Origin of the sequence: Microbacterium sp. DWRC1-3, from assembly GCF_049896645.1 — a bacterium.
In the GTDB taxonomy this organism is placed as follows: Bacteria; Actinomycetota; Actinomycetes; order Actinomycetales; family Microbacteriaceae; genus Microbacterium; species Microbacterium maritypicum.
Map to the genome: position 1 here is coordinate 1,587,824 of NZ_JAFCUS010000001.1, position 110,879 is coordinate 1,698,702.

The window sequence follows — 110,879 nt, forward strand, 5'->3', positions numbered from 1 at the left end:
CCGATCACGACCGCGCCGATGAGGCCGACCGTTCCGGCGCTCAGGCCCTTGGTGGAGATCCCGGTCGTGACACCGGATTCGGGCTCCGTCGCCCGGTTGGTGCTGCTCATCAGCGTTCTCCTGCTTCGTTGCGGGTGCGCGGGACGACGATCATGGGGACGGGCAGCTCGTGCAGCATCTTCGCCGCCGTGGAGCCCAGGAACAGACGACGAGGCTGTGCCAGCCGGCTGGAGCCGACCAGGACGACCTCACCGGGAAGCCACGAGAGGTTCGCGACCGCGTCTTCGACGCTGTCTCCCGGAGCCTTCTCGACGGCGGCGGTGCGTCCGTCCGGAAGCTTCTCGGTCGCCATCGCGAGGACTTCCTGCCCGTGGGTGTCACCGACCGTGCGGATCGCGCCGGTGTCGAGCCCGGGCGGCACATCGAACGGCACGAGCGAGACGAGTCGGAGATCGACTCCGCTGTCACCGGCGAGGGCGACCGCCTCGTCGAGCAGCGCGTCGGCTCCCGGCCGGGAGCCGACGGCGACCGTGACGCGCGGGAGGACGTGATCGTCCTGCAGAGCGGTGCCGGCGGGAGCCAGCGCCACCGGGATGGTGGACGAGTGCAGCAGCTCCGACGCGACGCTTCCGAGTCGGTGCCGCCCGAAGATGCCGCCGCCCGCGGCGCCGATCACGATCACGCGGGCTCCGAACTCCTCACCGGCGGCGATGAGCCCCTCGGCGAACGATTCGGAGAAGCGGACGTGACCGCTGCGGGTCAGCTCCTGCGGCAGCCGGACGACGGCGTCGGCGAGCCACTTCTTCGCCTGCGACCTGATGTGCTCCTCGTAGGCGCGCTCCGGCGGGACCGCGGCGTTGCGCGTACCCTCGTTCGGCAGCACGATCACCAGGTGCACGGTGGCCCCGAGGCTTCGGGCGATACGCGCGCCCAGCGCTGCGGCATCCGCTCCCGCATCCGTCGCCGTGTAGCCCACGACGACCGAGCCGGTCATCAGCTGCCGCTCTCGACAGCGCCGGCGTCGCGACTGGCGTCGACGATGTTGGAGGCGACGAGGTGTCCCATGCGGATCGCGCCGTCGACGTGCTGGTATCCGGCACCGGCCATGTCGCTGCAGGCGAAGTGGATCGGACCGACGGCCGTGCGAAGGTCGGCACCGTAGCGGTGCAGGCCACCCATGTCGAAGCTCGCGGCGTAGGCGCCGCGCGTCCACTCCTCGCTGCCCCAGTCGCTCTCGTAGTAGACGACGGGGTTCTTGGCCTCGGGGCCGTAGTAGTGCGACAGCGACTCGAGGATGCGCTCCTTGCGCTCCTCGGCCGACAGCTCGAACACGCCGTCGGCGTTGGCGTCGGAGACGAAGCCCACCAGGGTGCCGCGCTCGTCGCCGTGGTTGGTGTTGTCGTAGGCCTCGTGCGAGAGCTCGTACGGGCTGAACGCCGTGCCGCTGAGGCCCTGCTCGCGCCAGAACGGACGGTCGTAGACCGCGTGCACCTTGATGACGAAGCCCATCGAGAGGTGCTGGTGCAGCTGATGCTGGCGACGCGGCAGCGGCGGGTCGAACGAGATACGGCTGTACAGCACGGGAGCGTGCGCGAGGATCGCGTGGCGAGCGCGCACGGTGAGCTCATCGGTGGTGGCCACGACGCCGGCGTCCGACCACTCGAGGCTGCGCACGGGCTGGTTCAGCAGCACGTCCTGGCCCAGGCGCTCGGCCAGGCGCAGCGGAACCTGCTGCAGACCCCCGACCACGCGCTTGTCGAGGATGAAGTCGGCGTCGACGAGGTTCGAGTAGGAACCGGCGGATGCGGCCATCAGCAGCGACTGCAGCAGCGAGAACGAGTGCGTGGGCTTGGTGAGCATCGCGGAGCCCGTGGCGAAGGCCAGGTTTCGCACGGCCTCGTCGTCGTCGGTCTGCGAGCGCAGCCATGCGTCCCAGGTGATGGAGTCCCACTCCGCGGCGTTCGGGTGCTCCCACGGCCGGTCGGGGTCGATCTCGGCGACCAGCGCGTCGAGGATCCCGGTGATCCGTGCGATCACGGCCTCGGTCTCGGCGGAGACGGGGAACATCTCGCCGGTGAAGCGGTGCGTCTTCCCGTCGGGGCCGACGTAGACGCTGTCGCCCTCGCGGTAGCGGCTGTAGGTCTCGAGCCCGAGCTCTTCGATCGTCTCCTTGAGAGCATCCTGATCGGGCGAGACCCACTGGCCGCCGATCTCGAGCATGGCGCCGTCGATGACGTCGGTCCACAGGCGCCCGCCGACGCGGTCGCGGGCCTCCAGCACGGCGACCGACAGGCCGGCCTTGCGCAGGTCGTTCGCCGCCGTGAGCCCTGCGGCTCCGGCACCGATGATGAGTACGTCGCGGGTGATCTCAGACATCTGCAACTCCTTCGTTGGGTGAAGTAGTGCCGGTCGCGACCCGAAATCCCCCGATTGGGGTCGCGACCGGACAGGGGGTCAGGCCGCGCGGGAGCGCGGCCTGCATGCTATTCGGCGGCGGCCAGGGCGGCGGCCACGATGTCGAGTCCCTCGTTCAGCAGGTCGTCGCCGATCGAGAGCGGAGGAAGGAAGCGGATGACGTTGCCGTACGTTCCGCAGGTGAGGACGATGACGCCCTGTGCGATGCACGCCTTCGCGACGGCAGCGGTGAGAGCGGCATTCGGCGCCTTGGTCTCGGGGTCGACGAACTCGGCCGCGATCATCGCACCGTGCCCGCGGACATCCCCGACGCGGGGGTCGTTCTTCTGCATCGCGGTGAGACGGTCGGTGAGGATCGTACCGATCTCGCGTGCCCGCTCGATCACACCGTCGTTCTCGAACACGTCGATCGCGGCGAGAGCTGCCGCGCAGGCGATCGGGTTGCCGCCGTACGTGCCGCCGAGGCCGCCGGAGTGCGAGGCGTCCATGATCTCGGCGCGGCCGGTCACCGCGGCCAGCGGAAGACCGCCGGCGATGCCCTTGGCGGTGGTGATCAGGTCGGGCTCGATGCCGAAGATCTCGCTCGCGAACATGTGTCCGGTGCGGGCGAAGCCAGTCTGCACCTCGTCGGCGATGAAGACGACGCCGTTCGCGCGGCACCAGTCGACGATCGCGGGCAGGAAGCCGTCGGCCGGGACGATGAAGCCGCCCTCGCCCTGGATGGGCTCGATGATGACCGCGGCCAGGTTCTCGGCGCCGATCTGCTTCTCGAGCTGCAGGATGACACGGGCGGCTGCCTCGCGTCCGTCGAGGCCGTCGCGGAACGGGTACGACATCGGGGCGCGGTACACCTCGGGAGCGAACGGACCGAAGCCGCTCTTGTAGGGCATCGACTTGGCGGTCAGCGCCATGGTCAGGTTCGTGCGGCCGTGGTAGCCGTGGTCGAAGGCGACGACCGCCTGGCGACCGGTGTGCTTGCGCGCGATCTTGATCGCGTTCTCGACCGCTTCGGCGCCCGAGTTGAACAGTGCGCTCTTCTTGGCGAAGTCACCGGGGGTGACCCGGTTGAGCGCCTCGGCCACCTCGATGTACGACTCGTACGGCGAGATCATGAAGCAGGTGTGCGTGAACTGCGCGGCCTGTGCGGCGACGGCGGCGGCGACCTTCGGGTGCGCGTTGCCCACCGTGGTCACGGCGATGCCCGATCCGAGGTCGATGAGCGAGTTCCCGTCCGCGTCGACGACGACTCCGCCACCGGCGGCGACGGTCGCGACGGGCACGGTGTGGCCGACACCGGCGGCGACGGCATCCGCCTTGCGTGCCAGGATCTCGGCCGAGCGGGGCCCGGGGAGTTCGGTGACCAGACGACGCTCCTGAGGGAGCTCGGGTCCGCCGAGGGGAACTGCAACAGCTGCGGTGTCGAGGAGTGCCATGCTCGCGAGCGTACGGCTGCGAGAGAGGCGGCTGCACTCACCGCTCTGTACAATCTGGAATAGGTATTCGCCGAGGTGTACAAGAGACGAGGGTGCCGTGCCCGTCATCGCCCAACCGACGCTGCGCGCGCTGCTGCAGCGCCGCGATCTCGGCCTCTCCCTGATCCCCCGTGAAGCCGACGTCCCCGAAGGCGCGCTCGACCGCCCCCTGCGCTGGGTGCACAGCTCGGACCTCGCCGATCCGACCCCGTTCCTCTCCGAGGATCTGGCGCTGCTGACCACCGGAACCCAGTTCGACGACGCCGTGAGCATCGACACCTATGTCGGACGGCTCGCCGACCGCGGGGTGATCGGCCTCGGATTCGGCACCGAGGTGCATCGCTCCGGCATCCCCGAAGAGCTGGTCGACGCGTGCGCCACCCACGGCATGCCGCTGTTCGCGGTCCCGTACCGCACGCCGTTCATCGCCGTCGCCCGCGCGCACTCCGAAGCCATCGCGGCCCAGGCCTACGCCCGACGATCCTGGGCTCTGGACACCCAGCGCGCCCTCGCGCTCGCGGCCCTTCGTCCGCACGGCCTCGATGCGACCATCGCCGAGCTCGGACGCCGGCTGGGCGTGTGGGCCGGGATGTTCGACGCCGCAGGCGCCCCGACCTTCTCGCACCCACGCGAGGGCATCGATGCCGGCGTGCTCGACGAGGTCGGAGACCGCGTGGTGGAGATCCTGACCCGCGGACTCGAGGCGGGGCAGTCGCTCAGCATCGAGGAGCACTCGTTCATGCTGTTCACGGTCGGTCGCGGCGGGCACCTGCGCGGCGTGATCGCCCTGGCCACCGACAGCCTCGACTCCGAAGCACGGTCGGTCGTGACCTCGGTGATCGCCATGGCAGGGCTCGCGCTGGAGCAGAGCGAGCAGCTCGCCCGCAGCCGCCGACGCCTGCACGCCCAGCTGCTCGGATCGCTCCTCACCGACGATCCCGCCCTCGCCAGGAGGGTTCTGGGCAGTCTCCCTCCGGCTCCCGTGCTGGTGGCCGTCGCCGCCGACGCACCGGCGGGCCCGCTCGCGGACTGGTGGGAGCGCCACCGCGCCGAGCACGGCACCTCAATCTTCCTCGCCGAGTCCGAAGACGGCGTCACGATGTGCGTGTCGGCCGGCGATGAGGGTCTGCTCGACGAGGTCGCCGCACGCTTCGGCATCCGCATCGGCGTCTCCGATTCCGAGGCCTACGACTCCTTCGCCCGCGCCCACGCGCAGGCGCTCACGGCCCTTCGTCAGCAGGGCACGCACGGGGTCGCCCGCTACGCCGACACCGTGGGATCGAGCATCCTCACCGCACTCGCGACCGACGAGGCCCGGCTGGTCGCCGAGTCCCGCCTCGCTCCGGTGCGCGAGCACGATGCCCGCACGGGAGCCGATCTCGAGCGGTCATTGCGCACCTGGCTGGAGCACGATGCGAAGGCGGAGTCCGCCGCGGTCGCGCTCGGGGTGCACCGGCACACGCTGCGCTCGCGCATCGCCCACGCCGGCGCGCTGCTCGACATCGACCTGTCGACCTTTCCCGCCCGTGCCGAGCTCTGGACGATCCTGCAGACGGCCCGCGACTGAGGCGGGTCAGTCGGCAGCGCCCTCGCCGAGGTTGACCGAGACCACCTCGAGGGCGTGGGCGCGCGCCTGGACCGCATCCACGCCGCGCTCGCCCGCGACCGCCGCGGCGAACACCTCGGCGAAAACGAGGTAGGCCACACGGGACGTGTGCTCCAGCTCGTCGCGGAAGCTCACCCCGGTCGGAGCGATCACGAGCGACAGCGACGCCGCCTCGGTCAAGGCCGACGAGGCGAACGACGTCAGGGCGATCACGGTCGCACCGCCCCGCGCGGCCGCCGTCGCGACGCGCAGACTCGCCTCGTTCGCACCGGAACCGCTCACCACGAGGCAGACGTCTTCGGGCGTGAGGTGGCGGGCCGCGATCTGCTGGGCGATGGCGTCGGCGATGAACTCCGCCGAACGCCCGGCGGCGGTCAGCCGCATGGCGAGGTCGTTGGCGATCGGCGACGACAGCCCGTTGGCGAGCACGAGCAGACGACGGGCGGATGCTGAGAGGCGCACGGCCTCGGCGACCGCATCCGGGTCGAGCAGGCTGGCGAGCGCCGGCAGAGAGCCCGCCAGACGATCGATCTCCCCCCGCATGCGTCCGAGCACGCCGGGACCGTGGTCGACGGCCGCCTCCCCGGGCGTGCTGCCGAGTTCGGCTGCGAGGGCGACCCGCAGCTGCGGATACCCGCGATAGCCGATGCCCTGGCAGGTGCGGACCACGGTGGCGCGGCCGACGCCGGCCCGCTCGGCGAGCTCCTGCGCCGTCCATTCCACGACCTCGTCGGCCGATTCGACGATCAGCTCGGCGACGCGGCGCTCTGCCGGCTGCAGGGTGTTGAGCACGGCCGCGATGCGTGCGGTGGGCGGCGCGCTAGGCGAGAACACGGGCTCGGGCTCCCTCCATGATGCGGCGACGGATCGCACCGGATGCCGCATCGATCAGCATCGTTACCACGACGACCACGATGAGCAGGACACCCACCGTCGACCACTCACGGTACTGGGTGTACGAGGTGAGCATGTCGCCGATTCCGCCGACGCCGATGAGTCCGAGCACCGCAGAGGAGCGCACGTTGATCTCGAAGCGGTACAGCCAGAACGACCAGAACGCCGGTTCGACCTGCGGCCAGACACCCCAACGCAGCACCTGGAGGGTGCCGCCGCCGGCCGCGCGCGCCGCTTCGATCGGACCGCGGGGCACGGCCTCGACCGCCTCATACCCCCATTTGCCGAGAGTGCCGACGCCGTTGATGGCGAGGGCGAGCGCACCGGTGAACGGAGTGAGGCCGGTGACCGAGAGGATCACGATCGCGATGATGATCTCGGGGACCGCCCTGATCAGCGAGAAGAGTCCGCGCAGGAGCGCCCTCAGCCACGCGGGGCCGAAGCCGCGCGCGGCGACCAGGCTCAGCGGTGTCGCGAGCACGATGCCGAGGATCGTGCCGACCCAGGCCATCTCGATGCTCCGCCACGTCTGCCACAGCGCCTCCGGCAGCTTCTCCCAGTTCGGATCGGCGAACATCAGGAACGTGTACCGGATGATCTCGGACGGCAGATCGGTGAGACGAGACCAGTCGACGTCGATCGACCAGAACGCTAGGACCACGACGCCGGTGACGAGGGCCCATCCGGCGATCAGCCAGGGCCGGCGAGGCTTGGCGGGGATGACGGTGAGCGCCGCACTCATACGAGCCTCCGTCGGATGGCATCCGAGACGAGGTCGATCACGATGACGACGATGAGGATCTCCAGGATGATGAGCGAGAGCTGGTCGTAGCGGTAGAACGTGCGTACCGCGTCGATCAGCAGGCCCATACCACCGGCGCCGACGAGGCCGAGCACGGTCGAGGCACGCACGTTCAGCTCGAACACGTACAGGGTCTGGTTGGTGAAGGCGGGCCAGGCGTCGGGCAGCGCGAGCGTGCGGTTGATCTTGGTCTGCGTCGCACCCACCGCGCGTCCGGCCTCGAGGGCGCCGCGGTCGTTGGTGTCGATGGCCTCCGAGACGAGTTTGACGATGATGCCGACGTTGAACAGCAGTAGCGCCAGGATTCCGGGGAGCGCACCGACCCCGACCATCGCGACCAGGATCGCCGCGTACAGCAGGTCGGGCACGCTGCGGATGACGTTGAGGATGCCGCGCACGATGACGCGCGCCGTGGTGTTCGGGTTGGTAGCGCGCGCGGCCCAGAAACTGAGCGGCAGCGACACGGCGGCTCCGATGGCGGTCGCGATCACCGCCATCTGCAGGGTCTCGATGAGGGGCGCGACAGTACGGGGGAAGAAGCTCCAATCGGGCAGGAGCAGCTTCACGATCTTGTCGGCGCCGTTCTGCCAGTTGCGCGCGATGGCCGAGAGGTCGACGCCGATGCCGATCACCGGCAGACACATCACGACCGTGACGGCCACGACGGCGGCCAGGATCACGGGCCCCTTCCACGCGCCTCGCGGGCGGGCGGGGATGTCGAGGACGGACGGGTTCGGCGTGCCGCTCATGCGTCCAACCTGTCGTCGGGCGTGAGCGAACGACCGTAGATGCTCTCGAAATCGGCGTCCGTCGCGCTGGTGGCGGGCCCGTCGTAGACGATCTCGCCGGCACGCATGCCGATCATCCGCGCCCCGTACTCACGGGCGAGGTCGAGCAGATGCAGATTGACGAGCACCGTGATGCCGAGGTCCCGGTTGATGCGGCGCAGGTCGTTCAGCACCCCGTGCGCGGTGGGCGGATCGAGGCTCGCGACCGGCTCGTCGGCGAGGACGATGCGCGGTTCCTGTGCGAGGGCACGGGCGATCGCGACCCGCTGCTGCTGGCCGCCCGAGAGCTCGGAAGCGCGGGAGTGGAGCTTTGGCAGGATGCCCACGCGATCGAGAGCGTGGTACGCGCGCTGCTTGTCCACTTCGGGATAGACGCCCAGGAGCGTGCGCCAGAGCGGCGTGTGGGCGAGACGCCCGACGAGCACGTTCTGCATCACGCTCGCGCGGCCTGCGAGGTTGAAGCTCTGGAAGACCATGCCGATGTCACCGCGGAGGCGGCGGAGAGTCCGCGACGAGGCGCCGCTCACCCGGTGCTCCCCCACGTCGAGGGCGCCGCTTGTCACCGGCACGAGGCCGTTGATCGTGCGGATGAGCGTGGACTTGCCCGAGCCGGAGAGCCCGACGACAGCGACCATCTCGCCGGCCTCGATGTCGAGCGACACCCGGTTCAGACCGATGGTGCCGTTGGGGTAGCGCACCGTGACCTCATCGAGGCGGATGGACCACGGCGTGAACGCCGCAGCCGGAGCTGCGGCGTCCACGTGCTGGATCTGATCGGACAATTTACTGGAGCCCCAGAGCCTGTGCGGCACGGGCCACGACGTCGAGCGAGTCGGGGTCGGCCGGCGCGAGCTTGGTGATCGAGTAGATGCTGGTGAGGATCTCGGAGCCCTCCGGGGTGTTCGAGAAGTCCTCGAGCGCCTTCGTGATCCGTTCCTGCAGCTGAGGCGACAGCTCAGACGAGAGTGCGACGCCGTCGTTCGGGATCTCCTCGGTCATGGCGAACACAACGACCTTCTGGCCGACGTCGGGGGTGTCCTTCGCGACGATCGTGCGAGCGTCCCAGAAGCTGAAGCCCACCTCCGCGTCGCCGTTGTAGACCGCGAGAACGGAGGCGTCGTTCGCGGTGACGGGGATCTGCTGGATGTCGGTGTCCGTGTCGAGCCCGGCCTCCTGCAACGCGACGATCGGGTAGATGTAGCCGGCGGGTGACCCGGGGCCGAGCACGGCGACCTTCGCGCCCTTCACCTTGTCGATGCTGTCGAGACCCGCAGGGCCCTTCATCGCGTCGGCGCCGTTGCAGAACAGCATCCCGTCGCGCTCGACCGGCTCGTCGTCGCAGTACTTGTCGGGGTTGTTCGTCATGAACTGCGCGGGGTAGGTGATGTTGCCGTTGCGCTCGGTCTGCAGCACGACCTTCGCGTCGTACATGTCGTTCGCTTGCCACAGCTGCAGCGACGGCAGGAAGCCGATCTGCGCTTGGCCTGCACCCATCGCCTCGACGGCGGCCTGGTAGTCCTTCGACACCACGCCGGTGACCTCGATGCCGAGCTCCTCCGTGAGGTAGTCGGTGAGGGGCGCTGCGGTGTCGACGAGTCCGTCCTGGTCCTGCGAGGGCACGAGGGCGAGCACGATCGAGTCGGGGTCAGCAGCGGGGGCTGCGGATTCCTCGGGCGCGGCGGTGCTGCTGGAGCAGCCGGCGAGCACCACGGTCAGCAGGGCGCCGACCGCGACGACGCTCGCTGCAGAGGAGCGGAGAGAGGTACGCATGTTCATCCTTCGATGGGGGTGAGTGTGTGAGAGAGGGGTAGGAGCGGGGAGGGAGAAGTCTCAGCCGCGCAGCCAGACCTCGAGCTGGGGAACCAGCGTCGAGAACTCGGCGGCGCGGAAGGTAGGGGTAGCGTCTGGGTCGGAGAATCCGCCGATCAGCGCGGTCGCTTGGCCGCGGGCGTGCGCGGGGGCCAGGTCGTTGTGCCAGATGTCACCGATGCTCAGCACTCGGGCGTCGACGGGGAGGTCGTCGAGCACGGCCTCGAGCCCCTGGGGCTTGCCGGCATCGGTGACGATCCGGTCGAACAGTCCGCGAAGACCGAGTGTCTCCAGGGCGTCGACGATGCGGATGGCCGGCGCGTTCGTGACGAGGATCCGCTCGGCGTCGACCCCGGCCAGGAAACTGGCGAGCCCGTCCGGTGCGGTGATCGGAGCGTCTGCTGTGCCGAGCTGCGCGCGACTGGCGAGATAGGCGGCGCTGAGGAGACGGGCATCCGCTCCCCGAGTCTCGGCGACCCGACGCACCGCGTCATAGCCGTCGAGCGCATCCCCGTCGGCTGCAGCGAGGATCGCGCGGACATCGTCGAGGAAGGTGCCGTCGTCACCGAGGCCGGCAGCGACCTGCTGTGCGTAGGCGAGGACCGGACCGTCGCCGAGTGCGATCGTGCCGTCGAAATCGAAGAGGAGGATGGAGTTCACGGAGTTCTTTCTGTGGGGACGCTCCGTCCATGATGAGGAAGGATTGTGGACAGAAGGTCCTGAACGCGTGAACACCGCGTGAACAATCCGTCCACTGGACTCGCGTATGGTGAGCGCCGTGTCCGAACTCGAACAGCTCACGCAGGCGGCGCACCTCGCCACCGACGGAACCGCGGCTGGTGCGCGCGCCGCAATCGACACCCTCTCCTGGCTGGCGAGCGCGATCCACGATGACCGCACGGCCGGTCGATTCATCGCGTGGGGGCGATCCTCGGTGATCGATGAGAACACGGGCGCGGGGATCATCCCCCGCGCGCTGTTCGAGGAATTGCACGTGCAGGCGGATATCGCCGCCGACTGGCCGATCGGCAATGCGGGAGTACTGCACTGCTACGGCTACCTGCTGTCGCTGGAGCCCACCCCGTACGGGCTCAAACGCGAACGCTGGACCGAGGGCGTGCTGGCTCATGCATGCCACCTGCCTCCAGATGCGTTCCACCCCTGGCGCGAGGGTCCGACACTGCTCGCGCGAGCCACCGCCGTCGCATCCGCGCTCCTCAGCTCTCCCGCTGCCGGCGCGACCCAGGTGATCGACGCGCGCGAGACCAGGCTGGCGCTCGGTGCCGTGCGAGGCTCGACCGCCCTCGCCTACGCCGTCGCGCCGAGCGCGGGCGCCACCCCCCTGTTGGTGACGATGTTCCCGGTCGCCGATGCGATCGTCCCTCTCACGGAGTTCCGAACCGATCCGCGCCTGCGCTGGAACGCGGCCTAGCACCCGGCCCCGCTACCTCCGGTCGCACTTCGTGTCGCCCGCGCGGCTTCTGAGCGGCAGGATCCGCGACCGGAGCAGCAAGTCAGTGGCGGATCCGAGCGTGATCGCTCAAGAGAGACCGGCAACGGGCGACGTCGTCCGCGGTCTGCGCGATCAACGCATCGACGCCGTCGAACTGCAGCGTCGGGCGGAGTCGCGCGACGAGGGTCACGAACAGGCGGCGGCCGTACAGGTCGAGATCCGCATCATGCAGGTGCACCTCGACCCGTCGCTCGCGGTCGCCGGCGAACGTCGGGTTCGTCCCGACGCTGACACTCGCCGCCCACGGCTGCGGATCATCGTCGATCCGCGTCCAGGCCGCGTAGATGCCGTCGGCCGGCGCCTCTGCGCCGTCGAGCGCCAGATTCGCCGTGGGGAAACCGAGGCCTCGGCCGCGACCGTCGCCCGGGACGACCACTCCGGCGATCGTCCCGAGCGGCGCAGTGCTCACGCGCTCTCGGGGGCGGCGATGGCGCGATAGCGGCTCTGATGGAAGACCAGCGGCTCGACGTCGTCGAACAGGGTGATGTCGGCGATCTCGTACAGCGCGATCTCGTGATCGCCGCCGTCGAAGGTGCTGTGCAGGCGGCAGGTGAGCCAGAGTGCCGCGTCGGAGATCAGCACCGCACCACCGTCGGTGCGCTTCCACTCGTGACCACCGAAACGGTCGCCCTCTCGCGCTGAGAGCGAGCGGCTGAGCGGCTCATGGTGCGCGGCGAGCACGCTCATGCCGAGTTCCGGAACCGTGCGCAGCACCGGCCAGGTCTTCGACGTGCGCGCCGCGCTGATCGCGACGAGCGCGGGTTCGAGCGAGATCGAGGTGAAGGAGTTGACCGCCATCCCGACGGCGCGGTCATCGACGTGCGCGGCGAGAGCCACGACGCCGGTCGGGTACACCGAGAAGGCCCGGCGGAGGGCGAGGTCGCGCGGCAGGGCGTCGGTCACGGCAGTCGTCATTTCGGCTTCCTTTCGTTAGTCAACTTTGACTAGTTTTGATAATAGGCAATTTTGATCATGCAAACAACAGGAATCTGTGATGCCAGCCGTTAGCATGAGGGGCATGTCGACCACCCGCCTCGTCGTCCTCGGCGCCGTGAAGCAGTTCCAGCCCGTGCACGGGTACTTCCTCCGCCGAGAGCTCATGACCTGGCACGTCGACGAATGGGCGCACATCCAGCCCGGATCGATCTACAACGCGCTGCGCGCCCTCGAGGTCGACGGCTACATCGCCGAGAGCGGCACCGAGGCCGAGGGGAAGCGCCCCGCTCGCACGACCTACCGCATCACGCCAGCCGGCGAGGTGGAACTGCAGAGGATGCTGCGCGAGAACCTCTGGAACGTGGCGGCCTTCGACACCCAGGCCATCATGACGGTGGCCTCGTTCATGTTCGTCCTGAGCCGGCAGGAGGTGATCGCCGGCCTCGAGCATCGTCTCATCAAGAGCGACGCGATCATCACGCAGAACGGCTTCGATGTGCAGGACACCCTGCGCTCCGAGACGACGCCGAAGTACGTGCGGGAGATCTTCGACCTCTCCACAGCGCGCCTCACGGCCGAGAAGCAGTGGCTGCTCGATCTGCTGGAGCGCCTGCGCGGCGGTGAGTACACCTTCGCCGGTGAGACGGTCGAGGGCGCGAAGCCGGCCGACGCCGCACCCTCGAACTGACCTCAGCGCGACAGGACGAGCGCTGCGATCGACGCGGGCGAAAGCTCCGACGTCGTCGCTCCGCGATGCTGAGCCACGACGGCTCCGGCGGCGCAGGCTCGGACCAGAGCCTGCTCGATCCTCTCCTCCTGGGAGAGCGCTGCGGCCAGCGCACCGCAGAAGGCATCGCCGGCACCTGTCGTGTCCACCGGATCGATCCGGAACGCATCGATGTGCAAGGGCTGTTCGCCCGTGCGGTGCAAGGTCACTCCCCCGGCACCCTGCGTGAGCACGATGACCCGCGCTCCGGCTGCATGCAACCGGTCGATGCCGCCGAGCTCGGCGCACTCCGTCTCGTTCACGACCAGCACATCGACGTCGCCGAGCATGTCGATCGTCGCGACGTGGGCGGGAGCCGCGTTGAGGATCGTCAGCGCGCCCGCCGCTCGCCCCGCGCGCAGTGCGGCGGCCACGCTTGCGACGGGTACCTCCAGTTGAGCGAGCACGACCGCGGCTCCCTCGATGCCGGCGACGGCGTCGTCTGCGTCGAGCTCGGCGTTCGCGCCGGCCGCGACGATGATGCTGTTGTCGCCATCCTCGAACGCCAGCACGTGGGCGACGCCGGTCGGAGCGACGGCGCTGCGGCGCACGGCCGCCACCACTCCGGCATCCGCTAACGTCTGCTGCAGCACATCGGCCGCCTCATCCGCTCCGACGACGGCGCAGAACCGGGTCGGTGCCCCACTGCGTGCGCAGGCGACGGCCTGATTCAGGCCCTTGCCTCCGGAGAAGCGACCACCGGCCCGGCCCAACAGGGTCTCGCCGACGAGCGGGGGGCGCGAGACCTCGACCACGAGATCGAGGTTCGCGCTCCCCACCACGGCGACACCGGTGAGGGTGTCAGACACGCGACATCGTCCGCCGGTACTGCGAGCCCGTGTGCGAGTCGGCGAGCACCGGCGTCGGCGTGCCGATCAGGCGCTCGCGCAGCGACTGCGGCTCCGATGAGGGCTCCACGATCGCCCCGCGCTCCTTGAGGATCGGCAGCACGTGCTCGATGAAGTCGACGGTCGATGCCGGCGGGATGACGGGGGCGAACAGGAATCCGTCGAGGTCGGCGCCGTCGGCGAGCTCGATCATCCGGTCCGCCACCTGCTCCGGGGTCCCCACGATCGGACGGGCGCCGACGCCGTGCGCGTGCCAGTCGCCGAGCACGTCGCCGACGGTCTTGTCGGCGAAGCGGGCGACCTGCGTCTGCGAGAGCTCGGTGCTGAGCTCCGACATCGGGGTGTGGGGCGCGTAGGCCGAGAGGTCGAGCCCGGTGAACCAGGCGTAGGAGGCCACCGTGACGTCGGGGTTCTGCGCGTCGGCCACCTCGGCGTACTTGCGTCGCGCCTCCTCCTCCGTGCTGCCGACGATCGCGGCGAAGGCCGACATGATCTTCACCTCGTCGGCCGCGCGGCCGTTCTTGACGGCCTCCTCGCGGATCGCGGAGGAGTGCGCGCGCAGCTGCTCGACCGAGCCGCTGCCGACGAAGATCGCCTCGCCGTGCTTGCCGCCGAACTCGCGGCCTGCGGGCGACGCGCCGGCCTGGAACAGCACCGGCGTGCCCTGCGGCGAGCGCGAGGTGTTCCCGTAGCCGTGCGAGCGGAAGTACGGGCCGTCGTGTGCGATGCGGTGCACTTTGGAGGGGTCGGCGAAGCGGCCGGACTTGTCCCGCTCCAGGGCGCCTTCCTCCCACGCCTGCTCCCAGAGCTTGTAGACGACCTGCATGAAGTCGTCGGCCATGAGGTAGCGCTCGTCGTGTCCGACCATGGGCACGCCGAAGCCCTGCACGGCGGTGTCGGCGGTTCCGGTGGTGACCACGTTCCAGCCGATGCGACCACCGGAGAGGATGTCCAGCGTCGCCATCCGACGGGCGAAGGAGTAGGGCGGCTCGAGCAGCGTCGATCCGGTGGCGACGAGTCCCAGCCGCGTGGTCTCGGGGATGAGGGCTGCGAGGATGATCGCGGGGTCGAGCCGCGGCAGGTCGAGACCCTCGACCGAGCAGATGTCGGGACGTTCGCCCGCGACGTCGGCCCAGCCCCAGGCATCCGCGAGGAACAGGAAGTCGAACCCGGCGTCCTCGACCATGCGCGCGGTGTCGCGCCAGTACTCGAGCTTGTCGAACAGGTAGCGCCCGTTGTCGGGGTGCCGCCAGGTCGCGGTGCCGGAGTCGTTCGCCTGCGCGTTCTCGAAGAGGCCGAGACGCAGCGGCTTGACGGAGTTCTGATCGGTCATGTGCGGGTGCCTTCCTTGTGGGTGGTTCTGGGTGTTCTGGGGTGGTTCCGGGCACGCCGGAGGAATCCCGGGACGGGTGGGGGCGCCCGTCCCGGGATGAAGGTGCCGCGTCAGCCCTTGGCCGTGACCTCGCCGTCGCTCCACCAGAGCACGCGCTTGCGCACCAGGGCGAGGACGATGATCAGGAGCACGCCGAGCAGGCACAGCAGGGCGATGCTGGCCCAGGTGACGGCGAGGTTCGCCTGCGCCGCAGAGGTGGTGACGAGCGAGCCGAGACCGGCCTGCTGTCCCGCCGCGACGAACTCGGCGACCGCCGCGCCGACCACCGCGAGCGGCAGGGCGATGCGGAGCCCTGCGAACACGTAGGGCATGCTGCCGGGGAAGCGCAGCTCGCGGAAGATCTCCCACCGCGAGGCGTGCAGCGTCTTGAAGACGTCGAGCGCCTTCTGGTCGACATCGCGCAGACCCGCCAGCGAGTTCACGAGCATCGGGAAGAAGACCACGAGCCCGGTCACGATGAACTTCGGCACCATGCCGAAGCCGAAGGCGACCACCAGCGCCGGGGCGATCGCCACGATCGGGGTCACCATCACGATGATCACGAGCGGCATCACGGCCCGCTCGATGATCTGGAACTCTGCCATGACCACGGCCAGCAGGAAGCCGGCCAGGATGCCGGCGGAAGCGCCGACCACGACCTCGAGCAGGGTGACGAGGAAGTTCGACCAGTACATGCCGGCATCGTCGACGAGGCTCGTGCCGATCGCCTCCAGCGTCGGGAGCACATACGGGTTGGTCCAGGCCACGACCTGCCACAGCAGCGCGGCGATCACGAAGGTGATGAGGGTGGGTCCCCAGGATCCCCAGCGCAGCCACGGCGGGATGCCACGGCGCGGCTGGGCCTTCAGGCGGGCGGTCGCGAGGGTCGCGGTGGTGTCTCTCATCGTCAGCTCAGACATGGGCCTTCTCCGTCTGCGCGCGCAGCGCATCGCGCACGACTGCTTCCATCTCGCGGAACTCCTCCGTGGCATACGACTGCTCGTCGCGCGGCCGCGGCAGGTTCACGTCGATCACCTGAGCGATGCGCCCCGGGTGGGCTGCCATCACCACGATGCGGTCGGAGAGCATGATCGCCTCCGGCACCGAGTGCGTGACGAACATGACGGCCTTGCGGTTGGACTGCCAGAACTCCAGCAGGGCGATGCGCTGCAGGTCGCGGTTCATCTCGTCGAGGGCCGAGAACGGCTCGTCCATCAGCATGATGGCCGGGTCGAACACGAACGCCCTGGCGATCGCGGCACGCTGCTGCATGCCGCCGGAGAGCTGGCCGGGGTACTTCTTCATCGCCTGTCCGAGTCCGAAGGTCGCCAAGAGCTCGGCGGGATCGCGCAGTGCGCGTCCGGAGTTCGCCTTGGCGTTGATGCGCACCGGCAGCTCGACGTTCTCGCGCACGGTCTTCCACGGCAGCAGCGCGGGCGACTGCGGCACGAGGCCGATCTTCTTGTCGCGCGAGGCCGCGGTGACGCTCTCGCCGTCGATCGTGACGGTGCCGGAGTCGGCATCGAGGAGACCGGCGACGACCTTGAGCAGCGTGGACTTGCCGCAGCCGCTGGGGCCGATCACCGACACGAACTCGCCCATGCCGATCGTGAGGCTCACATCGTCGAGCACCGTGACCTTGGCGCCGTCCGCCCCGAAGGACTTCGAGACGTTCCTGACCTCGACGCCTGCTCCCTGTGCGACCGACATCACTTCGCCGGCCATGTGAGGGTGTCACCGTCGTAGAGGTCGGCGACCAGGTCGGCGTCCATCATGTCGGCGATCGCCGGCAGGTTCTTGACGTCGCCGTACTTCTTCACGAGGGCGTACTCCGGCTCCCACATGGATTCGTTCTGCACGCCGGGGTTGCCGCCGGCGCTCTCACGCACCCACGCGGACTCGACCTCCCACGTGCGGGCCAGCTGGTCGCGCGGGAAAGCGGCGCCCTGGTTGTTGTCCTCGGCCAGCTTCGCGAGCTTGTCGATGCAGGCATCCGACTCGTCCAGGCAGTACTGCAGCGCCTTGAGGCTCGCGCGCATGAAGTCGGCGGCGACCTCACGGTGCTCGTCGAGGAACCGGGAGTTGACCTCCATCACGTTGTAGGTGCCCTCGACGCCGAGGTCGGAGGGGAGGAACTCGCTGAACGGCAGTCCCTGCGCCTTGAGCGACTGCGGCTGGTTGGAGGCGTAGCCGACGATCGCGTCGACCTGCTCACGCACCACGACGGTCGGGTCGTAGTTGGTCATCTTGACCATCTCGACCTTCGAGACGTCGACACCGGCCTCATCGAGCATGGCCGAGGCGATCGGGGTCAGGTTGATGAAGTAACCGAGCGATCCGCCCTCGAGGTCCTTGAGGCTCTCGAGCCTCTCGTTGCCGAAGATCGAGAACGGCGGGGTGGTGCCGTAGGTGGCGACCGCCGTGAGGTTCTTGCTGTTCGCCGCGGCCAGCATCACGTCGGATGCGGAGCCGAGGGCGGTGAACTGCGCCTGACCGGAGGCGACGAGCTGCTGCCCGTTCGCCCCGGAGGCGTTGATCTCCACATCCAGGCAGAGATCGTCGAAGTAGCCCAGCTCCTCGGCGAGGAACACGTCGAGCTGACCGGCGCTGGCGGAGTAGCCGTAGCCGGAGATGTAGGTGATGGTGCCGGCATCCTGATTGCGCTTGCAGGCGTCGGTGTCGCTCGCACTCGTGGGGGCGGTATCGCCGCCTGGCGTCTGCGCGGAGCATGCTCCGAGCGTCAGCGTGGCGGCGAGAACGCACGTCAGGGTGGCAGTGATGCGGAATCGGGTTTCCGCAGAGGAAGTAGCCATGAGGGTCCCTTCTCGGCCGTTCGTCATTGATGGCTCGATGAAAGTAACATAGTCAAGATTGACTAAGCAAGATCAAACTAACTTTTGACGAACAGTAGAGCGGGGTCGCGCACTCATCGAGGGGCGTGCGCCTCCAGGAACTCGTACACGTCGGTCGTGTCGACGCCGGGGAAGGCCCCGGTCGGCAGTGTCGCCAGCAGCGTGCGCGGAGTCTTCACGTTGGGCCAGGAGTTCTCGCGCCAGCGGTCCTCCAGGTCGGCGGGGGCACGCCGGCAGCAGACCTCGACCGAGTGCTTCGAGACGCCGCGGTGCGAGGTGTCGCGCCCTACGAACCACTTCGTGTCGTCGAAGCGCACCCCGACGCTCACCGAGTGCAGCCCCTCGCTCGAGGACTCGACCCGCGCCGTGCACCAGTACGTGCCGTTGCCGGTGTCGGTGTACTGGTAGTACGGGTTGAAGCGGTCATCCTCATCGAACACCACGCGCGAGGTCCACCGGCGACAGCACATCTGGCCTTCGATGGCCCCGAGGCGGTCGGTCGGGAAGTTCACGTCGTCGTTCTCGTACGCCTTGGTGATCGTGCCCGACTCGTGCACCTTGAGGAAGTGCACGGGGATGTCGAGGTGTCGTGTGGCGAGGTTGGTGAAGCGGTGCGCCGCCGTCTCGTACGACACCGAGTACGCATCGCGCAGGTCCTCGATCGAGATCGCCTTGCGCTGCTTGGCGTCCATCAGGGCGGGGACGACATGCGCCTCCGGGATGAGGAGGGCACCGGTGAGGTAGTTGGTCTCCACGCGCTGCCGCAGGAACTCGGCGTAGCTGCGCGGTTCGGAGTGTCCGAGGATGCGGCTCGAGAGCGCCTGCAGCACCGCGGTGCGGGCATCGCCCTTCGCTGGCACGCTGCTCGACAGGTAGAGCCGGCCGTTCGCGAGGTCCGCGACACTGCGCGTGGTCTGCGGCAGGTCGGGGGCGTAGTGCAGGGTGAAGCCCAGATGCGCCGCGATCTCGGACGCCGTGCGCTGCGTCAGAGGACCGCCCGGATGGCCGACCGCGGCCAGGATCTCAGCGGCCTTCGCCTCGAGATCGGCGAAGTGGTTGTCCTGTCGCCGCATGAGGTGCCGCAGCTCGACGTTGGCCCGCCTCGCCTCCTCCGGCGTCGCGGCCCGCTCATCCTTGAGCCGATCGATCTCGCCGTGCAGGGCGAGCAGGGCCTTCAGAGCATCCGTCGGCAGGCTCTTCGCGATACGGAACGGCTCGATGCCCAGCGCCTGGAACGTCTGGCCCTTCATCGCCCGCTCGAGGGCGATCTCGACCGCGCTGCGCTCATCGAGCGGCTTACCTTCCAGCAGCGCATCGATCGTGACCCCGAGCACGCGGGCGATCGCCTGCAGCTGCGTGAGCTTGGGCTCGCGCTTGCCGGTCTCGATCATCGACATCTGACTGGGCGCCCGATCGACGGCGGAGGCCAGGTCGTCGAGGGTCATCCCCTTCGCCGTACGGAGCTGGCGGATGCGCCGGCCGATCGTGAGGGCGTCGGTCTCTTCTGCAGCGTCGATGGTGCTCATGCGGCCGATTCTGTCACAGAAACAGAATTTCGCCCGATCTTCTCTCCCAGATCGGTCGCTGGGGCTTCCGAACTTCACGCACAGTGGAACCACGCCACACCGGCACAGCCGCCGGATCCACCGAGGAGACACCATGACGAACACCGCCCACACCCCGACGCCCCGCCCCGCCGGTCTGCGAGCCGGCGACCAGGTTCAGACGGCCGCCGAGCTCCAGGAGATCTGGGACACCGACCCGCGCTGGGACGGCGTCGAGCGCACCTACTCGGCAGAAGACGTCATCCGCATCCGCGGCTCGGTCCGCGAAGAGGCCACGCTCGCCCACCGCGGCGCCGACAACCTCTGGAACCTCCTGCACACCGAGGACTATGTCCGGGCGCTCGGCGCGTACACCGGGGGCCAGGCCGTGCAGCAGGTGCGGGCGGGACTGAAGGCCATCTATCTCTCCGGATGGCAGGTCGCCGCCGACGGCAACCTCGCCGGTCAGACGTACCCTGACCAGTCGCTGTACCCCGCCAACTCCGTGCCGGCCGTCGTGCGTCGCATCAACAACGCCCTCATCCGCCAGGACCAGCTGGAGCACGCCGAAGGCGAGACCACACAGGACTGGCTCGCCCCGATCGTCGCCGACGCGGAGGCCGGTTTCGGCGGACCGCTGAACGCCTACGAGCTCGCGCAGTCGCTCATCCAGTCCGGTGCCGCGGGCATCCACTGGGAAGACCAGCTGGCCAGCGAGAAGAAGTGCGGCCACCTCGGCGGCAAGGTGCTCGTGCCCACGCAGCAGCACATCCGCACCCTGAACGCCGCTCGCCTCGCGGCCGACGTGGCGGGAGTGCCGACCGTCATCATCGCCCGCACGGATGCCCTCGCCGCCGACCTGCTCACCAGCGACGTCGACGAGCGGGACCAGCAGTTCACCACCGGCGAGCGCACCACGGAAGGGTTCTACCGGATCCGCCCGGGCATCGAGTCGGTCATCAGCCGCGGACTCGCCTTCGCCCCCTACGCGGACCTGCTGTGGGTCGAGACGGGAGAGCCGGACATCGAGCTCGCCCGCAACTTCGCCGCGGCGATCCACGCCGAGTTCCCCGGCAAGCTCCTGGCCTACAACTGCTCGCCGAGCTTCAACTGGAAGAAGCACCTGTCGGACGCCGAGATCGCGACGTTCCAGCAGGAGCTGGCCGACCTGGGCTACAAGTTCCAGTTCATCACCCTGGCCGGCTTCCACGCCCTGAACTACTCGATGTTCGACCTCGCCCGCGGCTACGCCGATCGCGCCATGAGCGCCTATGTCGAGCTGCAGGAAGCCGAGTTCGCCGCGGAAGCAGACGGGTACACCGCCACCAAGCACCAGCGCGAGGCGGGCACCGGCTACTTCGACGTCATCTCCACCGCGCTCAACCCCGACAGCGCGACGCTCGCCCTCGCCGGCTCCACCGAAGCCGCGCAGTTCCACTGATCCCCACTTTCTCGTCCCCGTCTCGCCGACACCCATCGGCGCCGTCGAGACCCACCGCCGCGATCGCCTGCAGCGATGGGTCTCGACGACCACCGTGGGTCTCGACGGAGCCGAAGGGGACCACCACGCAAAGGACTCACGATCATGACCACTCCCACCACCACGGCTCCGATCCAGACGACCCAGCAGGGTCCCGCGATCGAGGTCACCGGCCCCCTCCGCGACCGCTACGAGGAGATCCTGACCCCGTCGGCGCTCGCCTTCCTCACCGAGCTGCACCACCGATTCGCCGCGCGTCGCCACGACCGTCTGGCCGACCGGATGCGTCGCCGCTTCGAGATCGGCAACGGGCACGACCCCCAGTTCCGCGACGACACGGCACACATCCGTGAGGATCGGGACTGGCGGGTGGCCGGCGCCGGCCCCGGACTCGAGGACCGTCGCGTCGAGATCACCGGGCCGACCGACCCGAAGATGACGATCAACGCGCTGAACTCCGGCGCGCGGGTGTGGCTCGCCGACCAGGAGGATGCCACGAGCCCCACCTGGAAGAACGTGATCGAGGGGCAGCTGTCTCTGCGCGATGCGATCCGCGGCGAGCTGTCGTTCACCTCGCCGGAAGGGAAGGAATACCGCGTCACGGCGGAGCGCACGCCCACGATCGTGATGCGCCCTCGCGGTTGGCACCTGCCCGAGAAGCACATCGCCTTCATCGACCGCGCCGGTCGTCGCACGTCGGCATCGGGATCGCTGGTCGACTTCGGCCTCTACTTCCTGCACAACGCACAGGCGCTGATCGACGGCGGGCGCGGGCCGTACTTCTACATCGCCAAGATCGAGTCGAGCGAGGAGGCGAAGCTGTGGGACGACGTCTTCTCGTTCAGCGAGGAGTACATCGGCATCCCGCACGGCACGATCCGCGCGACCGTGCTGATCGAGACCCTGCCGGCCGCCTTCGAGATGGACGAGATCCTCTACGAGCTGCGCGACCACTGCGCGGGACTGAACGCCGGCCGCTGGGACTACATCTTCTCGATCATCAAGAACTACCGCGGCCGCGGGGCGCGCTTCGTGCTCCCCGACCGCAGCGAGGTCACGATGACGGTGCCGTTCATGCGGGCGTACACCGACCTGCTCGTGCAGACCTGCCACAAGCGGGGCGCCTTCGCGATCGGCGGCATGAGCGCGTTCATCCCGAACCGCCGCGACCCCGAGGTGACGGCGCGCGCGATCGAGAAGGTCACCGCCGACAAGAAGCGCGAGGCCGGCGACGGCTTCGACGGCACCTGGGTGGCGCATCCCGACCTGATCCCCACCGCCCAGGCGGAGTTCGACGCCGTGCTGGGCGACCGCCCCAACCAGGTCGACCGGCAGCGCGACGATGTTCACGTCGAGGCCCGCGACCTGCTCGACCTGCACATCGGTCGGCCGATCACCGCGCAGGGTGTGCGGGACAACGTGTCCGTCGCCATCCGCTACCTGGAGGCCTGGCTGCGCGGACTCGGCGCCGTGGCGATCGACAACCTGATGGAGGATGCCGCGACCGCCGAGATCAGCCGCTCGCAGGTGTGGCAGTGGATCCACCAGGACCGCACCACGCAGGACGGCACCCCCATCACGGCTGAGTACGTCGAGGATCTGATCACCCAGGTGCTCGCACAGGCGACGCGCAGCCACGGCGACAGGTACGACGACGCGGCGGAGATCTTCCGTGAGGTCGCCCTGCGGGAGGAGTTCCCCACGTTCCTCACGCTGGGCGCCTACAGCCGGTTCCTGGTCGACGAGGACTGAGCGCGCGAAGGAGCCCTCGGGCCGCGGCCGATACCGTGACCGAGGGCTCTTTCGTGTGCGGAGCCCGTGCCACCGCACGGGCGTAGCCTGGGGGCATGACCGACGTCTGGGCGGATATCTCCTCCGAGTTCCTGCACTTCTACCGGCGCGGCCGGCGCCTGCTCGCGGTGGCCGGGGCGAATGCCGAGCGCTCGCGGCAGGCGGCAGATGACCTCCTGTCCGCGCTGACGGCATCGGGGCAGCAGGTCATCCGCGAGCACTCGCCGGACGGTGACGAGGTCGAACTCCGTGCCGCGGTCACCGCGTTCCGCGAGGGTCCGAAGAGCGACGACATCCTGCTCGTCTCGGGGCCGTCCGCTCTGCTCGGCGAGCGCACCAGAGGCATGTGGAACTACGCGGTGTGGCAGTTGGCGGGCGATGAGCCGCCGCACACCGTCGCGGGTTCGATCGTCGATGTGACCGACCCCGCGCATCCGGCCCGTCGGTTCGCCGACTATTGCGCACTGCCCTCCTCCTACGGCGCCTGACCCGCGGCGACTCCCCGCCTCAGCGGAACGAAGCGGCCACCGAGTTGCGGTGGTAGTCGAACACGATGCTCGTGCGGGTGGAGGCGACGCTGCTCTGCGCCGAGAGGTGCTCGAGCACGAACTCGCGCATCTCGGATGAGTCGGCGACCGCGATGTGCAGCAGGAAGTCGTCGTCGCCGCCGAGGAAGAAGAGCTGGATCACCGGAGGCAGCACGCGCACGCGATCCGCGAACTCGACGATGCTCTCCCGCCGTCCGCTCGGACGCAGCGTGACGCCGATGATCGCCTGGAGCCCTGCGCCCAGCATCCGCTCGTCCACGCTCGCGTGAAAACCCGTGATCACGCCGCGGTCCACGAGGGCGCGCAGCCGGGTGTGCGCCGTCGAGGGCGCGACTCCGAGACGTGCGGCGAGCTCGGCATTCGTCATACGCCCGTCGGCCGTGAGCAGCTGCACGATCCTGGCATCGATCGCATCCAGGGCCGGTGCCCGAACGGTGTTCGGCTCCGGGGCCTGTGAGGTCGTCTCCATACGAAGCATTATTCAGGATTTCCGCGTCATGCGAATGATCTTCACCGATTCTGTTGTTCTGTCGATGTTTCTGCGATCCTGGGTGCCGCACCGCATCACACCTGGAGGATCAATGAAGATCGGCGTCCCCACCGAGGTCAAGAACAACGAGAACCGCGTCTCCCTCACCCCCGCCGGCGCCGACCGCCTGGTGCGCGAGGGCCACCGGGTGCTCGTGCAGTCCGGCGCCGGGCTCGGCTCGCGCATCACAGACGACGACTACCGCGCGGCCGGCGCCGAGATCGTGGCGACCGCCGCCGAAGCGTGGGGTGAGGCCGACCTGGTCATCAAGGTCAAGGAGCCGATCGCCCAGGAGTACGGCTTCCTGCGCGACGACCTCACCCTCTTCACCTACCTGCACCTCGCCGCCGACCGCGCGCTCACCACCGCGCTCGTCGAGGCGGGAACCACCGCCGTCGCCTACGAGACGGTGCAGCTGCCCGACCGCAGTCTGCCGCTGCTCGTGCCGATGAGCGAGATCGCCGGGCGCCTCTCGGTCACCATGGGCTCGTACTCGCTGCTGCGCTCGCAGGGCGGTCGCGGCATGCTGCTCGGCGGTATCGCCGGCACGCCGCGCGCCAAGACCGTCGTGATCGGCGGCGGTGTCGCAGGAGAGCACGCCGCGGCGAACGCGCTCGGGCTCGGCTCGAAGGTGACGGTGATCGACGTCGCCCTGCCGCGCCTGCGGGAGCTCGAGCACCGCTACGGCGGTGCCCTCGAGACGCGCGCGTCGAGCCGCTACGACATCGCCGAGGAGCTCAAGACCGCCGACCTCGTGATCGGCTCCGTGCTGATCCCGGGAGCTGCGGCCCCCAAGCTCGTGACCGACGACATGGTCGCCGCGATGAAGCCGGGCTCCGTGCTCGTCGACATCGCCATCGACCAGGGCGGATGCTTCGAGGGCTCGCGCCCCACGACCCACGACGACCCCACGTTCGCGGTGCACGACTCCATCTACTACTGCGTCGCGAACATGCCGGGCGCGGTTCCCGAGACGGCGACCCGTGCCCTGACCAACGCGACCCTCCCCTATGTCTCGGCGATCGCCGGGAAGGGCTGGGAGCGCGCGGCGTCCGAAGACGCGGCACTGGCTGCGGGTCTGAACGTGCAGGGCGGGCGCATCACGCTCGCGGCCGTCGCGCAGGCTCACGGTCTCGACGCCGGCTGACCTTCCGCACCCGAAAGAACCTCGGATCTTGGCGGCATCCCACACCTCACCTGCCGCATCGACCCGAGTACGCTCGTAATCGTGACCGAACGCGCTCCTCTCTCCCGCAAGCTGTCCGCCATCGCCGAGTCCGCGACCCTCAAAGTCGACGCCAAGGCCAAGGCCCTCAAGGCCGAAGGCAAGGACGTCATCTCGTACGCCGCCGGCGAGCCCGACTTCGCGACGCCGCAGTTCATCGTGGATGCGGCGGCCGAGGCTCTTGTCGATCCCGCCAGCTACCGGTACACGCCGGCCCCGGGTCTTCCGGCGCTGCGCGAGGCGATCGCCGCGAAGACGCTGCGCGACTCCGGCCTCGAGGTCTCCCCCAGCCAGGTCATCGTCACCAACGGCGGCAAGCAGTCCGTCTACCAGGCCTTCCAGGCGGTGGTGAACCCCGGCGACGAGGTGCTGCTGCCCGCGCCGTACTGGACCACCTACCCCGAGGCCATCCGCCTCGCCGACGGCACCCCGGTCGAGGTCTTCGCGGGCGCCGACCAGGAGTACAAGGTCACGGTCGAGCAGCTCGAGGCCGCCCGCACCGCCCGCACCACCGCCCTCGTGTTCGTCTCGCCGTCGAACCCCACCGGCTCCGTCTACACCGCCGAGGAGACCAAGGCCATCGGCGAGTGGGCGCTGGAGCACGGCATCTGGATCATCAGCGACGAGATCTACCAGAACCTCACGTACGAGGGCGTCAAGGCCACCTCGATCGTCGAGGCCGTCCCCGAGGTCGCCGGTCAGACCATCCTGGTCAACGGCGTCGCGAAGACCTACGCCATGACCGGCTGGCGCGTGGGCTGGATGGTCGGCCCCGCCGACGCCATCAAGATCGCCGGCAACCTGCAGTCGCACCTCACCAGCAATGTGAACAACGTCGCCCAGAAGGCGGCGATCGCCGCCCTCACCGGTCCGCAGGACGAGGCCGAGAAGATGCGCCAGGCGTTCGACCGCCGCCGCCAGCTCATCGTCTCGGAGCTGTCGAAGATCGACGGCCTCGTGGTCCCGAACCCGCTCGGCGCGTTCTACGTGTACCCCGACGTGCAGGGCCTGCTCGGCCGCACCTGGGGCGGCGTGACGCCGACCACCTCGCTCGAGCTCGCCGACCTCATCCTCGACCAGGCCGAGGTCGCTGTCGTCCCCGGTGAGGCCTTCGGCCCGTCCGGATACATCCGCATGTCGTACGCGCTCGGCGACGAGCAGCTGCTCGAGGGCGTCCAGCGCCTGCAGCGCCTGTTCGCCTGACCGGCTGCACCTCTGCCGAGACCCATCGTGCGCACCGAGACCCACGCCCCCAGTCGCCTGCGGGAGTGGGTCTCGACGTCGACGATGGGTCTCGACGCGCCTGGGGGAAGCAGGAGGAAGAGCGGATGCCGGTGACTCTGCGGGTGGCCTTCACCATCCTGAGCACGGTGACCGTGCTGGTCTTCTTCCTCTCCCTCGTCGTCGCTCCCTTCATGTGGTACTGGGGAGGAGGGTGGCTGAGCGTGCTCCCCTTCGTACCGGTGGTCGTCTACGCGACCATCACGGTGCTCGTGATGAGACGGAAATCCTGGGCCCGATACACGACCCTGCTGTTTCCGCTCCCGCTCGCGCTCTACGTTCCGGCGGCAGCGGCCCCGATCTGGGAGTTCTGGGCCGGCCTCGCGACCCTCGCACTCACCAGCGCGGCGGTCGTGTTGATCTTCCTGCCCTCGTCTCGTGCCTACTTCGACGGGAAGCAGGTTCAGTCCTCGGGCTGGAAGCCGATCAACCAGCGGATGCCGTAGCGGTCGATGAGCGTGCCGTCGTAGTCACCCCAAGGACGCTTCTGCAGCGCATCGATCACGCGTCCGTCGGCCGCGAGCGTGTCGTACCAGCCGGTCAGAGTCAGCGCGTCGGCCGTGCCGAGGAGCGAGAGGAACATACCGCCCATCTGCACGGCGTCGTCGTCGGCCCCGGCATCCGCACCGGCGAGCTCGACCAGTCCGCTCAGCTGCCCGTGCGCGATCGCATCGCCCGGCCCGTCGTGCCGGCCCACGGTGGCGTAGTCGAGCAGCTGCAGGTCGCCGCCGAACACCGACTGGTAGTGACGCAGCGCTTCTGCGGCGTTGCCGGGGAACAGCAGGTACGGGATCAGTCCGCTCATGCCGCGAGTGTAGCCCCGCCGTCCGCCGCGGCTGCCGAGCAACGCTCTACAGGTCGACGCCGACGAGCACCGGTTCCGGCTGCAGCACGAGACCGAATTCGGCGTGCACCCTGCTCTGGATGAACCGTGCCAGCTCGGCGACCTCGCCGGCGGTCGCGCCGCCGCGGTTGGTCAGCGCGAGCGCGTGCTTGGTCGACACCGATGCTCGTGAGCGCGGAAGCTTGAACCCCTTGCGGATACCCGCCTGCTCGATGAGCCAGGCCGCGCTCACCTTGACGTCGGAGACGGTCGCGGGCTTCGACGTCGGAACCATTCCGTCGTACGAGGCGAGCGGGATCACGGTCACCGCATCGAGGTCGGGGGCGACCGGCCAGCGCGGGCACTCCGTGGGCAGCGCCCTGGCCACCGCCGCCGTCACGATCGCGTTCTGGAAGAAGGAGCCGACGCCATGCGTGTCGGGGTCGTCCGCGTCGAGCAGCATCCCCTTCGACGCCCGGGTCGCGAGGATGCGCTCGCGCACCCACCCCAGCGGAACGGGCATCTCATCGGTCAGGCCCAGCGCCCGACGCAGCTGCTCGCCGCGCACCACGCGCTCACCCGCGATGAGCAGGTCGACGGTCACGGAGAGGATCACGGCACGGCGCAGCGGCACACTCCCGTGGTGGTGCTTGAGCACCGAGGTGCGAAAGCCGAGTCCGAGCTCGGCGGCGGAAACCGTCGAGATCTCTCCGGTCGACTCGTCGATCAGCTCGACCTCGACCAGCGTCTCCTGGATCTCCTGCCCGTAGGCGCCGATGTTCTGCACGGGGGCGGCGCCGACCGTGCCGGGGATCCCGCTCATCGCCTCGAGGCCCGCGTAGCCGTGGGCGACGGCATAGGCGACCAGGTCGTCCCAGCCGTGTCCGGCCTGCGCGCGCAGACGGATGCGTCCCTGATGCGGTGACGGCAGCTCTTCGATGCCCTCGGTGCGGACGCGGATGACGGTGCCCTCGAAGGGCTCGTCGCCCACGAAGAGGTTGGAGCCGCCGCCGAGCACGAACCACTCGTCACCGCGCGCCCACGTCTCGCGCAGGGCTTCGACCAGGCCGGCGGTCGTCGTCGCCTCGAACATCTGCTCCGGCGCCGCACCCGTGCGCAGCGTGGTCAGCTCCGCAAGTCGGACCGGCTCGATCTCCCGCATCACAGCGTCCTCATCAGACGGCGACGCGCAGCTGCGCCTTGACGAGCACGGTGGTCTCGCCGAACGTGACCTTGAGGTCGATGCGCGCGACCTCGTCGTCGACAGCACCGACGGTGGCGACGACGGTGATGTCAGCGCCCTCGACGGGGTCGACGACGACGGGCTTGGTGAAGCGCACGCCGTAGTCGAGGATGCGGGTGGCCGGGTCGAGCGCCGCGACCACGACCGAGGAGGCGATGCCCATCGTGAGCATGCCGTGCGCGAGCACGCCGGGAAGCCCGACGGACGCCGCGACGTCATCGCGGTAGTGGATCGGGTTGAAGTCTCCGGATGCCCCCGCGTAACGCACGAGCGATTCGCGGGTGAGGTGAACCGTGCGCTCAGCGAGCACGTCTCCGACGGTGTAGCCCATCAGGCGCCCTCTCCTTCATCCGCACTCGGCTCGGCACCGACCAGCAGCACGCTGGTGGCGGTCACGACATGGGCGCCTGCGGGATCGGTGATCTCGGCCTCGCTGGTGATCATCGCGTTGCCGCCCATCATGCGGATGCCGGTGACGCGCAGCTGCGCGGTGAGCTCGTCTCCCGCGACGATGGGGCGCGTGTAGGCGAAGCGCTGCTCGGCGTGGATGGTGCGCGCCAGCACGATGCCGGAGTCCTCCTGCCCCAGCAGCTGCTGGAGCGTGAGGTCCTGGATGACCATCGCGAAGGTCGGGGGCGCCACGACGTCGGAGAAGCCGGCCGCGCGGGCCGCCTTCAGGTCGGTGTGCTGCGGAGCGTCGGCGAAGACGGCGCGAGCGAACTCGCGCACCTTCTCGCGGCCGACGAGGTACGGGGCCGTCGGCGGGAACTCCCGGCCGACCAGTTCTTGGTTCACTGCCACCCCTCGATCCTACCGAGGCAGGCGGAGCTCAGCGGCTCTTGCGGCCTCTGATCGCCTTGATCGCCATCTGCACCGCGATCACGACCAGATATGCCGCGAAGAGCATGTTGCCCAGCGTCGGGTCGACGATCGTGGCCAGCCACGCCCCGAGCGCGGTCGTCGTGCAGGCCGAGATGCCGATGATCAGCGCCGCGAGCAGGTCGACGTTGCGGTTGCGGAGGTTGCCCACGGTGCCGGAGATGGCGGTGGGGATCATCATGAGCAGCGAGGTGCCCTTGGCGACCAGGTCGCTCGTGCCGAAGGCCAGCATCAGCACAGGTACGACGATCACTCCACCGCCGACGCCGATCAGCCCCGCGAGGATTCCGGTGCCGATTCCCACGCCGACGAGGGCGATGCCGGTCAGCCAGGAGAGTTCGAACGCGGCGTCGCGTGAGGGGATCACCAGGAAGAGGCTGACGATCACGACGACCAGGAAGCCGACGAAACCCCACCGCAACGCCGTCTGCGAGATGCGCGGCAGCAGCCGTGTGCCGATCTGCGCGCCCACCACGGCACCCGCCGCGAGGATGATCGCGGGCACCCAGGCCACCGAACCGGTCGTGGCGTAGGAGATGACGCCGACGCTCGCCGTGGGCACGATCGCCGCGAGCGAGGTCCCGGCCGCGAGGCGCTGATCGAAGTGCAGCAGGAGCACCAGCAGCGGGACGATGACCGTGCCACCGCCCACGCCGAAGAGTCCGGAGAGGAGGCCGGCGAGAAGGCCGATACCGATGAACGCCGCGTAGGCACGAGGCCCACGTGCGGGGGCCTGTACGTCATTCACCGGATCAGCCTACTCGCGGCCGCCTCCCCTCCCGTACCCGCCGTCTCGAACTCAGACCTCGGAGTCCGCCTTCATCGGCAGCGCGATCGACGCGGTCAGCGCCTGCTCGTACCGACTCTGGCGACGCCGCAGCCACAGTCCGCCGACGATCAGCAGCGCGAGCACGCCGTAGGCGATCGCGGCGAACGGCTGCATGACCAGCGTGCTCAGATCCCCCTGGCTCAGCTGGAGCGCCTTGCGCAGCTGCTCCTCGGCCATCGGCCCCAGGATCATGCCGACCACCAGCGGTGCCACCGGGTATCCGTACCTGCGCATGAAGTACCCGAGGACACCGACGATCAGCAGGATCACGATGTCCGTCGGCGAGCTGTGCAACGCATACGCCCCGAACACCGCGAACAGCAGGATGCCTGCGTACAGGTACGGCCGCGGGATCTGCAGCAGCTTCACCCACATGCCCACGAGCGGCAGGTTCAGCACGATCAGGATGACGTTGCCGATGTAGAGGCTCGCGATCAGCGCCCACACCAGGTTCGACTGGCTCTCGAACAGCAGCGGCCCCGGCTGGATGCCGTACGACTGGAACGCCGTGAGGATGATCGCCGCGGTCGCCGTCGTCGGCAGGCCGAGCGTGAGCAGAGGCACCAGCACGCCGGCGGCGGCGGCGTTGTTGGCCGACTCCGGACCGGCGACCCCTTCGATCGCGCCACGTCCGAACTCGTCGCGGTGCTTCGACAGCTTGCGCTCGGTCGCATAGGACAGGAATGTGGCCACGTCGGCGCCGCCCGCCGGGATCGTGCCGATCGGGAAGCCGATCGCCGTGCCCCGCAGCCAGGGCTTCCATGACCTCCGCCAATCGGCCTTGGTCATCCAGGAGCGCCACCCGCGTGTCACGGGGATCACGTCGACGCCGCCGTGCCGCAACCGGGCGGCGATGTAGAACGTCTCCCCGACCGCGAACAGCCCGACGGCCACCAGGACGATGTCGACGCCGTCGGACAACGCGGGAAGCCCCAGCGTGTAGCGCTGCTGTCCGGAGAGCCAGTCGGTGCCGACGAGACCGAGGAACAACCCGACGCCGAGCGAGAGCATCCCGCGCGAGATCGAGCTGCCGATCAGCGCGCCGACCGTGATGAACGCGATCACGATGAGGGCGACGTAGTCCGCCGGTCCCAGGTTCACCGCGAACTGCGCGAGCAGCGGAGCCAGCAGCGTCAGCCCCAGCGTCGCCAGGGTGCCGGCGATGAAGGACCCGATGGCCGCGGTCGCGAGCGCGGCGGCACCGCGCCCCATCCTGGCCATCTTGTTGCCCTCGATCGCCGTGACTATCGAGGCCGACTCCCCCGGCGTGTTCAGGAGGATGCTCGTCGTCGAGCCGCCGTACATGCCCCCGTAGTAGATGCCCGCGAAGGTGATCAGCGCGGCGGCGGGATCGAGCGTGTAGGTGAGGGGAAGCAGCAGCGCCACCGTCATGGCGGGGCCGATGCCCGGGAGCACTCCCACCGCGGTGCCGACGAAGACGCCGAGGAAGGCGAACGCGAGGTACTGCGGCTGCAGCGCGGTCGCGAAACCCTCCAGAAGCAGGGTCCAACTGTCCATCAGAACATCCTTCCGAGCCAGCCGAGAGCGGGACCCCAGGGCAGCGACAGGCCGAGCAGACCGCCGAACACGACCTGGATCACGAGCGCGACCGCGATCCCGATGAGGAAGGCCATCCACCAGCGCTTGGCGGCGAGCGACCACGCGACCCCGCCGAACAGCAGGGCGGCCGCGGGCGCCCACCCCAGCGGCTCGATCAGGAGCAGGTGGGCGACGACGAGACCCGCCAGCTTGGCGAGGGTGACCCAGTCGGTCGGCAGGCTCTCATCGATGTCCTCCGCCTCCTCCGCACCGCCGCGTTCGCCGCGCAGCACCCCGATCAGGACCGCGACCGCGGAGGCGAGCAGGATGACGGAGACGAAGATCGGGAAGACCGTCGGGCCGGCTTTCATGCCGACGGGGACGTGGATCAGGAAGATGCCGACGACGGCGAAGGCGCCGAGCGCAACCATGATTCCGGCGAACACGAGTTCGCCGATGGGGACGGAGGAAGTGCGGCGTGCGGGCCGACCGCCGTGGTCGACCCGCACCCCCTGCTCCCCGGTCCCCGACGATGCGGGGACCGTCATGTCACTGCACCAGGCCGATGTTCTTCAGCGTCGCGGTGACCTCTTCGATGTTCCCGGTGAGGAACTCGTCGAAGTCCGCACCGACCAGGAACGCGTCGGTCCATCCCTTGGTCTCCAGCTGCTCGGTCCATGCCTCCGACTCGTGGAGCTCGGTGATCACACGGACCAGCTCGTCCTTCTCTCCGTCCGAGATCCCACCGGGGGCGATCACCCCGCGCCAGTTCGTCAGGACGACGTCGTAGCCTTCCTCCGTGATGGTCGGGACGTCGGGGAGCTGCGACACCGGCTCCTCGCTCGACACCGCCAGCGCCTTCAGCGCGCCGCTCTCGATGTGCTGGGCGAACTCGCCCACACCCGAGATGCCCGCGGAGACCTTCCCGCCGATGAGCAGCGGAACCGCCTCACCGCCGCCGGAGTTCGGGGTGTAGTTCAGCTTCTCGGCGATCTCCGCACCGTCCAGCCCTGCCTCCTCGAGCATGAGCCCGGCGAGGATGTGGTCGGCGCCTCCCGCGGACCCGCCCGTGACGGTGACCGACTGACCGTTGTCGACGATGTCCTCCACGAGGTCTTCGAGGGTGTCGTACTTCGAGTCCGCCGGTACGACGACGACGAGCGGCTCGTCCGTCAGGCGGGCGATCGGGGTGGTGTCCTCGATCCGCACCGCCGAGGCGTTGGTCTCGACTGCTCCGACCATGACCAGACCCATCACCATGAGGGTGTTCGGGTCCTTCTCGTTGGCGAGCTGAGCGAGGCCGACCGTGCCACCGGCGCCGCCCACGTTGGTCACCGGGGCGGAGGCGACGAGGTCGTCCTGGGTGAGCACCTGCGACAGCGCTCGTCCGGTCTGGTCCCATCCCCCGCCGGGGTCGGCCGGGACGACGATCGAGACGTCGGTGATCGTGGCCGCTTCGGATTCCCCTCCGCCGTCGTCGGTCGCGGCACTGCCGCCGGCGCACGAGGTGAGGGCGAGGGCTGCGACCGCGGCCATTGCGGCCCACGTTCCGATGCGGGCGGGGGGTGCGATGCGTGCGTTCTTCATGTGCGCTCCTCCTTGAGCGTTGTGATGCTGTCGCTCCACCCTGGAGCGTGGGACACCCGCGGTGCGGCTTCGGAAACCATTGGTCGGAGTTTCGGAACTATTGGTCGCGAGCAGCGCTCTCCCGCGCTCGCACCGCACGCGGCGAGGGGCGACAATGAGCAGGTGGCCTCGAAGATGACGCTCCGCGTGCAGCTGCTCGTGCTGCAGGCGCTGATCGTGTTCCTGGTGACCCTTGCGACCGGCATCGTGGCCGGCGCGTTCCAGGAGCACGCCCTCCGTGACGCCTACAAGGACCGGATGCAGGCTGTGGCCCAGTCGATCGCAGCGCTTCCCACCGTGCATGCGGCCTTCGACGACGCCGAGCCTTCCGTCGCGATCCAGCCCATCGCCGAGGTCATCCGCGAGGCGTCCGACCTCGCCTATGTGGTCGTGGCCAACGACGACGGCATCCGGTACTCGCACCCGAATCCGGCGCGCATCGGCGAGAGGGTCTCCACCGACCCGTCGATCCCGCTCTCGGGCGAGGTCTACGTCGGCACGCAGACCGGCACGCTCGGCACCTCCTGGCGGGTCAAGGTGCCCATCCGCGACGACGAGGGCGCCGTGATCGGCACCGCATCCGTCGGCATCCTGGAGTCCGAGCTCAACGAGGAGTTCTCGGCGAACCTGGTGTGGCTGATCTCGGCGATGCTGGCCGCGGCCGTGCTCGGGGTGTTCGGATCCGCATGGGTGACCTCGATCATCCGACGGCGCATCTACCGCCTCGAGCCGCATCAGATCGCCGCCCTGGTGAAGAACCAGGAGACCACGCTGCACGGCCTCAGCGAAGGTGTGATCACGGTGGACGACGCCGGACGGATCACGCTCGTGAACGATGCCGCCGCCCGTTTCCTGGACAGGGACGCCGCCGACCTCGACGGCGAGCTCGCCGCCGAAGTGCTGGGCACGGAGCTCTCGACGGTGCTGCGGGAGGGCGAGTCCGCCGGTCGGCCGGTGATCGTGGGATCGCACGTGCTCGTGGCCCGCAGCACCGGGAGCGAGGCCGACCGCGGAGGAATCGGGGCCACCCTCCTGCTGCGCGATCACACCGAGCTGCATGATGTGGTGCGACGAGTCGAGGCAGCTGACGCGATCATCGCCTTCCGGCAGCGCCTCGGACTGCCCAAGGGGCTCAGCTCCGAGACGCTCGACCGTGTCTCTGCGGCGCTCGTCGCACGCCCCGACGCCTCGGCCACCGAGATCGGTGAGGACCTGGACATCTCCCGGGTCAGTGCCAGGCGCTACCTCGAGCACCTCGCCGCATCGGGAAGGGCGACGCGCGCGCTCGACTACGCGACCAAGGGTCGCCCGAGCACCCGATACCGCGCCAGCGACGCCGTCTGACCTGCACACAGCCCTGGGACGCAGTGCCATTCTGTGCGACACTGGATCGCATTCGACATCGACGTCAGCCTGCCCGGATCGAAGGAGATCGCATGGTTCGCAGTACTTATCCCGATGTGGAGATCCCCGAGGTCTCCATCCACGACTTCCTGTTCGGCGACCTCTCCGAAGCCGAGCTCGACACCGTAGCCCTCGTCGACGGGATGAGCGGGGCGACCACCACTTACCGGCAGCTCGTCGGGCAGATCGATCTGTTCGCCGGTGCCCTCGCGGCGCGCGGTGTCGGAGTGGGCACCACGGTCGGTGTGCTCTGCCCGAACGTCCCCGCGTTCGCCACCGTGTTCCACGGCATCCTTCGCGCGGGCGCCACGGCCACCACCATCAACTCGCTCTACACGGCAGACGAGATCGCGAACCAGCTCACCGATGCGGGCGCGACCTGGCTCGTGACCGTGTCGCCTTTGCTTCCCGGTGCACAGGCCGCCGCCGAGAGGCTCGGATTCGACGCCGACCACGTCATCGTGCTCGACGGCGCCGAAGGCCACCCCTCCCTCCCGGCGCTTCTCGGTGAGGGGCGCCAGGCACCGGACGTGTCGTTCGACCCGTCGACGCATCTGGCCGTCCTCCCCTATTCCTCGGGAACGACCGGACGCCCCAAGGGCGTGATGCTCACCCACCGGAACCTGGTCGCCAACGTGTCCCAGTGCCAGCCGGTGCTCGGCGTCGATGCGAGCGATCGCGTGCTGGCCGTGCTGCCCTTCTTCCACATCTACGGCATGACGGTGCTGCTGAACTTCGCGCTGCGCCAGCGGGCCGGGCTCGTGACGATGCCGAGGTTCGACCTCCCCGAGTTCCTGCGCATCATCGCCGAGCACCGCACGAGCTGGGTCTTCGTCGCTCCCCCGATCGCCGTCGCCCTCGCGAAGCACCCGATCGTCGACCAGTACGACCTCTCGGCGGTGAAGGTCATCTTCTCCGGCGCCGCCCCTCTCGACGGCACGCTGGCATCCGCCGTCGCGAACCGCCTGGGCTGCATCGTCACCCAGGGCTACGGCATGACCGAGACCAGCCCCGCCGTGAATCTGATCTCCGAAGCGCGCACCGAAATCGACCGCTCGACCATCGGCCCGCTCGTACCGAACACCGAGGCACGACTCGTCGACCCCGACTCGGGTGAAGACGTGGCGGTGCCCGCAGAGGGTGCGAGCGAGCCCGGCGAGCTGTGGGTGCGCGGACCGCAGGTGATGGTCGGCTACCTCAACCGCCCGGACGCCACGGCCGAGATGCTCGACGCCGACGGCTGGCTGCACACCGGCGATGTCGCCACGGTCACCCACGACGGCATCTACCGGATCGTCGACCGGCTCAAGGAACTCATCAAGTACAAGGGCTATCAGGTCGCGCCGGCCGTGCTGGAGGCGGTGCTGCTCGAGCACCCCGCCATCGCGGACGCCGCGGTGATCGGCGCGTTCGATGACGATGGGCAGGAGGTGCCCAAGGCCTTCGTCGTGCGACAGCCGGATGCCGACCTCGACGCCGACGCGGTCATGGCGCACGTCACCTCGCACGTCGCGCCGCACGAGAAGGTGCGGCAGGTGGAGTTCATCGACGTGATCCCGAAGTCGAGCTCGGGGAAGATCCTGCGCAAAGACCTTCGCGCCCGCTGAGAACACCGCCGGATACACGAAGAAGCCCGCCATCCCTTACGGGGTGGCGGGCTTCTTCGTGAGTGAAGTGCTTACTCGGACTTCTTCTCGACAGCGTCCTCGGCGGCAGCCTCGGCTGCTTCGCCCTCGGCCTGCGACTCGGCGCCGGCGTCGACGGTCTCCTCGGCGGGAGCCTCCTCGACCGGAGCCTCCTCGACGACCTCGGCCGGCTTCTCAGCCTTCTCGGCCTTGGGAGCGGCAGCAGCCTTCTTGGCCGACTTCGCCTTCGGGGTGACGGGCTCGAGAACGAGCTCGATCACGGCCATCGGAGCATTGTCGCCCTTGCGGTTGCCGACCTTCGTGATGCGGGTGTAGCCACCCTCACGGTCAGCGACGAGCGGCGCGATCTCGGAGAACAGGACGTGCACGACTTCCTTGTCACCGATGACCGACAGCACGCGACGACGCGCGTGCAGGTCGCCACGCTTGGCGAAGGTGATCAGACGCTCGGCGAGCGGGCGAAGGCGCTTGGCCTTGGTCTCGGTCGTCTTGATCGACTTGTGGGTGTAGAGCGCCGCCGCGAGGTTGGCAAGCATCAGGCGCTCGTGTGCGGGGCCGCCTCCGAGGCGGGGACCCTTAGTGGGCTTGGGCATAATCGTCTAGCTCCTGGTCAGAAAGGTCGGGTATCAGAAGGACTCGTCTTCGCTGCCGCCGTAGAAGTGGGCGCCGTCGAAACCGGGCACCGAATCCTTGAGCGACAGACCGAGCGAGATGAGCTTGTCGCGCACCTCGTCGACCGACTTCTGGCCGAAATTGCGGATGTTCATGAGCTGCGTCTCCGACAGGGCGACGAGCTCAGAAACGGTGTTGATGCCCTCACGCTTCAGGCAGTTGTACGAGCGGACCGACAGGTCGAGGTCCTCGATCGGCATCGACAGCTCGCTGGAGTTCACTGCCTCCACCGGCGCCGGGCCGATCTCGATGCCCTCGGCCTCGACGTTCAGCTCGCGGGCGAGACCGAACAGCTCGGTGAGCGTCTTGGCAGCCGAAGCGACGGCGTCGCGGGGGCTGATCGCCGACTTGGTCTCGACGTCGAGGACGAGCTTGTCGAAGTCGGTGCGCTCCCCGGCACGGGTCGCGTCGACGCGGTAGCTGACCTTGAGGACCGGCGAGTAGATCGAGTCGATCGGAATCTGACCGGCCTCGGCGTACTCGTTGCGGTTCTGCGTCGCCGAGACGTAGCCACGGCCACGCTCGATCGTGAGCTCGAGCTCGAACTTCGCGGTCTCGTTGAGGGTCGCGATGACGAGCTCGGGGTTCTGGATCTCGACACCGGCCGGAGCCGAGATGTCAGCGGCGGTGACTTCGCCCGAACCGGTCTTGCGCAGGTACGCGGTGATGGGCTCATCGCGCTCCGACGAGACGACGAGCTGCTTGATGTTGAGGATGATCTCGGTGACATCCTCCTTCACGCCGGGGATGGTGCTGAACTCGTGCAGCACGCCGTCGATGCGAACGCTGGTGACAGCAGCACCGGGGATCGACGACAGCAGGCTGCGGCGCAGCGCGTTGCCGATCGTGTAACCGAAGCCAGGCTCCAGAGGCTCGATGATGAACCGGCTACGGTTCTCGACGATCTTTTCCTCGGTCAGTGTGGGACGCTGTGCAATAAGCACTCTGTGTTCCTTTCGATCACATGCCCGCTATATGACATGTGGTGGGGTGAGGTCTTGAGTTGTGGAAGTCGATGCCCGCACGCGGGCGTCGAGCCGCTCGGACCACGGAGGGACCGAGCGGCTCGACACGCGAATCAGACGCGGCGACGCTTCGGCGGACGGCAGCCGTTGTGCGCCTGCGGGGTGACGTCCTGGATCGAACCCACCTCGAGGCCGGCGGCCTGCAGCGAGCGGATCGCGGTCTCGCGGCCGGAGCCCGGACCCTTCACGAGGACATCGACCTTCTTGACGCCGTGCTCCGCAGCCTGGCGGGCTGCCGACTCGGCAGCCATGCCGGCGGCGTACGGGGTCGACTTGCGGGAGCCCTTGAAGCCCACGCCACCCGACGAAGCCCAGGCGATGACGGCGCCGGACGGGTCGGTGATCGAGACGATGGTGTTGTTGAACGTCGACTTGATGTGGGCCTGGCCCAGCGCGATGTTCTTCTTTTCCTTGCGGCGCGGCTTGCGCGCGGCGGCCTTGGGTGCAGCCATGAAAGTGTTCTCCTAGTCCCTGAGGCCGCGCTTAGCGGGCCTTCTTCTTGCCTGCGACGGTGCGCTTCGGGCCCTTGCGGGTACGGGCGTTGGTCTTGGTGCGCTGACCACGGACCGGGAGACCACGACGGTGGCGGATGCCCTCGTAGGAGCCGATCTCGACCTTGCGGCGGATGTCTGCTGCAACCTCGCGGCGCAGGTCACCCTCCACCTTGTAGTTGCCTTCGATGTGGTCGCGGAGGGCGATCAGCTGGTCGTCGCTGAGGTCCTTCACGCGGATGCTCTCGTCGATCTCCGTCGCCTTGAGGATCTCGACCGAGCGGGTACGGCCGACGCCGTAGATGTAGGTAAGGGCGATCACCACGCGCTTGTCGCGCGGGATGTCAACGCCGGCAAGACGTGCCATGCGGTTCTCCTGGGTGTTGTGGAGGTATGGAACAGGATCGGTGCCCGGGCCTCCGCCCGAGGTGTCCCCCGCTTGCGCGGGTTCTGATCCTGCCGTTGTGTGTTTTCAGTTGTGAGATGTGCGTGAGCGATGCCGCGCAGCTCAGGCCCGTCGAACGGATCGGCGGGCCCGCCGGGGACTCAGCCCTGGCGCTGCTTGTGACGCGGGTTGCTCTTGCAGATCACCATGACGCGGCCGTGACGGCGGATCACCTTGCAGTGATCGCAGATGGGCTTGACGCTGGGGTTGACCTTCATGATGTTTCCTGTTCGCTGTCTTCGTACCGCCCCGGACAGGGGCAGGCCGTTACTTCTCGACCGATCAGCGGTAGCGGTAGACGATACGGCCGCGGGTCAGGTCGTAGGGGCTGAGCTCCACGACCACACGGTCCTCGGGGATGATACGGATGTAGTTCTGCCGCATCTTGCCGGAGATCGTTGCAAGGACCTTGTGCCCGTTGCTGAGCTCAACGCGGAACATCGCGTTGGGCAGAGCCTCGGAGATCACGCCCTCGATCTCGATGACACCGTCTTTCTTAGCCATAGCCTCGCTGACGCTTCTGCAGATCGGTCGATCTGCGGTGGGTGGTTGGTTTGTGGTGCTGCACCGCCGGACACGCCGAATCAAGGCACAAAGCACCAAAGATCTATGTTAGACGCTCCGGAGCCATCCGGCAACTTGACCGCCAGAGGCGGGAAGCCGCCGGCTCAGCTGATCAGGTCGGTGAACTTCTTCAGGTCGGCCTGGTCCTGCAGGTTGAGGCGCGTGCCGTTGATGTCCACCGTCGGCGTACCGGCGATCTCGTGGGACTTCGCCTGCGCGGCACCGAACTTGCGGTACGTCTCGTCGGTGATGCAGGAGACCGCGTCATCCGCACCCACCTGGGTCGCGAAGCCGGCGAGCTGGTCGTTGGTCAGACCGGAAGAGTTCTCCGCGGGCTGGTTCTCGAACAGCGTCTTGGCGAAGTCGAGGTACAGCTCGGGGTTCGACTCGGCGACGCAGAACGCGGCACCGGCCGAGCGCGAGGAGAATTCCGTTCCCTGCGAGAAGCGGTCGAGGATCGCGATGGGGTGGTACTCGAGGGTGATGCGGCCGTCGGCGGCCGCGGCCTCGAGCTGGGGGCCGAACTGGTCCTCGAAGGTCTTGCACACGGGGCACTGGAAGTCGACGAACACGGCGATGGTGTCTTCCCCGTCGCCGAACGAGATCGCGCCGGTCTCCGGGTCGAAGGTGTCGTTCGCGGTGGGCGCCACGCCAGGCGACGTGGCCTGGTTGTTGAGGAACACCACGAGTCCACCGATCGCCACCAGCACCACGACGACGGCGATCGAGACGCCGATCGCGAACCAGTTGGTGTTGCTCTTCGCCGCTGCCATTACTTTCCGATCTCTCGAGGCTCGACCCCGAACGGGGCGAGTCCGGCTCTTCCACCATCGGGCGCAGTCAGCACCCAGATACCCCCATCATGCAGGGCGACGCTATGTTCCCAATGGGAGCCGTCCGTGCCGTCCACCGTCGTGACGGTCCAGTCGTCCTCTTCGATGAAGGTCGCATCTCCGCCGGCGGTGACCATCGGCTCGATGGCGAGCACGAGTCCGGGCTTCACGTCTTCGCCGCGGTCGGGGGTGCGGTAGTTGAAGACGCTGGGGGCCTCATGCATCTTGCGACCGATGCCGTGACCGACGTACTCGCGCAGGATCCCGTAGGGCTCGCCGGAGACCGCGGACGGCCCCTGTGCCTCGATGTAGTCCTGGATGGCCGCACCGATCTCGTCGATCGACGATACGGACGCCATGGCCGCGATTCCCGCCCACAGAGAGCCTTCGGTGACGCGGGAGAGCTCTTCACGGCGTGCGACCAGCTCAGGCCGCTCCGGGTCGGGCACGACCACGGTGATCGCGCTGTCGCCGTTCCATCCGCGGAACTGCGCGCCGCAGTCGACCGACACGATGTCGCCGGGCTGCAGCACCCGCTCCCCCGGGATGCCGTGGACGACCTGCTCGTTCACCGAGATGCAGGTGGTGTGGTGGTAGCCGCGCACCAGCTGGAAGTTCGACTCAGCGCCACGGGCGAGGATCGTGCGGTTCGCCACCGTGTCGAGCTCGAGCGTGGTGACGCCGGCCTTGATCAGCGGGCGGACGGCATCCAGTGCCGCGGCCGTGATGAGCCCGGGCTCGACCATGGCTCGCAGCTGAGCCGGGGTCTTGTAGATCGACCGGCGGAACATCTCAGGAGGCGGAGGCCGCGAGACGCAGGCCGCGCGCCGTCAGCGCCTCGCCGATGCGCTCGGTGATCTCGTCGAGCGAACCCACACCGTCGATGCGGTCGACGATGCCCTTGGCGCCGTAGACCTCGAGGATCGGGGCGGTCTCGCGCTCGTAGATGTCGAGACGGTGGCCGATGGCCTCCGGGGTGTCGTCGGAGCGGCCCTGCTCGGTCGCACGGAGCGTCAGACGCTGCAGGCTCTCCTCACGCGGCACGTCGAGGAGGATGACGGCGTCGAGCGCCTGCCCCCGCTCGGCGAGGAACGACTCGAGGTGGGCGACCTGCGCGGTGTTGCGCGGGTAGCCGTCGAGGAGGAACCCGTGAGCGGCGTCTTCCTGCGACAGGCGGTCGCGCACGATCTCGCTGGTCAGCTCATCCGGGACGAGGTCACCCTTGTCGAGGATCGCCGTGACCTGCTGGCCGAGGGGCGTCCCCTCCTTGATGTTCGCGCGGAAGATGTCGCCGGTCGAGACGACCGGGATGCCGTAGGACTCGGCGATGCGCACGCCCTGCGTGCCCTTGCCGGAGCCCTGCGGGCCGACGATGAGAAGACGTGCGGATGCTGTCATCGGAGGAGCCCTTCGTAGTGTCGCTGCTGCAGCTGCGCGTCGATCTGCTTGACCGTCTCGAGACCCACACCGACGATGATGAGGATCGACGCACCACCGAACGGGAAGTTCTGGTTGGCGCCGACGGTGGCCAGAGCGATGAGCGGGATGAGCGCGATCAGACCGAGGTACAGGGAGCCCGGAAGCGTGATGCGGGTGAGCACGTAGTCGAGGTACTCGGCCGTCGGGCGGCCCGCACGGATGCCGGGGATGAACCCGCCGTACTTCTTCATGTTGTCCGCGACCTCGACCGGGTTGAACGTGATCGCCACGTAGAAGTACGTGAACCCGATGATCAGCAGGAAGTACGCGGCCATGTAGACCGGGCTGTTGCCCGTGGTGAAGTTCGTCGTGATCCAGGTCACCCAGGCAGCCGGAGTCGATCCGTCCTGCGGGGTGTTGAACTGCGCGATGAGTGCCGGGATGTACAGCAACGACGAGGCGAAGATCACGGGGATCACACCCGCCATGTTCACCTTGATCGGGATGTAGGTGTTCGTGCCCCCGTAGGTGCGCCGACCGACCATGCGCTTGGCGTACTGCACCGGGATGCGTCGCTGGGACTGCTCGACGAACACGACGAGCCCCATCACGATGATTCCGACCAGCAGAACGAGCAGGAAGACCTCGAAGCCCTTGCTCTCCCAGATCGTCCACATCGCGCCGGGGAACGTCGCGGCGATCGAGGTGAAGATGAGCAGCGACATGCCGTTGCCGATGCCGCGCTCGGTGACGAGCTCGGCGAACCACATGATCAGACCGGTACCGGCCGTCATCGCCATGATGATGAGCAGCTGTGCCCACCACACGTCGTTCGTCAGGAGCTGCTGGCAGGCCGCGAGATCGGTCGTGCCGAAGAGCTGACCGCTGCGCGCGACCGTGACGAGAGTCGTCGACTGGAGCAGCGCGAGGGCGATGGTGAGGTAACGCGTGTACTGGGTCAGACGGGCCTGGCCGGCCTGTCCTTCCTTGTGCAGCGCCTCGAAGTGCGGGATGACCACGCGCAGGAGCTGCGTGATGATCGTCGCGGTGATGTACGGCATGACGCCGAGCGCGAAGATCGACAGCTGCAGCAGCGCGCCGCCGGAGAAGAGGTTGACCAGTCCGAGCAGGCCATCTGTGCCCGCGTTGGCGGCGAGACACTCTTCGACGTTCGGGAAGTTCACGAACGGCGCCGGCACGTTGGAACCGAGCCGGTAGATCGCAACGATGGCGAGAGTGAAACCGATCTTCCGACGCAGGTCGGGGGTGCGGAAGATCCGCGCGATGGCGCTAAACAAGGACGTTCCTCCTGAAAAGGTTGCCGATTCCCGAAGGACGGCTGAAAGACCAGGGTAACGCAAACCGGGCTTCCCGGAATTCGCCACCGATACCAGGCCCGCCGGATGCGGCCCCAGAGCGAGGTCTCGGAGTGTGAAACCACAAGAGGGGCCGGAGATTCTCCGGCCCCTCTTGCTGTGCGGTTACTTGACGGATCCGCCAGCCGCGACGATCTTCTGCTCGGCAGAACCCGAGACCTTGTCGACCGAAACGGTGAGCTTCACGGCGATGTCGCCGTTTCCGAGAACCTTGACCTTCTCGTTCTTGCGAACGGCACCCTTGGCGACCAGGTCGCCGATGGTGACATCGCCACCCTTCGGGTACAGCTCCGCGAGCTTCTCCAGGTTCACGACCTGGTACTCCACGCGGAACGGGTTCTTGAACCCGCGCAGCTTCGGGGTGCGCATGTGCAGAGGCATCTGCCCACCCTCGAAGCCGACGCGAACGGTGTTGCGCGCCTTGGTGCCCTTGGTTCCACGACCAGCGGTCTTACCCTTGGAGCCCTCACCACGGCCGACGCGAGTCTTGGCGGTGTTGGATCCGGGGACGGGACGCAGGTGGTGCACCTTCAGCACGCCGGGGCGGGATGCCGGAGCATCCTTCGCAGGCGTTGCCTTCTTGGCAGCCGGCTTCTTGGCAGCGCCATCATCCTTGGCGGCAGCGGCAGCGGTCTTGGCCGGAGCCTTCTTCGCAGCCGGCTTCTTCTCGGCAGCAGCCTTGGGAGCTGCAGCCTTCTTCGTGGCCTTCTCAGCCTCGACGGCCTCGTTCTTCTCAGCCATTAGTCGATCTCCTCAACCTTGACGAGGTGTGCGACGGTCTTGACGTAACCGCGCGTCTGCGCGTCGTCGGGGCGAACGGTGGTGTCACCGATCCGCTTCAGACCGAGGCTGCGCAGCGTGTCACGCTGGTTCTGCTTCTCGCTCACCTTGGACTTGATCTGCGTGACCTTCAGTCGCGCGGCCATCAGGCACCTACCTTCTGTGCGGCGATGGCCTCGGCCTCGGCGCGCACGAGACGCGCAGGGGCGACCTGGTCGAACTCGAGGCCACGACGTGCGGCGACCGCACGAGGCTCCTCGAGCTGCTTCAGGGCGGTGACCGTCGCGTGCACGATGTTGATCGTGTTCGACGAGCCGAGCGACTTCGACAGCACGTCGTGGATTCCGGCGCACTCGAGCACGGCGCGGACGGGACCACCGGCGATAACACCGGTACCGGCAGCGGCCGGACGGAGCAGGACCACACCAGCGGCGGCCTCACCCTGCACGGGGTGCGGGATGGTGCTGCCGACGCGCGGCACGCGGAAGAAGTTGCGCTTGGCCTCTTCGACACCCTTCGAGATCGCCAGAGGGACCTCGCGAGCCTTGCCGTAACCGACACCGACCAGACCGTTGCCGTCACCGACGACCACGAGGGCGGTGAAGCTGAAGCGACGACCACCCTTCACGACCTTCGAGACGCGGTTGATGGTGACGACGCGCTCCAGGAACTGGTTGTCGCCACGGTCACGCGAGTTGCGGTCACGACCGCCACCCTGGTTGCGGTCACGACCGCCGCGGCGGCCATCACGCGAATCGCGAGCCGGCTCAGCCTGCGTGGTGCCGGCAGCCGTCTCGGAAGTGGCAGCAGCCGCTTCGGTCACTTCGTTCTCCTTGTTGTCACTCACAGTGCCAGACCCCCCTCGCGGGCGCCGTCGGCGATGGCGGCGACACGACCGGCGTAGCGGTTGCCGCCACGGTCGAACACTGCCTCGGAAACGCCGGCAGCCTTCGCACGCTCGGCGAGGAGCTCGCCGACCTTGCGGGCCTTGGCGGTCTTGTCACCCTCGAGCGAACGCAGGTCGGTCTCGAGCGTCGATGCCGACGCCACGGTGTGACCCTTGCTGTCGTCGACCAGCTGCACGAAGACGTGGCGGGCCGAGCGGTTGACGACGAGACGCGGACGCGCCTCGGTGCCGACGACCTTCTTGCGAAGGCGGGCGTGACGACGCGCGCGGGCGTCAGACTTTGACTTGAGAGCCATGGTTACTTACCACTCTTTCCGGCCTTGCGACGCACGTTCTCGCCGGCGTAGCGCACACCCTTGCCCTTGTACGGCTCGGGCTTGCGGATCTTGCGGATGTTCGCAGCTGCCTCACCGACAGCCTGCTTGTCGATCCCGCTGACGGTGAGCTTGGTGGTGCCCTCGACCGTGAGCGTGATGCCGGCGGGCGGGTCGATCAGGACCGGGTGCGAGAAGCCGAGAGCGAACTCGACCGAGTTGCCCTTCTGCTGCACGCGGTAACCGGTGCCGACGACCTCGAGACCCTTGGTGTAGCCCTGGGTCACGCCGATGATGTTGTTGTTGATGAGCGTGCGGGTCAGGCCGTGAAGCGACCGCGACTCGCGCTCGTCGTCGGGACGGGAGACCAGAACCTGGTTCTCCTCGACCGCGACCTCGATGGGGCTGGCCACCGTGAGGGTGAGTTCACCCTTGGGGCCCTTCACCGCGACCTCACGGCCGTCGACCGAAACGGTCACGCCCGCAGGAACGTCGATGGGAAGTCGTCCGATACGCGACATTTCGAATTACCACACGTAGGCGAGAACTTCTCCGCCCACGCCCTTCTGCTCAGCCTGACGGTCGGTGAGAAGACCGGAGGAAGTGGACAGGATTGCCACGCCAAGGCCGCCGAGGACCGTGGGAAGCTCGGTGGACTTCGCGTAGACGCGGAGGCCGGGCTTCGAGACGCGCTTGATACCAGCGATCGAGCGTTCGCGGTTCGGGCCGTACTTCAGCGTCAGCGTGAGGTTCTTCCCGACGCGAGCGTCAGAGGTCTCCCAACCGGCGATGTAGCCCTCCTGCTGGAGGATCTGAGCGATGTGCGTCTTGAGCTTGCTCGACGGCAGGGTCACAGAATCGTGGTGCGCCGAGTTCGCGTTGCGCAGACGGGTCAGCAGATCTGCGACCGGGTCTGTCATTGTCATTGTTGATTTCCTTTGTTCATGAGGTTCCGGCTGCCGTTACACGACAGACGGCCTGCGATGACACGCAATTTTCAATTGTACGTGCACATCGACGGGCTCAGTGACACGAGACCACTGAGCCCGTCAAGGTTGTTACGCCTGTGCGTCTTCCGAGCGGAACGGGAAGCCGAGGTGGCGGAGCAGTGCCCGACCCTCGTCATCCGTCTTCGCGGTGGTGACGACGGTGATGTCGAAACCGCGAACCCGGTCAATCTTGTCCTGATCGATCTCGTGGAACACGCTCTGCTCCTGGAGACCGAAGGTGTAGTTGCCGTTGCCGTCGAACTGCTTGGCCGAGAGACCGCGGAAGTCGCGGATACGGGGCAGTGCGAGCGAGACGAGGCGATCCACGAACTCCCACGCGCGGTCACCACGGAGGGTGACGTGCGCGCCGATGGCCTGACCCTCACGCAGCTTGAACTGCGCGATGGACTTGCGAGCCTTCGTGACGATCGGCTTCTGGCCAGTGATCTTGGTGAGATCCTCGACCGCGCCATCGATCACCTTGCTGTCGCGAGCTGCCTCGCCGACACCGGTGTTCACGACGACCTTGACCAGTCCGGGGATCTGCATGACGTTCGCGTAACCGAACTCTTCCTGCATCGCCTTCTTGATCTCGGCGTTGTACTTCGCCTTCAGGCGGGGCTGGATCTTGCCAGCCACCGCGGCGTCGGTGCTTGCCATCAGAGGTCCTTACCGCTCTTCTTCGCGTAGCGCACGCGGACGGTGCGCTTCACGCCGTCCTTCGTCTGCTCCTCGACCCGGTGGCCGACCTTGGTCGGCTTCTTGGTCGAGGGGTCGACGAGTGCGACGTTCGAGATGTGGATGGAGGCTTCGACGGTCTCGATGCCTCCGGTCTTGGTGCCACGCTGCGTCTGTCCGACGCGGGTGTGCTTGGTGACGTAGTTCACGCCTTCGACGATGACGCGGTTCTTCTCGGCAAGGACGTCGAGGACCTTGCCCTGCTTGCCGCGGTCGCCGCCACGCTCCTGCGTGGCACCGGTGATGACCTGAACCAGGTCACCCTTCTTGATCTTCGCCATGATTAGATGACCTCCGGCGCCAGCGAGACGATCTTCATGAACTTCTTGTCACGAAGCTCACGACCGACCGGCCCGAAGATACGGGTGCCGCGGGGCTCCCCGTCGTTCTTCAGGATCACTGCGGCGTTCTCGTCGAACTTGATGTAGGAGCCGTCCGGACGACGGACCTCCTTCTTGGTGCGGACGATGACCGCCTTGACGACGTCGCCCTTCTTCACGTTGCCACCGGGGATCGCGTCCTTGACGGTCGCGACGATGGTGTCGCCGAGGCCCGCGTAACGACGCTTCGAGCCACCGAGAACGCGGATGGTGAGCAGCTCCTTGGCGCCGGTGTTGTCGGCGACCTTGAGTCGGGATTCCTGCTGAATCACTTGGCCTTCTCCAGAATCTCCACCAGGCGCCAGCGCTTCGTGGCGCTCAGCGGGCGGGTCTCGTTGATCAGGACCAGGTCGCCGATGCCGGCGGAGTTCGCCTCATCGTGCGCCTTGACCTTCGAGGTGCGGCGGATGACCTTGCCGTAAAGCGGGTGCTTCACGCGGTCCTCGACCTCGACCACGATGGTCTTGTCCATCTTGTCGCTGACGACGTAGCCGCGACGTGCCTTGCGGTAACCGCGGGCAGCGGCGTCGCGGACGTCGTGCTCGGACGACTCGTGTCCTGCGGCCTGCGTCTCCACAGTCGCTTCCTTCTTGGTGGCCATCACTCAGCCTCTTCCTTCACGGCGTCGTCGGCGGAGTCCGCCTTCTTCGCCTTCGACTTGGTCGCCTTCTTGGCCGGAGCCTCGACCGGAGCAGGCGTCGCACGGATGCCCAGCTCGCGTTCGCGGATCACGGTGTAGAGGCGCGCGATGTCGCGCTTGACGGCGCGGATGCGGCCGTGGCTCTCCAGCTGGCCGGTGGCCGACTGGAAACGGAGGTTGAACAGCTCCTCCTTGGCCTTGCGCAGCTCCTCAACGAGGCGCTGGTCTTCGAATGTATCGAGCTCTGCCGGGGCGAGCTCCTTGGTGCCGATCGCCATTACGCGTCGCCCTCCTCGCGCTTGATGATGCGTGCCTTGAGCGGCAGCTTGTGAATTGCACGGGTCAGAGCTTCGCGTGCGAGCTCCTCGTCGACACCCGCGACCTCGAAGAGGACACGGCCCGGCTTGACGTTGGCGACCCACCACTCGGGGGAACCCTTACCGGAACCCATGCGGGTTTCGGCAGGCTTCTTCGTGAGCGGACGGTCGGGGTAGATGTTGATCCACACCTTTCCACCACGCTTGATGTGACGGGTCATCGCGATACGAGCGGACTCGATCTGACGGTTCGTCACGTAAGCGGGCGTGAGGGCCTGGATACCGTACTCGCCGAAGGAGACCTTCGTGCCGCCGGTGGCCTGACCCGAGCGACCCGGGTGGTGCTGCTTGCGGAACTTGACCTTACGGGGGATGAGCATTATGCCGACGCTCCTTCTGCGACAGGTGCCTCGTTGCGCGGGGCACGGCGGCGGTCGCCACCACGGTCGTCACGACGAGCCTTGGGTGCGTTGGCCTGCTCGCGAGCGAGCTCCTTCGCGGTCAGGTCGCCCTTGTAGATCCAGACCTTCACGCCGATGCGGCCGAAGGTGGTCTTCGCCTCGTAGAAGCCGTAGTCGATGTTCGCACGAAGCGTGTGCAGCGGCACACGGCCTTCGCGGTAGAACTCCGAACGGCTCATCTCGGCGCCGCCGAGACGGCCGGAGACCTGGATGCGGATGCCCTTGGCGCCGGCGCGCTGAGCGCCCTGCAGACCCTTGCGCATCGCACGACGGAACGCCACACGAGCAGAGAGCTGCTCGGCGATGCCCTGTGCGACGAGCTGAGCGTCGGCCTCGGGGTTCTTGACCTCGAGGATGTTCAGCTGGATCTGCTTGCCCGAGAGCTTCTCGAGGTCGCCGCGAATGCGCTCGGCCTCGGCTCCACGACGACCGATCACGATGCCCGGACGGGCGGTGTGGATGTCGACGCGGACGCGGTCACGGGTGCGCTCGATCTCGATGTTCGAGACACCGGCGCGGTCGAGCTGCGTCTTGAGCAGGTTACGGATCTTGATGTCTTCGGCGACGTAGTCGGCGTAGCGCTGACCCGGCTTCGTCGAGTCAGAGAACCAACGCGAGACGTGGTCCGTCGTGATGCCGAGACGGAAGCCGTACGGGTTTACCTTCTGTCCCATTACTTGCTCGCCTTCTTGTTGCTGTCGCCCGCGGCGGCCGGAGCTGCCTCAGGCGTCGAGAGCACGACCGTGATGTGGCTCGTGCGCTTCTTGATCTGGAAAGCGCGACCCTGTGCACGGGGCTGGAAACGCTTGAGCGTGGTGCCCTCGTCGACGTACGCGTTGGCCACGTACAGGTCCTTCTCGTCGAGGAACTCGCCGTCGCGATCCGCCTTCACCTGCGCGTTGGCCATAGCCGACGCGACAAGCTTGTAGATCGGCTCGCTGGCGCTCTGCTGCGCGAACTTCAGGATCGCGAGAGCTTCCTGTGCCTGCTTGCCCTTGATGAGCGCGACGACACGACGAGCCTTCTGAGGGGTCACGCGGATGTGTCGCACGCGTGCGATCGATTCGACCATTAGCGGCGCCGCCCCTTCTTGTCGTCCTTCTCGTGGCCGCGGAAGGTGCGGGTGGGCGCGAACTCGCCCAGCTTGTGACCGACCATGGTCTCGGACACGAACACAGGGATGTGCTTGCGTCCGTCGTGGACCGCGATCGTGTGACCCAGCATGGCCGGGATGATCATGGACCGACGGGACCAGGTCTTGATGACGTTCTTGGTGCCGGCTTCGTTCTGCACGACCACCTTGCGAAGCAGGTGATCGTCGACGAAGGGGCCCTTCTTAAGACTGCGAGGCATCTTCTCTTACTCCTACTTACGCTTCTTGCCGGCGTTACGACGACGCACGATGTACTTGTCGCTTTCCTTGTTGGCGTGACGGGTACGACCCTCAGCCTGGCCCCACGGGGAGACGGGGTGACGACCACCGGAGGTCTTACCCTCACCACCACCGTGCGGGTGGTCGACCGGGTTCATCGCGACACCACGCACGGTCGGGCGGACGCCCTTCCAGCGCATGCGGCCGGCCTTACCCCAGTTGATGTTCGACTGCTCGGCGTTGCCGACCTCGCCGATGGTCGCGCGGCAGCGCGCATCGACGTTGCGGATCTCGCCCGAGGGCAGACGCAGCTGGGCGTAGGGGCCGTCCTTGGCGACGAGACGGACGGATGCACCGGCCGAACGTGCCATCTTCGCGCCGCCGCCGGGGCGGAGCTCGATCGCGTGGATGACCGTACCCGTGGGGATGTTCTTCAGCGGGAGGTTGTTGCCCGGCTTGATGTCAGCCCCGGCACCCGACTCGACGATGTCGCCCTGCTTCAGCTTCGCCGGAGCGAGGATGTAGCGCTTCTCACCGTCGAAGTAGTGCAGCAGCGCGATGCGCGCGGTGCGGTTGGGGTCGTACTCGATGTGAGCGACCTTGGCGTTGACGCCGTCCTTGTCGTTACGACGGAAGTCGATGACACGGTACTGGCGCTTGTGGCCACCACCGATGTGACGGGTCGTGATGCGGCCCTGGTTGTTGCGACCACCGGTCTTCGAGAGCGGGCGCAGCAGCGACTTCTCCGGCGTCGATCGAGTGATCTCGGCGAAGTCAGCCACCGACGAGCCGCGACGGCCCGGGGTCGTGGGCTTGTACTTGCGAATAGCCATTATTGTCCTTATCCCCCGGATCAGCCGATTGCCGTGAAGATGTCGATGGTGCCCGACTTCAGGGTCACGATGGCGCGCTTGGTGTCCTTGCGCTTGCCGGTGCCGAAGCGGGTGCGGCGAGCCTTGCCGACGCGGTTGAGGGTGTTGACCCCTGCGACCTTGACGCCGAAGATCTTCTCGATGGCGAGCTTGATCTCGGTCTTCGAAGCGCGCGGGTCGACGAGGAAGGTGTACTTTCCTTCATCGATGAGCCCGTAGCTCTTCTCGGACACGACCGGCTTCAGGATGATGTCGCGCGGGTCCTTGTTCAGGGCCGTCTGGAGAACAGATGCCTGCTCGCTCATGCGGAGACCTCCTGGTTGGCGCCGGACTTGGAGGCGATGAAGCCCTCGAGCGCGGCCTGGGTGAAGACGATGTCGTCGGAGACGAGCACGTCGTATGCGTTGAGCTGGTCGAACGTCAGCACGTGCAGGTTCGACAGGTTACGGATGCTCTTCAGCGTCACGTCATCGTTGCGCTCGATCACGACGAGCACGTTTTTCGACGAGACGACGTTGGTGAGGAAGTTCACCGCGGTCTTGGTCGAAGGCGTGCCGTCGATCCCGAAGGACTCGATGGCGTGGATGCGGTCGCCGCGGAAGCGGTCGCTGAGCGCGCCCAGCAGGGCTGCAGCGATCATCTTCTTGGGGGTGCGCTGCGAGTAGTCGCGCGGCTTGGGGCCGTGCACGATGCCACCACCGGTCATGTGCGGCGCGCGGATGGAACCCTGACGGGCGTTACCCGTGCCCTTCTGCTTGAAGGGCTTGCGGCCGGCACCGGAGACCTCGCCACGACGCTTGGTCGAGTGCGTGCCCTGGCGAGCCGCCGCGAGCTGCGCGACGACGACCTGGTGGATGAGCGGGATGTTCGTCTTGGCGTCGAACAGCGCGGCGGGAAGCTCGATCGAGCCTGCCTTCTTGCCGTCTGCCTTGAGGACGTCGAGCGCGAGAGTGGAGTCAGCCATGATCAGGCACCCTTCACTGCGTTGCGGACATAGACGATGCGACCACGAGCACCGGGGACGGCGCCCTTGACGAGCATGAGTCCCTTCTCGATGTCGATGGCGTGCACCGTGAGGTTGAGGACGGTCACGCGCTCGCCACCCATACGGCCGGCCATGCGCATGCCCTTGAAGACGCGGCTCGGGGTCGACGATGCGCCGATGGAACCGGGCTTGCGGTGGTTGCGGTGCGAACCGTGCGAAGCCGAGACGCCCTTGAAGTTGTGACGCTTCATGACACCGGCGAAGCCCTTGCCCTTGCTCGTGCCGACGACGTCGACGAGCTGGCCTGCTTCGAAGGTGCCGTCGACCGTGAGCTCCTGGCCCAGGGTGTAGTCGCCGGCGTCCGCGGTGCGGATCTCGGTGACGTGACGACGCGGCGTGACGCCGGCTGCCTCGAAGTGGGCGGTGAGCGGCTTGTTCACCTTGCGGGGGTCGATCTGGCCGTACGCGATCTGCACGGCGTTGTAGCCGTCCTTCTCGGGCGTGCGGACCTGGGTGACCACGTTGGGTGCCAGCTCGATGACGGTGACGGGAACGAGCTTGCCGCTCTCGTTCCACACCTGGGTCATACCGAGCTTCGTGCCCAGCATGCCCTTGGAAACCTTGGAGTTGATGTCAGCCATGTCGAACCTCAGAGCTTGATCTCGATGTTGACATCGGCAGGCAGGTCGAGGCGCATCAGCGAGTCGACAGCCTTGGGCGTCGGGTCGACGATGTCGATCAGACGCTTGTGGGTGCGCATCTCGAAGTGCTCGCGGCTGTCCTTGTACTTGTGCGGCGACCGGATGACGCACACGACGTTCTTCTCGGTCGGAAGGGGCACGGGTCCGACGACGGTCGCGCCCGCACGGGTCACGGTGTCGACGATCTTGCGTGCGGACGTGTCGATGACCTCGTGGTCATACGACTTCAGGCGAATGCGGATCTTCTGTCCCGCCATTGTCTGCTCTCTCTCTTTAGGCGTCTTACCGTCCGGGACCGGGTGGCCCTGGGGCATTGGACGCACGTCGGCGCTGTTCGCGCCTCGGCACGAGAACGGCTCTCACGAGTCGATCTGCTGCACCACTGTTCTTCTGTCAGCCGGACGCTGCGAAGCGACCGGATGCCGACCTTCCGCCGCGCACGGCAGAACCCTTCATGAAGAGGGGTGTCGGGGTGTGTTCTGCTACCCGCGGCCTAGAACCCTGCACCATCCCGGAAGAGGCGCCGTCTATGCACTGCCCTGGCAGTGATCCATCGCACGCACAGCGGCGACGGAATATCGAACCTGTCTATTCTGCCACGGCTGATTTCACTTCTGCAAACCCGGGCGTGTCGCGCCCTCTCGGCCGACCTCGGAACGGGTCGGGAACCGCGTCAGTTCGCCGGGGAGAGCGGGGCGAGGCATCCCCATGCCTCGCCCCGCTTGGGGAGGGCGTTCAGTGCGAGGGGGCACACCGAACGCGAGTAGTCCGGCGTGAAGGGACGCCGAACTCCTCGACCGAGGGCGCGGCGGAAGACCCGCCGCGCAGGCAGGGAGACGCTCAGGCGCAGTGGCTGCGCGCGTCGCACGATGATCCCCAAGATCGCTTATCCCCAGTTTGTACGCGGAAGTCCGCGTGCTTCGGGAAACCGAACCCCTTCGGCTTCCCCGACCGCAAGATCCCCAGGCGGTCGAGTCGATCCTACTGGATGCAACCGTGAATACGCCACATCCGAGGGCATTCCGAGCCTGGTGCCCGGTGCCCGCACACGCAAGAGCGGCGATCCACCGGTGGTGGATCGCCGCTCAGGAGACGCGGGGTTCTACTCGTTGCCGACGGCCTTGTCGGCGCCGTCGCGGATCTCGTCGATCTTGTCTGCCGCGCCGGGAGCGATCTTCTTCGCGAAGTCTGCGACGCCGTCGAGCACCTTGTCGCTGATGTCCTCGGCCTGCTCGCTCTTCACGGCCTCGGCGATCTTGTCCTTGTTCTGCTCGTACAGGTCCTTGCCCTTGTTCACGGCGTCTTCGATACCCATGTGATTCCCCTTCTGAAGGTGTGCCGCCGACCGATCGGGCCGACCACACTCATTGTGCATGTCCGCAATCGTAAACGGAACCCTCGAGACGCCGTGTTAACGACAGAGGGGCCGGACCCGAAGGTCCGACCCCTCTGCGAGGAAGCAGATGCTTACTTGATGATCTTCGTGACCGTACCGGCGCCGACGGTGCGTCCACCCTCACGGATGGCGAAGCCGAGGCCCTCCTCCATGGCGATCGGCTGGATCAGCTCGACCGTCATGTCGGTGGTGTCGCCGGGCATGACCATCTCGGTGCCCTCGGGCAGCGAGATGACGCCGGTGACGTCGGTGGTGCGGAAGTAGAACTGCGGGCGGTAGTTCGTGTAGAACGGGTTGTGACGGCCACCCTCGTCCTTGGACAGGATGTACGCGGTGCCCTCGAAGTCGGTGTGCGGCGTGACCGAACCCGGCTTGACGATGACCTGGCCGCGCTCGACGTCCTCACGCTTGGTGCCGCGGAGCAGCAGACCACAGTTCTCGCCGGCCCAGGCCTCGTCGAGCTGCTTGTGGAACATCTCGATACCCGTGACCGTGGTCTTGACGGTCGGACGGAGTCCGACGATCTCGACCTCGGAGTTGATGGCCAGCGTGCCACGCTCGGCGCGACCCGTGACGACGGTTCCACGACCGGTGATCGTGAAGACGTCCTCGACGGGCATCAGGAACGGCTTGTCACGGTCACGCTCCGGGTCCGGAACGCTGTCGTCGACAGCCTGCATCAGGTCCAGGATCGCCTGGGTCCACTTCTCGTCGCCCTCGAGGGCCTTGAGAGCGGAGACGCGGACGACAGGAGCGTCCTCGTCGAAGCCCTGGCCGGCGAGCAGCTCGCGGACCTCGAGCTCGACGAGCTCCAGGATCTCCTCGTCGTCGACCATGTCGGACTTGTTCAGCGCGACCAGCAGGTACGGCACGCCGACCTGCTTGGCGAGCAGCACGTGCTCGCGCGTCTGAGCCATCGGGCCGTCGGTGGCGGCGACCACGAGGATCGCGCCGTCCATCTGAGCCGCACCGGTGATCATGTTCTTGACGTAGTCGGCGTGGCCGGGAGCGTCAACGTGCGCGTAGTGGCGCTTCGGGGTCTCGTACTCGATGTGCGAGATGTTGATGGTGATACCACGCTGGCGCTCTTCCGGCGCCGAGTCGATGGAAGCGAAGTCGCGCTGCACGTTGGTGTCGGACGGGTACTTGTCAGCAAGCACCTTCGAGATCGCTGCGGAGAGCGTGGTCTTGCCGTGGTCGACGTGACCGATCGTTCCGATGTTGACGTGCGGCTTGGTCCGCTCGAACTTGGCCTTAGCCACTGGGTCCTCCTCAGGACGTCGTTGTAGAGGTGACCGGGCACTGGTTTGCGACCGGTTCTCTACGGGTTAGGTTCTCAGTTTAGTAGAGAGGGAATGTGAAGTTGTAGGTGACCTGGGAACCCCGCGGCGCTTCGCGGTGCTCGGCGCCGCGGGGAACCCAGAAGGGTGATTACTCGCCCTTGGTCTTCTGGACGATCTCGTCGGCCACAGCGCGGGGAACCTCAGCGTAGCTGTGGAACTCCATGGAGTAGACGGCACGACCCGAGGTCTTCGAGCGCAGGTCGCCGATGTAGCCGAACATCTCGGACAGCGGAACCTGTGCACGGACGACCTTGACGCCTGCGGCGTCTTCCATCGACTGGATCTGGCCACGACGCGAGTTCAGGTCACCGATGACGTCGCCCATGTACTCCTCAGGAGTACGGACCTCGACGGCCATCAGCGGCTCGAGCAGCACGGGGTTGGCACGGCGCGCGGCCTCCTTGAAGCCCATGGAGCCCGCGATCTTGAACGCCATCTCCGAGGAGTCGACGTCGTGAGCCGCACCATCGACGATGGTCGCCTTGACGCCGACCATCGGGTAGCCCGCGAGCACACCGACGTTCATCGCGTCCTGGAAACCGGCATCGATCGAACCGATGTACTCACGAGGGATGCGACCACCGGTGACGGCGTTCACGAACTCGTAGGTCTTCTCGGAGTCGAGGTCGAGCGGCTCGATGGTGAACTGGATCTTTGCGAACTGTCCAGAACCACCGGTCTGCTTCTTGTGCGTGTAGTCGTGCTTCTCGACGGTCTTGCGGATCGTCTCGCGGTACGCCACCTGCGGCTTGCCGACGTTGGCCTCGACGTTGAACTCGCGCTTCATGCGGTCCACGAGGATGTCGAGGTGCAGCTCGCCCATGCCCTTGATGGTCGTCTGACCGGTCTCGGGGTTCAGCTCCGTGCGGAAGGTCGGGTCCTCTTCAGCGAGCTTCTGGATGGCGACACCCAGCTTCTCCTGGTCGGCCTTGGTCTTCGGCTCGATCGCGACCTCGATGACGGGCTCGGGGAACGTCATCGACTCGAGGACGACCGGAGCTGCCGGGTCGGTCAGGGTGTCACCGGTGGTGGTGTCCTTCAGACCGATGACCGCGTAGATGTTTCCCGCGGTGACCGAGGGGACCGGGATCTCCTTGTTGGCGTGCATCTGGAAGATCTTCCCGATGCGCTCCTTCTTGTTCTTGGTCGAGTTGATGACCGCAGAACCGGAGTCCAGGTGACCCGAGTAGACGCGCACGTAGGTGAGGCGACCGAAGAACGGGTGCACTGCGACCTTGAACGCGAGGGCGGCGAACGGGTCATTGGCGTCGGGGTGACGCTCGATGATCGTGTCGTAGTCCTTCGGGTCGTGTGCCTCGATCGAGCCCACGTCGAGCGGGTTCGGGAGGTAGTCGACGACCGCGTCGAGCATCGGCTGGACGCCGCGGTTCTTGAACGCGGAACCGCAGAGCACCGGGTAGATCTCCGAGGCGACGGTCAGCTTGCGGATCGCACCCTTGATCTCGGCGACCGTGAGCTCCTCGCCACCGAAGAACTTCTCGAGCAGAGCGTCATCGGTCTCGGCGACGGTCTCGAGGAGCTGCTGACGGTACTCCGCAGCCTTCTCCTTGAGGTCTTCCGGGATCTCCTGGATCTCGTAGGAGGCACCCATGGTGACGTCACCCTTGGAGTCTCCGGCCCAGACCAGTGCGCGCATCTCGACCAGGTCGACGACGCCGATGAAGTCGCTCTCCGCGCCGATCGGCAGCTGGATCACGAGGGGCTTGGCGCCCAGGCGGTTGATGATCGTGTCGACGGTGAAGTAGAAGTCGGCGCCGAGCTTGTCCATCTTGTTGACGAAGCAGATGCGCGGGACGTTGTACTTGTCGGCCTGACGCCAGACGGTCTCGGACTGGGGCTCGACGCCCTCCTTGCCGTCGAACACCGCGACAGCACCATCGAGGACGCGGAGCGAGCGCTCCACCTCGACCGTGAAGTCCACGTGGCCGGGGGTGTCGATGATGTTGATCTGGTTCTTGTTCCAGTAGCAGGTCACGGCGGCAGACGTGATCGTGATGCCGCGCTCCTTCTCCTGCTCCATCCAGTCGGTGGTCGAGGCGCCGTCGTGCGTCTCGCCGAGCTTGTGGTTGACGCCCGTGTAGAACAGGATGCGCTCGGTCGTCGTGGTCTTGCCGGCATCGATGTGCGCCATGATGCCGATGTTGCGGACCTTGCTCAGGTCCGTGAGCACGTCTTGTGCCACAGGAGTGTCCTTATCTTTTGGAGCAGTCGTACTGCGAAGAGGGGGTGCCCGCCCCTCGGCGAGTGGCCGAGGGGCGGGCGAAGCTGTTTACCAGCGGTAGTGAGCGAACGCGCGGTTCGACTCGGCCATCTTGTGCGTGTCCTCGCGGCGCTTGACCGCGGCACCCAGGCCGTTGGAGGCGTCGAGGATCTCGTTCTGCAGACGCTCGGTCATCGTCTTCTCACGACGGCCCTTCGCGTAGCTCACGAGCCAGCGCAGAGCGAGCGTGTTGGCGCGGTGAGGCTTGACCTCGACCGGCACCTGGTAGGTCGAGCCACCGACGCGGCGGCTGCGGACCTCGAGCGTCGGGCGCACGTTGTCGAGCGCCTTCTTCAGCGTGGCGACGGCGTCCTGACCGTTCTTCGCCTCGACGCCGCGGAGGGCGCCGTAGACGATCGACTCGGCCAGCGACTTCTTGCCGTCGACGAGGATCTTGTTCACCAGCGAGGTGACGATCGGTGCGCCGTATACCGGGTCGTTGACGACGGGGCGCTTCGGGGCGGGTCCCTTACGAGGCATCTAACTCAACCCTTCTTCGCGCCGTAGCGGGAACGAGCCTGCTTACGGTTCTTGACTGCCTGGGTGTCCAGGGCGCCACGGACGATCTTGTAACGCACACCGGGGAGGTCCTTGACACGACCGCCACGCACGAGCACGAGCGAGTGCTCCTGCAGGTTGTGACCCTCACCGGGGATGTACGCGGTGACCTCGGTGCCGTTGCGGAGCTTCACACGAGCGACCTTGCGCATCGCCGAGTTCGGCTTCTTCGGGGTGGTGGTGTAGACGCGGGTGCAGACCCCGGCCTGCTGCGGGTTCGACTTGAGCGCCGGTGCCTTGGTCTTGGTGACCTTGGGCGAGCGACCCTTGCGAACCAACTGCTGAATGGTTGGCACGTTCTCTCCTCATAGTGCTGCACGGTGACAGCGTGATGGGTTTCACATCATGACCCACCGGCACGTCGGAACCGACGAGCTTTTGGTGTGATGGGTATGCCGTGGGGGCGGACCGGCAGGTGCCGGCGCCCAGCGCACACGCAGAGGCGTGCACACACCTGATCAAGTGTAATGCCGCGTAACCTGACGGTCAAATGAATGCCCCTCCGACCGTGTGCGTCGGCCGCACACGTCAGGGCAGGTCGGGGTCGAACGGCGAGTCCAGCGACTCTGTGAGCTCGGCCAGCAGTGCCTCGATCTGCGGTTCCACATGCTGCGAGATCGCGGCCTGGATCGAGAGGCGGTGCCGCAGCAGGATGCCGCAGATCTCGCGTCCGACCATGTTGGCGTACTCGTCGGCGAGGGCGACCTCCTGCCGGAGGGCGACCTTGGCTTCCTCCGTCAGCGGAGGAAGAGCGGGCAACTCGGCGGCGGAGTCGTCGGCCAGCCCGGCGATGGTGAACAGGAACGGAGCCCCTGGTACAGGGTCGGGGTCGAGGGGCAGACCCTCGAACTCGGGATCGAGATCCTCGGCCGGACGGTAGCTGCGAGCGCGGTTGCGCGCGGCCTGCTGATCGAGCTCGCGCTGCAGCATCGGCAGATTCCGTGCGGTGTACTCCGCAACGGCGTGATCGACGATGGTCTTGATCCGCGTGGACAACCCGTGCTGCACACCGTGCGGCACGTTCGCCCCGATGCCGGCTGCCGAGAGGATGGGCGATCCGAGACATCGGCGACACGGCGCGACGCGACCACGGTGGGTGGCCGGCTCCCAGCGCGGCACCCAGCGCAACCATGCCTCGACGGCCTGGTCCACCTGCGTCTCCAACGAACGCTCCACCCCACCAGCGTACGGCGCGTCGCCCGTCGCCGTCGCGATTTCCCGCTCCCGGCGGGGCGGGAGGGGAACGATCACTCGCGGGTCACTCGTCGTCGTCGCGCTCCCACGGCCACCGCGGATGCTCGGCACGGGTGCGACGCAGCGCGATCCCGCCCCACGCGGCGATCAGCGCCGCCAGCACGAGCACCGCACTCGCTCCCCCGCGCACGAGATGACCTGCGACCGCGGTTGCGAGCACGAAGCTCCCCGCGGCGATGAGCACACCGACCCATACGGCTGTCAGATGGACGAGACCTGCGACCAGGGCGATCGCGATCGTCGCGACATACGACGGCTGTGGTCGACGCAGCGTCGACCACAGCATGAGCGCGAACGAGACCACGGCGGCCAGCATCCCGATCACCCCAGGCGTCTGCCCGAGGTCCGGTACCGCGATGATGTCCGTGTCGGTGGCGATGCTCAGTGCTCCGAGCCCGAAGACCGCCAGCGCGAAGAAGCTGATGGTGGCGAGCACGACCACCAGGACAGCCGAAACCCCCGCGGACTCGGGTCCGCGGGGGTTCGGCATGGTGGAGTTCGTGATTACCTCGACAGCGTCGGGCCGGCTTCGAGGGTGCGCTCGTACTCGCGCTGCGCCTCGGCGTTCAGCTCGGTCTTGCGGGCACCGCTGCGGGCGACCCAGGCCCCGAACCAGATGGTCAGCTCACGGGCGAACACGAAGGCCGCGATCGCGAGCGGGGCGAGCAGCTGCTCTCCGACGAGGTCGAGCCCCTGACTCGCGCTGAGCTTCCAGAACGGCGCCTCGAACAGCTGGCCGAGGATGTGTCCTCCATAGGCGATGACGCCGACGATGATGCCGAAGACGACCCAGAGTCCCCAGCGACCGCGGTTGATGATCGCTCCGAGCAGCCAGAAACCGAGGAAGAAGACCACGACGGGCGTCCAGAATCCCCAGGTCGTCAGCGGAGCGATCGCGGTCTGCCCGATGTTCTCCCCGGTCACATCACCGGAGATCGCGCCGAGCCCCAGCGCCGCACCGAGGTACAGCACCGCGAAGACGAGCGTCGCGAGGAGTCCGATGGCTCCCGCGGTGCCACGGTTTCCGCGGTCGCGGGGCGGCTCGGGAGCCTGCACGAAGATGGGCTGCGGCTGTGCCGCGGCTGCAGCGACCAGCGGTTCGGACGGCACGACGCGCGTGTCGGCCTCATCGCCGTACTGGGCGTAGGCGGCACCCGCCATGCCCGACTGCTCATGACCGAACGCGACGGGCTCGCCGATCACCGGCTCAGGGAAGAAGGAGGAGGACTCGGCGTCGGCGCGCGTCCTGACCTCGTCGGCGTAGTCGTTCGACGCGACGGACGCAGCGGGGGTCACTGCCGGGGGCGGCGACGCGAAAGTCCCGGGGTGATCGCGCTCGGCCTCTTCGAACGCAGCGAGGTCGGGATCGACCGGCGCAGCGGCGGGCTTCTCCTCCACGCCGTCGTTCGAACCGGGAACATCCGCACCTGCGGCAGCGGCGGCATCCAGACCCGCGTTCGCACTGCCGACGACGTCGTCAACGTCAGCCGGCTTCTCGGGCTGGGGAACGTCGGGGTCACTCATGGGGTGCGCCTCTCATCGGATACGTGCATTGTGAGGGTACCTCCGCGCGAACGGCCGCTCGCGGAGGCGTGCCGACGTGTCGTCATACGCGAGGACACCGCACTGTCTCTTGGGTTTCAGGGGAGCGCGTTGCGCAGCGCATCACCGGCGAACTGCGCGAGCACGGGAACAATCGGCAGCGACAGCCACACCAGGGCTCCGATGATGGCGACGCACACGATGCCGGCGAACCAGCTCATCCCGAGGTTGCGACCACCCACGCGTGCCATGCCTCCACGCTACGACCGAACGGTGCGAGAGCCCGGGCGCAACGCCGACAGCGGCGGTTGCTCCGCGGCAGTCAGCGCGCGACGCGACCGCGCAGGCGCCAGAGCAGCCAGAGACCCGAGAGCGGGATGAGGAGGATGCCGATTCCCGCGAGACCGCCCCAGATCATGTCGTACCACGCAGGAAGCAACGGATTGTTGGCGGGCGGCGGGGTTCCTGTTCCCGAGGAGCTGCCGCTCGATTCCCACGCGGAGATGGTGACCATCGTCGAGATGACGAGGATCGACAGACCGCCCGCGACGAACGGCACGACGATCGCCACGACCTTCTCCCCCGTCTTCCAGAGCGAGCTCAGACTCACGAGCACGGCACCGACGAACCACCCGACGATCGGCACGACGATCCCGCCGAAGCTCAGCGTCAGAGCCGCGGCGATCGCGAACCCGCGCGTGGACGTCGTCGACGGACCCGGTGCCGACGGCGTGGACGCGGTCGTCGGCACCGCGAGAGGCGAACCCGCCGGCAGCTCGGCCTGTGCCTCGCGGACGATCGCGCCGGGATCGCCGAGCTGAGCGATGCGCACGGCCGTGGCTTCGGCGTCGAGCCCCTGGAGCTCTTCGACGATGCCCCCGCGGATGTCCGTCGCGATGCCGTGCGGCAATCCGCGCATCGCCTCATCGAGTCGTGTGAGGAAGTCCTCTCGCAGGGCGACAGCGGTGGTTTCGGTCATGATCGTCCCTCTCCAACGATGCCCGTGACGACACGGGCGAACGGTGCCCACTGGGCGCGGAATCGCTCGAGCTGATCGACGCCGACCTCGGTGAGCCGGTAGTACCTGCGCACCGGGCCCGACTCGGACGGCTGATCGAACGTACTCACCCAGCCGTTGTCACGCAGCCGCCCCAGCAGCGGATAGAGCGTGCCGATGCTGGCGATCAGGCCGGCGCCGGTGAGAGCCTCAGCCAGCTGCCATCCGTACATAGGCTCCCGCGCGAGCAGGCCGAGCACGCAGTACTCGACCACTCCCTTGCGCATCTGGGCGCCGACATCGGCTGTCATGCATGACAAGGTAGCATGCGAGACAAGAGAGCGGGAGAACCGCCCGCGCGGCTGCGGGCGTCGCCGAGGCGACACCCGCAGGAAGCGCTCAGCCCTTGGTCGCTCCGGCGGTCAGCCCACCGACGATGTACTTCTGCAGGAAGAGGAAGAGGATCATCACCGGGATCGCCGCCATCACCGCACCGGCGGAGAAGGCCGACCAGTCCGCGTAGCGCGGGTTCGCCACGAGCTTGGTGAGTCCGACGACGAGGGTCTGCTGATCCACGTCGACGAGCATGACGCTCGCGATCACGTACTCGTTCACCGTGCCGATGAACGACAGGAGCCCGACCACCGCGAGGATCGGAGCGACCAGACGCAGGATGATCGTGAAGAAGATGCGCGCGTGACCGGCGCCGTCGATGCGCGCCGCCTCGTCGATCTCCTTCGGGATCGTGTTGAAGAAGCCGTACATCAGGTACGTGTTCACCCCGAGCGCTCCCCCGAGGTACACCAGGATCAGACCGGTGTGGGTGTTCAGACCGATCGCGGGGAACCAGTCCCCCAGTGTCGACATGAGCAGGAAGATGGCGACGACGGCGAGCAGCTGCGGGAACATCTGCACGACCACGATCGTCACGAGCCCCACACGGCGACCGGCGAACCGCATGCGCGAGAAGGCATATGCCGCGCAGGCACCGATGAAGACGGTGACCGCTCCGGTGACCACCGCGATCAGCAGCGTGTTGAGGAACCACGTGCCGTAGGGGTTCTGCGGGTCGCTCAGGATGCGCACGTAGCTGTCGATCCCGATCGCGGAGAACAGCTGGTTCGATCCCGTCAGCGTCCCCTTCGGGTTCAGCGAGGCGGAGATCACGTACAGCAGGGGGAACAGGGCGAAAGCACTCACGACGATCGCCACGAGGTGGCGCCATCCGGTGTCGGCGAACCAGGCGCCGAAGCTGCGACGGCGGGGGGCGAGGCTCTGCACGCCGTCGGTGGAGCGAGTGTCGGCGGATCGCTCGGTGGTGGGGCTGGTGGTGCTCATGTCAGTTCAGCTCCTCGAGGGCCTTGGTCTTGCGGAAGCTGATGATCGAGATCGTGGCGACCACGATGAAGATCAGGATCGTGAAGGCCGACGCCAGACCGTAGTCACGCGTCTGTCCCGTGAAGGCCACCTTGTAGACCATCGAGATGAGGATGTCGGTGTGCCCGACGGGGATGGACACGTCGCTGAAGCGCGGACCGCCCTTCGTGAGCATGTAGATCAGGTTGAAGTTGTTGAAGTTGAACGCGAAGGACGAGATCAGCAGCGGTGCGACGGTGACCAGCAGCAGCGGCAGCTTGATCCGGCGGAAGACCTGCCACGGGTTCGCGCCGTCCATCACCGCGGCTTCGTTCACATCCTCGGGGATGCCCTGCAGGGCGCCCATGCAGACGAGGAACATGTACGGGAAGCCGAGCCACAGGTTCACCAGCAGCACCGACACCTTCGCGAGGGCGGGGTCGGTGAGCCACGGGATCTCGGCCCCGCCGAAGATCACCTGGTTGATGAAGCCGAAGCTCTCGTTCATCATTCCGGCCCAGACGAGCGCCGACAGGAACGCGGGGAACGCATACGGGAGGATCAGGATGATGCGGTACCCGTTGCGGAACCGCATGCGGGTGTTGTTGAACACCAGGGCCAGGAGAAGGCCGAGGAAGAACGTCGTCGCGACCGAGATCAGAGCGAACGCGAACGTCCAGAGCGTGACCGAGATGAGCGGTCCGCGGATGGAGGAGTCGGTGACGGCGCGGATGAAGTTGTCGAAGCCGACGGTCGTCTGCCAACCGGGGAGCAACTGCTCGCCGCCCTCGGCGGTGAAGGCCCCGTCACCCGTATCGGAGTAGACGGTCCCGTTCGTGGTGTCGGTGATGGTGTCTGCGGCCTCGTCGTACTCCAGCGTCGAGACGTACAGGTAGCCCTTCTGCCCGTCCGGGGCGCGCAGGCTGCCGTCGTTCGGGTCATCGCTGAACGGCACCGACAGCTTCTCCAGCTCTTCGGAGAGCGTGAAGACGGTCGCGAGCGGGAGTGTGGTCCACCCGTCGACGGCGACGGCCGTGCCGTCTTCGAACCGGGCGTCGACCTCTTCCAGCGGCTGTTGCGCTGTACCGAGGAGCGCGTCGCCGGATTCCGGGTCCGTCACGAGCAGACCGTAGGTGCCGAACTGCTCGACGACCGTCACGGGGTAGGTCGGCGAGTCCTCGACCCGCTCCTGCGCCGAGGCGAGGAGGGAGGAGATCGCCTGGTCCTTGGTGCCGTTGTGGCCGGTGCCGTAGTTCGTGAACCCGATGTACCCGGTGTAGAGCAGCGTGAACACCTGGAAGATGACCAGGAAGATGATGCCGGGAGTGAGGTACTTCGCGGCGATGCGCTTTCGGGAGAAGTAGATGTAGTTGACGAGGACGGCGACCGCCACGACGATGCCGAGGATCAACCATTCCCGCTGAGCGAAGAGCACGAAAGCGGCGTAGAGCGCGATCGCGTCGACGACGGCCAGCAGGAGGATCTTCAGCAGCATCCAGCCGATCGGTCCGGATGCGGCCTCCGCGATCTTCGCGGCCTGGCGCTGACGTCTGGTCGGAGGAGCTGTGCGCTCGTCGGTGTCTGTCATGTCATCCTCGTCATGATCCTGCCGGGGCGGGCGAAGGCCCACCCCGGCAGAGTCCGTGTTCTGGCTGTTACTTGATCGCGGCGGTCACGTCGTCGACGAGCTTCTGCCACGTCGTCGCCGGGTCTTCGCCGTTGATGACCGCGGCCTCGGCCACGCCCCAGAACTCCCAGACCGCGCCCATGGCCGGGATCGCGGGCATCGGGACCGCGTCGGCGCCGACGGCCTGGAAGCCGGCGATGATCGGGTCGGCGGCCGCGGTGTCGGCGGCTGCGGTCAGGGCGGGGAGGATGTTGCCGGCCTTGAACAGGTCGAGCTGCACATCTTCGGTGCCGATGTAGTTGACGAGGAAGTCGTTCGCGGCGACCTTGTTCTTCGACTCCGAGCTCACGAAGAAGCCCTTCACGCCGGCGAACGGCGAAGCGGTCTCACCGGTCGGGCTCGGGATCGGGTCGATCGCGACGTTGATGCCCGCGTCGGTTGCCGCGCCCACGTTCCACGGACCGGTGAGCCAGAAGGCCGCGGTGCCGTCGAGGAACTGCTGCTTGGCGATCTCGCCGTCGACGTCGGTGTTCAGAACACCCGCAGCACCCTGTGCGCCCAGCCAGTCCGCGAACGCGAAGCCGCCCTCGCTGCCGAGCTGGAGGTCGGTGGAGTCGTAGCTGCCCGTGTCGTCGGTGCCGAACACCGGGGCGCCGAACGCCGTCTGGAACGGGTAGAGGTGGTACGGGTTGCCCTCGGTACCCTGCTCGACGACGAAGGTGCCCTTCGAGAGCATGTCGTCGAAGCTGGTCGCGGCGGCCGGAACCAGGTCGGCGTTGCGCAGCACCGCGATGTTCTCGACGGCGTACGGGAGCATGTAGACGGTGCCGTCGTACGTGGCGGCCTGCAGCGCGACCGGGAGGTAGTCCTCGGAGCTGTCGCCGAGCTCGATGGGTGCGACGACGCCGTTCGTGGAGAGCTCGCCCAGCCAGTCGTGCGCGCCCATGACGATGTCGGGGCCCTTGCCGGTCGGAACCTGCTGGATGAAGTCGTCCTTCATGTCGTCGACCGACTTGCCCGTGAGCTCGACCTTGACGCCGGTCTTCTCCTGGTAGGCGTCTGCAGCGCCCTGCAGTGCGTCGACGCGCTCGGCGTCGACCCACACGACCAGCTTCCCGCTGTCGTCGGAGCCGGAGGTGTCGTCGCTGCTGGTCCCCGTGGAGCAGCCGGCAAGCGTCAGAGTCGAAACGATGGCGATCGCGCCCGCGGCGACGATGCCCCTCTTGTTCACCTTCATTGGTGTGTGCCTCTCTCAGTGCTGATCACCTGCAAGGACTGCAAGCGCTTACAGTATGCATCGAAATCAGCGGCGTTTGCAATGAGAGAAGGCGTTGATATCAACCCGTGATAGAGAAAGGAGCGCTGCTGGAATGTGAAAACGCTTCCATGAGGCGGGGAAACGAGACCCGTAGACTGCTGGAATGACTCACGGTTCGCACCGCATCGCCCGGATGACGGCAGGTCTCGTGCTGGCGCTGTCGGCGGCCGCACTGAGCGGGTGCACCGCGTTCACCACGGGCTACGCGGTGCTGGAGCGCGATGTCGAACCCGCGGACGCGTTGCCGGACGCGTTCATCGAGCAGGACTCCGGCGACGTCGCCGAGCTCTCGTCTGCGCGGTTCGTCGGCGAGCATTCCGGCAGCTCGCTGTGGGTGCTGCGCGGGGTCGACCAGGGAACGGTCTGCGTGCTCGCCTACCGGGACGAGACCGCGGGAATCATGGCGTGTGGCGGCGAACGCGGCCCCGTGGAGATGAGCGGCCCGGCCGGTCACTTCGTGCTGGTCCCCGACGACTACCCCACGCCGGACGGAGCCACCCGGATCTCCGACAACGTGTACGCCCTGAGCCCCTGAGTAGGATGAAACCATGGCTGACAGCTCATTTGACATCGTCTCGAAGGTCGACCACCAGGAGGCGGAGAATGCCCTGAACCAGGCCCGCAAGGAGATCGAGCAGCGCTACGACTTCAAGGGCACGGGTGCGTCGATCGCCTGGAGCGGCGAGAGCATCCTGATCATCGCGAACACCGAGGAGCGGGCCAAGGCCGTGCTCGACGTGTTCCAGTCCAAGCTCATCAAGCGCGGCATCTCGCTGAAGAGCCTCGAGTCGGGCGACCCGTTCGCCAGCGGCAAGGAGTTCCGCATCGTCTCGACGCTCAAGGACGGCATCTCCTCGGAGAACGCGAAGAAGATCAACAAGATCATCCGCGACGAGGGCCCCAAGGGCGTGAAGAGCCAGATCCAGGGCGACGAGCTGCGTGTGCAGTCCAAGAGCCGCGACGACCTGCAGACGGTCATCGCGCTGCTCAAGGGCGCCGACCTCGACCTGGACCTGCAGTTCATCAACTACCGGTAACCCACCGGGACACATCGAGAGAGGGGGTCGAGTGCAGCGCACTCGGCCCCCTCTCTCGTCATTGTTGGATTGCATACTGATATATGGGTTTAGGTACCCAAGACTGGAAGCGGTCGACTCGATGCGACCGATGACGCGAACGCCGCGTGACGCACTGCCGTCGTAGGGCTACGCGATTTCGGGATTGCGAGCTTGCCCTCGTGGGGACGAGGCCGCGGCAGTTCCATGCGCTCGCGTCTTCGGTGGCCGGCGGATGCCCAGCATCCGCCGGCCACGGAACCCACGAGTACGAAGAACACGGGCACGACGAGCCCACCTGAGCCACGATGCGCGCCCCCACGCGGACTGCCGACTCAGGTGGGGGATATTGGCATCCGACGCGACTTCATGATGTAGTTGCCCTCCCGGGCGAATCATGGGGCGCTCGGGATCAGAAGGGCAACTGGGGGCGGATCCATGGGGAATATCGGATCGACGAACGTCGGCGAGAGCAAGCAGCTCTTGGCCGAGGAGGTCTTCCACCACATCGGCAGGCAGATCATCGACGGCACGCTGGCCGCGGGTGAGCGCATCCGCGATGTCGATGTCGCGGAAGAACTGCACGTGTCACGGACACCGGTGCGCGAGGCGCTCCAGCGGTTGGAACGGCTGGGAATGGTCACGATGTACCCGAGCCGGTACACGGAGGTCACGGCGGTGACGCCGGAGACCATCGCCCAATCGCTCGTGTTCGCCGGCTACCAGGCGGGAATCGCCGCGCGACTGGCGGTGCCGCAGATCACGGCCGCGCAGCGCGAGCATGTGCTCGCGCTGGTCAACGCCATGCGCGCAGCTCTGGAAGACGGTGCCGGCACCTCGGACGCCCGATGGGCGGTGTTCTCCTACCTCGGCGAGCACAGCGGCAACGCGCAGCATCGCACGCTGATCGACGACGCGAGCATGGTCCTGTTCCGCAACCTCCGCGACTGGGTGGTCCCGCCGTCCGATCGCGCACGGATGGCGCAGATCTACGTCGACTTCGGCGACGCCGTGCGCAGCGGCGACGGCGACGGCGCCGAGCGCCTCGTCAGGGAGATGTACTACCTGTGAGAGCTCACTGCGCTGCGCGCCATCCGGTCACCCATCGGTCCAACCGCCGGTAGGCGTCTTCGCGCGCCTCGTGCCGGGAGAGGAAGACGTCGTGCAGCGCGCCGTCGATGCGCTCCACGGTGACGCTGGGACCGAGCCGGAGCGCTGCACGGGCGATGTCGTCGACCACGAGCACCGAGTCGGCAGACGTGAGGTCGTCCGACCACCGGGTCGGCGGCACGAATCGTGCTGACAGCAGCACGCATACGGGCGCCGTGATCGACAGCCCCGACGCCACCGCCTTGTGGCCGGAGAGGATGGCGTGCAGCCAGCCCGCGTACACCGCCATGGTCTGCGCGGGCCGCCATACCGGGTTCACATCCATCGGATCGTCCGGGTCGGCGACCTCCTGCTGCGCGCGGGTGTAGAAGCCGAGGTCGACCTGCGGCGCGGCCTCCATCGGTCGCAGCCTCGCCTGCAACTCGACCATCGGCGCGATCGCCGCGCGGGCCGGCGCGAACTGGAACTCCAGCCACGGGCTGTTGAGGATCACCGCGTCGGCGGAGCCCGGATGGCGGGAGGCCCACAGACTCAGCGTCAGGCCCCCGGTGGAGTGCCCGAGCAGGAGGAGTCGACGGGCGGACTCGGCGCCCCCCTCCCCGCGGCCCATCGCCTCCAGCGCAGCTCCGATGTCCTCGTCGTAGATGGCGAGGTCGGCGACGTAGCCGGGAGTCTGGCCGTCGCGCAGGCTGCGACCGTACTTGCGCAGGTCGAGAGCGAAGAAGCGGGCGCCACGCGAAGTCCAGAACCGGGCCAGCCGCTTCTGGAAGAAGTAGTCGGACCAGCCGTGCACGTACAGCACATCGACCCCGTCGAGAAGCGGTCGGCGGCCGCTCGCCCGCGCCCACAGGCTCGGCCTCCTCGGCAGCGCGCGCACGAGGGTCGCAACGACAGGCCCCTGGTCATCCGTGCCGAGATCGAGCGTCAGCTGCTCGAACTCGTCACCGAGAACATCCGGGATCCACTCGGTCATGCGTTCCTCCCCCGTCGTCGCCAGGCTAGCCGAGCGCGCGACCGGGTGCGGGAGGCCCGACCGTGACGGCTCTACTCGCCGCGTGAGACCCGGACCATCTCGTCACGCGGGACGACCTTGACCCTGGCGCGCTCCGCCGGAGCACCGAGGGCGATCTCGTGCTCGTCGAGCCGGTGCCACCCGTCCAGGTCGGTCCAGCGCACGCCGCGCTCCTGAAGGAGCTCGACGATGGACTCCTCCGAGGGGTCCTCCGGGTGCCACCACGCGCTCTGGTCGTTGATGATGTGACGCACGGTCTCCATCGCGTCGGACTTGGTGTGCCCGATCAGCCCCACGGGGCCGCGCTTGATCCATCCGGTCGCGTAGATGCCGGGCACGCGTTCGTTCGAGTCCTTGGCGAGCACCTGACCCTCACGGTTCGGGATGACACCGTGCTTCTTGTCGAAGGGAACCCCGGGAAGCGGCGAGCCGAAGTAGCCGATGGCACGGTACAGCGCCTGGAGGGGCACCTCGCGCAGCTCTCCCGTGCCGACCGCGCCACCCTGGCCGTCGGGCCGGGTGCGCTCGTACACGAGGGCCGCGACGCGACCGTTGTCGTCCTTGCGGACCTCGACCGGCTTCGCCCAGAAGTGCAGGTGCAGGCGTCGCGACGCCGTGCCTCCGGCGTTGTTGACCGAATCGCGCTTGCGCCAGGACTGCAGGATGCGGTCGATGACCATCACCTGCTTGTTGCTGGCGACGGCGTCCTTCGCGGCGTCGTCGTAGTCGAAGTCCTCGTCGTAGACGACCATGTCGACATCGCGCAGTTCGCCGAGCTCGCGCAGCTCGAGCGGCGTGAACTTGACCTGCGCCGGTCCGCGACGCCCGAAGACGTGCACGTCGGTGACCTGGCTGGCCTTGAGGCCTTCGTAGACGTTGGCCGGCACCTCGGTGACGAGCAGGTCCTCCGCGTGCTTGGCCAGCATGCGGGCGACATCGAGGGCGACGTTGCCGTTGCCGAGCACGCCGACCGAGGCGGCATCCAGCGGCCACTCACGCGGAACATCGGGGTGGCCGTCGAACCAGCTGACGTAGTCCGCAGCGCCGTACGAGGCGACCGCATCGATGCCGGGGATGTCCAGCGAGGTGTCGCGGATGGCCCCGGTCGCGAAGATCACCGCGTTGTAGTGCTTCTTGAGGTCGTCGAGAGTGATGTCCTCGCCGAAGCGGACGTTGCCGAACAGGCGGATGTCACCACGGTCGAGCACGTCTCGGAGGGCGTTGACGATGCCCTTGATGCGCGGGTGGTCGGGCGCGACGCCGTAGCGCACCAGCCCGTACGGTGCGGGGAGCTGCTCGAAGAGGTCGATCGAGACGTCGAACTTGCGCTCCGCCTTCAGCAGGATGTCCGCCGCATAGATGCCGGCGGGGCCCGCACCGACGATGGCCAGTCTGAGCTTGGTCATGGGAGGTCCTTTCGTATGCCGTCGCAGAGCCGGCGCGCAACCCTGACGGGCCGCACGCACAGAGTCAGCTGGAGCGTTCGGCGAGGGTCTCAGCGAATCGGGTCAGCGCCTCGCGCACAGTGCCGCGAGGGAGCAGCTGGAGAGCGTCGACGGCATCCCGGGTCCACGCGTGCGCGAGCTCGAGGGTCTTCTGCGTCACCGGGTGGTCGCGCAGCGCGTCCAGCGGCCCGTCGAGGATGGCGGGGTCGGCACCGTCGGCGATGAGGGCCACGCCCTCGTCGATGCGGGCTGCGAGGTCGATGGCGTCCGCGTCTCCCTCGGCCTTGAGCAGCAGGTAGGGCATGGTCGGAACGCCCGCACGCAGGTCGGTCCCCGGCACCTTGCCCGTCTCCTCCGGCTTCGCCGAGAGGTCGATCACGTCGTCGAGAAGCTGGAACGCGACGCCGATCTTCTCGCCGTACACACGTACCGGCTCTTCGTACTCCGAGGGGGCGTTGGAGAAGATCACGCCGCCCTGCGTGGCCGCGGCGATCAGGGAACCCGTCTTGTCCGCGAGCACCTGGATGTAGAACTCGATGGGGTCGTCGCCCTCTTGCGGGCCCAGGGTCTCATGCATCTGACCGAGCACGAGTCGCTCGAAGGTGTCGGCCTGGAGCCGGATGGCGCGTTCGCCCAGCCGGGACATCAGCTGGCTGGCGCGGGAGAACAGGATGTCGCCCGTGAGGATCGCGATGTTGTTGCCCCACACGGCGTGGGCGGCGGGTACTCCGCGGCGGCGGTCGGCTCCGTCCATGACGTCGTCGTGGTACAGCGAGCCGAGGTGCGTGATCTCGAGCGCCTTGGCCACGTCGATGACCTCGGGGGTGTTCCCGTCGCCGAGCTGTGCGGCGAGGAGCGTGAGCACGGGACGGATGCGCTTGCCGCCGGCCTCGTACAGGTAGCGGCTGGCGGCGTCGGCCAGTGGATCGGCGACGCGGACGTCGTCTGCCAGTCCGGTCTCGACGAGCTCCAGCCCGTCTTCGATGGCGCGCGCGACACGTCGGGCGGCAGGACCGATGAAGACGCGATCGCTGAAGCCGAGACGGCTCGCCAGTCGCGAACCCGGGGCGATGGGGCTCGAAGTCACGTTCCCAGCCTACCTTCGTCGGATGTCACGGTTTCGCCCGGAAGGTTCACTCCGGCTTGCGCGCTCTGTGCAGGGCCACGATGCCGAAGGTGAGGTTGCGATAGGCGACCTCGGCCCAGCCCGCCTCGCGGATCCAGGCGGAGAGTCGCTTCTGGTCAGGCCATTGAATGATCGACTCGTTCAGATAGTCGTAGGCGTCGCCGTTGGTGCCGGCGACGCGAGCCACCCGCGGCAGCACCTGGGCGTTGTAGAAGCGGTACGCCCCGCGGAAGAGCTTGCCCGGCGGGGTCGAGAACTCGTTGATGACGAGCCTGCCCCCCGGCTTGGTCACGCGGTAGAGCTCGCTCAGGGCCTTCTTCGGGTCGTTGACGTTGCGCAGCGCGTACGACATGGTGACCGCGTCGAACGTCGCGTCGGGGAACGGCAGATCGGTGGCATCGGCCTGCACGAACGACAGGTTGCGCATCGCGCCGTGTCGACGCTCGCCCTCCGCGAGCATGCCCGGGGAGAAGTCGGCCGCGACCACCTCGGCCCCGCTGCGTGCGAGGGAGGCCGACGATGACGCCGTGCCCGCGCCGAGGTCGAGGATCCGCTCCCCCGGCTTCGGAGCGACCGCCCGGGTGGTCGCCGCGCGCCACAGGACGTCGTTGCCGAACGTCATCGCCGTGTTGGTGCGGTCATACCCTGCGGCGACCTGGTCGAACATGCCGCTGACGCGGGCGGGGTCCTTGCCGAGATCGGCGCGGTTCTTCTCGTTCGAGGTCACGAGTTCAGTCTAGGCGCGAGGCCCAGGGCTTCGAGGCGGTCGAGCCAGGGATCGGCGGTGGCGTCGTCGAACGGAGCCATCTGCGCGCGCACCCGCTCCTCGAGGTCGAGCGCGAGGCCCTCGAGGTGCGCCATGACGTCGGCCGGGTAGCCGTAGCGCGCACTGTGCTCGGCCCACTCGTCGCGATCGTCGACCCAGGTCCCTCGTGCACCCTCGACGCGCACCACATCGAGGTCCATGTCGATCCCGGTCGCCAGCAGCGGATCATCGGACCAATGGATGTCCCACCCCAGGTCGATGTAGATGCGCATCCCCCGGCGATGGCGGCGGTTGACGGTCAGCGCGTGGTCACCGCTCGGGGGAACCAGGGTGACGTTCGGACCCCCGGCATGGAACTCGGCGCCGGGGCGCACGCTGTGCCATCCGACGGGCTGCCCTATCCAGTCGCCCCACTCGTCGGCGCCGAGGTAGACGCACTCGTGCCGCCAGTGCGGTGATCCGTCCCACTTGCGCCATTGGAAGACCATCTCCGTGCCGGGTGCGGGGCGTGCATCGCTCATCCGCTCACCCTACGACCACGAGAATCCACGCTCCCTGAGCGGCATAGGCTGGACGCGTGCACACCACCCACCTGGTCGTGGAGACCACAGAGATCGAGCCGGTCGAAGACCTCCTGGCCTACGCGGACCCTTCCCGCCCGCTCGCGTGGCTGCGCCGCGGAGACGGGATCGTCGCCGTCGGCGAGACCCTGGCGGAGCTGCGGCCTCCCGCGGGCGGCGATCAGTCGCGCACCGAGAAGCTCGCGACCCTGTGGCGGGACATGGCAGCGCAGGCCGAGATCTCCGACCCGGTGGGACTCCCCGGCACCGGGCTCGTGGCCTTCGGCGCCTTCACGTTCGACGAGGACTCGGCAGCGGACAGCGTGCTCCTGCTGCCGACGCAGGTTCTGGGACGACACGGGGACCGGTTCTGGCGCACGACGATCCGCGTCGCCGATGCCCCGGGGAACGCTGATGAACTCGCGACGCAGCCCTACGGCCCGCACTGGGCCGGCACCGTCGGCCCCGGAGCGCAGAGCCCGCAGGGCTACCAGGACTCGGTGCGCCGCGCCCTGGCCCTCATCGCCGACGGAGAGCTCAGCAAGGTCGTGCTCGCCCGCGACCTGACCGGCAGCATCCCGGCGGGGTCCGACCTGCGCCGACTGGTGCGTGCCCTCTCCAGCGGCTACCCCGACACCTGGGCGTTCGCGGTGGACGGGCTGATCGGCGCGAGTCCGGAGACCCTCGTCACCGTGCACGAGGGAACCGTGACCGCGCGGGTGCTGGCCGGCACGATCGGCCGCGGCGCCGACGCGGATGCCGACACCGCCGCTTCGGCACACCTCGCCTCCAGCACCAAGGACCTCGACGAGCATCAGTACGCCGTGCAGAGCGTGCTCGCCTCGCTGCGGGCCCACACACGGGCGCTGGCCGCGAGCGAACAGCCCTTCCTGTTGAAGCTGCCGAATCTGTTCCACCTGGCGACCGACGTCGAGGGCGAACTGGGCGACGGCGAGTCGGCGCTCGACCTGGTGCGGGTGCTCCACCCCACCGCCGCCGTCGCCGGCACACCGACCCCCTCGGCCATCGCCGCGATCCGCGAGCTCGAGCCGTTCGACCGGGGTCGCTACGCGGGACCTGTGGGCTGGGTGGATGCCGCGGGCAACGGCGAGTGGGCGATCGCCCTGCGCTGCGCCCAGTTCACCGTGCGCCAGGACGAGATCGGGGTCACGGCCTACGCGGGCGCCGGGATCGTCGCCGGATCCGATCCGGAGAGCGAACTGCTCGAGACGCGCGTGAAGTTCCGCCCCCTGGTCGACGCCCTGGCCTGACCACAGAGACCGACGCTCAGCTGGCGGCCAAGCGTTTCTTCTCGCACTCGACGTCGAAGTCGGCGCGCGGCCACTCGGGGTCGATGTCCTCCAGCGCCGCGAGCAGCAGCTCCTGCACGGCCAGTCGCGCGTACCACTTGGCGTTCGCCGGAATCACGTGCCACGGAGCCACCGCGGTCGAGGTGCGATCGAACACGGTCTGGTAAGCCTGCATGTACTGCGGCCACACCAACCGCTCATCCACATCGCCCGGGTTGTACTTCCAGTGCTTGTCCGGACGGTCGAGGCGTTCCATCAACCGCGTCTTCTGCTCTTCGGGCGAGATGTGCAGCATGACCTTGACGATGCGCGTACCGGATGCCGCGACGCGGGCCTCGAACTCGTTGATCGCGTCGTAGCGGCGCTCGATCTCCGCGGGCGGGGCGAGCTCGCGAACCCGTCCGATCAGCACGTCCTCGTAGTGGGAGCGGTCGAAGACGCCGATGAAGCCGGGATCGGGCAGACGCTTCTCGATGCGCCAGAGGAAGTCGTGCTCGCGCTCCTCGGCCGTCGGCGCCTTGAACGCGGCGAGCGCGACACCCTGCGGGTCGACACCCCCGACCACGTGCCGCACGATCCCGCCCTTGCCGGCGGAGTCCATGGCCTGAAGCACCAGGAGCACCGCATCCTTGGCCACTCCGGCACGGCTCTCGGCGAACAGCCGCTCCTGCAGCACGTTCAGGTCTGCCAGGCGGGCGGCGAGGTCGGCGACCCCGCGAGCCTTGCCCTGGTCGTATCCGGGCTTGGCGTCCGGGTCGAGATCGGCGAGGCGGAATCCCTCGTCGACTCGCAGCGTCTGCGTCCAGGTGTGCGCGTCCATACGCACATCCTGCCAGTCAACGCTCCAGCGGCACCTCGATGATCTGACGTCCGCCGCGGGGCGAGGTCAGCGCCTGATCGAGTGCCGTGCGGGTGGTGACCCGCTGATACTCCCAGCCGTAGGCGAGGGCGAGGTGCTCGAAGCGGACGGTGTGCGGCGTGTAGAAGGCGCGGTCGAGGTCGCCGGGGCGGGCGGAAGACGCCACCTCGAGGGAGTCGAAGATCGTCCCCCCGCCGTCGTTGCCGACGATGACCTGCAGTCGGGGCTCTGTCTCGTCGGGCGGCAGCAGCAGGGCGCCGACGTCGTGCAGGAACGCGAGGTCGCCCAGCAGCACCCTGGTGACCCCGGGCGCACCGGCGGCCTGACTGGCGATGGCGATGCCGGTCGCGGTGGCGATCGTGCCGTCGATGCCGGCGAGGCCGCGGTTGGCGTGGACGGGGACCTTCTTGCCGCCCAGCACCTGATCGGCGACCCGGACGAGCCGGGAGGAGCCGAACACCAGACGGTCGTGCGGCCAGGTGGCGCGCCACACCGCGTCGGCGAGCAGTTCACGGTCGAGCGGACGGCGGACCGCGTCGAGCTCGGCCTTCACCGCCTCCCTGCGCGCCGCGAAGTCGGTGGAGGCCAGCGCCTCGGGATCGGGGGCGTGCTCGCTCAGATCGACGATCTCCGCAGCGGACGCCCGCATCCACTCGCCGAGCCAGGCGCGGTCGAGGGTGCCGGGGGCGACGATGACGGCGTCGACCCCGCGCGTGCGGTGGTTGAGGTTGAGCTCCTCGCCGCCGCGGTGCACCGCCACCACATCCACGTCGTGACGGGAGAGGAGCGACGCGACCTCGCGGCTGAGCGTCGGGTGCCCGAGCACCACGACCCGTTCGATGCGTCCACCGAGATCCTCCCGGGCCAGCAGGCGACGGTAGCCGTGCACGACCTGCCGCCCGAACCGCGCACCGCTCACGATCTCGGCGATCAGCGGCCAGCCCCCGGAGTGCGCGATCTCTTCGGCATCGGGACCGGCGTCGGCGCCCGCGATCACGACGGTGCGCGGCCCGCGGTCGAGCACGAAGGGTTCGTCGCGCAGCGCCTCGGGCGCCTCGCCCCTGAGGACGACGATGGAGGGCAGATCGCCCGAGAGGGGCTCTCTGGACGGAAGATTCAGATGCACTGGTCCTGCGATGCCACGGAGGCCGCTCTCGACCTCGCGAGCGCCCATCGCGGCGGCCACGGCCTGTTCGGCGAGCCCGGTCCACTCGCCGTCGCCCGGCACCGGAGCATCGAGCTCGTCGCGCACCCACGGGTGGAACAGAGCGTTCTGGATCGTCGCCTGGTTGGCGCCGACCCCGCGCAGCTCTGGCGGACGGTCGGCGGTGAGCAGCAGCATCGGCACCCCGGAGTGGAACGCCTCCATCACCGCGGGGAGGAGGTTGGCGACGGCCGTCCCCGAGGTGCACACCACCGCGGCGGGCACGCGGGTCTCGCGAGCGATGCCGAGTGCCGTGAAACCGGCGACACGCTCGTCGATGCGCACGTGCACGCGCACGTGTCCGTCGTCGGCGGCACGCACCGCGGCGAGCGCGAGGGCCTGCGAACGCGAGCCCGGAGACACCACGATGTCGCGCACGCCCTGGGCGACGAGGTCGGCGATCAGGGACGCCGCAGCATCCATCGCCGGCGATGAGGTCACGGGCGCTGGTCCGTGGCGGGAGGCTCGTCGGTCTCCTCGTCCAGACGGGCGAGCTCCTCTTCGAGACGGCGGATGCGCGCATCCTGCTCGGTCTTGCTGATGCTGCGGAGGAACGCGGGGTCGTCATCCGGTGCGATCACCGGACGGACACCGGGATCGTTCGCGCGCCGGCGGCCGATCACGAACCAGAGGATGCCGCCGATCACGGGGAGGATCACCACGATCGCGAGCCAGACGGGCTTGGACACACCACGGTGCCGCGTCGCCGGCTGCACTGCGCAGTCGACGATGCTGAACACCCAGAACACGGCGGCGAGGAAGCCGCCGACGATCAGTAGTCTCGCCACCCTTCCAGTGTAGGCGTGTCGAGGGTGCCACGGCCCCGGAGACGGCAGAGGCTCCGTTGCTAGACTGCGCGGGAAATGCTGCCCCCCTCGCCGGATCTGATGCCGCGAGCGCGGGCCGAGCGGATGCTGGTCGCCCGGGTGATCATCGCCGTCGGCCTCGCGCTCCTGCTCGTCGTGGGCGCGTGGTCGACCTCTCGTGGCTCCGCCGATGTGCACGCGACGCTGTGCCTCGCCTCCGGTGTCTCGGAATCGCAGGGGGCCGCGCCCGTCGCAGACGGCCAGGAGGCGACGACGACGATCGATGTGCTCTCGTCGAGCGTGGGGATCTGCGTGCTCGCTGTCCTCGGCGGGGTCGCGCTGGTCCTGGTGTTCCGGCGGCTCATCGCCCACAGAACCCGACCGCTCGGCACCCGGGGCCTCGGCACGTCGTCGCCCCGCCGCGCCGGTCCGCTCGTCATCGTCCCGGCTCTCACCCTCACCCAGCTCTCGATCTCCCGTACCTGACACCGACGCGCACATCGAGCCGCCCACGGCGGCATCCTTCCCTCGTCGTACCCCTGTGTCTGGAGACCCCATGAAGAACTCTGTCAAAGCGACCCTGATCGCCATCGCCGTCGCCATCGTCCTGCTGATCGCCGGTGTCGTGTTCGCGATCAGCCAGCAACAACCCACCGCACCGGCCGAAGGCGGGGAGCCGAAGCCGACCGTCCGCACCGATTCCCATGTGCTCGACGACGGGGGCGAGGGCGCCGTCACCGTCGTCGAGTTCCTCGACTTCGAGTGCGAGGCGTGCGCGGCGTTCTACCCCGTCGTCGAAGATCTCCGAGAGAAGTACGACGGCGAGATCACCTACGTCGTGCGCTACTTCCCCCTGCCCGGTCACATCAACTCCACCCAGGCGGCCCTGGCCGCGGAGGCCGCCGGTCAGCAGGATCGCTTCGAGGACATGTACCACCGCCTGTTCGAGACCCAGGCGCAGTGGGGCGAGCAGTCCGAGGAGACGCCCGAGGTGTTCCGCGGGTTCGCCGAGGAGCTCGGCCTCGACATGGCCGCGTACGACGCGGCTATCGCGGATGCGGCCACCGCGGAGCGCGTGCAGTCCGACAAGGCCGATGGCGAGAAGCTCGGGGTGGACAGCACGCCGAGCTTCTTCGTGGATGGTGTGAAGGTCGAGCTGCAGGAGTGGGACGACGTCGAGGAGGCCATCGAGAAGGCCGTGAACGGCTGACCCGGCGGGCGGGGTCGCGCCGCTTCCGTGTCGAAGCCGCGCGGTCCCGCCGCACCGATATTCTGGCCGCATACCCAGGAGAGGGCCAGAATGACCATCGATATCTCGACCGCTTTGCAGACGACCCACAACGCTCGTGAACTCGCCGGGTTCCCGACCTCCGGAGGCGGTCGGCTCGCATCGGGCCTCCTCTTCCGGTCGGATGCCCTCGCTTCGCTCACCGACGAGGGGCTGCAGGCGCTCGCCGACCTCCGCATCGGCACCGTGATCGATCTGCGCACCGATGGCGAGCGGGCCCGTGCCGCAGATCGTCTGCCCGATGACGGCAGCGTGACGCTGCTGGCTCTGCCCATGCAGGGCGGCGCGATGGACGAGATGGTCAAGAAGCTGCTTCCCGCGGCCGGCAGCGCCGGACTCTCGGTGACCCAGGTCGCCGAGGTGCTGAAGCGGGTGCCCACCCTGGAGGAGCTGTACATCTCGATCCTGGAGGCGAGTGCAGCGCAGTTCGCGACCATCGCCCGCACGGTGCTGGAGTCGTCCCGCACCACTCGGCCCGGCGTGCTGTTCCACTGCACCGCGGGCAAGGACCGCACCGGTCTCGCCGCCGCGATCCTGCTGCTCGTCGCCGAGGTGCCTCGAGAGGCGATCGTCGCGGATTACACGCTGACCGAGAAGAACCTCGCGCGCGGGTTCGCCGAAGCGCTCACGGGGCTGATCACCTCGCTCGGAGTTCCGCTCACCCCGGCGCTGACGACCCTGGCGACCAAGTCTCCGGCGTCGGCCATCGAGGCGGCGATGGACTGGATCATCGCGAACCACGGCGATGTCGCGGGGTATCTGCGAAGCGGCGGCATGGCCGCTGAGGAGATCGCCGATCTCCGCCGGGTTCTCCGCGGCGAGTAGGAGCGGCCTCCGCGGAGACGGGGCCTCCCTCGCTACGCTGAGCGCATGACTGAGGAGCACTCCCCCTCTCCGCGTCCGTGGATCGCCGTCGTCCGACGGATCCCGGCGACCCTCACGATGGTGCTGCTCATCCTCGTCGTGGGGATCATCTGGGGTGGACTCTGGTCGCCCTTCGAAGACACGGCACTGTTCAAGACCGTCGCCTACGGACTGCCGAACCTCGTCGACGGCAAGTGGTGGACGCCCGTCACCGGCACGTTCTTCGTGAATCAGCCCTGGGTGTACGTGTTCACGATCGCCGGCTTCTGGGGAATGGCCTACCTGGAGTACCGTCGCGGATCGCGCGTGGCGGTGGCCTACTACGCGATCGGTCAGCTGTTCGCGATCTTCGCCACCGCACTGCTGCTGTACCTGCTCTCGCAGTTCCCCTGGGCCTGGGCGACCGAGCAGGCGCAGGCGCTCGACGTGGGAGCGTCCGGCGGCACCATGGCGTGCATCGCCGCGGCGGTCGGCCTCTTCCGCCCGCCGTGGAGGGTACGCGGCTGGCTCATCCTGCTCGGCTTCGTGTTCATCGCGATGCTCTTCTGGGGCAAGGTCGCCGACCTCGAGCATCTGCTCGCCGTGCTGCTGATCCTCGTCGTGGACCGCACGCTGCGGGTTCGGCACACCACAGTGCGCGAGCAGCGGCTGATCGCGGTCGTGGCGATGCTGGTGCTCGGCGCGGTCGAGATCATCACCACGCTCCTGCCGACGGACGGCCCGTTCGGCCCGACGGAACCCGTCTCCGGCGGATTCATCAGCCTCGCGATCGACCTGGTCGTGATCCTCGTGCTCGTGAACGGCCTGCGCCGGGGCCGACGCTTCGCGTGGGTGCTCGCCCTCCTGCTCGGGATCTTCAACGTCGTGATCGCCGCCCTCGTGCTCACCCTGATCACCGTGTTCAGCCAAGCTCAGCTCGACGTGCGCTGGGATGGAGAGACCGAGCTCGAGCTGGCCAACGGCTTCCTCTGGCTGATCATGCTCGTGTACCTGGTCTGGGTGCGCCGTGCCTTCCGGGCCAAGCGCCGTGCGAAGCTCGGCATCCAGCCCGCGCCCACCGTGGACGACGTGAAGCACGAGCTGCGCACGCACGGCGGCGGAACGCTCTCGTGGATGACGACGTGGGACGGCAACAGCTACGCCAGGATGAACGGCGGCATCGTGGCCTATCAGCGCCGCAACGGTGTGGCACTGGCACTGGCGGATCCGATCGGCCCCTCGGAGGCGCGCGCCGAGGCCGTCACCGACTTCATCCACGCGGCCGAGCTGGCCGGTCTCGTCCCCTGCTTCTTCAGCGCGGACGAAGCCACCCGCGCCGCCGTGCCCCCGAGCTGGCGGAGCATCGTCGTGGCCGACGACACGATCGTCGACCTGCCGGGACTGGAGTTCACGGGCAAGCGCTGGAACTCGGTGCGCACATCGCTCAACAAGGCCGGCCGGGAGGACATGACCTTCCGGATGACGCAGCTCAAGGCGGAGCCCTGGGGTGTGCAGCAGCAGCTGCGTGCGATCTCGGAGGCCTGGGTCGGTGACAAGGATCTGCCGGAGATGCGCTTCACCCTCGGCACGCTCGATGAGGCCGAGGACCCGGAGGTGCGGCTCGCCCTGGCCCTCGCGCCCAACGGCGACGTCGACGGGTTCCTCTCCTGGCTGCCCGTGTACGGCGACGAGGGTGCCGTGCGCGGCTGGACCCTCGACCTCATGCGTCGCAGGGAGGGCGGCTTCGGACCCGTGATGGAGTACCTGATCGGATCCTCGGCACGGCAGTTCGCCGATGAGGGCGCGCAGATCATGTCGCTCTCGGGAGCCCCACTCGCCCATGACCATCCGCCGGACGCCGGGATGATCGCCGCCCTGAGCGACCGGCTGGCCGATGCCCTGGAACCGGTGTACGGCTTCGGGTCGCTGCATCGGTTCAAGCAGAAGTTCCACCCCCGGTACGAGACCATGTATCTCCTCTTCCGCGACGAGAGCGACCTCACGCGCATCGGTGGAGCCCTTACGCGGGCGTTCCTGCCGGATGCGACGCTGCGCCAGTTCGCGGGTGCCGGGCTCGAACTCGTGCGAGGCGGGAAGGACTGAGCGACGCCCCTTGTCAACAAGTGGTTGACAAACACCGGTGTCAACAATAGATTGACACCATGACGACGACACCTCAGCCCGCCTCGCGATCGGAACGAATCGCCTCCGCGATCGGCATCGCACTCCTCGCCACGGGAGCGGCGACGCTTCTGCTGTCCATCGGCTTCGACCTCCGCGGGTTCGGCGGAGGGTTCGTGCAGGGCGCCGGCATCGGCGCGATGCTCGTCGGGACCTACCTCTGGGGGTTCGGGAACGGCATCCGTCGCGCCCGACGCCGGCAGTGGCTCCCGAGCCGCGGAACCGTGGAGTGAGCGCGCTCAGCGACGCGATCGGTCACGTTGTTCTCGCCGATGCCGGGGTCGCCGACAAGACGTCTCTCACGACGGAAGACCACATCGCCCTGATCGCGGCGAGCGCCCGAACCGAAGACGAGGTGCGCGTCATTCTGCGGCGCGCCGTGCTCTCCGCACGAGCCGCAGGGGCGAGCTGGGCGACGATCGGCGCCGAGCTCGGCATGTCCCGCCAAGCGGCGCAGCAGCGATTCGGCCACCTCGCCGAGGCACAGGACGACGACGACGGCGAGCGCTGGCTCGGCCCGGTGAGCGTCTTCGACGAGATGGGTGAGCTGGAACTCGCCGGGCGCGAAGGCTGGCACACCATCGGAGCCGGAGCATCCGCACATCGGATGGTCCGCAGCGACACCCGGTGGGAGCATCGTCGAAGCGTCTGGCGCCCCCTTCGGGCGGCGGAGCGCGCGGAGGGGTGGGAGCTCGGATGCTCGGCGTTCCCCTGGGTGTACTTCGTGCGCGACACCGGCATCCCGGTCTCCGAGACCCCGGGGCCCACAGCGGACTGATCCCCCACGGACAGGGACCCCTGCTCGACGGCAGCGCCTCGCCCCCGCACGCCGGAGGGGGCCGCTGCTTCCTGCGGCCCCCCGTTCCGATCCTCAGACGACGGTCTCGGCGACCTCGGTCGAAACGCCATGCACGACAGGGCCCTCCGGGCGCTTCGCAGAGTTCGCGATGTGCGCACGACTGACCACGATCACGGCCACGATCATGAGCGCGACCCCGAGCCAGTACGGGGCGGCATGGCTGACCAGCGCATAGAGCGCGCCGGCGATGAGCGGGGCGGCCGTACCCATCGCCGCGTTCAGCGACTGGGTCGCGCCTCCGAGCCAACCCTGCTCGTCATCGCCGACGGCGTTCGACATCGCACCGTCCATCGCGGCCTGCGACGCGCCCTGGCCGGCAGCCAGCATGAGAGCGCCGACGATGAAGACCCACGGCTGGGCGAAGATCGAGGCGACGATGGCGAGGGCCGCGAGTCCGAACATCTGCGCCACGATGCCGCTCACGATCACACCTCGCTCGCCGATGCGCGGAAGCAGGATGCCCAGCAGCACGCCCTGTATGAGGATGTCGACGACGCCCACGGCCGCGGTCAGGAGTCCGATCTGCGTCGGCCCCCACTGGATCGAGTCGAGCGCCAGGACGCTGAAGTTGTTCACGAAGAACCCGAACGGCAGGGCGATCAGACCGAAGCCGATCATCAGTCCGCGCAGCTCCTTGCGGCCGAACGCCTCCTTGAAGACGGCGAAGGGCTGCACATCGCGCAGCTTGATCGTGGCGATGCGGTTCCCTGGCTTCAGGCTCTCCGGGAGCAGGAAGATGCTGAGGATCGCGATCGTGAGGGCGACGGCGGCAGTGAGGAAGACCGGGAGCTGGATGCTCACGGCGGCGAGCAGTCCGCCGATGGCCGGCCCGATCATCGTGCCGATGCCGGAGAGCGCACCGAGGAGGCCGAAGCGCTTCGCGCGCTGCTCCGGCGGGGTGATGTCGGCCAGGTAGGCGAAGAGGGCAGGGAGATCGCCCGCAGTCAGGCCCTGGATGACACGGGCGAGGACGAGGACCCAGATCGCGCCGCCGAACCCGAACAGCGCCATCGAGAATGCGGCGCCGAACGCGGCGACGATGATGACCGGTCGCCGCCCGAAGCGGTCGGACAGCCTGCCGAGGAAGGGAGCGGCCAGGAAGGCGCAGAGTCCGTTGACCGCTTCGAGCACACCCACCCAGATGGCGAGGTCGCTCTCGTGCGAGACGTATTGCAGGACGACGAAAGGGAGAACGGGGAGGACGACCGTCATGCCGATGACGGTCAGCATCGTGAGCACGATGAGCATGATCCACGCGCGGTTCTGGTCCCGCCGCGTAAGGGAGATAGGTGAAGTCATACCGAAAGTGTATCGATACCACTTTTGGTGTCAAGCCAGTTTTGGAGTCGATCGGTAGGCTGGTTCCATGACGAACCCAGAGCCCCTCGGACGTCGCGAGCGCAAGAAGGCCGCGACCCGCAAGGCGATCTCCGACGTCGCGACGATGATGTTCCTCGAGCGCGGCTTCGACAACGTCAGCATCCGCGAGGTCGCGGATGCCGCCGATGTCTCCCCCACGACGGTGTTCGCGCATTTCCCGCAGAAGGAGGCCCTCGTCTTCGACGAGGATGACGAGCAGCGCGACCGTCTGGTCTCGGCCGTGCGCGACCGGCCCGACGGACGCACGATCAACCGCGCGATCCACGACTTCTTCGCCGCCGAGATCAGGGCAAACGTCGACGAGCACGGCGATGACGTCACCCGTGTCTTCATGCGCTTCCTCAACGAGACACCTGCCCTGCGCGACTACGCCGCGAAGATGTGGCTGCGACACGAGGATGCCCTCGCCGCCGCCATCGCCGAAGAGCTGGGCCTCACGGAGCCCATCGCCGAGATCCGCGTCTACGCCCGTTTCGTGTTGCAGATGCAGCTGCTCATCAACGACAGCACGGACCCGCTCGAAACCGTGGACGCGGGGTTCCGAGTTCTCGAGAGCGGTTGGGCCCCCGTCGAGGAACGCCTCGCCGGGTGATTCGCCGGCGCCGGGTCAGTCGTCGCGAGGGCGTCGTCGCAGACTCTTGACATCGGTGCGTCGCTGCTTGGCCTTGAGTCGGCGCTCCTTCGACCCCCGACTCGGCTTCGTCGGCCGTCGCGGTGGTGCCGGCGGGCGCAGCGCTTCAGCGACGAGGGTGACGAGCCGCTCCCGCGCCGCATCCCTGTTGCGCAGCTGCGCGCGGTGCTCGGATGCGGCGATCGTCAGCACTCCATCGACCAGGCGACCGCTCAGTCGGTCGAGCAGCCTCTCGCGCTGATGCGGCGAGAGCACCGCGGAGTTCGCCGCATCCCAGACGAGTTCCGCGCGGGAATCCGCGGTGTTCACGCCCTGCCCTCCGGGTCCGGAAGACCGCGAGAAGCGCCACGACAGCTCGGCCTCGGGGATCGTGAGACCCGACGAGACGCGCAGACCGGGGCGATGGGCGGAAGGCATGCCTCCATCATCGGTCCTCACGGAGCAGTCGCGCCTCACCCCGTTAGCATGGCGGGGGTGGCAGAACCGATCTTCCCGAGCGTTCGGGGCGGCCGTCAGGCGGAGCACGAATGAACTCATATCGGCAGGACGACTGGGCGGCGAGCCCCACGTATCCGTCGACCGTGAACGAGCCGTACCTGATGGGCACCGGCGTGGTCACCGCCGACGACACCGGCACCCGGCCGCTCTCTCCGCCGCACAGCCACGCCGATCCGATGCTGGCCTGGTGCTACCGCGGCTCGGTGTGGGTGCACCTGCAGGACGCACGGTGGCGCCTCGCCCCCGGACAGGGCGTGTGGATCCCCGCGCGCACCCCGCACACGGCCCATCACGAACCCGACTCCATCGGCTGCTACACCTACATTCCCGACTCCTCGCTGATCGCCCCGATCGATGACATCACCCGGGTGCTGGTACCGCGCGCCGTGCAGGAGATGCTCCTCCATCTCGGCATCAACGACATGCCCACCGACCTGCGTGTGCGCATCCAATCGGTGCTCATCGAGATGCTGCAGCAGCCGCTGCCCGAGGCCGCCAGCGACTGGGGCGAGGTGCCGATGCCTGCGGATGAGCGGGTCGTCCCGCTGGTTCAGGCCGTGCTCGCCGACCCCGGTGACCCCCGCAGCGCGATCGAGCTCTTCCTCGCGCACGGGCTCCACGAGCGCACGGTGCTGCGCATCTTCCAGCACGACGTGGGCATGAGCTTCGGGCGATGGCGCACCGGCGTACGCATGACCCTCGGCGCGCGACTGATCGTCGACGGCACCCCGATCGGTGCGGCCGCGCACCGCTGCGGGTACGCCACGACGAGCGCCTTCTCCGCGGCGTTCAAGGAGCGCTTCGGCCTCACCCCTCGGCAGCACGTGGCACGCGTGCAGGCCGACGCGGCGCACCAGCTCTACTGGCGGTGACCCCGCAGCGGTCCTGATCGTGACCGTGCGCGGGCGACTGCGAGACCTCTTTGTCGGTTCAGCGACACAAGTCGTCGCTCCCACGACACTGGGCGCCGCATCCGCGTCCTAGCATCGATGTGTTAGGGCATGCTTACCTAACTTCTCGCCGCGTCGACGCGGCAACCCCCTCCCCCCTTCCCGAAGGAGAACCATGTCGCACGCTTCTGCGCGCCCGAAGATCCGCCGAGGCTCGGCCCTCGTCGCCGCGGCCGTCGCCGCCGCCCTCACCCTCGCCGGATGCTCGTCCGCCCCGGAGGAATCCCGCACCGACTCCGCCGCAACGGACGGCGTCGTCATCGAGCACGGCCACGGGAAGACCGTGATCCCCGAGAAGCCGCAGCGCATCGTCACCCTCGGGTGGATGTCGGCGGACATCGTCGCCGCACTCGGCACCAACCCCGTCGGCATGGAAGAGGTCTGGGGCGCGGGCGAGAGCGGCTACCAGCCCTGGTTCGAGGACTACGTCACCGAGGAGTACGGCGAGACCCCCGAGATCATCCCGTTCCTCGAAGACGGCCCCAACTACGAGGCGATCAAGGAGCTCAAGCCCGACCTGATCCTGAGCCTCTACTCGGGAGTCTCCGACATCGAGTACGAGCGCCTCACCGAGATCGCCCCGACCGTCCCCTACATCGAGGGCCCCTGGAACCCGGGCACGTGGGAGGACATGACCCGCACGGTCGGCAAGGCGCTGTCGGAGGAGGACAAGGCCGACGAGCTGATCGCCGAGACCGAGGAGCAGATCACCACCCTCGCCGGCGCGCACCCCGAGTTCGAGGACAAGACGTTCGTGTGGGGTCTGACCCTGAACGAGGGCGGCACCGATCTGGGCGTCTACCTCGAGTACGACCCCCGCGTGCGCATCACCGAAGCACTCGGCTTCACCTCGACCTCGGCGATGGACAGCTTCCTCAAGACCGCCGAGGGCGACAACTGGTACACCGGCGTGAGCCTCGAGAACCTCTACGACGTGGAGGCCGACCTGTTCGCCGCCTGGGGCGGCAGCGCCGACGAAGGGGCCTACACGGTCGAGAACAAGGTGATGTCGCGCTGGAACCCGATCGCCAACGGCTCCTACGTGATCTACGGCGACGCCGCCGAGGCCTCGGCCATCAGCGCGCCCACCGTGCTCTCGCTGAAGTACGTCCTGCCGAAGTACGTCGACGACCTCGCCGCCGCGCTGCAGGGCGAACCGACGATCACCGGCAAGTGACCTCCGAGATGTCCCTGGCGACGCACGACGGCACGGACGTCTCGAACACGGGTGCGGGGAGTCGCACGGACGACTCCCCGCACCGCAACGGGACGCTCGTGACGGGACTGGTCATCTCCGTGGCGGTGCTGGTCATCGCCGCCATCGCCTCGCTCGCGGTCGGCAGCCGTGCGATCGACCCTGCCACCGTGCTGCAGTCCCTCTTCTCGTACGACGACGAGAACCCGCTTCATCTGATGATCATGGAGCTGCGCGTGCCCCGCACGCTGCTCGGCATCGTCGTGGGTGCTGCTCTCGCCGTGTGCGGTGGCCTGATCCAGGCGTTCACCCGCAACCCGCTGGCCGACCCCGGCATCCTCGGGGTCAACGCCGGTGCATCGTTCGCCGTCACCTTCGCGGTCGGCGTGCTCGGGTTCACCACCCCCGGCGCCTACGTGCCCTTCGCCCTAGGCGGAGCCTTCGTCCTCACCGTGCTCGTCTACATCCTCGGCTCGTTCGGCGCTTCGGGCGCGACCCCCATGAAGCTCACTCTCGCCGGCGTCGCCCTCGGCGCGGCCTTCACCGGATTCACCACCGCGATCGTGCTCCGCGACCACAGCACCCTGCAGGTCATGCGTTTCTGGGGTGTCGGCTCGATCGGCGGACGCACCCTCGACCAGCTCACCTGGGCCGTGCCCCTGATCGTCGCCGGCCTGCTGATCGGACTGCTGTGCGCGCGCTCCCTGAACGCCCTGGCCCTCGGCGACGACCTGGCGCAGGCCCTCGGCGCCCGTGTGCGGGTGACCCGCATCCTCGTCATCATCGCCGTCACCCTGCTGGCCGGGACCAGCGTCGCCGCCGCCGGCCCCATCGCCTTCGTCGGGCTCATGATCCCGCACATCGTGCGCTGGTTCACCGGTCCCGATCAGCGCTGGGTGCTCGCCTACTCCATGATCATCGGCCCCGCCTTCCTGCTTTTCGCCGACATCCTCGGGCGCATCGTGCTCCCCAACGGCGAGATGCGCGTCGGCATCGTCACCGCCCTTCTCGGAGCCCCGATCCTGATCGTGCTCGTGCGCCGCAAGCGGGTGAGCGGGCTGTGAGCATCGACCAGAAGCCGGTCACCGCGCCGAGCTCGCTGACCCCGGCAGCCGTGTTCCCTCCCGTGGATCACGGGCGACGCCTGTTCCGGATCGAGACCTCGCGCATCGCCACGCTCATCCCCGTGCGCGCGGTCGTCGTCAGCGTCGTGCTCGTCGTCGTGATCATCGGAGCAGGTCTCGCCTCCATGACGCTCGGCGCCTACGAGGTCGACTTCGCCGCCGTCATCCGGGCGATCGTCGACCCGGCATCCGATCCCGACATCCGCCAGGTGGTGCTCGAGTGGCGCCTGCCGCGTGTGCTGTTCGCCGTGCTGTGCGGCGCGGCCCTCGCCCTCGCCGGTGGGATCTTCCAATCGCTCACACGCAATCCGCTCGGCTCCCCCGACATCATCGGCTTCGGCATCGGCGCGCAGTTCGGCGTGACGCTCGTGATGATCGTCTTCGAGCTGAACACCTACATGTTCAAGGCGGCGGGTGCGCTGATCGGCGGCCTGTTCACCGCGCTGCTGGTCTACGTGCTCGCCAACAAGAACACGATGTCGTCGTTCCGGCTCATCATCGTCGGCATCGGCGTCTCGGCAGGACTCGGATCGCTCACCTCGTGGATCCTGATCTCGGTCAGCGTCGAGAAGGCGATGATGGCGGCGACGTGGGGTGCGGGTTCGATCGCCTCGCTCGGCTTCGACCAGCTGATCCCGGCGGCGATCGTGTTCGCGATCGTGACCCTGCTGTCCCTCCCCCTCGCCCGCACGCTGCCGGTGCTCGAGATGGGCGACGACGCGGCGACCGCCCTCGGCATCAGTCCCGGTCGCACCCGCCTCGCGGCGATGGTGTTCGGGGTGGCCCTGGTGGCGCTCGTGACGGCCGCCGCCGGACCCATCTCGTTCATCGCCCTCGCGGCCCCGCAGATCTCGCAGCGCCTCACCCGCTCGAACACCCCGATGGGCACGGTGCCGGTGATGCTGACCGGCGCCGCTCTCGTGGTGGTGTCGGATGCGGTCGCCCAGCTCGTCGCCGTGCCCGTGGGCGTGGTGACGGTCTCGGTGGGCGGCCTCTACCTCGCCTGGCTGCTCGCCGTCCAGTACGCGCGCCGCACCTGAAAGGAACACCCATGACCGCTTCGCTGCTGGCCCGCGACATCACGCTGGGCTACGGGGAGACCCCGATCATCTCGGACCTCACGCTCGAGGTGCCCGACAACTCGTTCACGATCATCATCGGACCGAACGCGTGCGGCAAGTCGACCCTGCTGCGCGGATTCGCCCGATTGCTGCGCCCGACCACCGGTGCGGTGCTGCTCGACGGCGACGAGCTGCGTGCACTCAAGCCGAAGGAGGCCGCCCGCAAGCTGGGGCTGCTCCCCCAGTCGTCGATCGCCCCCGACGGCATCACGGTCGCCGACCTCGTCGGTCGCGGGCGCTTCCCGCACCAGAGTGCCCTGCGCACATGGAGCAGCGCCGACGAGCGCGCCGTTTCCGAGGCCATGGCCGCGACCGGGGTCACCGACCTGTCGCGGCGCCTGGTCGACGAGCTCTCGGGCGGGCAGCGGCAGCGCGTATGGGTGGCGATGGCCCTCGCGCAGCAGACCAAGCACCTGCTGCTCGACGAGCCGACGACCTTCCTCGACATCGCGCACCAGATCGACCTGATGGAGCTGTTCGCCGACCTGCACCGCGACGGCACGACACTCGTCGCCGTGCTGCACGACCTGAACCACGCCGCCCGCTACGCCACACACCTGGTGGCGATGCGCGACGGAGCCATCGTGGCGCAGGGCGACCCGCGCGAGATCATCACCGCCGAACTCGTGCAGGCCGTGTACGACCTGCCCTGCAGGGTGATCACCGACCCCGTCTCGGGAACCCCGCTGGTGCTGCCGCTCGGACGGCGGACGCCGTGACGCCCACCCCGCGGAGGCTGTTCGGGATCGCGCTGAAGTCCGAGGGACGCGGCATCGCGCTCGCCGGGGCGACCGCTCTGCTCATCGTGCATGCACTGGCCGAGGCGACGATCCCCGTCATCATCGGCGCGACGATCGACCGCGCCGTGCTCCCCGCCGACCCCGCCGCCCTCGCGCTCTGGCTCGGCGTGCTGGTGGCCACGTTCCTCGTGCTGACCGCGAGCTACCAGTCGGCTTCCCGTCTCATGGTCTCGATCTACGGCTACGGCGAGCAGGCGCTGCGACACCTCACCCTCTCCCGCATGCTGCGCCCCCGGCTCTCCCGCCGCACGTTGACCCCCGGGGAGGCACTCACCTTCGTCACCTCCGACACCTACCGCGTCGCGGGTGTCGCCTGGTCGGTGGCGCAGCAGTGCTCCACGATCGCCGCGATCATCGGAGCCGGACTCGCGATGCTGGTGATCTCACCGGTCGCGACCATCGTCGTGTTCGGCTCGACCGTCGCGATGATGTTCGTGATGCAGGTCGTCTCGCGTCCCCTCGAACGCCGGGGGTTCGCCGAGCAGCAGGCGGCGACCGAGGCAGGAGCGGTCGCCGCCGACTTCATGAGCGGATTCCGGGTGCTCGTGGGCATCGGTGCCCGTGAAGAGGCTGTGCGCAGGTACGTCGCCGCGAGTGATGCCTCTCGTCGGGCGGCCACGGCGGCCGGTCGTTCGCTCGCCTCGTATGAAGCCGTCAGCGGCACGCTGGCTGCGGTCGCCACGACCGCGCTCGCGGGGATGTCGGCGTGGTTCGCCGCTGAGGGCCGCATCAGCATCGGCGAGCTGGTCACGGTGCTCGGGCTCGCCCAGTTCATCAGCGGCTACCTGGCGTACGCCGGCTCGTTCCCCTTGAACTGGATCCACAAGCTCGCCTCGGCCAAGAGGCTCGCCGAGGTGATCGACGCCGAAGACCTGCTCGACCCTCTTGCGGCGTCTTCGACCCCGGCGGATGCGGCCGGTGATGTCGTGCTGACCTTCCGCGCGGGATCTTCCGCGGATCCGGTCGAGGTGCGAGCACGGGAGATGCTCGGCATCCGCCCCGCCGACAGCGACGCGGCACGTGCCCTCTCGCGTCTCCTGGGCCTGCGCACCCGGGTCGATCGCGGCCGGGTCGCGCTCGCGGTCGAGGGAGAGCTCCGCGACCTGACCGACCTCGACCCGGTGGAGTACCGGCGTCGGGTCATCGCCCCTCCCCACGGACAGACGATCGTGAGCGGGTCCCTGCGCGAGGCGGTGCGCGGTCACGGCGTGGAGGAGCCCGCGCACCCGCCCTTCATCGAGATGGCGGCGCTGCACGACACCGTGGTGCAGGTCGGCGGGTGGGAATCACAGGTCGGTGAAGCCGGACGCCGTCTCTCGGGTGGGCAGCGGCAGCGCATCGGCATCGCCCGCGCCCTGCACGCGGATGCCGATGTGCTGGTGCTCGACGAGCCGACCTCGGCCGTCGATGCCATCACCGAGGCGCACATCGCCCGCGCCCTCGCGGAGCACACCGAGACGGTGGTGGTGATCACCACTTCGCCGGTGCTTCTCGCAGCCTGCGATCGGATCATCGATCTCTCCTCCGAACGTTCGGATGCGCACCATGCATGAGTCGAGCTCGACCACGGCCCTGCTGCCGATCGCCTCCAGCGCACGGGTGCGCGGCGTCGTCGGCGCACTGCTGCGGCAGCACCCCGGTCGCACGGCGGCTGTCGCCGCGCTCTTCCTCGCGGCATCCGCCCTGGGCATCGTGATGCCTACGTGCCTGGGACGCATCGTCGATGCCGTCTCCGCCGATGCCGGTTTCGTGACCATCGCCGCCTGGGTCGCCGGTGCTGGCCTCGGCGCGGTCGGCGCCGCCGTGGTGATGCTGTGGGCGGTGCGGGTGCTGACCGGATTGGTGCAGGACATGCTCGCGACCCTCCGCGAAGACGTGTTCGCCTCGGCGATGCGGCTGCCGGTGAGCGAGGTCGACGACGGCGAGAGCGCCGACCTGCTCTCCCGGGTCACCGGCGATGTCGATGCGGTGGCCGAAGCCGGCGGGAACGTCGCCCCCACCCTGCTCTCGGCGGCGTTCGCGATCGGAGTCTCGGTGGTCGCGCTGACCGCCCTCGACCCGTGGCTCGCGCTCGCAGGGCTCGTCTCCGCTCCGTTCTACGTGCTCGGCACCCGGGCGTTCCTGCGCAGGTCGCGCGTGGTGTTCCGCGAGGTGCGGGTGCGCGAGGCCGCCCGCAGCCAGGCCGTGCTCGACGCGGTCGAGGGCATCGAGACCCTCACCGCCTTCAATGAGCAGGAGCACGCGCTCGAGCGCGTGCGGGAGCGGGCGGAGGCGTCGATCCGGATGCAGATCGAGGGCGTGCGGGTGACGAACAGACTGTTCCGCTGGATCAACGGCGGCGAGCTCGTCGGCCTGGCTGCGATCCTCGGCACCGGCTTCCTCCTGCAGTCCGCAGCAGCGATCACGGTGGGCGCTGTCACCACGGCGGCCCTGCTGTTCCACCGACTGTTCGGACCGATCGGGCAGCTGATCTTCGGGCTCGACGACATCCAGCGGGCAGCCATCGGGCTCGCGCGACTCGTCGGGGTCATCGACCTCGCGCCCCCGGCTGTCACTTCGCATCGGCAAGCGGATACCGCGCCACAGTCCTGTGCGGGCATCGAGGTGCGCGACGTCACGTTCCACTACCCGACCACCGGCCGCGGCATCAGCGACGTGAGCCTGCGGGTCGATCCGGGCACCACGGCGGCACTCGTCGGCACCTCGGGGTCGGGCAAGAGCACGCTCGCTCGCGTGATCGCCGGACATCACCCGCCCAGCTCGGGTAGCGTGCACCTCGCATCCGACAGGGAGGCGCCCTACTACCTGTCGCAGGAGCTGCACCATTTCCGGGGCACGATCGCCGACAACCTGCGGCTCGTCGCTCCCGAGGCGGACGACGACGACATGGTGGCGGCGCTGCGGGCGGTCGGCGCACAGTGGGCGATCGAGGCGCTGACGTCCGAGAACGAGGGCGCGGCGTCGGAGGCCGTCGTGCCGTTGGACGAAGGGCGCATCCAGCAGCTCGCGGTCGCCCGGGCCTTCCTCGCCGACCCGGATGTGGTGATCCTCGACGAGGCCACCGCCGATGTCGGACTCCACCACCGGGAGGCCGTGGAAGACGCGATCGCCGCGCTGCGCGAAGGACGCACGGCGCTGCTCATCGCGCATCGGCTGCAACAGGCCGTCTCCGCCGAGCAGATCATCGTGTTCGCCGACGGTCGGACGACGCAGCGCGGCACGCACGAGGAGCTGCTCGCCGCCGACGGGCTGTACCGAGACTCCTGGCTCGCCCAGACCCGCACCACTCCTATCCCCCCTTCCCCCACCCCCACGGGTCAGAACCCCGACCCAGAGACGGAGACACCGTGAGCATCCACCGCGGCATCGTCAGCAGCACGACCACCCTCACCCCGACCCTCGTCCGCGTCACGCTCGGCGGCGAGGGGGTCGCCGACTTCCTCAGCACCGGCATCGGCGATGAGTATGTGCGGGTGTTCTTCCCGCATGGCGACGACCCGAAGGACGTGTCGCTGCCTGTGCCGGCAGGTGACTGGTGGGAGACGCCGGAGGGAGCCCCCGAGGCGCCGATGCGCACCTACACGATCAGCGGTGTGCGCCCGGATGCCGGCGAGCTCGACATCGACTTCGTGATCCATGAGGCGGGTGTCGCGGGTCCCTGGGCCGCGCGTGCGGAGCCGGGACACGTGCTCGGGCTGAACTCCCCGACCGGCCTGTACTCACCGCCGGAGGGCATCACGTGGCAGGTGCTCGTCGCCGATCTGACCGGGCTTCCGGCCGTGGCGCGCATCATCGCCGAGGCTCCCGAGGGCGTGCGCACCCGGGTCGTGCTCGAGGTGCCGAGCGAGGCGGATCGCGTCGCCCTCACGACGGGCGCGGATGTCGAGGTCACCTGGGTGGTCGGCGGCAACGGCCATGGCCCCAGCGCGCTCGGTCCGCTCGTGCGCGGCATCGTCGACGACCGCCTCCCGCTCGACGAGGGTTATGTGTGGGTGGCCGGTGAGACCGTGGCACTGCGCGACGTGCGCAAGTACCTGCGCAAGGAGCTCGGTCTGCCCGCGACCCGCTTCAAGGTCGTCGGCTACTGGACGCCGGTCGCCGCCTGGGACGAGAAGTTCGCTGCGCTCCCCGACTCCGTGCAGAAGGAGCTGGACGCGATCTGGGCCGATGCCGACGGCGATGAGCCCGAAGACGTGCAGGTGCGCTTCGAGGAGCGGCTGGACCAGTTGGGGTTGTGAACCGTCGTCTGCGCTTCCCCTACCCTGACCGGAGCGGGGCCGACACTGTCGAAGTGGACGCGACGGCGGGAGTCGAACCCGCAACGCCTTCAGGTATGAACTGAGGCCCGGGACCGCCCGGATCGCCGCGATGGGATCGACGTTACCCGGCCGTGATCTTTCCCGCCAGGATCATTGCCTGGGATAACACCATGAGTCCGTGGATGACGGACACCGGACATCCGCGGTGCGCAGGATGCGCGCACCTCGGAGGCTGAGCGCACCGTCGCCCCGAAGGTTCAGCGCCGGAGGGAGTCGTCGAACGGGTTCGGCTCGAGCGTGTAGTCGGTCGAGGCGTCGGCCCAGGTGCCGCCGCCCGACGACGGCCTGCGCCGACGCAGCGCGGCGAGTGCCCTGGTCGCCGGAGAGCCCACGGCGAGCGCCAGAGCCCCCTGCACCGTGCGGTCTTCCGCACCGAGCACACTCGCCCGATGCCAGGCCTCGTGCAGTGAGCCGCCGCGGGCCGCGGGCACACGACGGGCCGGCAGAGCCCCGGAGCGCCGCAGCGCCACGAGCCGTTCGACCCGCTCCCACCACGTCGACTCCCCCTCGGGGTGGAAGTAGTTGTCTCGAAGCCAGTCGGGATGCGGATGCCGGAAGCGCCCGGCCACGACCTCGCTGCGGCCGCCGAGCAGTCCACTGCCCACGAACACCGTGTTCAGCAGGCTCTTGCTCACGCCGAAGGAGTCGAGCGCGATCACGGGCACGCCGAGCGCCGTGGCCTCGATCGCGGCCGTGGAACTCACCGTGACCAGACCCGCCGCCGTCTCCAGCGCGGTGCTCATCGAGTCGTAGGAGTAGACGAGGTTCTTCGGAACACGCGACGGCAGCAGCCCGGCGTACGGGTCACGTTCCCGGTGCGTCTCCGACTCCCCCGGCCGCGACCGCAGCTTCACCACCACGCGGCGCCCTGGCTCCGCTTCAGCGGCCCGCACGAGCATGGCCGCGATCTCGGCGCGCTCCTCCCTCGCGACGGGTACGAGCGCCTGCGCGGCGAAGACGATGTCGGTCGCCGGCGGCTTGACCGGAGCGGTCTGCGGAGGGCGTTCGGCGACCGCCACACCACCGCGCCGCGCGGCCGCGGCGTCGATCCTCATGCGTTCGGGCCGCAACATCCGCTCCCTCCGCCGGGCGAACGGGAGGGTTGCGAGCGCCACCGGCGTCTGCACACCGATCCTGCGGCCGAGGTCCTCGAAGGCCCGCACCTCACGGTGGGAGTGCACCACCAGCAGGTCGGTGTGGCGGCGATAGTCGAGTGCCCCGCGCTGGGCGGGGATCGCCATCCCGGGCAGCCCGGAGACCGTGACCGGCCGATGCTCCAACGTGTCGATCACGCGTCCCATCAGCCGCACGAACGGTCCGCGCCCCGCGAGCAGCACCACGTCAGGGCGCTGCGCGGCCAGCCAGGCCGCCGTCTGCGCGAACCCGATGCGGGTGACGTCCCGCGGCCCGAGCGTCGTACCCGCGAGCGCGGTGCGCTGCTGCTCGACGCTGGCCGTGAGCGGGGTGCGCACGAGCAGCAGGTGCGGACGCAGCCCCGGCACGGAGCCGAGCAGGGCGGCGGCCCACTTCACGAAGGAGTCGGCGTCCGCGATCGCGACGACACGGATGCCGGTGGCACCGCTCATACCGAGATGCGGCGCAGCTTCGCCATCGGCGCTCGCTCGCTGTCGAACACGCGCTTGACCCCGTCTCCGGTCGCACGCTCGATCACGCGGATGTCGCGCACGAGGTGCTCGAGGCCGGTCGGCTCGAGCGAGGCCGCGTGATCGGAGCCCCACATGGTGCGATCGAGCGTGATGTGGCGTTCGACGGCGACGGCGCCGATGGCCACGGCGGCGAGCGAGATCTGGAGTCCGCGCTCGTGCCCCGAGTAGCCCACGGGCACACCGGGGTAACGGTCGCGCAGTGTGGTGATCACCCGCAGGTTCGCCTCCTCAGGCTCCAGCGGGTAGGTCGAGGTGGCGTGCATGAGGACCACGCGATCGGTGCCGAGGGTGTCCAGCGCCCGGTCGATCTGCTCGATGGTCGACATGCCCGTGGAGAGGATGACGGGTTTGCCCGTCTCGCGCAGGGCGACCAGCAGCTCGGTGTCGGTGAGGCTGGCCGAGGCGACCTTGTGCGCCACGACGCCCAGGTCTTCGAGGAAGGCGACGCTGGGCACGTCCCACGGCGAGGCGAACCAGTCCAGGCCGAGCATCGTGGCGTGGTCGCCGATCTCGACGTACTCGTCGCGGCCGAACTCGACCCGGCGGCGGTAGTCGAGGTAGCTCATCACGCCCCACGGCGTCTCGCGAGGGACATCGCGCATGTGCTCCGGAGTGGAGATCTCCGGCGTGCGCTTCTGGAACTTCACGGCGTCGGCACCGGCGCGAGCCGCGACGTCGATGAGCTTCTTGGCGATGTCCACGTCACCGTTGTGGTTCAGGCCGATCTCCGCGATGACGTAGGCAGGACGCCCGCCGCCGATCACTCGTGAGCCGATGCTGACAGTCATGATTCCTCCGGTGTTCGAGCGTTGGTGCAACCCCTCCCTCCTGAGTACGGGCCGAGGATGAACACCGGGCGACCACCGGGTTACCGGGATCGGTCAGCTCGACAACACCCGTTCGATCAGCTCCCGCACGGCGCCTTCTCCACCGCGACGGCTCAGCACGACACGGGCCTCTTCGAGTACCAGCGGATGCGCGTTCGCGACCGCGACCGGCCACCCCACGATCCGCATCGCCGGCAGGTCGTTGACGTCGTTGCCGAGGTAGGCGATGTCGGCGAGCGGCATCTCGTTGTCCCGCGCCCAGTTGCGCAGCGCCTTCTCCTTGTCGTCGATGCCGTGCAGCACTGGCACCCGGAGCTTGTCGGCGCGGGCGCGGACCACCGGGTTGACCTCGGTCGACAGGATCAGCAGCGGCACACCGGCACGGCGCAGCAGCGCCACCCCCATGCCGTCTTCACGGCTCACCCGCACCCGCTCGCCCCCGTCGGCGTCGATGATCGCGGTGTCGTCGGTGTGAACGCCGTCGAAGTCGGTCACGACGGCGCGGACTGGGATGGGGCCGGGAACCTCATGTAGCGAAGCGAGTGCACGGGCGGCGCGGAGCTGATCCGCATCATCGATCTCGATCGCTGTCCATTCCGGCACCGCCGCGATGCGGGTCCTGCCGAAGAAGCGATGCCTGCTCTCGCGGAAGCCCGCGGCACGGAACACGTAGAACGCGCCGGTCTCGAGGTGGTGCGGCTCGCGGTCCTGTCGGCGCGGGCGGTGCGCGGCCTCGTGATTGATAGCCACCGCGTCACCGCGGTCATCCTCCCGCCACAGGAACCCGTACGTCTCGTGGGCGGCGAACACGCTGTCGGCCCGGTCTGCGCGGATCTCCTCCACCGCCGCGGCGAGCGCGTCGCTCGGGATGAACGGCGATGTCGCCTGCAGGAACGCCACGATCCCGACGCTGTCTCCGCGTGCCTCGAGCTCGTCCAGCGCGTGCAGGAGCGCGCTCTCCGAGGTCGCCGTGTCTCCAGCGAGCTCGGCAGGGCGGCGGATGACACGGGCGCCCGCAGCCGTCGCCACCTCTGCGATCTCGTCATCGTCGGTGGAGACCACGACCAGGTCGATGCCGGAAGCTGCGGCCGCGGCGCGAACCGCGCGCTCGACCAACGGCACCCCGCCGACGCGCTGCAGGTTCTTGCGCGGCACCTGCTTCGACCCTCCGCGCGCCGGAATGATCGCCACCGTGCGGGGCTTCTGCTCGTCCATCGTCCACATCCTCGTCGTCGTCGTCATCGTCATCGTCATCGGCCGCGTATCGCCCGCCAGGCGCGCCCGGCACGTCGCCGCGCGCCGAGGGCGTGGAGCCGCCACTCCTCGATCCTGCCCACTCCCCCGGCGGGACGCAGTGCACGACGCACGGCGTTCTCGATCGGCGCGCCGGGCAGTCGCAGCTCGGCGAGCCGTCGGGGCGTGAAGTACCGATCGCGCTCATCCGGGTCGAGTCCGCGCAGCAGTTCCTCGGCGCGACCGCGCAGATGCCCGGCGATCTCCGGCTGCATGGCATAGCCGACGGCGTCGATCAGCAGTTGCAGTCGCGCGGGATCGGCATACGGAGAGCCCTCGCGCGTGAGGGCGTCGACCAGGGTCGCGGGAATCCGGTTGCTGTTCTCGAACGGCGTCAGTGCAGCGAGGACGGTGACGTTCCCCGCCGAGCCGATCGCCCGTCCGAAGAGAGTGTGCACGGTCGGCAGCGCCGTGGAGAACCCCGCGACGACGGCCACCGCGTCCAGCCGCTCGGCGAGCAGTTCGGCGGCGAGAGGCCCGCTGTACTCGACGAATTCGATACCGTGCGCGGCCGCGCGCCCTCTGACGGCTGCGGTCACCAGGGGCGGCGCGGCCGGATGCGGCTTGAACACGATGCGCTGCGGTGCCCACTGCGCGGCACGGTCGATCAGGCGCTTCTGCAGATCGATCTCCTCGGCCGGCGTCATCAGCCCGAGGGCCGACAGGTACTGGCCGAGCACGAGCACCGTGGAGGCACCGTCGTCGACGGGATCGCACGCGGTGGCATCCGTCTCCCGCAGCGCCGCGGCGAACGACGCCAGAGGCACCGGCACGACCTCTGCACGGGGAGACCCGACGAGGGGTCGCACTCCCGGCACGACGTCGGCGTGCACGACCCGCTCGATGCGTGCGGCGACGGGGTACGGCATCCGCACGCGCATCGGCGAGTAGGTCATGAGGCCGTCGCCGACGATCGTGATCCGTGCGTGGGGGAACAGCGCCATCAGGGTGCGGGCCGGCGCGACCTGCGGGCTCTGCACGAACAGCTCGAGGTCACGGGGGTCGATGTGCCAGGCGCGAGCGAACAGCCGCTCCAGCAGGGGGAGGTCGGCATCGACCGGTTCCCAGGAGCTCGGATGCAGCGGACCGAGCAGGTCCGCCAGCGGCTCGATGCGGTCGAAGCGCGCCCGCAGCGAGCGCAACCCCGGGTCCTCCGCGATCCCGACGACGGTCTCGGGCACACGGGAGGAGGTGAAGGGAACCAGGAGGCGCTCGCCCGCGGACACGGAGGACGCGGCATCGAGGAGTCCGGAATCGATCGCGGCGGCGGCGGTCGCGAGGCCGTAGCCGCTGTGCAGGGCGAAGATCTGCGTCATGCCGCCCTGCCCGTCTGCCGGAGGATGCGCGCGAGCACGCGGCGGCGCGGCCCGTCGAAGCGTCCCAGCACCGCGGACACGTCGTCAGCGGGCAGACGACCGAGCATGTCGCGGATCGCGGCCCGCATCTCCCTGCGCAGCGGCGGGCTCATCCGGCGGGCCCGCACGAGATGGTGGGAGCTGAGGGCGAGCGCCGTCCAGACGACCTTCGGCAGGAAGCGCTCGGCCTCCGCATCCTGCTCGACCACCGAGATGACCTCGTTCATCGCCCTGGCGAAGTCGAGCTGCCGGCGGTCACGCACCTGTGTGAGCGATGTGGCGACGCCACGGCGGTAGAGGAGGGCGGGCGCATCGACCACGGCGAACGATTCGGCCTGCAGGTGCAGTCGCCAGATCCAGGGCCGGTCCTCCGCCGTGAACAGTCCCTCGGGGAATGCCGCCAAGCCGCTGTCGATGACCCTGCGGTGGAAGAGCCCGGCCCAGGCGTAGGGATAGTCGACCATGGTCGACTCGTTCTCGGGCAGGATCGCGTCTCGCGGCGAGGTCACCCGGTCGCGCCACGGGTGCGGTGCGCGGATGAGCGCCCGCTCGCCGCCGGTGACCGTGACGTGATCGGTGCGCACGAAGTCGCACTCGAGCTCGCGCAACCGCGACACCAGCACCTCGAGCCGTCGCGGCTGCATCCAGTCGTCACCGTCGAGGAAGCAGAAGGCATCGCCCTCGACGTGCGCAAGCCCCTGGTTGCGGGCCGTCGCCAGCCCGCGTGCCGTCGGATTCCGCAGAACGGTGGCGTGCGGGAACCGCTGCGCGTACTGCTGCATGAGAGCACCCGTGTCGTCGCGGGATCCGTCGTCGATCGCGACGAGCTTGACGGCTGCGGCATCGTCGAACTGCCGGGTGAGCGTCTCGAGCGTCGTCCCGATGTACTCCCCGGCGTCTTTCGCGGGCAGGATGACGGTGACGAGGGGTGTGCGCACAGGACTCCCGGAGACGGACGGTGTCCGGGAATGGTGCCAGGCGGTCGTTGCCGGATGGGGACGCGCAGGTGAACGACGAGTGTCCGCGAGACGTGCGCGGGGCCGGCACTGCGGTGTGGTCCCGTACCCGAACGGGACCACACCTTCCAGTGCTCAGCACTGCCGAACGTGACACGTTCGGGATGTGGGATCGCGCAGATGCGATCCCGCCTGCCACGCGGCCACCTGACCCCCATCAGGCGACCCCGAGACCGTTGTGGTCGCCGCGTCGACTCCGAGAAGACGAACGCGGCGCCACGGTAAAATAATACCCGCTGGAATGATGTGGGCGGTTCGGTTCGCACGCGCTCGCCGCATCGGCGACGATGGGGAGCATGCTCTGGCCCTTCGGATCGACCTGGCGTCCCGTGCGTCAGCGGCGTCGCGACACCGTCGATCTGCGATGGCTCAGCGCGAGGACCTGGACCAGACGCTGGTACCCGCAGGGGATCGACGTCGGCGAATGGCGCGGGCGGCGCACCTTGGCCGTCAGCTGGTTCCGACAGGAGCTCTCGGGAGAGCATCTCGCCTCCCGCGTGACCCTCATCGACCTGGCGCGCTCCCGTCATCTCGACATCCTGCTCGCGGTCACCGACGACGATGGCGAACTCCAGCCGGCGCGGATCCACGCCGGCGGGCTCGCCTGGTTCGGGGATCGGCTGTTCGCGGCGGCGACCGGCCGCGGCATCTGGGAGTTCGACCTCTCCGACATCCGCGAGGTGCAGGGAGCACGCGCCCACCGGCTCGCCGGGGCCCGTCGTCGCGGCGGTCGCGGCACCGCGCTCATCGCGGTGCGCACCCGGGTGCATCCGATCCCGCTGCGCTGCTCGTACATCGGCCGCGTGTTCGACGACGGCGGCACCCCCCTCCCCCGCGTGCTCATCGGCGAGCACCGCACGGATGAGAGCGGACGGATCGGTGAGTTCTCGATCGCCGAGCACGTCGACGACGCATTCACCGAGGTGGACCGCTTCACCCCCGGCATCAAACGGATGCAGGGCGCGGTCCGCCGCGGGGACCACCACTTCGTCTCGCAGTCCGACCGCCTGCACCCCGGCACGCTGTGGAGCGGTCGGCGCGACGCGCTGACCCCGGATTCCGTCCGGCTCCCGGTGGGATGCGAGGATCTGGCCCTCGACCTCGAGGCCGGGCTGCTGTGGTCGCTCGGAGAGCACCCGTGGCGGCGCGTGGTGCGCGGCATCCCGCTCAACCGTCTCGGCATCGCCTCCGGCACCGGCACCGGCGACGGAGCCTCTTCGCGGCGAACGTAGACTGGAGAGGTGAAGAAGCCCGCGCCTTTCCTCGTCTACACCGTGCTGCGGCTGCTGGCGTTCCTCGTCCCGCTCGCCATCCTCTGGATCTTCCCGATCTTCCGAGAATTCTGGTGGCTGGCCGCGATCTTCGCCGCACTGATCGGCATGAGCATCTCGATGCTGTTCCTGCGCACGCCGCTGACGGATGCCTCCGCCCGACTGCAGGAGCGCCGCGAGAGCCGTTCCTCCGGCGGCCAGGCCGACGCGGACGCCGAGGACGAGGCGATCGAAGGCTCGACCGACCCCGTCGACGGCGACGCCAAGGCCTGAAGCCGGCTCAGCCCAGGAACGCCCAGAACAGGGCACCTGCGTACAGCAGCGACGTCAGCGACGTGAGCGCGAGTGCGGTGACCAGCTCCTTCGGCTGACGGTAGGACCAGACGATCGCGATCGCCGGGAGCCCCGCGAGCAGAGCCAGCAGTGAGATCCACGCGATCGGGAACAGCAGGGCCAGGAAGGCCGCGATGCCGAACGGCGCGAGCACGAAGAGCGTGAACAGCACCTGGGTCGCCCTGCGCCCGATCAGCACCGTCAGGGTGCGCTTGCCGACCTCGCGGTCCTGGTCGATGTCGCGCAGGTTGTTCGCGAGCAGCACCGCACAGGCGAACAGCCCCGCGGCGATCGCACCGAGCCAGGCCTGCTGCGGCAGGGAGAAGATCTGCACCCAGGTCGTGCCGAGCGTGGCGACGAGCCCGAAGAAGACGAAAACGAAGACCTCGCCGAGTCCGGCGTAGCCGTAGGGGCGCTTGCCGCCGGTGTAGAACCATGCGGCGACGATGCAGGCCGCGCCCACCGCGAGCATCCACCACTGACCGGTGCGCACCACGATCGCCAGACCCACGAGGCCGGCAAGCGCGAAGAACACCAGTCCGATGATCAGGACCGTGCGAGGCTTCACCCGCCCGGAGGCGGTGAGACGCGCGGGACCGACCCGGTGGGCGTCGGTGCCGCGGACGCCGTCGCTGTAGTCGTTCGTGAAGTTCACGCCGATCTGCAGCAGCACCGCGACGGCGAGGCAGGCGAGCGCGATGACCCAATGGAACTCGGGTCCGGTGCTGCGCGCGGCTCCCGTGCCGATCACGACCGGTGCGATCGCGAGAGGGAGGGTGCGCAGACGAGCCGCCCCGATCCAGTCGGCAGCCGTCACCGGGCCTGCTTCGACGGCAGGACGCTTCGCCGGGTTGCCGCTCGTGCGGACCGGCGTGCGCTTCGCGGTCGGGGTCTTCTTCTTGCGCTGGGAGGATGCTGCCACGCAGGGAATCCTACTGGCCGGGCCCATGCCCGACCTCAGCGGGACGACGGATCAGGCGTTCGGGTTGCTGTCCTTGCCGTCGAGCCACAGGGTGTCGGACGCATCGCCATGAGCGCCACCCTTGCCCACGTGCTTGTCGCTGATCTGCGGCCCCTTGGTGATCACGTGCACGAGTGCCATCGCGTGCCCCTGACCCAGCTGGTAGTCCTCTTTCAGCCAGGCGACGATCGGCGTCGCCTTGGTTGTCTGGTCGAACCCCTTCTCGGTGGCGAGTTCGATGAACTGCCGCGGGGTGAGACCGGTCTTGGTCTCGATGTTGTCGAGGTATGCCTGGAAGGACATGTGTGCTCCTGATGGTCAGTCCTCGTCGAGGAACGTCTGGATGATGGTGGCGGAGGCGTGGACGCCGATGATCGTGAGAACCCCGTCCCCCACGTTGGTGAAGCGGTGCGGGATGAAAGCGGGGCCGGTGGCGGTGTCTCCCGCTCCGGCCACGAAAGTCTCCTCGCCCACTGTGATGGAGGCAACACCCTCGATCACGACCCAGGTCTCAGGATAGGGATGCCAGTGCAGCCCCGGCCCCTCCCCCGGCTGGTTCTCGACGAAGAAGTACGACACCTCGGCACCGTGCTCGGCCCCGACGAACCTGCGGCTGCGCCCCGAGCCGATGCGGATGTCACTCCCGGCGACGATCCCCGAATGAGGTGATGTGCTGTTCATGATTCCAGTCTCGACAGCCTCGCGAGCAGCCCCTAAAGTTTCGATGTGGATCGAAACTCCGGCCCGATCGAGGGCGTCGAGCACCCTGACCATCGCGTCGAGTTCCATCTGAGCCCGGGCGACGTCGAGGCGGTGCGGTTCGGCATCTCGCCCGGGCACGAGCTGGCCCACGCCGTTCGGGTGTTGCGGCGCCCCGCCGCGCATCCGCTGCAGTGGGGCTGGCTGCGAGCCGTGCGCGACCGCCTGCCCCGCGAGGACTTCGCGCTGCTCACGACCGTGATCGGCGACGACGGCTATCTGCCCGACTTTCTGACGACCGCACCCCGTTGGGACCTGACGCCCGAGGTAGAGCTCGACGAGCTGCGAACCGCCCCTCTCGACCCCATGCGCGTCGATTTCCGGAAGATGGTGGTGCGATCGAGCGGAACCAGGCAACAGGCTCTGCGCGAGATGCAGGATCACCCCGAGCGGGCTCGCGGGATGATCGCCGATGCCTGGGCCGCCGTGTGGGAAGCGGTGCTCTCTCCGGTGTGGCCGCAGCTCGAACGACTGTTGCGTGCTGACATCGCCGTCCGCACGCGCACGATCGCGAGCACGGGCATCGCGGGCATGGCCGGTGATCTGCACCGACAGGTGACCTGGGGGTCGGGTGCGGTCCGCGTCTCGCTGCGACGCCACAGCGAACAGGTCGACTGCCGGGGAGGTGGCCTGGTGCTCGTCCCCTCGGTCATGTCGGCGTGGGGCTGCATGGTGCTCACCGAGCCACCAGCGCAGCCCACCCTGTTCTATCCGGCCCGTGGCGTCACCGCCGGCTGGGCGCGCGACGCCGCCGACATCACCGCCGCTCTCAGCGCCCTGCTGGGTCCGGCACGAGCGGGCATGCTGCTGCGCGCCGGCACCGCCCGCACGACGTCGCAGGTCGCCCGTGATGCCGGCCTCGCGATATCGACCGCCTCGCATCACCTGGCCGTGCTGCGCGGTGCAGGACTGATCGCCAGCGAACGCGACGGCACCAGGATGCTCCATCTGCGCACCCCGCTGGGTGAGGCGATGGTGGGCGCGGTGCTCTGACTCCCGGCGCCTACTCGGTCGAGCCCACCGGGATGATCGGTCGGTGCTCGTAATAGGTCTGCAGCACCACGGTCGTGCGGGTGCTGACGTTCGCCGCGAGTCTCACATCGCGCACCAGCTCTTCGAGCGCGCGGGGAGACGGCACCCGCACGAACAGCATGTAGCTGGCGTCGCCGGCGATGGAGTGGCAGGCCTCGATCGCGTCGAGGTGCTCGAGCAGCTCGGGGGCGTTGTCCGGCTGGGCAGGGTCGAGCGGCGTGATCTCGATGAACGCCGAGAGCGGGGTGCCCACCTGCTCGGGGTCGAGGATCGCCTGATATCCGGAGATGACCCCCCTCGTCTCCAGTCGGCGCAGGCGCGACTGCACCGCAGAGACCGACAGGCCGACGGCGTCCGAGAGCTGGGAGAGCGTGGCGCGGCCGTCGCGGGAGATGGCGGTCAGGATCGCGCGGTCGACAGAGTCATCCATAGCTGTAAGATTATCGTCAGGATTCCGTTTGCACAGGAATCTTTCCGTCAAAAACTCCGATCGGAGGTCCCGATGTCCCTTCTTTCCGCCAACAGTTCCGCTGTCCAGGCCATCGTCGGCGAACCCGAGGTCGTCGAGGACGCATCGATCGCCGAGCAGTCCGCCGCCTGGGCGCAGCTCAAGGACGCCGCGATCGCGATCCGCGAGATGCAGATCAAGGACGGCTCGATCCCGGACGCCGCGCACCACGCCGCGGCCCGCGAGCTCGTCGGTGCGCTCACCGCCGCGATCCGCGCTCTGGCCCCCGCCTTCCCGCACGACGCCGAGTACCTCGCCGCATCCGTGGTCGACTTCGACCGTTGGGCCGCCTCGGACTTCGGGGTGCCCGACTTCCTCGACTCGCTGATGGCTTTCCAGCCGCAGCAGCACCGTGTCGACGGCATCCGCCACCTCGTGGTCTTCCCGATGTACACGCAGAACGGATCGAGCGACCGCCTGGTCGAGGCGCTGATCGTCGAGACGATCTGGCCGGAGTTCATCGCGGCGCTCGAGGCCGGCGACTACGGCAACAAGCTGTTCGTCTCGCTGCGCCTGGTCGACTTCACGCCCGGCTACGACACGAACTCGGCTGTGCTGTTCCCCGAGACCGTCGCGATGCGCGAGATCCCGACCTTCACATGGGGCGCGATCTTCCAGGACCGCGAGGCCGCCCGGTACCGCCGCGTCACGCGCGCCGCTGCCGCGATCACCAACCTCGACCTGCCGGAGCGCGCGAGCGCAATGCTCGACGACCAGCAGGTGGCCGAGAAGACCTTCGTGATGTGGGACATCATCCACGACCGCACCCACATGCGCGGCGACCTGCCCTTCGACCCGTTCATGATCAAGCAGCGGATGCCGTTCTTCCTCTACTCGCTGGAGGAGATGCGCTGCGACATGACGGCGTTCCGGGAATCGGTGAAGATCGAGCGCGCTCTCGCTGCCCGCATCGCCGCCGGTGAAGAGCTCACCGAGACCGAGCAGGAGATGCACGACTACGCGCACCTCGTGCAGTACGCGGTGATCTTCGACCGGATCTTCCGCTTCTCGATCACGGGCACCCGCACGCGCAACTACGACGCGGTCGGCGGACAGCTGCTGTTCGCGTGGCTGCACCAGCGCGGTGTGCTGCACTGGACCGACACCGCTCTCGCGTTCGACTGGGACAACGTGCCCGACGCCGTGGTCGCTCTGGGCGATGCGATCGACGATCTGTACTGGCACTCGATCGACCGTCCCAAGGTCGCGCACTGGCTCGCCGCGTACGAGCTCGTCCGGGGCACGCTCACCCCACACCCCGCATCGCAGTGGGCCCGCGGCCTGTCGGACGAGATCCTCGCCGGCGCACCGAAGGGCTACACGGATGCCGTGATGGACGACGAGTTCCCGCTGTCGATGTTCTTCGAGACCCTCGACAAGAAGATGAAGCCGATCATCGAGTCGACCGTGGGCATCCGCGGCACCGACGACTGACGATCACGCGCGCACCGCGCGCGTTCCGAGTGTGACGCTGGGGCGCACCGCACTGCGGCCGGAACCTGTCCTGCGGATACCTCCGCGGGTTCCGGCCGCAGAAGCCCCTCCGACCCGGAAGAGTGGAAGACATGGCTGAACATACCGACTCGACGGCTTCCACGCGCACCGTGGTCCTCGCCGGAGCCACCAGCGCGGCCGGTCTCGCCACCGCGCGCGCGCTGATCGCCGCGAACGCCCGCGTCATCGTCACCGGTCGCTCCGCCGAGCGCCTGCAGGAGCTCGCCGACGCCGGTGCTCAGATCGAGATCGCGGATGCGACCTCCTTCGAGGGCATGACCGCCCTGGCTTCCCGGATCGGGCCCGTGGACGCGGTGGTGCCGCTGGTCGGAGGCTGGCGCGGAGGCGGGGGTCTGGCCGGGCAATCCGATGAGGACTTCGCCGCCCTGCTGCCGGCCCTGCACGCCGTTCGCGCCACGAGCCGGGCTTTCGACGATGCGCTGCGCGCCTCCGATGCCGGACGCTTCGCGATCGTGTCGTCGACGTCTGTCGCACGTCCCTTGGCCGGCGGGGCCAACTATGCCGCCGTCAAGGCCGCGAGTGAGGCTTGGACCAGAGCCGTCGCTCAGGGCTATGCCAAGGCCGCACGCGAGTCCGGAGAACGGCTGCGCGCAGCAGCCGTCGTGTTCCGCGCGAAGGCACTCGATCCCGAGGCCCTGGCCGCACGGATCGTCGCCCTGTGGGCCGAGGACGCCGCCGAGCTCAACGACCGGGTGTTCGATCTGGACTGAGCCGCCGGTGTGATCACGGCCTCATGCGCCTGCTCCGTCACCGGGTTTCGGGCGGCATCCCCGGGACGACGGGCGGAGCGTCGGCGTATCTGGTCGCGGAATGACCGTTCTCGCGGTCGAGCGCGACCGTGGTCTCGCCCGCGCTCTCGTTCCCTGGCGCCTCGACCACCTGCTCCGGAGCCTCGGCATAGAGTTCGGTGAGCCTGCGGTACGACCGGGTGAAGAACGCCAGCGTGGCGGCGACGACCATGATCAGTCCGGCGAACAGGCAGATGAGGGCGATGCCCCGGGCCTCGCCCTCACCGAGCAGCCACCCCCACTGCTGCTGCCCCTCGGCGGTGTTCATGTACGGGATGATCAGGAACTCGGCGATCGGGGCGATCATGAACGCCGTGATCGGCGCGGCGGCGGCCTCCATCGCGGCAGCCACGCCGAAGACGCGGCCCTGCCGCTCGAAGGGCACGACCTTCTGGATCACGGTCTGCTCGGCGGCTTCGACGGGCGGCACCAGAGCCATGTACACCCACATGCCGACCACATACAGCGGCCACCACTCCCGCAGCATGAACACCGACCCAAGCAGCCCCATCGCGATGACCACGAGCAGCATCGTGCGCATGGGTCTGGGCCCCAGACCGAACTTGGCGACCAGCCCGCCGCCGACCAGGAATCCCGTCGAGGCGAACGCCAGCGCGAAGCCCCACGTCTGCGCGTCGAAGAGTGTCAGTCCGTAGGGATCCATCAACGCCATGTAGACGCCGCCGATGAGGTTGTTGAACGTGGAGAAGATGATCAGCGCGAAGAGCCCGGGAGCCAGACGGATGGCGCGCACGCTTCCGCGGAAGTCGAGTGCGCTGGAGGCATTCGGGTCGGGTTCGGGAGTCCCCTCGGGGATGCGCACGAACAGCAGATGCACGAACGTCATCGCCATGGCCGCGATGGCGATCGCGAGCGTCCACCCCATGCCGAGGAAGCCGATCGAGAGCCCCGAGAAGACGCTCGTCACCAGGAAGGCGATGCCCTGCACCGTGCCGACCAGGCCGTTGGCGTTCGCGCGCTTGTCTTCGGGGATGAGCAGGGTGACCGTCGTCGACAGCGCGATGTTGCGCAGCTGCTCGATCACACCGCCGAACAGGATGACACCCGAGAACAGCCAGAACCAGGGCCCTCCCAGATCGAGAAGTGCGGCCTCGGGCTGCCACAGGTAGAGCGCTCCGGCCACGAGGAACGCGCCGGCGGAGATCACGCTCGAGATCACCATGACGGTGTGTTTGCGGTTGCGGTCGACGATCGTGCCGAATGCCATCGCGAAGAACGCGACGAAGAGCATGTAGGCGCCGCCGATGATGCCCGTGGCCAGCACCGACCGCGTCTCGATGTAGACCCAGAACGTGAGCGCGAACCACAGGAAGCTCGTCGTCACGTTCGCGATGAGCGTGTTGACGAGGACGTTGGCGAAAGCCCTCTTCGCTGAGGTGCGCTCCATGGTTTCGAGGGTAGAACCGACCCCCGACATTGGGAAGTCCCCACCGGGTCGGAGGCCCGATCACCGGACCGAGAGCAGCACCGGGACAATTAGGCTGGGGAGGTGAGCATCCAGCATGACCCCGCGATCCGGGGCTTCGCCAGTGACAACTACTCCGGCATCCACCCCGAGGTCCTCGCGGCGATCGCCGCGGCCAACGGCGGCCACCAGAGCGCCTACGGGGAGGACGCGTACACCGCGCGCCTCCAGGAGGTGTTCCAGGAGCACTTCGGTGACGGCGTGCAGGCGTTCCCGGTGTTCAACGGCACCGGCGCCAACGTGACCGGCCTGCAGTCGATGCTGCCGCGCTGGGGCGCGGTGATCGCCGCCTCCACCGCTCACATCAACGTCGACGAGGCCGCGGCCCCCGAGAAGATCGGCGGCTTCAAGCTGCTCACGGTCCCCACCGACCACGGCAAGCTCACCCCGGAGCTGATCGACCGCGAGGCGTGGGGCTGGGGCGACGAGCACCGCGCGCAGCCGCTGGTCGTCTCGATCACCCAGACCACGGAGCTCGGCACGCTGTACACGGCGGAGGAGATCCGCACGATCGCCGACCACGTGCACGAGCGCGGCATGAAGCTGCACCTCGACGGCGCCCGTCTGTCGAACGCCGCCGCCGCCCTCGATCTGCCGCTGCGTGCATTCACCCGCGACGCCGGCGTCGACGTGCTCACCTTCGGCGGAACCAAGAACGGCGCCATGCTCGGCGAGGCGATCGTCGTGCTGAACCCCGAAGCCGCCGACGGTCTCACCTACTCGCGCAAGTTCAACATGCAGCTCTCCTCGAAGATGCGTTTCGTCTCCGCCCAGCTGATCGCGCTGCTGGAGGGCGACCTCTGGCTGCGCAACGCCCGGCATGCCAATGCCATGGCGGCGCGCCTGCGCTCCGAGATCGAGGCCGGGATCGCCGACGGGTCCATCCGGGGTGTGGAGTTCACCCAGCCGACCCAGTCCAACGGCGTGTTCGCCACGCTCCCCGACGGCGTCGCCGACCGGCTCCGCGACTCGTTCCGCTTCTACGACTGGGACGCGGCGCGCAAGGAGGTGCGCTGGATGTGCGGCTTCGACACCGAGGAAGCCGACGTCGACGCGTTCGTCGCCGAGCTCGCCCGCCTCACCACGGCCTGAGCTTCCGGAGAAGTCAGCGCAGGAGGCCGAGGCTCGCGAGAGCCTGGCGGATGAGCGTGCCGCGACCGTTCTCCATCTCGGCGGCGACCGCATCGGATGCGGCGGCCTCCGGCGAGAACCA

General features: G+C 68.3%; 128 protein-coding genes and 1 tRNA gene (2 of these 129 running past the window's edge). 36 read left to right on the plus strand and 93 right to left on the minus strand.

Translation table 11 applies throughout. The annotated features are described in order from the left end of the window. The 4 genes from ACP699_RS07600 to gabT all read right to left on the minus strand — a co-directional run. Positions 1-110: the 5' end (the start) of an APC family permease gene (locus ACP699_RS07600; protein WP_017829154.1), read on the minus strand. It extends 1,438 nt beyond the left edge of the window; only the first 110 of its 1,548 coding nucleotides appear in the window; the start codon lies at positions 108-110; its stop codon lies beyond the left edge, outside the window. Next, complete coding sequence (locus ACP699_RS07605; RefSeq protein WP_017829155.1) at positions 110-994, minus strand: universal stress protein; 885 nt, start codon at positions 992-994, stop codon at positions 110-112. The genes ACP699_RS07600 and ACP699_RS07605 overlap by 1 nt, the downstream gene beginning before the upstream one ends. Further along, positions 994-2,376: a flavin monoamine oxidase family protein gene (locus tag ACP699_RS07610; RefSeq protein WP_017829156.1), complete on the minus strand. Its 1,383-nt coding sequence runs from the start codon at positions 2,374-2,376 to the stop codon at positions 994-996. Before ACP699_RS07610 ends, ACP699_RS07605 begins: the two co-directional genes overlap by 1 nt. A gap of 107 nt (positions 2,377-2,483) precedes the next feature. After that, a complete protein-coding gene (gabT, locus tag ACP699_RS07615) occupies positions 2,484-3,848 on the minus strand; it encodes a 4-aminobutyrate--2-oxoglutarate transaminase (protein ID WP_055865498.1) in 1,365 nt (454 codons plus the stop codon). 97 nt (positions 3,849-3,945) lie between these two features. On the opposite strand from gabT, the gene ACP699_RS07620 reads away from it, so the two are divergent. After that, on the plus strand, positions 3,946-5,454 hold the full coding sequence (locus tag ACP699_RS07620; RefSeq protein ID WP_055874094.1) for a PucR family transcriptional regulator: 1,509 nt from the start codon (positions 3,946-3,948) through the stop codon (positions 5,452-5,454). 6 nt (positions 5,455-5,460) lie between these two features. Here ACP699_RS07620 and ACP699_RS07625 read toward each other — a convergent pair whose 3' ends face one another. Genes ACP699_RS07625 through ACP699_RS07650 form a run of 6 tightly spaced genes read right to left on the minus strand, consistent with a single transcriptional unit; the run spans position 5,461 to position 10,446 of the window. Further along, complete coding sequence (locus tag ACP699_RS07625; RefSeq protein WP_426170392.1) at positions 5,461-6,327, minus strand: MurR/RpiR family transcriptional regulator; 867 nt, start codon at positions 6,325-6,327, stop codon at positions 5,461-5,463. Next, a complete protein-coding gene (phnE, locus tag ACP699_RS07630; protein WP_055865504.1) occupies positions 6,314-7,129 on the minus strand; it encodes a phosphonate ABC transporter, permease protein PhnE in 816 nt (271 codons plus the stop codon). Before phnE (ACP699_RS07630) ends, ACP699_RS07625 begins: the two co-directional genes overlap by 14 nt. Continuing rightward, entirely contained in the window at positions 7,126-7,938 is an 813-nt protein-coding gene (gene phnE / locus ACP699_RS07635; protein ID WP_055865508.1) for a phosphonate ABC transporter, permease protein PhnE, read from the minus strand. Before phnE (ACP699_RS07635) ends, phnE (ACP699_RS07630) begins: the two co-directional genes overlap by 4 nt. Continuing rightward, complete coding sequence (gene phnC, locus ACP699_RS07640) at positions 7,935-8,759, minus strand: phosphonate ABC transporter ATP-binding protein (RefSeq protein WP_426170395.1); 825 nt, start codon at positions 8,757-8,759, stop codon at positions 7,935-7,937. Before phnC ends, phnE (ACP699_RS07635) begins: the two co-directional genes overlap by 4 nt. Position 8,760: 1 nt before the next feature. Then, positions 8,761-9,747 (minus strand): phosphate/phosphite/phosphonate ABC transporter substrate-binding protein, encoded by a 987-nt coding sequence (phnD, locus tag ACP699_RS07645; protein ID WP_055866821.1) that lies wholly within the window; start codon positions 9,745-9,747, stop codon positions 8,761-8,763. Between the two features lie 60 nt (positions 9,748-9,807). Next, complete coding sequence (locus ACP699_RS07650; protein WP_426170398.1) at positions 9,808-10,446, minus strand: HAD family hydrolase; 639 nt, start codon at positions 10,444-10,446, stop codon at positions 9,808-9,810. A gap of 118 nt (positions 10,447-10,564) precedes the next feature. Between ACP699_RS07650 and ACP699_RS07655 the strand changes: the two genes are divergently transcribed. Then, a complete protein-coding gene (locus ACP699_RS07655) occupies positions 10,565-11,218 on the plus strand; it encodes an amino acid deaminase (RefSeq protein WP_235562450.1) in 654 nt (217 codons plus the stop codon). An 82-nt stretch (positions 11,219-11,300) separates the two neighbouring features. Here the strand turns inward: ACP699_RS07655 and ACP699_RS07660 are convergent, their stop codons facing one another. Beyond that, positions 11,301-11,708, minus strand: a complete 408-nt coding sequence (locus tag ACP699_RS07660; protein WP_127482908.1) for a riboflavin kinase — start codon at positions 11,706-11,708, stop codon at positions 11,301-11,303. Beyond that, entirely contained in the window at positions 11,705-12,214 is a 510-nt protein-coding gene (locus ACP699_RS07665; RefSeq protein WP_055874099.1) for a flavin reductase family protein, read from the minus strand. The genes ACP699_RS07660 and ACP699_RS07665 overlap by 4 nt, the downstream gene beginning before the upstream one ends. A gap of 103 nt (positions 12,215-12,317) precedes the next feature. Between ACP699_RS07665 and ACP699_RS07670 the strand changes: the two genes are divergently transcribed. After that, on the plus strand, positions 12,318-12,923 hold the full coding sequence (locus tag ACP699_RS07670; RefSeq protein ID WP_426170402.1) for a PadR family transcriptional regulator: 606 nt from the start codon (positions 12,318-12,320) through the stop codon (positions 12,921-12,923). A 2-nt stretch (positions 12,924-12,925) separates the two neighbouring features. Here ACP699_RS07670 and ACP699_RS07675 read toward each other — a convergent pair whose 3' ends face one another. From ACP699_RS07675 to ACP699_RS07700, 6 genes are all read right to left on the minus strand, one after another. After that, positions 12,926-13,810, minus strand: a complete 885-nt coding sequence (locus ACP699_RS07675) for a ribokinase (RefSeq protein ID WP_426170404.1) — start codon at positions 13,808-13,810, stop codon at positions 12,926-12,928. Next, on the minus strand, positions 13,803-15,182 hold the full coding sequence (locus tag ACP699_RS07680; protein ID WP_426170406.1) for an NtaA/DmoA family FMN-dependent monooxygenase: 1,380 nt from the start codon (positions 15,180-15,182) through the stop codon (positions 13,803-13,805). The genes ACP699_RS07675 and ACP699_RS07680 overlap by 8 nt, the downstream gene beginning before the upstream one ends. 110 nt (positions 15,183-15,292) lie before the next feature. Continuing rightward, positions 15,293-16,141 carry an ABC transporter permease gene (locus ACP699_RS07685; RefSeq protein WP_017829164.1) on the minus strand — a complete coding sequence of 283 codons (849 nt, stop codon included), beginning with the start codon at positions 16,139-16,141 and terminating at the stop codon, positions 15,293-15,295. Next, positions 16,134-16,946: an ABC transporter ATP-binding protein gene (locus ACP699_RS07690; RefSeq protein ID WP_235562451.1), complete on the minus strand. Its 813-nt coding sequence runs from the start codon at positions 16,944-16,946 to the stop codon at positions 16,134-16,136. The genes ACP699_RS07685 and ACP699_RS07690 overlap by 8 nt, the downstream gene beginning before the upstream one ends. Next, positions 16,931-18,034, minus strand: coding sequence for an ABC transporter substrate-binding protein (locus tag ACP699_RS07695; RefSeq protein ID WP_235562452.1), 1,104 nt, complete (start codon positions 18,032-18,034; stop codon positions 16,931-16,933). Before ACP699_RS07695 ends, ACP699_RS07690 begins: the two co-directional genes overlap by 16 nt. Before the next feature lie 113 nt (positions 18,035-18,147). Then, complete coding sequence (locus tag ACP699_RS07700) at positions 18,148-19,599, minus strand: helix-turn-helix domain-containing protein (protein WP_426170410.1); 1,452 nt, start codon at positions 19,597-19,599, stop codon at positions 18,148-18,150. Between the two features lie 133 nt (positions 19,600-19,732). On the opposite strand from ACP699_RS07700, the gene aceA reads away from it, so the two are divergent. The 3 genes from aceA (at position 19,733) to ACP699_RS07715 (ending at position 23,376) form a co-directional block, all read left to right on the plus strand. Then, a complete protein-coding gene (aceA, locus tag ACP699_RS07705) occupies positions 19,733-21,058 on the plus strand; it encodes an isocitrate lyase (RefSeq protein WP_017829168.1) in 1,326 nt (441 codons plus the stop codon). Positions 21,059-21,202: 144 nt separating this feature from the next. Continuing rightward, a complete protein-coding gene (gene aceB / locus ACP699_RS07710; RefSeq protein ID WP_426170412.1) occupies positions 21,203-22,849 on the plus strand; it encodes a malate synthase A in 1,647 nt (548 codons plus the stop codon). A gap of 95 nt (positions 22,850-22,944) precedes the next feature. Then, positions 22,945-23,376: a hypothetical protein gene (locus ACP699_RS07715; RefSeq protein WP_426170414.1), complete on the plus strand. Its 432-nt coding sequence runs from the start codon at positions 22,945-22,947 to the stop codon at positions 23,374-23,376. A 19-nt stretch (positions 23,377-23,395) separates the two neighbouring features. Here the strand turns inward: ACP699_RS07715 and ACP699_RS07720 are convergent, their stop codons facing one another. Beyond that, complete coding sequence (locus ACP699_RS07720) at positions 23,396-23,914, minus strand: Lrp/AsnC family transcriptional regulator (protein WP_017829172.1); 519 nt, start codon at positions 23,912-23,914, stop codon at positions 23,396-23,398. A 103-nt stretch (positions 23,915-24,017) separates the two neighbouring features. Between ACP699_RS07720 and ald the strand changes: the two genes are divergently transcribed. From ald to ACP699_RS07735, 3 genes are all read left to right on the plus strand, one after another. Continuing rightward, a complete protein-coding gene (gene ald / locus ACP699_RS07725) occupies positions 24,018-25,112 on the plus strand; it encodes an alanine dehydrogenase (protein WP_017829173.1) in 1,095 nt (364 codons plus the stop codon). Positions 25,113-25,193: 81 nt separating this feature from the next. After that, positions 25,194-26,393 (plus strand): pyridoxal phosphate-dependent aminotransferase, encoded by a 1,200-nt coding sequence (locus ACP699_RS07730; RefSeq protein ID WP_426170417.1) that lies wholly within the window; start codon positions 25,194-25,196, stop codon positions 26,391-26,393. Positions 26,394-26,458: 65 nt separating this feature from the next. Beyond that, complete coding sequence (locus ACP699_RS07735) at positions 26,459-26,917, plus strand: hypothetical protein (RefSeq protein WP_127482916.1); 459 nt, start codon at positions 26,459-26,461, stop codon at positions 26,915-26,917. Here ACP699_RS07735 and ACP699_RS07740 read toward each other — a convergent pair. The 8 genes from ACP699_RS07740 to ACP699_RS07775 are packed head-to-tail and all read right to left on the minus strand — an operon-like array spanning position 26,875 to position 33,371. Next, positions 26,875-27,276, minus strand: coding sequence for a VOC family protein (locus ACP699_RS07740; RefSeq protein WP_426170419.1), 402 nt, complete (start codon positions 27,274-27,276; stop codon positions 26,875-26,877). The genes ACP699_RS07735 and ACP699_RS07740 overlap by 43 nt on opposite strands. Positions 27,277-27,322: 46 nt before the next feature. Further along, entirely contained in the window at positions 27,323-28,456 is a 1,134-nt protein-coding gene (locus ACP699_RS07745) for a UDP-N-acetylmuramate dehydrogenase (RefSeq protein WP_270410000.1), read from the minus strand. Positions 28,457-28,469: 13 nt separating this feature from the next. Beyond that, complete coding sequence (locus ACP699_RS07750) at positions 28,470-28,868, minus strand: MaoC/PaaZ C-terminal domain-containing protein (protein ID WP_055865549.1); 399 nt, start codon at positions 28,866-28,868, stop codon at positions 28,470-28,472. Next, positions 28,868-29,338, minus strand: a complete 471-nt coding sequence (locus ACP699_RS07755) for an FAS1-like dehydratase domain-containing protein (RefSeq protein ID WP_426170422.1) — start codon at positions 29,336-29,338, stop codon at positions 28,868-28,870. Before ACP699_RS07755 ends, ACP699_RS07750 begins: the two co-directional genes overlap by 1 nt. Before the next feature lie 28 nt (positions 29,339-29,366). After that, complete coding sequence (locus ACP699_RS07760) at positions 29,367-30,164, minus strand: sulfite exporter TauE/SafE family protein (RefSeq protein ID WP_426170424.1); 798 nt, start codon at positions 30,162-30,164, stop codon at positions 29,367-29,369. A gap of 51 nt (positions 30,165-30,215) precedes the next feature. Beyond that, a complete protein-coding gene (locus tag ACP699_RS07765) occupies positions 30,216-31,763 on the minus strand; it encodes a tripartite tricarboxylate transporter permease (protein ID WP_426170426.1) in 1,548 nt (515 codons plus the stop codon). Then, the gene (locus tag ACP699_RS07770; protein WP_426170428.1) at positions 31,763-32,332 is read right to left on the minus strand and encodes a tripartite tricarboxylate transporter TctB family protein; all 570 of its coding nucleotides are present in this window, start codon (positions 32,330-32,332) and stop codon (positions 31,763-31,765) included. The genes ACP699_RS07765 and ACP699_RS07770 overlap by 1 nt, the downstream gene beginning before the upstream one ends. Position 32,333: 1 nt before the next feature. Then, complete coding sequence (locus ACP699_RS07775) at positions 32,334-33,371, minus strand: Bug family tripartite tricarboxylate transporter substrate binding protein (protein ID WP_017829184.1); 1,038 nt, start codon at positions 33,369-33,371, stop codon at positions 32,334-32,336. A 162-nt stretch (positions 33,372-33,533) separates the two neighbouring features. Between ACP699_RS07775 and ACP699_RS07780 the strand changes: the two genes are divergently transcribed. Together ACP699_RS07780 and ACP699_RS07785 are read left to right on the plus strand one after the other, a co-directional pair. Beyond that, the gene (locus tag ACP699_RS07780) at positions 33,534-34,754 is read left to right on the plus strand and encodes a PAS domain-containing protein (RefSeq protein ID WP_426170430.1); all 1,221 of its coding nucleotides are present in this window, start codon (positions 33,534-33,536) and stop codon (positions 34,752-34,754) included. Positions 34,755-34,846: 92 nt separating this feature from the next. Beyond that, positions 34,847-36,421: an AMP-binding protein gene (locus ACP699_RS07785; protein ID WP_426170432.1), complete on the plus strand. Its 1,575-nt coding sequence runs from the start codon at positions 34,847-34,849 to the stop codon at positions 36,419-36,421. A gap of 71 nt (positions 36,422-36,492) precedes the next feature. Here ACP699_RS07785 and rplQ read toward each other — a convergent pair whose 3' ends face one another. From rplQ to ACP699_RS08005, 44 genes are all read right to left on the minus strand, one after another. After that, entirely contained in the window at positions 36,493-37,053 is a 561-nt protein-coding gene (rplQ, locus tag ACP699_RS07790) for a 50S ribosomal protein L17 (RefSeq protein ID WP_055865573.1), read from the minus strand. 33 nt (positions 37,054-37,086) lie between these two features. After that, a complete protein-coding gene (locus ACP699_RS07795; protein WP_017829188.1) occupies positions 37,087-38,076 on the minus strand; it encodes a DNA-directed RNA polymerase subunit alpha in 990 nt (329 codons plus the stop codon). A gap of 134 nt (positions 38,077-38,210) precedes the next feature. Beyond that, complete coding sequence (gene rpsK, locus ACP699_RS07800) at positions 38,211-38,609, minus strand: 30S ribosomal protein S11 (protein ID WP_017829189.1); 399 nt, start codon at positions 38,607-38,609, stop codon at positions 38,211-38,213. 31 nt (positions 38,610-38,640) lie between these two features. After that, a complete protein-coding gene (gene rpsM / locus ACP699_RS07805; protein WP_017829190.1) occupies positions 38,641-39,015 on the minus strand; it encodes a 30S ribosomal protein S13 in 375 nt (124 codons plus the stop codon). Positions 39,016-39,194: 179 nt separating this feature from the next. Beyond that, positions 39,195-39,311 (minus strand): 50S ribosomal protein L36, encoded by a 117-nt coding sequence (gene rpmJ / locus ACP699_RS07810; RefSeq protein WP_005050492.1) that lies wholly within the window; start codon positions 39,309-39,311, stop codon positions 39,195-39,197. Between the two features lie 64 nt (positions 39,312-39,375). After that, positions 39,376-39,597: a translation initiation factor IF-1 gene (gene infA / locus ACP699_RS07815; protein ID WP_017201569.1), complete on the minus strand. Its 222-nt coding sequence runs from the start codon at positions 39,595-39,597 to the stop codon at positions 39,376-39,378. A 164-nt stretch (positions 39,598-39,761) separates the two neighbouring features. Further along, on the minus strand, positions 39,762-40,430 hold the full coding sequence (locus tag ACP699_RS07820; RefSeq protein ID WP_017829191.1) for a DsbA family protein: 669 nt from the start codon (positions 40,428-40,430) through the stop codon (positions 39,762-39,764). Further along, positions 40,430-41,281 (minus strand): type I methionyl aminopeptidase, encoded by an 852-nt coding sequence (map, locus tag ACP699_RS07825; RefSeq protein WP_055865579.1) that lies wholly within the window; start codon positions 41,279-41,281, stop codon positions 40,430-40,432. Before map ends, ACP699_RS07820 begins: the two co-directional genes overlap by 1 nt. 1 nt (position 41,282) lies before the next feature. After that, positions 41,283-41,888: an adenylate kinase gene (locus ACP699_RS07830; RefSeq protein WP_055865582.1), complete on the minus strand. Its 606-nt coding sequence runs from the start codon at positions 41,886-41,888 to the stop codon at positions 41,283-41,285. Beyond that, entirely contained in the window at positions 41,885-43,207 is a 1,323-nt protein-coding gene (gene secY / locus ACP699_RS07835) for a preprotein translocase subunit SecY (protein WP_017829194.1), read from the minus strand. The genes ACP699_RS07830 and secY overlap by 4 nt, the downstream gene beginning before the upstream one ends. 183 nt (positions 43,208-43,390) lie before the next feature. After that, positions 43,391-44,026 (minus strand): 50S ribosomal protein L15, encoded by a 636-nt coding sequence (rplO, locus tag ACP699_RS07840; protein WP_426170439.1) that lies wholly within the window; start codon positions 44,024-44,026, stop codon positions 43,391-43,393. Next, a complete protein-coding gene (rpmD, locus tag ACP699_RS07845; RefSeq protein WP_017201575.1) occupies positions 44,026-44,211 on the minus strand; it encodes a 50S ribosomal protein L30 in 186 nt (61 codons plus the stop codon). The genes rplO and rpmD overlap by 1 nt, the downstream gene beginning before the upstream one ends. Beyond that, positions 44,211-44,888 carry a 30S ribosomal protein S5 gene (gene rpsE / locus ACP699_RS07850; RefSeq protein ID WP_017829196.1) on the minus strand — a complete coding sequence of 226 codons (678 nt, stop codon included), beginning with the start codon at positions 44,886-44,888 and terminating at the stop codon, positions 44,211-44,213. The genes rpmD and rpsE overlap by 1 nt, the downstream gene beginning before the upstream one ends. A gap of 20 nt (positions 44,889-44,908) precedes the next feature. After that, positions 44,909-45,268 carry a 50S ribosomal protein L18 gene (rplR, locus tag ACP699_RS07855; RefSeq protein WP_017201578.1) on the minus strand — a complete coding sequence of 120 codons (360 nt, stop codon included), beginning with the start codon at positions 45,266-45,268 and terminating at the stop codon, positions 44,909-44,911. Positions 45,269-45,270: 2 nt separating this feature from the next. Then, on the minus strand, positions 45,271-45,807 hold the full coding sequence (gene rplF, locus ACP699_RS07860) for a 50S ribosomal protein L6 (RefSeq protein WP_055865585.1): 537 nt from the start codon (positions 45,805-45,807) through the stop codon (positions 45,271-45,273). Positions 45,808-45,813: 6 nt separating this feature from the next. Then, positions 45,814-46,212, minus strand: a complete 399-nt coding sequence (gene rpsH, locus ACP699_RS07865; protein WP_017829198.1) for a 30S ribosomal protein S8 — start codon at positions 46,210-46,212, stop codon at positions 45,814-45,816. A gap of 132 nt (positions 46,213-46,344) precedes the next feature. Continuing rightward, a complete protein-coding gene (gene rplE / locus ACP699_RS07870) occupies positions 46,345-46,935 on the minus strand; it encodes a 50S ribosomal protein L5 (protein WP_017829199.1) in 591 nt (196 codons plus the stop codon). Then, a complete protein-coding gene (gene rplX / locus ACP699_RS07875; RefSeq protein ID WP_017829200.1) occupies positions 46,935-47,294 on the minus strand; it encodes a 50S ribosomal protein L24 in 360 nt (119 codons plus the stop codon). The genes rplE and rplX overlap by 1 nt, the downstream gene beginning before the upstream one ends. Positions 47,295-47,296: 2 nt before the next feature. Continuing rightward, positions 47,297-47,665: a 50S ribosomal protein L14 gene (gene rplN, locus ACP699_RS07880; RefSeq protein WP_017201583.1), complete on the minus strand. Its 369-nt coding sequence runs from the start codon at positions 47,663-47,665 to the stop codon at positions 47,297-47,299. Then, positions 47,662-47,994: a 30S ribosomal protein S17 gene (gene rpsQ / locus ACP699_RS07885; RefSeq protein WP_017829201.1), complete on the minus strand. Its 333-nt coding sequence runs from the start codon at positions 47,992-47,994 to the stop codon at positions 47,662-47,664. Before rpsQ ends, rplN begins: the two co-directional genes overlap by 4 nt. After that, complete coding sequence (rpmC, locus tag ACP699_RS07890) at positions 47,994-48,311, minus strand: 50S ribosomal protein L29 (RefSeq protein WP_017829202.1); 318 nt, start codon at positions 48,309-48,311, stop codon at positions 47,994-47,996. Before rpmC ends, rpsQ begins: the two co-directional genes overlap by 1 nt. Next, a complete protein-coding gene (rplP, locus tag ACP699_RS07895) occupies positions 48,311-48,730 on the minus strand; it encodes a 50S ribosomal protein L16 (protein ID WP_017829203.1) in 420 nt (139 codons plus the stop codon). The genes rpmC and rplP overlap by 1 nt, the downstream gene beginning before the upstream one ends. Continuing rightward, positions 48,730-49,485: a 30S ribosomal protein S3 gene (gene rpsC / locus ACP699_RS07900; RefSeq protein ID WP_017201587.1), complete on the minus strand. Its 756-nt coding sequence runs from the start codon at positions 49,483-49,485 to the stop codon at positions 48,730-48,732. The genes rplP and rpsC overlap by 1 nt, the downstream gene beginning before the upstream one ends. Next, positions 49,485-49,883, minus strand: a complete 399-nt coding sequence (gene rplV, locus ACP699_RS07905; protein ID WP_017829204.1) for a 50S ribosomal protein L22 — start codon at positions 49,881-49,883, stop codon at positions 49,485-49,487. The genes rpsC and rplV overlap by 1 nt, the downstream gene beginning before the upstream one ends. Continuing rightward, the gene (gene rpsS, locus ACP699_RS07910) at positions 49,883-50,164 is read right to left on the minus strand and encodes a 30S ribosomal protein S19 (RefSeq protein WP_017829205.1); all 282 of its coding nucleotides are present in this window, start codon (positions 50,162-50,164) and stop codon (positions 49,883-49,885) included. Before rpsS ends, rplV begins: the two co-directional genes overlap by 1 nt. Positions 50,165-50,176: 12 nt before the next feature. Next, positions 50,177-51,016, minus strand: coding sequence for a 50S ribosomal protein L2 (gene rplB, locus ACP699_RS07915; protein ID WP_017201590.1), 840 nt, complete (start codon positions 51,014-51,016; stop codon positions 50,177-50,179). Between the two features lie 20 nt (positions 51,017-51,036). Then, positions 51,037-51,360: a 50S ribosomal protein L23 gene (gene rplW / locus ACP699_RS07920; RefSeq protein ID WP_017829206.1), complete on the minus strand. Its 324-nt coding sequence runs from the start codon at positions 51,358-51,360 to the stop codon at positions 51,037-51,039. Continuing rightward, the gene (rplD, locus tag ACP699_RS07925; RefSeq protein ID WP_021201122.1) at positions 51,357-52,019 is read right to left on the minus strand and encodes a 50S ribosomal protein L4; all 663 of its coding nucleotides are present in this window, start codon (positions 52,017-52,019) and stop codon (positions 51,357-51,359) included. The genes rplW and rplD overlap by 4 nt, the downstream gene beginning before the upstream one ends. A 2-nt stretch (positions 52,020-52,021) precedes the next feature. Further along, positions 52,022-52,681 carry a 50S ribosomal protein L3 gene (gene rplC, locus ACP699_RS07930; RefSeq protein WP_055865588.1) on the minus strand — a complete coding sequence of 220 codons (660 nt, stop codon included), beginning with the start codon at positions 52,679-52,681 and terminating at the stop codon, positions 52,022-52,024. 8 nt (positions 52,682-52,689) lie between these two features. Beyond that, positions 52,690-52,998, minus strand: a complete 309-nt coding sequence (rpsJ, locus tag ACP699_RS07935) for a 30S ribosomal protein S10 (protein WP_017201594.1) — start codon at positions 52,996-52,998, stop codon at positions 52,690-52,692. 845 nt (positions 52,999-53,843) lie between these two features. After that, the gene (locus ACP699_RS07940; RefSeq protein WP_021201124.1) at positions 53,844-54,056 is read right to left on the minus strand and encodes a hypothetical protein; all 213 of its coding nucleotides are present in this window, start codon (positions 54,054-54,056) and stop codon (positions 53,844-53,846) included. Between the two features lie 152 nt (positions 54,057-54,208). Further along, entirely contained in the window at positions 54,209-55,399 is a 1,191-nt protein-coding gene (tuf, locus tag ACP699_RS07945; protein ID WP_017829210.1) for an elongation factor Tu, read from the minus strand. Positions 55,400-55,568: 169 nt separating this feature from the next. Beyond that, positions 55,569-57,683 (minus strand): elongation factor G, encoded by a 2,115-nt coding sequence (fusA, locus tag ACP699_RS07950; RefSeq protein ID WP_055874155.1) that lies wholly within the window; start codon positions 57,681-57,683, stop codon positions 55,569-55,571. A gap of 87 nt (positions 57,684-57,770) precedes the next feature. Next, positions 57,771-58,241, minus strand: coding sequence for a 30S ribosomal protein S7 (gene rpsG / locus ACP699_RS07955; RefSeq protein WP_017201608.1), 471 nt, complete (start codon positions 58,239-58,241; stop codon positions 57,771-57,773). 5 nt (positions 58,242-58,246) lie between these two features. Beyond that, positions 58,247-58,615 (minus strand): 30S ribosomal protein S12, encoded by a 369-nt coding sequence (rpsL, locus tag ACP699_RS07960; RefSeq protein WP_017201609.1) that lies wholly within the window; start codon positions 58,613-58,615, stop codon positions 58,247-58,249. A 232-nt stretch (positions 58,616-58,847) separates the two neighbouring features. Continuing rightward, positions 58,848-59,495, minus strand: coding sequence for a spermidine/putrescine ABC transporter substrate-binding protein (locus tag ACP699_RS07965; protein WP_426170452.1), 648 nt, complete (start codon positions 59,493-59,495; stop codon positions 58,848-58,850). A gap of 82 nt (positions 59,496-59,577) precedes the next feature. After that, positions 59,578-60,063, minus strand: coding sequence for a hypothetical protein (locus tag ACP699_RS07970; protein ID WP_426170454.1), 486 nt, complete (start codon positions 60,061-60,063; stop codon positions 59,578-59,580). Positions 60,064-60,077: 14 nt separating this feature from the next. Then, positions 60,078-61,097, minus strand: coding sequence for an ABC transporter (locus tag ACP699_RS07975; RefSeq protein ID WP_141385761.1), 1,020 nt, complete (start codon positions 61,095-61,097; stop codon positions 60,078-60,080). A 116-nt stretch (positions 61,098-61,213) separates the two neighbouring features. Then, a complete protein-coding gene (locus ACP699_RS07980; RefSeq protein ID WP_164743708.1) occupies positions 61,214-61,366 on the minus strand; it encodes a hypothetical protein in 153 nt (50 codons plus the stop codon). Positions 61,367-61,437: 71 nt separating this feature from the next. Further along, positions 61,438-62,094: a hypothetical protein gene (locus ACP699_RS07985; protein ID WP_302793287.1), complete on the minus strand. Its 657-nt coding sequence runs from the start codon at positions 62,092-62,094 to the stop codon at positions 61,438-61,440. Next, on the minus strand, positions 62,091-62,423 hold the full coding sequence (locus tag ACP699_RS07990) for a PadR family transcriptional regulator (protein ID WP_055865598.1): 333 nt from the start codon (positions 62,421-62,423) through the stop codon (positions 62,091-62,093). Before ACP699_RS07990 ends, ACP699_RS07985 begins: the two co-directional genes overlap by 4 nt. Positions 62,424-62,511: 88 nt before the next feature. Continuing rightward, entirely contained in the window at positions 62,512-63,450 is a 939-nt protein-coding gene (locus ACP699_RS07995) for a sugar ABC transporter permease (protein ID WP_426170458.1), read from the minus strand. Position 63,451: 1 nt separating this feature from the next. Then, the gene (locus ACP699_RS08000; protein ID WP_426170460.1) at positions 63,452-65,056 is read right to left on the minus strand and encodes an ABC transporter permease subunit; all 1,605 of its coding nucleotides are present in this window, start codon (positions 65,054-65,056) and stop codon (positions 63,452-63,454) included. 67 nt (positions 65,057-65,123) lie between these two features. Next, positions 65,124-66,332 carry a sugar ABC transporter substrate-binding protein gene (locus ACP699_RS08005; RefSeq protein WP_055865604.1) on the minus strand — a complete coding sequence of 403 codons (1,209 nt, stop codon included), beginning with the start codon at positions 66,330-66,332 and terminating at the stop codon, positions 65,124-65,126. A gap of 184 nt (positions 66,333-66,516) precedes the next feature. Here ACP699_RS08005 and ACP699_RS08010 point away from each other — a divergent pair, with 184 nt between their 5' ends. From ACP699_RS08010 to ACP699_RS08020, 3 genes are all read left to right on the plus strand, one after another. Beyond that, positions 66,517-66,948 (plus strand): hypothetical protein, encoded by a 432-nt coding sequence (locus ACP699_RS08010; protein WP_426170462.1) that lies wholly within the window; start codon positions 66,517-66,519, stop codon positions 66,946-66,948. Between the two features lie 13 nt (positions 66,949-66,961). Further along, positions 66,962-67,450 (plus strand): YajQ family cyclic di-GMP-binding protein, encoded by a 489-nt coding sequence (locus ACP699_RS08015; protein WP_426170464.1) that lies wholly within the window; start codon positions 66,962-66,964, stop codon positions 67,448-67,450. 456 nt (positions 67,451-67,906) lie between these two features. Further along, positions 67,907-68,539, plus strand: coding sequence for a GntR family transcriptional regulator (locus ACP699_RS08020; protein WP_426170466.1), 633 nt, complete (start codon positions 67,907-67,909; stop codon positions 68,537-68,539). A gap of 4 nt (positions 68,540-68,543) precedes the next feature. Here the strand turns inward: ACP699_RS08020 and ACP699_RS08025 are convergent, their stop codons facing one another. From ACP699_RS08025 to ACP699_RS08045, 5 genes are all read right to left on the minus strand, one after another. After that, positions 68,544-69,551 (minus strand): alpha/beta hydrolase, encoded by a 1,008-nt coding sequence (locus ACP699_RS08025; RefSeq protein ID WP_055865612.1) that lies wholly within the window; start codon positions 69,549-69,551, stop codon positions 68,544-68,546. Between the two features lie 71 nt (positions 69,552-69,622). After that, entirely contained in the window at positions 69,623-70,996 is a 1,374-nt protein-coding gene (locus ACP699_RS08030; RefSeq protein ID WP_055865615.1) for an FAD-dependent oxidoreductase, read from the minus strand. Between the two features lie 64 nt (positions 70,997-71,060). After that, positions 71,061-72,122 (minus strand): polyprenyl synthetase family protein, encoded by a 1,062-nt coding sequence (locus tag ACP699_RS08035; protein WP_017829226.1) that lies wholly within the window; start codon positions 72,120-72,122, stop codon positions 71,061-71,063. Positions 72,123-72,168: 46 nt separating this feature from the next. Continuing rightward, positions 72,169-72,888 (minus strand): class I SAM-dependent methyltransferase, encoded by a 720-nt coding sequence (locus ACP699_RS08040; protein ID WP_055865619.1) that lies wholly within the window; start codon positions 72,886-72,888, stop codon positions 72,169-72,171. Beyond that, positions 72,885-73,448, minus strand: coding sequence for a hypothetical protein (locus tag ACP699_RS08045; RefSeq protein ID WP_055865624.1), 564 nt, complete (start codon positions 73,446-73,448; stop codon positions 72,885-72,887). The genes ACP699_RS08040 and ACP699_RS08045 overlap by 4 nt, the downstream gene beginning before the upstream one ends. Before the next feature lie 56 nt (positions 73,449-73,504). Between ACP699_RS08045 and ACP699_RS08050 the strand changes: the two genes are divergently transcribed. Continuing rightward, positions 73,505-74,758: an isochorismate synthase gene (locus ACP699_RS08050; protein WP_426170470.1), complete on the plus strand. Its 1,254-nt coding sequence runs from the start codon at positions 73,505-73,507 to the stop codon at positions 74,756-74,758. A 16-nt stretch (positions 74,759-74,774) separates the two neighbouring features. On the opposite strand, the gene ACP699_RS08055 is transcribed toward ACP699_RS08050, so the two are convergent. Genes ACP699_RS08055 through ACP699_RS08065 form a run of 3 tightly spaced genes read right to left on the minus strand, consistent with a single transcriptional unit; the run spans position 74,775 to position 77,648 of the window. After that, positions 74,775-75,617: a PPK2 family polyphosphate kinase gene (locus ACP699_RS08055; protein ID WP_426170472.1), complete on the minus strand. Its 843-nt coding sequence runs from the start codon at positions 75,615-75,617 to the stop codon at positions 74,775-74,777. A gap of 16 nt (positions 75,618-75,633) precedes the next feature. Then, positions 75,634-77,283: a 2-succinyl-5-enolpyruvyl-6-hydroxy-3-cyclohexene-1-carboxylic-acid synthase gene (gene menD / locus ACP699_RS08060; protein WP_426171553.1), complete on the minus strand. Its 1,650-nt coding sequence runs from the start codon at positions 77,281-77,283 to the stop codon at positions 75,634-75,636. Between the two features lie 14 nt (positions 77,284-77,297). Then, entirely contained in the window at positions 77,298-77,648 is a 351-nt protein-coding gene (locus ACP699_RS08065; protein ID WP_017829232.1) for a PLD nuclease N-terminal domain-containing protein, read from the minus strand. Between the two features lie 75 nt (positions 77,649-77,723). On the opposite strand from ACP699_RS08065, the gene ACP699_RS08070 reads away from it, so the two are divergent. The 6 genes from ACP699_RS08070 (at position 77,724) to ACP699_RS08095 (ending at position 82,756) form a co-directional block, all read left to right on the plus strand. Beyond that, positions 77,724-78,152: a hypothetical protein gene (locus tag ACP699_RS08070; protein ID WP_235563145.1), complete on the plus strand. Its 429-nt coding sequence runs from the start codon at positions 77,724-77,726 to the stop codon at positions 78,150-78,152. Between the two features lie 70 nt (positions 78,153-78,222). Beyond that, positions 78,223-78,876, plus strand: coding sequence for a DsbA family protein (locus tag ACP699_RS08075; protein WP_055865633.1), 654 nt, complete (start codon positions 78,223-78,225; stop codon positions 78,874-78,876). A gap of 90 nt (positions 78,877-78,966) precedes the next feature. After that, a complete protein-coding gene (locus tag ACP699_RS08080; RefSeq protein WP_055874178.1) occupies positions 78,967-79,779 on the plus strand; it encodes a tyrosine-protein phosphatase in 813 nt (270 codons plus the stop codon). A gap of 45 nt (positions 79,780-79,824) precedes the next feature. Beyond that, positions 79,825-81,900, plus strand: a complete 2,076-nt coding sequence (locus tag ACP699_RS08085) for a bifunctional lysylphosphatidylglycerol flippase/synthetase MprF (RefSeq protein WP_426170476.1) — start codon at positions 79,825-79,827, stop codon at positions 81,898-81,900. A 59-nt stretch (positions 81,901-81,959) separates the two neighbouring features. Next, positions 81,960-82,211 (plus strand): hypothetical protein, encoded by a 252-nt coding sequence (locus ACP699_RS08090; protein ID WP_017829237.1) that lies wholly within the window; start codon positions 81,960-81,962, stop codon positions 82,209-82,211. Next, positions 82,208-82,756: a hypothetical protein gene (locus ACP699_RS08095; RefSeq protein ID WP_426170478.1), complete on the plus strand. Its 549-nt coding sequence runs from the start codon at positions 82,208-82,210 to the stop codon at positions 82,754-82,756. The genes ACP699_RS08090 and ACP699_RS08095 overlap by 4 nt, the downstream gene beginning before the upstream one ends. 93 nt (positions 82,757-82,849) lie before the next feature. Here ACP699_RS08095 and tet(42) read toward each other — a convergent pair whose 3' ends face one another. Then, positions 82,850-84,136: a tetracycline efflux MFS transporter Tet(42) gene (gene tet(42), locus ACP699_RS08100; protein ID WP_275092987.1), complete on the minus strand. Its 1,287-nt coding sequence runs from the start codon at positions 84,134-84,136 to the stop codon at positions 82,850-82,852. 67 nt (positions 84,137-84,203) lie between these two features. On the opposite strand from tet(42), the gene ACP699_RS08105 reads away from it, so the two are divergent. Further along, complete coding sequence (locus tag ACP699_RS08105) at positions 84,204-84,809, plus strand: TetR/AcrR family transcriptional regulator (RefSeq protein WP_017829240.1); 606 nt, start codon at positions 84,204-84,206, stop codon at positions 84,807-84,809. Positions 84,810-84,824: 15 nt separating this feature from the next. Here ACP699_RS08105 and arfB read toward each other — a convergent pair whose 3' ends face one another. Continuing rightward, positions 84,825-85,265, minus strand: coding sequence for an alternative ribosome rescue aminoacyl-tRNA hydrolase ArfB (arfB, locus tag ACP699_RS08110; RefSeq protein ID WP_017829241.1), 441 nt, complete (start codon positions 85,263-85,265; stop codon positions 84,825-84,827). A gap of 110 nt (positions 85,266-85,375) precedes the next feature. On the opposite strand from arfB, the gene ACP699_RS08115 reads away from it, so the two are divergent. The 8 genes from ACP699_RS08115 (at position 85,376) to ACP699_RS08150 (ending at position 94,774) form a co-directional block, all read left to right on the plus strand. Continuing rightward, complete coding sequence (locus tag ACP699_RS08115; protein WP_055865657.1) at positions 85,376-86,218, plus strand: helix-turn-helix transcriptional regulator; 843 nt, start codon at positions 85,376-85,378, stop codon at positions 86,216-86,218. 193 nt (positions 86,219-86,411) lie between these two features. Then, on the plus strand, positions 86,412-87,473 hold the full coding sequence (locus ACP699_RS08120; RefSeq protein ID WP_055874194.1) for an iron-siderophore ABC transporter substrate-binding protein: 1,062 nt from the start codon (positions 86,412-86,414) through the stop codon (positions 87,471-87,473). Further along, complete coding sequence (locus ACP699_RS08125) at positions 87,470-88,555, plus strand: FecCD family ABC transporter permease (protein WP_288969833.1); 1,086 nt, start codon at positions 87,470-87,472, stop codon at positions 88,553-88,555. The genes ACP699_RS08120 and ACP699_RS08125 overlap by 4 nt, the downstream gene beginning before the upstream one ends. Beyond that, entirely contained in the window at positions 88,552-89,655 is a 1,104-nt protein-coding gene (locus ACP699_RS08130; protein WP_426170483.1) for a FecCD family ABC transporter permease, read from the plus strand. Before ACP699_RS08125 ends, ACP699_RS08130 begins: the two co-directional genes overlap by 4 nt. An 11-nt stretch (positions 89,656-89,666) precedes the next feature. Continuing rightward, positions 89,667-90,455, plus strand: coding sequence for an ABC transporter ATP-binding protein (locus ACP699_RS08135; protein ID WP_055865663.1), 789 nt, complete (start codon positions 89,667-89,669; stop codon positions 90,453-90,455). Further along, the gene (locus ACP699_RS08140) at positions 90,452-92,089 is read left to right on the plus strand and encodes an ABC transporter transmembrane domain-containing protein (RefSeq protein WP_426170485.1); all 1,638 of its coding nucleotides are present in this window, start codon (positions 90,452-90,454) and stop codon (positions 92,087-92,089) included. Before ACP699_RS08135 ends, ACP699_RS08140 begins: the two co-directional genes overlap by 4 nt. Next, a complete protein-coding gene (locus ACP699_RS08145; protein ID WP_426170488.1) occupies positions 92,082-93,887 on the plus strand; it encodes an ABC transporter ATP-binding protein in 1,806 nt (601 codons plus the stop codon). Before ACP699_RS08140 ends, ACP699_RS08145 begins: the two co-directional genes overlap by 8 nt. Further along, positions 93,884-94,774: a siderophore-interacting protein gene (locus ACP699_RS08150; RefSeq protein ID WP_127482939.1), complete on the plus strand. Its 891-nt coding sequence runs from the start codon at positions 93,884-93,886 to the stop codon at positions 94,772-94,774. The genes ACP699_RS08145 and ACP699_RS08150 overlap by 4 nt, the downstream gene beginning before the upstream one ends. 54 nt (positions 94,775-94,828) lie before the next feature. Here the strand turns inward: ACP699_RS08150 and ACP699_RS08155 are convergent. From ACP699_RS08155 to ACP699_RS08180, 6 genes are all read right to left on the minus strand, one after another. Beyond that, positions 94,829-94,904: transfer RNA gene (locus tag ACP699_RS08155), tRNA-Met, on the minus strand. A gap of 148 nt (positions 94,905-95,052) precedes the next feature. Further along, entirely contained in the window at positions 95,053-96,441 is a 1,389-nt protein-coding gene (locus ACP699_RS08160) for a DUF6716 putative glycosyltransferase (RefSeq protein ID WP_426170490.1), read from the minus strand. Then, positions 96,438-97,310: an N-acetylneuraminate synthase family protein gene (locus ACP699_RS08165; RefSeq protein WP_426170492.1), complete on the minus strand. Its 873-nt coding sequence runs from the start codon at positions 97,308-97,310 to the stop codon at positions 96,438-96,440. Before ACP699_RS08165 ends, ACP699_RS08160 begins: the two co-directional genes overlap by 4 nt. 93 nt (positions 97,311-97,403) lie before the next feature. Continuing rightward, positions 97,404-98,564, minus strand: a complete 1,161-nt coding sequence (locus tag ACP699_RS08170; protein ID WP_426170494.1) for a cytidylyltransferase domain-containing protein — start codon at positions 98,562-98,564, stop codon at positions 97,404-97,406. Positions 98,565-98,599: 35 nt separating this feature from the next. Next, positions 98,600-99,958 (minus strand): polysialyltransferase family glycosyltransferase, encoded by a 1,359-nt coding sequence (locus ACP699_RS08175; RefSeq protein ID WP_426170496.1) that lies wholly within the window; start codon positions 99,956-99,958, stop codon positions 98,600-98,602. Then, on the minus strand, positions 99,955-100,935 hold the full coding sequence (locus ACP699_RS08180) for a glycosyltransferase family 2 protein (RefSeq protein ID WP_127482957.1): 981 nt from the start codon (positions 100,933-100,935) through the stop codon (positions 99,955-99,957). The genes ACP699_RS08175 and ACP699_RS08180 overlap by 4 nt, the downstream gene beginning before the upstream one ends. A gap of 374 nt (positions 100,936-101,309) precedes the next feature. On the opposite strand from ACP699_RS08180, the gene ACP699_RS08185 reads away from it, so the two are divergent. Continuing rightward, a complete protein-coding gene (locus tag ACP699_RS08185; protein ID WP_426170499.1) occupies positions 101,310-102,245 on the plus strand; it encodes a hypothetical protein in 936 nt (311 codons plus the stop codon). Between the two features lie 9 nt (positions 102,246-102,254). Continuing rightward, positions 102,255-102,557, plus strand: a complete 303-nt coding sequence (locus ACP699_RS08190) for a DUF4229 domain-containing protein (protein WP_055865688.1) — start codon at positions 102,255-102,257, stop codon at positions 102,555-102,557. Between the two features lie 7 nt (positions 102,558-102,564). Here ACP699_RS08190 and ACP699_RS08195 read toward each other — a convergent pair whose 3' ends face one another. The 3 genes from ACP699_RS08195 to ACP699_RS08205 are packed head-to-tail and all read right to left on the minus strand — an operon-like array spanning position 102,565 to position 104,259. Beyond that, complete coding sequence (locus ACP699_RS08195; protein WP_426170501.1) at positions 102,565-103,539, minus strand: 1,4-dihydroxy-2-naphthoate polyprenyltransferase; 975 nt, start codon at positions 103,537-103,539, stop codon at positions 102,565-102,567. 51 nt (positions 103,540-103,590) lie between these two features. After that, positions 103,591-103,881, minus strand: coding sequence for a DUF4287 domain-containing protein (locus ACP699_RS08200; RefSeq protein ID WP_017829257.1), 291 nt, complete (start codon positions 103,879-103,881; stop codon positions 103,591-103,593). Between the two features lie 15 nt (positions 103,882-103,896). Then, positions 103,897-104,259 (minus strand): cupin domain-containing protein, encoded by a 363-nt coding sequence (locus ACP699_RS08205; RefSeq protein WP_017829258.1) that lies wholly within the window; start codon positions 104,257-104,259, stop codon positions 103,897-103,899. Between the two features lie 45 nt (positions 104,260-104,304). Between ACP699_RS08205 and ACP699_RS08210 the strand changes: the two genes are divergently transcribed. Continuing rightward, the gene (locus ACP699_RS08210; RefSeq protein ID WP_082524270.1) at positions 104,305-105,330 is read left to right on the plus strand and encodes an ArsR/SmtB family transcription factor; all 1,026 of its coding nucleotides are present in this window, start codon (positions 104,305-104,307) and stop codon (positions 105,328-105,330) included. A 10-nt stretch (positions 105,331-105,340) separates the two neighbouring features. Here ACP699_RS08210 and ACP699_RS08215 read toward each other — a convergent pair whose 3' ends face one another. Next, on the minus strand, positions 105,341-105,799 hold the full coding sequence (locus ACP699_RS08215) for an Lrp/AsnC family transcriptional regulator (protein WP_017829260.1): 459 nt from the start codon (positions 105,797-105,799) through the stop codon (positions 105,341-105,343). Between the two features lie 72 nt (positions 105,800-105,871). Between ACP699_RS08215 and ACP699_RS08220 the strand changes: the two genes are divergently transcribed. Both ACP699_RS08220 and ACP699_RS08225 read left to right on the plus strand, forming a co-directional pair. Continuing rightward, on the plus strand, positions 105,872-107,311 hold the full coding sequence (locus ACP699_RS08220; protein WP_055865696.1) for a DUF6421 family protein: 1,440 nt from the start codon (positions 105,872-105,874) through the stop codon (positions 107,309-107,311). A 131-nt stretch (positions 107,312-107,442) separates the two neighbouring features. Next, entirely contained in the window at positions 107,443-108,102 is a 660-nt protein-coding gene (locus ACP699_RS08225) for an SDR family NAD(P)-dependent oxidoreductase (protein ID WP_302793370.1), read from the plus strand. Positions 108,103-108,139: 37 nt separating this feature from the next. On the opposite strand, the gene ACP699_RS08230 is transcribed toward ACP699_RS08225, so the two are convergent. Next, on the minus strand, positions 108,140-109,588 hold the full coding sequence (locus tag ACP699_RS08230) for an MFS transporter (protein ID WP_055874235.1): 1,449 nt from the start codon (positions 109,586-109,588) through the stop codon (positions 108,140-108,142). A 102-nt stretch (positions 109,589-109,690) separates the two neighbouring features. Here ACP699_RS08230 and ACP699_RS08235 point away from each other — a divergent pair, with 102 nt between their 5' ends. Beyond that, a complete protein-coding gene (locus ACP699_RS08235; protein ID WP_426170507.1) occupies positions 109,691-110,758 on the plus strand; it encodes a threonine aldolase family protein in 1,068 nt (355 codons plus the stop codon). 13 nt (positions 110,759-110,771) lie between these two features. Here the strand turns inward: ACP699_RS08235 and ACP699_RS08240 are convergent, their stop codons facing one another. After that, positions 110,772-110,879, minus strand: partial view of an NUDIX hydrolase family protein gene (locus tag ACP699_RS08240; protein ID WP_017829271.1) — the end only. The gene runs 498 nt beyond the window's last position; the window shows 108 of its 606 coding nt (coding positions 499-606); its start codon lies off the right edge, out of view; it ends in the stop codon at positions 110,772-110,774.

Bases quoted from the DNA above. Each gene is read 5' to 3' on its own strand.
- ACP699_RS07605 (WP_017829155.1), bottom strand. From the start codon at position 994: ATGACCGGCTCGGTCGTCGTGGGCTACACGGCGACGGATGCGGGAGCG.
- ACP699_RS07610 (WP_017829156.1), bottom strand. From the start codon at position 2,376: ATGTCTGAGATCACCCGCGACGTACTCATCATCGGTGCCGGAGCCGCA.
- gabT (WP_055865498.1), bottom strand. From the start codon at position 3,848: ATGGCACTCCTCGACACCGCAGCTGTTGCAGTTCCCCTCGGCGGACCC.
- phnE (WP_055865504.1), bottom strand. From the start codon at position 7,129: ATGAGTGCGGCGCTCACCGTCATCCCCGCCAAGCCTCGCCGGCCCTGG.
- phnE (WP_055865508.1), bottom strand. From the start codon at position 7,938: ATGAGCGGCACGCCGAACCCGTCCGTCCTCGACATCCCCGCCCGCCCG.
- phnD (WP_055866821.1), bottom strand. From the start codon at position 9,747: ATGCGTACCTCTCTCCGCTCCTCTGCAGCGAGCGTCGTCGCGGTCGGC.
- ACP699_RS07665 (WP_055874099.1), bottom strand. From the start codon at position 12,214: ATGACGACTGCCGTGACCGACGCCCTGCCGCGCGACCTCGCCCTCCGC.
- ACP699_RS07670 (WP_426170402.1), top strand. From the start codon at position 12,318: ATGTCGACCACCCGCCTCGTCGTCCTCGGCGCCGTGAAGCAGTTCCAG.
- ACP699_RS07680 (WP_426170406.1), bottom strand. From the start codon at position 15,182: ATGACCGATCAGAACTCCGTCAAGCCGCTGCGTCTCGGCCTCTTCGAG.
- ACP699_RS07685 (WP_017829164.1), bottom strand. From the start codon at position 16,141: ATGTCTGAGCTGACGATGAGAGACACCACCGCGACCCTCGCGACCGCC.
- ACP699_RS07690 (WP_235562451.1), bottom strand. From the start codon at position 16,946: ATGGCCGGCGAAGTGATGTCGGTCGCACAGGGAGCAGGCGTCGAGGTC.
- ACP699_RS07695 (WP_235562452.1), bottom strand. From the start codon at position 18,034: ATGGCTACTTCCTCTGCGGAAACCCGATTCCGCATCACTGCCACCCTG.
- ACP699_RS07700 (WP_426170410.1), bottom strand. From the start codon at position 19,599: ATGAGCACCATCGACGCTGCAGAAGAGACCGACGCCCTCACGATCGGC.
- aceA (WP_017829168.1), top strand. From the start codon at position 19,733: ATGACGAACACCGCCCACACCCCGACGCCCCGCCCCGCCGGTCTGCGA.
- aceB (WP_426170412.1), top strand. From the start codon at position 21,203: ATGACCACTCCCACCACCACGGCTCCGATCCAGACGACCCAGCAGGGT.
- ACP699_RS07715 (WP_426170414.1), top strand. From the start codon at position 22,945: ATGACCGACGTCTGGGCGGATATCTCCTCCGAGTTCCTGCACTTCTAC.
- ACP699_RS07720 (WP_017829172.1), bottom strand. From the start codon at position 23,914: ATGCTTCGTATGGAGACGACCTCACAGGCCCCGGAGCCGAACACCGTT.
- ald (WP_017829173.1), top strand. From the start codon at position 24,018: ATGAAGATCGGCGTCCCCACCGAGGTCAAGAACAACGAGAACCGCGTC.
- ACP699_RS07740 (WP_426170419.1), bottom strand. From the start codon at position 27,276: ATGAGCGGACTGATCCCGTACCTGCTGTTCCCCGGCAACGCCGCAGAA.
- ACP699_RS07745 (WP_270410000.1), bottom strand. From the start codon at position 28,456: ATGCGGGAGATCGAGCCGGTCCGACTTGCGGAGCTGACCACGCTGCGC.
- ACP699_RS07750 (WP_055865549.1), bottom strand. From the start codon at position 28,868: ATGGGCTACACCGTCGGAGACGTGCTCGCTGAGCGCACGGTTCACCTC.
- ACP699_RS07765 (WP_426170426.1), bottom strand. From the start codon at position 31,763: ATGGACAGTTGGACCCTGCTTCTGGAGGGTTTCGCGACCGCGCTGCAG.
- ACP699_RS07770 (WP_426170428.1), bottom strand. From the start codon at position 32,332: ATGACGGTCCCCGCATCGTCGGGGACCGGGGAGCAGGGGGTGCGGGTC.
- ACP699_RS07775 (WP_017829184.1), bottom strand. From the start codon at position 33,371: ATGAAGAACGCACGCATCGCACCCCCCGCCCGCATCGGAACGTGGGCC.
- ACP699_RS07785 (WP_426170432.1), top strand. From the start codon at position 34,847: ATGGTTCGCAGTACTTATCCCGATGTGGAGATCCCCGAGGTCTCCATC.
- rplQ (WP_055865573.1), bottom strand. From the start codon at position 37,053: ATGCCCAAGCCCACTAAGGGTCCCCGCCTCGGAGGCGGCCCCGCACAC.
- rpsK (WP_017829189.1), bottom strand. From the start codon at position 38,609: ATGGCTGCACCCAAGGCCGCCGCGCGCAAGCCGCGCCGCAAGGAAAAG.
- rpsM (WP_017829190.1), bottom strand. From the start codon at position 39,015: ATGGCACGTCTTGCCGGCGTTGACATCCCGCGCGACAAGCGCGTGGTG.
- rpmJ (WP_005050492.1), bottom strand. From the start codon at position 39,311: ATGAAGGTCAACCCCAGCGTCAAGCCCATCTGCGATCACTGCAAGGTG.
- infA (WP_017201569.1), bottom strand. From the start codon at position 39,597: ATGGCTAAGAAAGACGGTGTCATCGAGATCGAGGGCGTGATCTCCGAG.
- ACP699_RS07820 (WP_017829191.1), bottom strand. From the start codon at position 40,430: ATGGCAGCGGCGAAGAGCAACACCAACTGGTTCGCGATCGGCGTCTCG.
- map (WP_055865579.1), bottom strand. From the start codon at position 41,281: ATGTTCCGCCGGTCGATCTACAAGACCCCGGCTCAGCTGCGAGCCATG.
- ACP699_RS07830 (WP_055865582.1), bottom strand. From the start codon at position 41,888: ATGACAGCATCCGCACGTCTTCTCATCGTCGGCCCGCAGGGCTCCGGC.
- rplO (WP_426170439.1), bottom strand. From the start codon at position 44,026: ATGGCTGAGAAGAACGAGGCCGTCGAGGCTGAGAAGGCCACGAAGAAG.
- rpmD (WP_017201575.1), bottom strand. From the start codon at position 44,211: ATGGCCGCGCGACTGAAGGTCACGCAGATCAAGTCCAAGGTGAGCGAG.
- rplR (WP_017201578.1), bottom strand. From the start codon at position 45,268: ATGGCTCTCAAGTCAAAGTCTGACGCCCGCGCGCGTCGTCACGCCCGC.
- rplF (WP_055865585.1), bottom strand. From the start codon at position 45,807: ATGTCGCGTATCGGACGACTTCCCATCGACGTTCCTGCGGGCGTGACC.
- rpsH (WP_017829198.1), bottom strand. From the start codon at position 46,212: ATGACAATGACAGACCCGGTCGCAGATCTGCTGACCCGTCTGCGCAAC.
- rplE (WP_017829199.1), bottom strand. From the start codon at position 46,935: ATGGCAAGCACCGACGCCGCGGTGGCTGGCAAGATCCAGCCCCGCCTG.
- rplX (WP_017829200.1), bottom strand. From the start codon at position 47,294: ATGGCGAAGATCAAGAAGGGTGACCTGGTTCAGGTCATCACCGGTGCC.
- rpsQ (WP_017829201.1), bottom strand. From the start codon at position 47,994: ATGGCCACCAAGAAGGAAGCGACTGTGGAGACGCAGGCCGCAGGACAC.
- rpmC (WP_017829202.1), bottom strand. From the start codon at position 48,311: ATGGCGATCGGCACCAAGGAGCTCGCCCCGGCAGAGCTCGATACATTC.
- rplP (WP_017829203.1), bottom strand. From the start codon at position 48,730: ATGCTCATCCCCCGTAAGGTCAAGTTCCGCAAGCAGCACCACCCGGGT.
- rpsC (WP_017201587.1), bottom strand. From the start codon at position 49,485: ATGGGACAGAAGGTAAACCCGTACGGCTTCCGTCTCGGCATCACGACG.
- rplV (WP_017829204.1), bottom strand. From the start codon at position 49,883: ATGGTCGAATCGATCGCACGCGTGCGACACATCCGCGTGACCCCTCAG.
- rpsS (WP_017829205.1), bottom strand. From the start codon at position 50,164: ATGCCTCGCAGTCTTAAGAAGGGCCCCTTCGTCGACGATCACCTGCTT.
- rplB (WP_017201590.1), bottom strand. From the start codon at position 51,016: ATGGCTATTCGCAAGTACAAGCCCACGACCCCGGGCCGTCGCGGCTCG.
- rplW (WP_017829206.1), bottom strand. From the start codon at position 51,360: ATGAGCGAGCAGGCATCTGTTCTCCAGACGGCCCTGAACAAGGACCCG.
- rplD (WP_021201122.1), bottom strand. From the start codon at position 52,019: ATGGCTGACTCCACTCTCGCGCTCGACGTCCTCAAGGCAGACGGCAAG.
- rplC (WP_055865588.1), bottom strand. From the start codon at position 52,681: ATGGCTGACATCAACTCCAAGGTTTCCAAGGGCATGCTGGGCACGAAG.
- rpsJ (WP_017201594.1), bottom strand. From the start codon at position 52,998: ATGGCGGGACAGAAGATCCGCATTCGCCTGAAGTCGTATGACCACGAG.
- ACP699_RS07940 (WP_021201124.1), bottom strand. From the start codon at position 54,056: ATGGGTATCGAAGACGCCGTGAACAAGGGCAAGGACCTGTACGAGCAG.
- rpsG (WP_017201608.1), bottom strand. From the start codon at position 58,241: ATGCCTCGTAAGGGACCCGCCCCGAAGCGCCCCGTCGTCAACGACCCG.
- ACP699_RS07970 (WP_426170454.1), bottom strand. From the start codon at position 60,063: ATGCCGAACCCCCGCGGACCCGAGTCCGCGGGGGTTTCGGCTGTCCTG.
- ACP699_RS07975 (WP_141385761.1), bottom strand. From the start codon at position 61,097: ATGAGTGACCCCGACGTTCCCCAGCCCGAGAAGCCGGCTGACGTTGAC.
- ACP699_RS07980 (WP_164743708.1), bottom strand. From the start codon at position 61,366: ATGGCACGCGTGGGTGGTCGCAACCTCGGGATGAGCTGGTTCGCCGGC.
- ACP699_RS07985 (WP_302793287.1), bottom strand. From the start codon at position 62,094: ATGACCGAAACCACCGCTGTCGCCCTGCGAGAGGACTTCCTCACACGA.
- ACP699_RS07990 (WP_055865598.1), bottom strand. From the start codon at position 62,423: ATGACAGCCGATGTCGGCGCCCAGATGCGCAAGGGAGTGGTCGAGTAC.
- ACP699_RS07995 (WP_426170458.1), bottom strand. From the start codon at position 63,450: ATGAGCACCACCAGCCCCACCACCGAGCGATCCGCCGACACTCGCTCC.
- ACP699_RS08000 (WP_426170460.1), bottom strand. From the start codon at position 65,056: ATGACAGACACCGACGAGCGCACAGCTCCTCCGACCAGACGTCAGCGC.
- ACP699_RS08005 (WP_055865604.1), bottom strand. From the start codon at position 66,332: ATGAAGGTGAACAAGAGGGGCATCGTCGCCGCGGGCGCGATCGCCATC.
- ACP699_RS08010 (WP_426170462.1), top strand. From the start codon at position 66,517: ATGACTCACGGTTCGCACCGCATCGCCCGGATGACGGCAGGTCTCGTG.
- ACP699_RS08015 (WP_426170464.1), top strand. From the start codon at position 66,962: ATGGCTGACAGCTCATTTGACATCGTCTCGAAGGTCGACCACCAGGAG.
- ACP699_RS08020 (WP_426170466.1), top strand. From the start codon at position 67,907: ATGGGGAATATCGGATCGACGAACGTCGGCGAGAGCAAGCAGCTCTTG.
- ACP699_RS08025 (WP_055865612.1), bottom strand. From the start codon at position 69,551: ATGACCGAGTGGATCCCGGATGTTCTCGGTGACGAGTTCGAGCAGCTG.
- ACP699_RS08030 (WP_055865615.1), bottom strand. From the start codon at position 70,996: ATGACCAAGCTCAGACTGGCCATCGTCGGTGCGGGCCCCGCCGGCATC.
- ACP699_RS08045 (WP_055865624.1), bottom strand. From the start codon at position 73,448: ATGAGCGATGCACGCCCCGCACCCGGCACGGAGATGGTCTTCCAATGG.
- ACP699_RS08055 (WP_426170472.1), bottom strand. From the start codon at position 75,617: ATGGACGCGCACACCTGGACGCAGACGCTGCGAGTCGACGAGGGATTC.
- menD (WP_426171553.1), bottom strand. From the start codon at position 77,283: ATGGATGCTGCGGCGTCCCTGATCGCCGACCTCGTCGCCCAGGGCGTG.
- ACP699_RS08070 (WP_235563145.1), top strand. From the start codon at position 77,724: ATGCTGCCCCCCTCGCCGGATCTGATGCCGCGAGCGCGGGCCGAGCGG.
- ACP699_RS08075 (WP_055865633.1), top strand. From the start codon at position 78,223: ATGAAGAACTCTGTCAAAGCGACCCTGATCGCCATCGCCGTCGCCATC.
- ACP699_RS08080 (WP_055874178.1), top strand. From the start codon at position 78,967: ATGACCATCGATATCTCGACCGCTTTGCAGACGACCCACAACGCTCGT.
- ACP699_RS08085 (WP_426170476.1), top strand. From the start codon at position 79,825: ATGACTGAGGAGCACTCCCCCTCTCCGCGTCCGTGGATCGCCGTCGTC.
- ACP699_RS08090 (WP_017829237.1), top strand. From the start codon at position 81,960: ATGACGACGACACCTCAGCCCGCCTCGCGATCGGAACGAATCGCCTCC.
- ACP699_RS08105 (WP_017829240.1), top strand. From the start codon at position 84,204: ATGACGAACCCAGAGCCCCTCGGACGTCGCGAGCGCAAGAAGGCCGCG.
- arfB (WP_017829241.1), bottom strand. From the start codon at position 85,265: ATGCCTTCCGCCCATCGCCCCGGTCTGCGCGTCTCGTCGGGTCTCACG.
- ACP699_RS08115 (WP_055865657.1), top strand. From the start codon at position 85,376: ATGAACTCATATCGGCAGGACGACTGGGCGGCGAGCCCCACGTATCCG.
- ACP699_RS08120 (WP_055874194.1), top strand. From the start codon at position 86,412: ATGTCGCACGCTTCTGCGCGCCCGAAGATCCGCCGAGGCTCGGCCCTC.
- ACP699_RS08135 (WP_055865663.1), top strand. From the start codon at position 89,667: ATGACCGCTTCGCTGCTGGCCCGCGACATCACGCTGGGCTACGGGGAG.
- ACP699_RS08145 (WP_426170488.1), top strand. From the start codon at position 92,082: ATGCATGAGTCGAGCTCGACCACGGCCCTGCTGCCGATCGCCTCCAGC.
- ACP699_RS08160 (WP_426170490.1), bottom strand. From the start codon at position 96,441: ATGAGCGGTGCCACCGGCATCCGTGTCGTCGCGATCGCGGACGCCGAC.
- ACP699_RS08165 (WP_426170492.1), bottom strand. From the start codon at position 97,310: ATGACTGTCAGCATCGGCTCACGAGTGATCGGCGGCGGGCGTCCTGCC.
- ACP699_RS08170 (WP_426170494.1), bottom strand. From the start codon at position 98,564: ATGGACGAGCAGAAGCCCCGCACGGTGGCGATCATTCCGGCGCGCGGA.
- ACP699_RS08175 (WP_426170496.1), bottom strand. From the start codon at position 99,958: ATGACGCAGATCTTCGCCCTGCACAGCGGCTACGGCCTCGCGACCGCC.
- ACP699_RS08185 (WP_426170499.1), top strand. From the start codon at position 101,310: ATGCTCTGGCCCTTCGGATCGACCTGGCGTCCCGTGCGTCAGCGGCGT.
- ACP699_RS08200 (WP_017829257.1), bottom strand. From the start codon at position 103,881: ATGTCCTTCCAGGCATACCTCGACAACATCGAGACCAAGACCGGTCTC.
- ACP699_RS08205 (WP_017829258.1), bottom strand. From the start codon at position 104,259: ATGAACAGCACATCACCTCATTCGGGGATCGTCGCCGGGAGTGACATC.
- ACP699_RS08215 (WP_017829260.1), bottom strand. From the start codon at position 105,799: ATGGATGACTCTGTCGACCGCGCGATCCTGACCGCCATCTCCCGCGAC.
- ACP699_RS08220 (WP_055865696.1), top strand. From the start codon at position 105,872: ATGTCCCTTCTTTCCGCCAACAGTTCCGCTGTCCAGGCCATCGTCGGC.
- ACP699_RS08225 (WP_302793370.1), top strand. From the start codon at position 107,443: ATGGCTGAACATACCGACTCGACGGCTTCCACGCGCACCGTGGTCCTC.
- ACP699_RS08230 (WP_055874235.1), bottom strand. From the start codon at position 109,588: ATGGAGCGCACCTCAGCGAAGAGGGCTTTCGCCAACGTCCTCGTCAAC.